Origin of the sequence: Streptomyces sp. MCA2, assembly GCF_023544705.1 — a bacterium.
Classification (GTDB): domain Bacteria; phylum Actinomycetota; class Actinomycetes; order Streptomycetales; family Streptomycetaceae; genus Streptomyces; species Streptomyces decoyicus.
In genome coordinates this window covers 54,919-166,903 of record NZ_JAMJFM010000009.1, presented here as the reverse complement: position 1 = coordinate 166,903, position 111,985 = coordinate 54,919, and the positions used below count along the sequence as shown (strand labels likewise).

At 71.3% G+C, this 111,985-nt stretch carries 112 protein-coding genes (2 of these 112 running past the window's edge); 70 read left to right on the top strand and 42 right to left on the bottom strand.

From position 1 onward, the window contains the following. The 16 genes from M8I34_RS10120 to M8I34_RS10045 form a co-directional block, all read left to right on the top strand. A protein-coding gene (locus M8I34_RS10120; protein WP_250049058.1) for an IucA/IucC family protein crosses the window boundary here: on the top strand, positions 1-1,384 show its 3' portion. 422 nt of this gene lie to the left of the window's left edge; the window shows 1,384 of its 1,806 coding nt (coding positions 423-1,806); its start codon lies off the left edge, out of view; the stop codon is at positions 1,382-1,384. A 5-nt stretch (positions 1,385-1,389) separates the two neighbouring features. Continuing rightward, positions 1,390-2,679 carry an MFS transporter gene (locus tag M8I34_RS10115; protein ID WP_250049134.1) on the top strand — a complete coding sequence of 430 codons (1,290 nt, stop codon included), beginning with the start codon at positions 1,390-1,392 and terminating at the stop codon, positions 2,677-2,679. Next, positions 2,667-4,466, top strand: coding sequence for an IucA/IucC family siderophore biosynthesis protein (locus tag M8I34_RS10110; RefSeq protein ID WP_250049056.1), 1,800 nt, complete (start codon positions 2,667-2,669; stop codon positions 4,464-4,466). Before M8I34_RS10115 ends, M8I34_RS10110 begins: the two co-directional genes overlap by 13 nt. Next, positions 4,463-5,710 carry a type III PLP-dependent enzyme gene (locus M8I34_RS10105; protein WP_250049054.1) on the top strand — a complete coding sequence of 416 codons (1,248 nt, stop codon included), beginning with the start codon at positions 4,463-4,465 and terminating at the stop codon, positions 5,708-5,710. The genes M8I34_RS10110 and M8I34_RS10105 overlap by 4 nt, the downstream gene beginning before the upstream one ends. 1 nt (position 5,711) lies before the next feature. Beyond that, complete coding sequence (locus M8I34_RS10100; RefSeq protein ID WP_250049052.1) at positions 5,712-6,482, top strand: HpcH/HpaI aldolase/citrate lyase family protein; 771 nt, start codon at positions 5,712-5,714, stop codon at positions 6,480-6,482. 87 nt (positions 6,483-6,569) lie between these two features. Then, on the top strand, positions 6,570-7,802 hold the full coding sequence (locus M8I34_RS10095; RefSeq protein WP_250049051.1) for an NAD(P)/FAD-dependent oxidoreductase: 1,233 nt from the start codon (positions 6,570-6,572) through the stop codon (positions 7,800-7,802). A gap of 140 nt (positions 7,803-7,942) precedes the next feature. Continuing rightward, positions 7,943-12,226: a bifunctional nitrate reductase/sulfite reductase flavoprotein subunit alpha gene (locus M8I34_RS10090; RefSeq protein ID WP_250049049.1), complete on the top strand. Its 4,284-nt coding sequence runs from the start codon at positions 7,943-7,945 to the stop codon at positions 12,224-12,226. Between the two features lie 149 nt (positions 12,227-12,375). After that, complete coding sequence (locus M8I34_RS10085; RefSeq protein WP_250049048.1) at positions 12,376-12,570, top strand: hypothetical protein; 195 nt, start codon at positions 12,376-12,378, stop codon at positions 12,568-12,570. 52 nt (positions 12,571-12,622) lie between these two features. Beyond that, a complete protein-coding gene (locus M8I34_RS10080; RefSeq protein ID WP_250049046.1) occupies positions 12,623-13,588 on the top strand; it encodes an LLM class F420-dependent oxidoreductase in 966 nt (321 codons plus the stop codon). 36 nt (positions 13,589-13,624) lie between these two features. Beyond that, entirely contained in the window at positions 13,625-16,033 is a 2,409-nt protein-coding gene (locus M8I34_RS10075) for a phosphoketolase (RefSeq protein ID WP_250049044.1), read from the top strand. Between the two features lie 118 nt (positions 16,034-16,151). Continuing rightward, positions 16,152-16,328 (top strand): hypothetical protein, encoded by a 177-nt coding sequence (locus tag M8I34_RS10070; protein ID WP_250049043.1) that lies wholly within the window; start codon positions 16,152-16,154, stop codon positions 16,326-16,328. Further along, positions 16,325-16,816: a monovalent cation/H+ antiporter complex subunit F gene (locus tag M8I34_RS10065; RefSeq protein ID WP_250049041.1), complete on the top strand. Its 492-nt coding sequence runs from the start codon at positions 16,325-16,327 to the stop codon at positions 16,814-16,816. The genes M8I34_RS10070 and M8I34_RS10065 overlap by 4 nt, the downstream gene beginning before the upstream one ends. Beyond that, positions 16,809-17,078, top strand: coding sequence for a hydrogenase subunit MbhD domain-containing protein (locus M8I34_RS10060; RefSeq protein ID WP_250049039.1), 270 nt, complete (start codon positions 16,809-16,811; stop codon positions 17,076-17,078). Before M8I34_RS10065 ends, M8I34_RS10060 begins: the two co-directional genes overlap by 8 nt. Next, entirely contained in the window at positions 17,075-17,833 is a 759-nt protein-coding gene (locus M8I34_RS10055) for an MnhB domain-containing protein (RefSeq protein ID WP_250049038.1), read from the top strand. Before M8I34_RS10060 ends, M8I34_RS10055 begins: the two co-directional genes overlap by 4 nt. Further along, complete coding sequence (locus M8I34_RS10050) at positions 17,830-18,177, top strand: sodium:proton antiporter (protein WP_250049036.1); 348 nt, start codon at positions 17,830-17,832, stop codon at positions 18,175-18,177. Before M8I34_RS10055 ends, M8I34_RS10050 begins: the two co-directional genes overlap by 4 nt. Next, entirely contained in the window at positions 18,174-20,018 is a 1,845-nt protein-coding gene (locus M8I34_RS10045; protein WP_250049030.1) for a complex I subunit 5 family protein, read from the top strand. The genes M8I34_RS10050 and M8I34_RS10045 overlap by 4 nt, the downstream gene beginning before the upstream one ends. Before the next feature lie 173 nt (positions 20,019-20,191). Here the strand turns inward: M8I34_RS10045 and M8I34_RS10040 are convergent, their stop codons facing one another. Next, the gene (locus M8I34_RS10040; RefSeq protein ID WP_250049028.1) at positions 20,192-20,851 is read right to left on the bottom strand and encodes an endonuclease; all 660 of its coding nucleotides are present in this window, start codon (positions 20,849-20,851) and stop codon (positions 20,192-20,194) included. Positions 20,852-21,114: 263 nt separating this feature from the next. On the opposite strand from M8I34_RS10040, the gene M8I34_RS10035 reads away from it, so the two are divergent. Continuing rightward, positions 21,115-22,200 (top strand): cation diffusion facilitator family transporter, encoded by a 1,086-nt coding sequence (locus M8I34_RS10035; RefSeq protein ID WP_250049026.1) that lies wholly within the window; start codon positions 21,115-21,117, stop codon positions 22,198-22,200. Positions 22,201-22,294: 94 nt separating this feature from the next. Here M8I34_RS10035 and ligD read toward each other — a convergent pair whose 3' ends face one another. After that, on the bottom strand, positions 22,295-23,278 hold the full coding sequence (ligD, locus tag M8I34_RS10030; protein WP_250049024.1) for a non-homologous end-joining DNA ligase: 984 nt from the start codon (positions 23,276-23,278) through the stop codon (positions 22,295-22,297). 875 nt (positions 23,279-24,153) lie between these two features. Here ligD and M8I34_RS10025 point away from each other — a divergent pair. The 5 genes from M8I34_RS10025 (at position 24,154) to M8I34_RS10005 (ending at position 28,370) form a co-directional block, all read left to right on the top strand. Continuing rightward, positions 24,154-24,993 carry a hypothetical protein gene (locus tag M8I34_RS10025; protein ID WP_250049022.1) on the top strand — a complete coding sequence of 280 codons (840 nt, stop codon included), beginning with the start codon at positions 24,154-24,156 and terminating at the stop codon, positions 24,991-24,993. Positions 24,994-25,091: 98 nt separating this feature from the next. Beyond that, positions 25,092-25,493 (top strand): hypothetical protein, encoded by a 402-nt coding sequence (locus tag M8I34_RS10020; protein ID WP_250049020.1) that lies wholly within the window; start codon positions 25,092-25,094, stop codon positions 25,491-25,493. Between the two features lie 26 nt (positions 25,494-25,519). Next, positions 25,520-26,911, top strand: coding sequence for a DUF2252 domain-containing protein (locus tag M8I34_RS10015; protein ID WP_250049019.1), 1,392 nt, complete (start codon positions 25,520-25,522; stop codon positions 26,909-26,911). Positions 26,912-27,058: 147 nt separating this feature from the next. Next, positions 27,059-28,021, top strand: a complete 963-nt coding sequence (locus tag M8I34_RS10010; protein ID WP_250049132.1) for a Ku protein — start codon at positions 27,059-27,061, stop codon at positions 28,019-28,021. A gap of 121 nt (positions 28,022-28,142) precedes the next feature. Then, a complete protein-coding gene (locus tag M8I34_RS10005; RefSeq protein WP_030079717.1) occupies positions 28,143-28,370 on the top strand; it encodes a DUF6458 family protein in 228 nt (75 codons plus the stop codon). 44 nt (positions 28,371-28,414) lie between these two features. Here M8I34_RS10005 and M8I34_RS10000 read toward each other — a convergent pair whose 3' ends face one another. After that, positions 28,415-29,935, bottom strand: a complete 1,521-nt coding sequence (locus M8I34_RS10000; protein WP_250049017.1) for an alpha/beta hydrolase — start codon at positions 29,933-29,935, stop codon at positions 28,415-28,417. Positions 29,936-30,307: 372 nt separating this feature from the next. Between M8I34_RS10000 and M8I34_RS09995 the strand changes: the two genes are divergently transcribed. From M8I34_RS09995 to M8I34_RS09975, 5 genes are all read left to right on the top strand, one after another. Further along, the gene (locus tag M8I34_RS09995) at positions 30,308-31,192 is read left to right on the top strand and encodes a histone protein (RefSeq protein ID WP_250049015.1); all 885 of its coding nucleotides are present in this window, start codon (positions 30,308-30,310) and stop codon (positions 31,190-31,192) included. A gap of 6 nt (positions 31,193-31,198) precedes the next feature. Beyond that, a complete protein-coding gene (locus tag M8I34_RS09990) occupies positions 31,199-32,200 on the top strand; it encodes an SRPBCC family protein (RefSeq protein WP_250049014.1) in 1,002 nt (333 codons plus the stop codon). After that, entirely contained in the window at positions 32,197-33,126 is a 930-nt protein-coding gene (locus M8I34_RS09985) for a Rieske (2Fe-2S) protein (RefSeq protein WP_250049013.1), read from the top strand. Before M8I34_RS09990 ends, M8I34_RS09985 begins: the two co-directional genes overlap by 4 nt. Before the next feature lie 51 nt (positions 33,127-33,177). Then, positions 33,178-34,146: an SDR family oxidoreductase gene (locus M8I34_RS09980; RefSeq protein WP_250049011.1), complete on the top strand. Its 969-nt coding sequence runs from the start codon at positions 33,178-33,180 to the stop codon at positions 34,144-34,146. A 178-nt stretch (positions 34,147-34,324) separates the two neighbouring features. Next, positions 34,325-34,861, top strand: a complete 537-nt coding sequence (locus M8I34_RS09975) for a Dps family protein (protein ID WP_250049130.1) — start codon at positions 34,325-34,327, stop codon at positions 34,859-34,861. A gap of 75 nt (positions 34,862-34,936) precedes the next feature. Here M8I34_RS09975 and M8I34_RS09970 read toward each other — a convergent pair whose 3' ends face one another. The 12 genes from M8I34_RS09970 to M8I34_RS09915 form a co-directional block, all read right to left on the bottom strand. Beyond that, on the bottom strand, positions 34,937-35,110 hold the full coding sequence (locus M8I34_RS09970; RefSeq protein ID WP_078889484.1) for a CsbD family protein: 174 nt from the start codon (positions 35,108-35,110) through the stop codon (positions 34,937-34,939). A gap of 17 nt (positions 35,111-35,127) precedes the next feature. Continuing rightward, positions 35,128-35,535: a gas vesicle protein K gene (locus M8I34_RS09965; RefSeq protein WP_250049010.1), complete on the bottom strand. Its 408-nt coding sequence runs from the start codon at positions 35,533-35,535 to the stop codon at positions 35,128-35,130. After that, on the bottom strand, positions 35,525-35,773 hold the full coding sequence (locus M8I34_RS09960; RefSeq protein WP_030986578.1) for a gas vesicle protein: 249 nt from the start codon (positions 35,771-35,773) through the stop codon (positions 35,525-35,527). The genes M8I34_RS09965 and M8I34_RS09960 overlap by 11 nt, the downstream gene beginning before the upstream one ends. Beyond that, positions 35,770-36,585 (bottom strand): GvpL/GvpF family gas vesicle protein, encoded by an 816-nt coding sequence (locus M8I34_RS09955; RefSeq protein WP_250049008.1) that lies wholly within the window; start codon positions 36,583-36,585, stop codon positions 35,770-35,772. The genes M8I34_RS09960 and M8I34_RS09955 overlap by 4 nt, the downstream gene beginning before the upstream one ends. Then, positions 36,582-37,154, bottom strand: coding sequence for a gas vesicle protein (locus M8I34_RS09950; protein ID WP_374210883.1), 573 nt, complete (start codon positions 37,152-37,154; stop codon positions 36,582-36,584). Before M8I34_RS09950 ends, M8I34_RS09955 begins: the two co-directional genes overlap by 4 nt. An 87-nt stretch (positions 37,155-37,241) precedes the next feature. Then, on the bottom strand, positions 37,242-37,493 hold the full coding sequence (locus M8I34_RS09945) for a gas vesicle protein GvpG (protein WP_250049007.1): 252 nt from the start codon (positions 37,491-37,493) through the stop codon (positions 37,242-37,244). Between the two features lie 11 nt (positions 37,494-37,504). Further along, positions 37,505-38,218: a GvpL/GvpF family gas vesicle protein gene (locus tag M8I34_RS09940; RefSeq protein WP_250049005.1), complete on the bottom strand. Its 714-nt coding sequence runs from the start codon at positions 38,216-38,218 to the stop codon at positions 37,505-37,507. A gap of 3 nt (positions 38,219-38,221) precedes the next feature. Further along, the gene (locus tag M8I34_RS09935) at positions 38,222-38,668 is read right to left on the bottom strand and encodes a gas vesicle structural protein GvpA (protein WP_250049004.1); all 447 of its coding nucleotides are present in this window, start codon (positions 38,666-38,668) and stop codon (positions 38,222-38,224) included. A gap of 86 nt (positions 38,669-38,754) precedes the next feature. After that, positions 38,755-39,177, bottom strand: coding sequence for a gas vesicle protein (locus M8I34_RS09930; RefSeq protein WP_250048998.1), 423 nt, complete (start codon positions 39,175-39,177; stop codon positions 38,755-38,757). Positions 39,178-39,572: 395 nt separating this feature from the next. Further along, complete coding sequence (locus tag M8I34_RS09925; RefSeq protein WP_250048991.1) at positions 39,573-41,210, bottom strand: NAD(P)/FAD-dependent oxidoreductase; 1,638 nt, start codon at positions 41,208-41,210, stop codon at positions 39,573-39,575. Between the two features lie 72 nt (positions 41,211-41,282). Beyond that, the gene (locus M8I34_RS09920) at positions 41,283-41,738 is read right to left on the bottom strand and encodes an SRPBCC family protein (RefSeq protein WP_250048989.1); all 456 of its coding nucleotides are present in this window, start codon (positions 41,736-41,738) and stop codon (positions 41,283-41,285) included. A 297-nt stretch (positions 41,739-42,035) separates the two neighbouring features. Beyond that, a complete protein-coding gene (locus tag M8I34_RS09915) occupies positions 42,036-43,130 on the bottom strand; it encodes a PP2C family protein-serine/threonine phosphatase (protein ID WP_250049126.1) in 1,095 nt (364 codons plus the stop codon). Positions 43,131-43,402: 272 nt separating this feature from the next. On the opposite strand from M8I34_RS09915, the gene M8I34_RS09910 reads away from it, so the two are divergent. Beyond that, positions 43,403-44,920, top strand: a complete 1,518-nt coding sequence (locus tag M8I34_RS09910) for a glutamate synthase subunit beta (RefSeq protein WP_250048988.1) — start codon at positions 43,403-43,405, stop codon at positions 44,918-44,920. 22 nt (positions 44,921-44,942) lie between these two features. Here the strand turns inward: M8I34_RS09910 and M8I34_RS09905 are convergent, their stop codons facing one another. The 4 genes from M8I34_RS09905 to M8I34_RS09890 all read right to left on the bottom strand — a co-directional run bounded on the left by M8I34_RS09905 (position 44,943) and on the right by M8I34_RS09890 (position 48,583). Continuing rightward, positions 44,943-45,650, bottom strand: coding sequence for a hypothetical protein (locus tag M8I34_RS09905; RefSeq protein WP_250048986.1), 708 nt, complete (start codon positions 45,648-45,650; stop codon positions 44,943-44,945). A 58-nt stretch (positions 45,651-45,708) separates the two neighbouring features. Continuing rightward, the gene (locus M8I34_RS09900; RefSeq protein ID WP_250048984.1) at positions 45,709-46,080 is read right to left on the bottom strand and encodes a hypothetical protein; all 372 of its coding nucleotides are present in this window, start codon (positions 46,078-46,080) and stop codon (positions 45,709-45,711) included. A gap of 26 nt (positions 46,081-46,106) precedes the next feature. Continuing rightward, positions 46,107-47,558 carry a zinc ribbon domain-containing protein gene (locus tag M8I34_RS09895; RefSeq protein ID WP_250048982.1) on the bottom strand — a complete coding sequence of 484 codons (1,452 nt, stop codon included), beginning with the start codon at positions 47,556-47,558 and terminating at the stop codon, positions 46,107-46,109. A 287-nt stretch (positions 47,559-47,845) separates the two neighbouring features. Beyond that, on the bottom strand, positions 47,846-48,583 hold the full coding sequence (locus M8I34_RS09890) for a class I SAM-dependent methyltransferase (RefSeq protein ID WP_250048976.1): 738 nt from the start codon (positions 48,581-48,583) through the stop codon (positions 47,846-47,848). A gap of 508 nt (positions 48,584-49,091) precedes the next feature. Between M8I34_RS09890 and M8I34_RS09885 the strand changes: the two genes are divergently transcribed. After that, on the top strand, positions 49,092-50,096 hold the full coding sequence (locus M8I34_RS09885) for a LacI family DNA-binding transcriptional regulator (RefSeq protein ID WP_250048975.1): 1,005 nt from the start codon (positions 49,092-49,094) through the stop codon (positions 50,094-50,096). Positions 50,097-50,109: 13 nt separating this feature from the next. Here M8I34_RS09885 and M8I34_RS09880 read toward each other — a convergent pair whose 3' ends face one another. The 4 genes from M8I34_RS09880 to M8I34_RS09865 are packed head-to-tail and all read right to left on the bottom strand — an operon-like array spanning position 50,110 to position 55,751. After that, positions 50,110-51,570 (bottom strand): hypothetical protein, encoded by a 1,461-nt coding sequence (locus M8I34_RS09880; protein WP_250048973.1) that lies wholly within the window; start codon positions 51,568-51,570, stop codon positions 50,110-50,112. A 10-nt stretch (positions 51,571-51,580) separates the two neighbouring features. Beyond that, complete coding sequence (hypF, locus tag M8I34_RS09875; RefSeq protein WP_250048967.1) at positions 51,581-53,899, bottom strand: carbamoyltransferase HypF; 2,319 nt, start codon at positions 53,897-53,899, stop codon at positions 51,581-51,583. Further along, positions 53,899-54,909, bottom strand: coding sequence for a hydrogenase expression/formation protein HypE (gene hypE, locus M8I34_RS09870; protein ID WP_250048965.1), 1,011 nt, complete (start codon positions 54,907-54,909; stop codon positions 53,899-53,901). The genes hypF and hypE overlap by 1 nt, the downstream gene beginning before the upstream one ends. A gap of 35 nt (positions 54,910-54,944) precedes the next feature. Then, positions 54,945-55,751 (bottom strand): hypothetical protein, encoded by an 807-nt coding sequence (locus M8I34_RS09865; protein WP_244416179.1) that lies wholly within the window; start codon positions 55,749-55,751, stop codon positions 54,945-54,947. Between the two features lie 171 nt (positions 55,752-55,922). Here M8I34_RS09865 and M8I34_RS09860 point away from each other — a divergent pair, with 171 nt between their 5' ends. The 4 genes from M8I34_RS09860 to M8I34_RS09845 all read left to right on the top strand — a co-directional run bounded on the left by M8I34_RS09860 (position 55,923) and on the right by M8I34_RS09845 (position 59,618). Beyond that, entirely contained in the window at positions 55,923-56,507 is a 585-nt protein-coding gene (locus M8I34_RS09860) for an isochorismatase family cysteine hydrolase (protein WP_250048963.1), read from the top strand. Positions 56,508-56,645: 138 nt separating this feature from the next. Next, positions 56,646-57,623 carry an arginase family protein gene (locus M8I34_RS09855; protein WP_250048956.1) on the top strand — a complete coding sequence of 326 codons (978 nt, stop codon included), beginning with the start codon at positions 56,646-56,648 and terminating at the stop codon, positions 57,621-57,623. Positions 57,624-57,636: 13 nt separating this feature from the next. Continuing rightward, positions 57,637-58,215, top strand: coding sequence for a nitroreductase (locus tag M8I34_RS09850; RefSeq protein ID WP_250049125.1), 579 nt, complete (start codon positions 57,637-57,639; stop codon positions 58,213-58,215). A gap of 92 nt (positions 58,216-58,307) precedes the next feature. Then, positions 58,308-59,618, top strand: a complete 1,311-nt coding sequence (locus tag M8I34_RS09845; RefSeq protein WP_250048954.1) for an MFS transporter — start codon at positions 58,308-58,310, stop codon at positions 59,616-59,618. Positions 59,619-59,743: 125 nt separating this feature from the next. Here the strand turns inward: M8I34_RS09845 and M8I34_RS09840 are convergent, their stop codons facing one another. Beyond that, positions 59,744-60,943: an MFS transporter gene (locus tag M8I34_RS09840; RefSeq protein WP_250048952.1), complete on the bottom strand. Its 1,200-nt coding sequence runs from the start codon at positions 60,941-60,943 to the stop codon at positions 59,744-59,746. 62 nt (positions 60,944-61,005) lie between these two features. Beyond that, positions 61,006-61,974 (bottom strand): LacI family DNA-binding transcriptional regulator, encoded by a 969-nt coding sequence (locus M8I34_RS09835; RefSeq protein ID WP_250048950.1) that lies wholly within the window; start codon positions 61,972-61,974, stop codon positions 61,006-61,008. A 194-nt stretch (positions 61,975-62,168) separates the two neighbouring features. On the opposite strand from M8I34_RS09835, the gene M8I34_RS09830 reads away from it, so the two are divergent. From M8I34_RS09830 to M8I34_RS09805, 6 genes are all read left to right on the top strand, one after another. Continuing rightward, a complete protein-coding gene (locus M8I34_RS09830; RefSeq protein ID WP_308372123.1) occupies positions 62,169-62,762 on the top strand; it encodes a TIGR00730 family Rossman fold protein in 594 nt (197 codons plus the stop codon). Then, complete coding sequence (locus M8I34_RS09825) at positions 62,759-63,433, top strand: HAD family phosphatase (protein WP_250048949.1); 675 nt, start codon at positions 62,759-62,761, stop codon at positions 63,431-63,433. Before M8I34_RS09830 ends, M8I34_RS09825 begins: the two co-directional genes overlap by 4 nt. Further along, complete coding sequence (prs, locus tag M8I34_RS09820) at positions 63,430-64,515, top strand: ribose-phosphate diphosphokinase (RefSeq protein WP_250048948.1); 1,086 nt, start codon at positions 63,430-63,432, stop codon at positions 64,513-64,515. The genes M8I34_RS09825 and prs overlap by 4 nt, the downstream gene beginning before the upstream one ends. Continuing rightward, positions 64,499-65,218, top strand: a complete 720-nt coding sequence (locus M8I34_RS09815) for a hypothetical protein (protein ID WP_250048947.1) — start codon at positions 64,499-64,501, stop codon at positions 65,216-65,218. The genes prs and M8I34_RS09815 overlap by 17 nt, the downstream gene beginning before the upstream one ends. 63 nt (positions 65,219-65,281) lie before the next feature. Continuing rightward, positions 65,282-65,818, top strand: a complete 537-nt coding sequence (locus M8I34_RS09810; RefSeq protein WP_250048945.1) for a phosphoribosyltransferase family protein — start codon at positions 65,282-65,284, stop codon at positions 65,816-65,818. A gap of 82 nt (positions 65,819-65,900) precedes the next feature. Beyond that, positions 65,901-67,172 (top strand): adenosylhomocysteinase, encoded by a 1,272-nt coding sequence (locus M8I34_RS09805; RefSeq protein ID WP_250048943.1) that lies wholly within the window; start codon positions 65,901-65,903, stop codon positions 67,170-67,172. A 120-nt stretch (positions 67,173-67,292) separates the two neighbouring features. Here M8I34_RS09805 and M8I34_RS09800 read toward each other — a convergent pair whose 3' ends face one another. Both M8I34_RS09800 and M8I34_RS09795 read right to left on the bottom strand, forming a co-directional pair. Then, positions 67,293-67,448: a hypothetical protein gene (locus M8I34_RS09800; protein ID WP_199812739.1), complete on the bottom strand. Its 156-nt coding sequence runs from the start codon at positions 67,446-67,448 to the stop codon at positions 67,293-67,295. A gap of 116 nt (positions 67,449-67,564) precedes the next feature. Continuing rightward, positions 67,565-68,797 (bottom strand): GDSL-type esterase/lipase family protein, encoded by a 1,233-nt coding sequence (locus M8I34_RS09795; RefSeq protein WP_250048941.1) that lies wholly within the window; start codon positions 68,795-68,797, stop codon positions 67,565-67,567. 149 nt (positions 68,798-68,946) lie between these two features. Between M8I34_RS09795 and M8I34_RS09790 the strand changes: the two genes are divergently transcribed. The 3 genes from M8I34_RS09790 to M8I34_RS09780 all read left to right on the top strand — a co-directional run bounded on the left by M8I34_RS09790 (position 68,947) and on the right by M8I34_RS09780 (position 70,054). Beyond that, entirely contained in the window at positions 68,947-69,198 is a 252-nt protein-coding gene (locus M8I34_RS09790) for a hypothetical protein (protein ID WP_244416167.1), read from the top strand. Beyond that, on the top strand, positions 69,195-69,407 hold the full coding sequence (locus M8I34_RS09785; protein ID WP_244416166.1) for a LexA family transcriptional regulator: 213 nt from the start codon (positions 69,195-69,197) through the stop codon (positions 69,405-69,407). The genes M8I34_RS09790 and M8I34_RS09785 overlap by 4 nt, the downstream gene beginning before the upstream one ends. 203 nt (positions 69,408-69,610) lie before the next feature. After that, positions 69,611-70,054, top strand: a complete 444-nt coding sequence (locus tag M8I34_RS09780; RefSeq protein ID WP_250049121.1) for a GNAT family N-acetyltransferase — start codon at positions 69,611-69,613, stop codon at positions 70,052-70,054. Positions 70,055-70,100: 46 nt separating this feature from the next. On the opposite strand, the gene M8I34_RS41250 is transcribed toward M8I34_RS09780, so the two are convergent. From M8I34_RS41250 to M8I34_RS09765, 4 genes are all read right to left on the bottom strand, one after another. Next, positions 70,101-70,235 (bottom strand): hypothetical protein, encoded by a 135-nt coding sequence (locus M8I34_RS41250; RefSeq protein WP_284050181.1) that lies wholly within the window; start codon positions 70,233-70,235, stop codon positions 70,101-70,103. 103 nt (positions 70,236-70,338) lie between these two features. After that, a complete protein-coding gene (locus M8I34_RS09775; RefSeq protein ID WP_250048940.1) occupies positions 70,339-70,626 on the bottom strand; it encodes a hypothetical protein in 288 nt (95 codons plus the stop codon). A gap of 459 nt (positions 70,627-71,085) precedes the next feature. Further along, the gene (locus M8I34_RS09770) at positions 71,086-72,843 is read right to left on the bottom strand and encodes a hypothetical protein (RefSeq protein WP_250048938.1); all 1,758 of its coding nucleotides are present in this window, start codon (positions 72,841-72,843) and stop codon (positions 71,086-71,088) included. A gap of 377 nt (positions 72,844-73,220) precedes the next feature. Continuing rightward, positions 73,221-73,637, bottom strand: coding sequence for a Fur family transcriptional regulator (locus M8I34_RS09765; protein WP_250048936.1), 417 nt, complete (start codon positions 73,635-73,637; stop codon positions 73,221-73,223). Positions 73,638-73,771: 134 nt separating this feature from the next. Here M8I34_RS09765 and M8I34_RS41870 point away from each other — a divergent pair, with 134 nt between their 5' ends. Together M8I34_RS41870 and katG are read left to right on the top strand one after the other, a co-directional pair. After that, positions 73,772-74,041, top strand: a complete 270-nt coding sequence (locus tag M8I34_RS41870; protein WP_284050180.1) for a hypothetical protein — start codon at positions 73,772-73,774, stop codon at positions 74,039-74,041. Between the two features lie 289 nt (positions 74,042-74,330). Then, positions 74,331-76,559: a catalase/peroxidase HPI gene (katG, locus tag M8I34_RS09750; RefSeq protein ID WP_250048935.1), complete on the top strand. Its 2,229-nt coding sequence runs from the start codon at positions 74,331-74,333 to the stop codon at positions 76,557-76,559. 91 nt (positions 76,560-76,650) lie between these two features. Here the strand turns inward: katG and M8I34_RS09745 are convergent, their stop codons facing one another. Further along, the gene (locus M8I34_RS09745; RefSeq protein WP_250048933.1) at positions 76,651-77,496 is read right to left on the bottom strand and encodes a sugar nucleotide-binding protein; all 846 of its coding nucleotides are present in this window, start codon (positions 77,494-77,496) and stop codon (positions 76,651-76,653) included. Between the two features lie 85 nt (positions 77,497-77,581). Further along, positions 77,582-78,523, bottom strand: a complete 942-nt coding sequence (locus M8I34_RS09740) for an alpha/beta fold hydrolase (protein ID WP_250048932.1) — start codon at positions 78,521-78,523, stop codon at positions 77,582-77,584. A gap of 160 nt (positions 78,524-78,683) precedes the next feature. Here M8I34_RS09740 and M8I34_RS09735 point away from each other — a divergent pair, with 160 nt between their 5' ends. The 15 genes from M8I34_RS09735 to M8I34_RS09665 all read left to right on the top strand — a co-directional run bounded on the left by M8I34_RS09735 (position 78,684) and on the right by M8I34_RS09665 (position 91,956). Next, positions 78,684-79,268: a TetR/AcrR family transcriptional regulator gene (locus M8I34_RS09735; RefSeq protein ID WP_250048930.1), complete on the top strand. Its 585-nt coding sequence runs from the start codon at positions 78,684-78,686 to the stop codon at positions 79,266-79,268. Next, complete coding sequence (locus M8I34_RS09730) at positions 79,268-80,152, top strand: alpha/beta fold hydrolase (RefSeq protein ID WP_250048925.1); 885 nt, start codon at positions 79,268-79,270, stop codon at positions 80,150-80,152. The genes M8I34_RS09735 and M8I34_RS09730 overlap by 1 nt, the downstream gene beginning before the upstream one ends. A gap of 313 nt (positions 80,153-80,465) precedes the next feature. After that, positions 80,466-80,885 carry a hypothetical protein gene (locus M8I34_RS09725; protein ID WP_250048924.1) on the top strand — a complete coding sequence of 140 codons (420 nt, stop codon included), beginning with the start codon at positions 80,466-80,468 and terminating at the stop codon, positions 80,883-80,885. Positions 80,886-81,099: 214 nt separating this feature from the next. Beyond that, a complete protein-coding gene (locus tag M8I34_RS09720; protein WP_250048922.1) occupies positions 81,100-82,272 on the top strand; it encodes an FAD-dependent oxidoreductase in 1,173 nt (390 codons plus the stop codon). A 201-nt stretch (positions 82,273-82,473) separates the two neighbouring features. Continuing rightward, positions 82,474-83,145: a DUF6445 family protein gene (locus M8I34_RS09715; protein ID WP_250048921.1), complete on the top strand. Its 672-nt coding sequence runs from the start codon at positions 82,474-82,476 to the stop codon at positions 83,143-83,145. 109 nt (positions 83,146-83,254) lie between these two features. Next, a complete protein-coding gene (locus M8I34_RS09710; RefSeq protein WP_250048919.1) occupies positions 83,255-83,797 on the top strand; it encodes a DUF1707 domain-containing protein in 543 nt (180 codons plus the stop codon). Between the two features lie 297 nt (positions 83,798-84,094). After that, on the top strand, positions 84,095-84,625 hold the full coding sequence (locus M8I34_RS09705) for a toxin-antitoxin system HicB family antitoxin (RefSeq protein WP_250048917.1): 531 nt from the start codon (positions 84,095-84,097) through the stop codon (positions 84,623-84,625). 115 nt (positions 84,626-84,740) lie between these two features. Then, positions 84,741-85,631 (top strand): DUF4097 family beta strand repeat-containing protein, encoded by an 891-nt coding sequence (locus tag M8I34_RS09700; protein ID WP_250048915.1) that lies wholly within the window; start codon positions 84,741-84,743, stop codon positions 85,629-85,631. 42 nt (positions 85,632-85,673) lie between these two features. After that, positions 85,674-86,678, top strand: a complete 1,005-nt coding sequence (locus tag M8I34_RS09695; protein WP_250048914.1) for an ATP-binding cassette domain-containing protein — start codon at positions 85,674-85,676, stop codon at positions 86,676-86,678. After that, on the top strand, positions 86,678-87,469 hold the full coding sequence (locus M8I34_RS09690) for an ABC transporter permease (protein ID WP_250048912.1): 792 nt from the start codon (positions 86,678-86,680) through the stop codon (positions 87,467-87,469). The genes M8I34_RS09695 and M8I34_RS09690 overlap by 1 nt, the downstream gene beginning before the upstream one ends. Positions 87,470-87,540: 71 nt before the next feature. Then, the gene (locus tag M8I34_RS09685; RefSeq protein WP_250048909.1) at positions 87,541-88,782 is read left to right on the top strand and encodes a cytochrome P450; all 1,242 of its coding nucleotides are present in this window, start codon (positions 87,541-87,543) and stop codon (positions 88,780-88,782) included. A gap of 5 nt (positions 88,783-88,787) precedes the next feature. Beyond that, the gene (locus M8I34_RS09680; RefSeq protein ID WP_250048903.1) at positions 88,788-89,033 is read left to right on the top strand and encodes a ferredoxin; all 246 of its coding nucleotides are present in this window, start codon (positions 88,788-88,790) and stop codon (positions 89,031-89,033) included. Between the two features lie 784 nt (positions 89,034-89,817). Continuing rightward, positions 89,818-90,810: a dihydroxyacetone kinase subunit DhaK gene (dhaK, locus tag M8I34_RS09675; RefSeq protein ID WP_250048902.1), complete on the top strand. Its 993-nt coding sequence runs from the start codon at positions 89,818-89,820 to the stop codon at positions 90,808-90,810. A 112-nt stretch (positions 90,811-90,922) separates the two neighbouring features. Next, the gene (dhaL, locus tag M8I34_RS09670) at positions 90,923-91,519 is read left to right on the top strand and encodes a dihydroxyacetone kinase subunit DhaL (protein ID WP_250049119.1); all 597 of its coding nucleotides are present in this window, start codon (positions 90,923-90,925) and stop codon (positions 91,517-91,519) included. Further along, positions 91,516-91,956 (top strand): PTS-dependent dihydroxyacetone kinase phosphotransferase subunit DhaM, encoded by a 441-nt coding sequence (locus M8I34_RS09665; RefSeq protein WP_244416150.1) that lies wholly within the window; start codon positions 91,516-91,518, stop codon positions 91,954-91,956. Before dhaL ends, M8I34_RS09665 begins: the two co-directional genes overlap by 4 nt. Before the next feature lie 37 nt (positions 91,957-91,993). Here M8I34_RS09665 and M8I34_RS09660 read toward each other — a convergent pair whose 3' ends face one another. After that, positions 91,994-92,812, bottom strand: coding sequence for an SAM-dependent methyltransferase (locus M8I34_RS09660; RefSeq protein WP_250048900.1), 819 nt, complete (start codon positions 92,810-92,812; stop codon positions 91,994-91,996). A 370-nt stretch (positions 92,813-93,182) separates the two neighbouring features. Here M8I34_RS09660 and M8I34_RS09655 point away from each other — a divergent pair, with 370 nt between their 5' ends. Beyond that, positions 93,183-93,827: an RNA polymerase sigma factor gene (locus tag M8I34_RS09655; protein WP_244416148.1), complete on the top strand. Its 645-nt coding sequence runs from the start codon at positions 93,183-93,185 to the stop codon at positions 93,825-93,827. Between the two features lie 2 nt (positions 93,828-93,829). Continuing rightward, positions 93,830-94,582, top strand: a complete 753-nt coding sequence (locus M8I34_RS09650; RefSeq protein ID WP_250048898.1) for a hypothetical protein — start codon at positions 93,830-93,832, stop codon at positions 94,580-94,582. 42 nt (positions 94,583-94,624) lie between these two features. Here M8I34_RS09650 and M8I34_RS09645 read toward each other — a convergent pair whose 3' ends face one another. Beyond that, a complete protein-coding gene (locus tag M8I34_RS09645) occupies positions 94,625-95,059 on the bottom strand; it encodes an STAS domain-containing protein (protein ID WP_250048896.1) in 435 nt (144 codons plus the stop codon). A gap of 307 nt (positions 95,060-95,366) precedes the next feature. On the opposite strand from M8I34_RS09645, the gene M8I34_RS09640 reads away from it, so the two are divergent. The 5 genes from M8I34_RS09640 (at position 95,367) to M8I34_RS09620 (ending at position 100,545) form a co-directional block, all read left to right on the top strand. Beyond that, positions 95,367-96,128 carry a DeoR/GlpR family DNA-binding transcription regulator gene (locus M8I34_RS09640; RefSeq protein WP_250048894.1) on the top strand — a complete coding sequence of 254 codons (762 nt, stop codon included), beginning with the start codon at positions 95,367-95,369 and terminating at the stop codon, positions 96,126-96,128. A 209-nt stretch (positions 96,129-96,337) separates the two neighbouring features. After that, entirely contained in the window at positions 96,338-97,717 is a 1,380-nt protein-coding gene (locus M8I34_RS09635) for a sugar ABC transporter substrate-binding protein (RefSeq protein ID WP_250048892.1), read from the top strand. Beyond that, complete coding sequence (locus tag M8I34_RS09630) at positions 97,698-98,681, top strand: carbohydrate ABC transporter permease (protein ID WP_250048890.1); 984 nt, start codon at positions 97,698-97,700, stop codon at positions 98,679-98,681. The genes M8I34_RS09635 and M8I34_RS09630 overlap by 20 nt, the downstream gene beginning before the upstream one ends. Further along, entirely contained in the window at positions 98,678-99,556 is an 879-nt protein-coding gene (locus M8I34_RS09625; RefSeq protein ID WP_250048888.1) for a carbohydrate ABC transporter permease, read from the top strand. The genes M8I34_RS09630 and M8I34_RS09625 overlap by 4 nt, the downstream gene beginning before the upstream one ends. Further along, entirely contained in the window at positions 99,553-100,545 is a 993-nt protein-coding gene (locus M8I34_RS09620; protein ID WP_250048886.1) for a zinc-dependent alcohol dehydrogenase family protein, read from the top strand. Before M8I34_RS09625 ends, M8I34_RS09620 begins: the two co-directional genes overlap by 4 nt. Positions 100,546-100,615: 70 nt before the next feature. Here M8I34_RS09620 and M8I34_RS09615 read toward each other — a convergent pair whose 3' ends face one another. The 5 genes from M8I34_RS09615 to M8I34_RS09595 all read right to left on the bottom strand — a co-directional run bounded on the left by M8I34_RS09615 (position 100,616) and on the right by M8I34_RS09595 (position 106,317). Then, positions 100,616-101,629, bottom strand: coding sequence for a winged helix-turn-helix domain-containing protein (locus M8I34_RS09615; RefSeq protein ID WP_250048884.1), 1,014 nt, complete (start codon positions 101,627-101,629; stop codon positions 100,616-100,618). A 164-nt stretch (positions 101,630-101,793) separates the two neighbouring features. After that, positions 101,794-102,267, bottom strand: a complete 474-nt coding sequence (locus M8I34_RS09610) for an NUDIX domain-containing protein (RefSeq protein WP_250048882.1) — start codon at positions 102,265-102,267, stop codon at positions 101,794-101,796. 5 nt (positions 102,268-102,272) lie between these two features. Beyond that, positions 102,273-103,820, bottom strand: coding sequence for an ATP-dependent DNA ligase (locus M8I34_RS09605; protein WP_250048879.1), 1,548 nt, complete (start codon positions 103,818-103,820; stop codon positions 102,273-102,275). A 102-nt stretch (positions 103,821-103,922) separates the two neighbouring features. Beyond that, entirely contained in the window at positions 103,923-105,320 is a 1,398-nt protein-coding gene (locus M8I34_RS09600; RefSeq protein WP_250048877.1) for an FAD-binding oxidoreductase, read from the bottom strand. 10 nt (positions 105,321-105,330) lie between these two features. Then, positions 105,331-106,317: an antibiotic biosynthesis monooxygenase gene (locus M8I34_RS09595; RefSeq protein WP_250048875.1), complete on the bottom strand. Its 987-nt coding sequence runs from the start codon at positions 106,315-106,317 to the stop codon at positions 105,331-105,333. Positions 106,318-106,411: 94 nt separating this feature from the next. Here M8I34_RS09595 and M8I34_RS09590 point away from each other — a divergent pair, with 94 nt between their 5' ends. Then, positions 106,412-106,978, top strand: coding sequence for a nucleoside deaminase (locus M8I34_RS09590; RefSeq protein ID WP_250048873.1), 567 nt, complete (start codon positions 106,412-106,414; stop codon positions 106,976-106,978). Between the two features lie 232 nt (positions 106,979-107,210). Here the strand turns inward: M8I34_RS09590 and M8I34_RS09585 are convergent, their stop codons facing one another. Continuing rightward, complete coding sequence (locus M8I34_RS09585; protein ID WP_250048871.1) at positions 107,211-107,978, bottom strand: hypothetical protein; 768 nt, start codon at positions 107,976-107,978, stop codon at positions 107,211-107,213. 689 nt (positions 107,979-108,667) lie between these two features. Here M8I34_RS09585 and M8I34_RS09580 point away from each other — a divergent pair. Both M8I34_RS09580 and M8I34_RS09575 read left to right on the top strand, forming a co-directional pair. Then, positions 108,668-109,396 (top strand): histone deacetylase, encoded by a 729-nt coding sequence (locus M8I34_RS09580; protein ID WP_250048870.1) that lies wholly within the window; start codon positions 108,668-108,670, stop codon positions 109,394-109,396. Between the two features lie 466 nt (positions 109,397-109,862). Further along, positions 109,863-110,441, top strand: a complete 579-nt coding sequence (locus M8I34_RS09575; RefSeq protein WP_250048868.1) for a dihydrofolate reductase family protein — start codon at positions 109,863-109,865, stop codon at positions 110,439-110,441. Positions 110,442-110,553: 112 nt separating this feature from the next. On the opposite strand, the gene M8I34_RS09570 is transcribed toward M8I34_RS09575, so the two are convergent. After that, entirely contained in the window at positions 110,554-111,354 is an 801-nt protein-coding gene (locus tag M8I34_RS09570) for a TIGR01458 family HAD-type hydrolase (protein ID WP_250048866.1), read from the bottom strand. 157 nt (positions 111,355-111,511) lie between these two features. Here M8I34_RS09570 and M8I34_RS09565 point away from each other — a divergent pair, with 157 nt between their 5' ends. Further along, positions 111,512-111,985: the start of a phosphoribosyltransferase gene (locus tag M8I34_RS09565; protein ID WP_250048864.1), read on the top strand. The gene runs 861 nt beyond the window's last position; the window shows 474 of its 1,335 coding nt (coding positions 1-474); the start codon lies at positions 111,512-111,514; the stop codon falls past the right edge of the window.

Sequence of the window (111,985 nt, the reverse complement as noted above, 5' to 3'; positions counted from 1 at the left end):
GGTGGACCGTGCGCTGACGGAGCGTCATGGCGCGTCCGATGCCTGGCGGGGGCTGGACGGCGGCCTGGCGTACGACACCCTCGCCGCGCGCCTCGACCACCCCGTCTACCCGGCCTCGCGGGGCCGCTCCGGCCTGGACGAGACGCAACTGCGCGCCTACGCACCGGAGTTCCGTCCGGACTTCGCGCTGCGCTGGCTGGCCGTACCGCGCTCCGCGATGACCGTCGCGGGCGGCACCGCGGCGCTGCCCGGCTGCTGGCCGACGCCGGCGGAGCTGGATCTGCCGCACCTCGACGACAGCCATCTCGCCCTCCCCGTCCACCCGTTGACGCTCGGCGAGGCCCTGCACGAGGCGCTGCGCGAGACCGGCCTGGAGAACGAGGCGGTGCTGTCCGGGCGCGCGCTGCTCGGCGCGGTGCCGACGCTGTCGATGCGGACCGTGGCGGTGGACGCCGACCCCCGGCTGCATCTGAAGCTGCCGCTGGCCACCGCCACGCTGGGGCTGCGCAACCGGCGCACCATCAAGCCGCGCACCCTCGTCGACGGTGCGGCGGGCCAGCGGCTGCTGGAGCAGGTGATCGCCCGCGAGCCGCGGTTCGCAGAAACGATTCTTCAGGCCGACGAGACGGTGTACGCGCACGCCGGCCACGAACTGCTCGCCGTGCTGTGCCGGCGCTATCCGGCCGGGCTGGAAGGCAGTGCCGTGGTCCCGATGGCCGCGCTGCTGGGCCGGGCGCCGGGCGGGCGGCTGGTGATCGACGAGCTCGCCGACCGTTTCTACGGCGGTGACCCGCTGGCGCTGCTGGACGCCTGCCTGACCCTGCTCTTCGACTGGCAGACCACGCTGTTCGGCTACGGCTTCGGCCTGGAGTCGCATCAGCAGAACATCTCGCTGGTACTGGACCAGGGGGCGCACGGCACCCGGCTGCGGCTGCTGTTCAAGGACAACGACGCGCCGCGCATCAACGCCGTACGGCTGCGGGAGACCCTGGGCGACGACGCCCCGGACCCCGAGGACTTCGCCGATCCGCGGATCTTCGCGGACCACGACCGGCCGGTGCTGGACCTGTTCACCACCATCACCGTCCATCTGTGCGCGGGCTCCTACGCCTTCGGGCTGGCCCGGCACGGGCGGGCGCCGCAGGACCGGCTGCTGGGGCTGGTCCGCGACCGGCTCGCCGAGGCCGTGGAACGGCTGGGCACCGCACCGGGCGAGCCGGGCGCCGCGCTGCGCGCGCACGTCCTGGACGCCCCGCGGCTGCCGGTCAAGGCGATGGTCAGCGCCGGCAGCCTGCTGTCCAAGGAGCGGTCCGGCGCGGCCGACATCAACAAGCACTACACCACCGGCCCCAACTATCTGATGCCGATGGGGACTTCCCGATGAGCCCGATGAAAACCGCCCCCTCCCCACGGGTCGACGCATCCGCCGTCGAGACCAAGGTCCGCCCGGATATCGGCCGCCGCCAGGTGTACGCCGTGGCCGGCTGCTACTTCGTGGCGTCGTTCGCCGCGCTGGGCCTGCCGCCGTACCTCACCGAGATCCTGCCCGAGCTGGGCGACGGCGCCGCCCGCTGGGCCGGTCTGCTCTACATCGTGCCCACCATCTTCGGCGCCATCGGGGCGCCGCTGTGGGGGCGGCTCGCCGACCGGTTCGGCCGCAAACGGCTGCTGCTGCGCGCGCAGTTGGGGCTCGCCGCGGCGTTCCTGCTGGCGGGCTGGGCCGACTCGATCGGCACCTTCGCCACCGCCCTGGTGATCCAGGGCGTGCTGGGCGGCACCTTCGCCGCGTCGAACGGCTATCTGGGGGCGGCGCTGGAGGGCCATGCGCTCTCCCGGGCGCTGACCCTGATGCAGGGCAGTGCCCGCGCGGCGCTGGTGTGCGCGCCGATCGTGGTCGGCTCGCTGACGCCGTGGCTGTCGCCGCACCGCCAGTACGCACTGCTGGCCGTGCTGCCGCTGGCCGCCGCGGCGATGCTGGCGGCGCTCCCGGAGCCCCCGCGGTCCCGGCCCGCACCCCCGCAGGCCACCACCGCGGAGGCCGAGGCGGACGGGACACCGGTGGTCGAGGCCACCGCCGAGCCCTCCGGGCGGGCCCCGGCCGCCTCCCTGCGGGCCCTGTACGCCATCGAGTTCGCGTTCGTCTTCTCCACCGTCATCTCCTTCCCGTACCTGATCGCCCTCATCAAGGAGCGCATACCGGGTACCGGCCCGATGGTGTCCGGGATCCTGTTCGCCCTGCCGCACATGTGCTACCTGATCGCGGCGATCCCGGTGCACTCCCTCTTCCGCGGCCGTCCCCGGCTCGGCATCGCGCTCGGCTTCGGCTGTATCGCGCTCGGCCTGGCCGGGCACGGCTTCGCCGACTCGCTCACCTCGTTCGTCGCGGTGCGCCTGGTGCTCGGCGCCGGCCTCACCCTGGGCCTGGTCTGTATGTCGGTGCTGGCCGCCGACTGCGCCAAGGGCCGTGCCCCCGGCGGGCTGTTCGGCTCGATCGAATTCTTCTCCAAGGCCGGCGCGGTCGCCGCCGGTGTGGCCGCCGCGGCCGGAAACGACTGGTTCGGCCCCACCGCACCCGTCCTGACCGGCACCGCGATAGCGCTGGTCACCGTGCTGGCGACCGCCCTTCCCCGCCTTCCCCGTACTCTCCGCACCCGCAGGAGCCTTCGATGCCCTCGCTGACCAACTCACCCGCCGCCCCGGCCTGCGCCACCCCCGCCGGTCTGCCCACCGCGGACGAGGCCGTGGCGCACACCCTGCTCAACTGCCTGCTGCGGGAGGTGTCGGGGCCCGAGCACCAGACCGCCGTCGACCACGGCCGGCTGCTGCTGCGGCTGCCGCGGCGCGGAGTGCTGCTCCGGGTCGCGCTGCGCCGTACCTCGCTGCTGGGCGCGCACCGGTTCACCGGCCCGGTCTCGGAACAGACCGCCGACGGCTGGGCCGAGGTCGGCTGGCACCGGCTGGCCGAGTACGTGCATGCCGAGCTCTCGCTGCGGACCGGGGTGCGCAACGAGGAGTTCCTCGCGCAGATCGCCTCCAGCCACCAGGCCGTCTCCGCCGCGCTGGCCGCCCGTACGGAGCCGTGCCCGGCCGCCGGGGGGAGCGTCGCCGAGGACCCGCAGTCCGGCGCGGAGGACTGGCAGGCCGCCTACGTCGCCTCCGAGCAGTCGCTGGTCCTCGGCCACCGCTTCCACCCGACCCCCAAGGCACGCACCGGCGACCCCGTCTCCTGGCAGTCGTACGCCCCCGAGACCGGGGCCGTCTTCCCGCTGCTGCTGCTCGCCGTGCGCGAGGAGCTGATCGCCGAGGAGGTGTCCGCCGACGGTGCCACCGGCCCGCTGGACGCGCTGCACACCGACGTCCCGGACGGCTACCGGCTGCTGCCCGTACACCCCTGGCAGTACGAGCTGCTGCGCGACCACGCGGGTCTGCAAGAGGCGCTGGACCGCGACGACATCCGCGTCCTGGGCAGCAGCGACACGCCGTTCGCGGCCACCGCGTCCGTGCGCACGCTCTACGACGGCGAGGCGTTCCTCAAGTTCAGCCTGAACGTCCGGATCACCAACTGCCTCCGCAAGAACGCCAGTTACGAGCTGTCCGGGGCGGTGGCCCTCACCCGGCTGCTGGCACCGGCGCTCACCGATCTCGCCACCCGGTTCCCCGGCGCCGGGGTGCTCCGGGAGCCCGCCTACCGCAGCCTGGCGCTGCCCGGCGCCGACGGCCGCCCGGACACCGAGCTGCTCGAAGGGTTCGGTGTCATCGTCCGCGAGGGCCTGTCCCAGCAGCTGCTGCCGGGCACCACCCCGCTGCTGGCCGGCGCGGTCGCCGACGAGTACCCCACCAGCCCGGCCCATGTCTCCCGCCTCCTGGACGGGGCCGGCCCGCAGGCCGCCCTGGAGTGGTGGGCCGCCTACCTCAATCTGCTGCTGTCGCCGGTGCTCGCCGCCTACTTCGACCACGGCCTGGTGCTGGAGCCGCACCTGCAAAACGTGCTGGTCTGCGTCGACGGCGACGGGATGCCCGCACAGGTCCTCTTCCGCGACCTGGAGGGCACCAAGCTCGTCCCCGAGCACCACACCGAGCTGCTGGCCTCGCTGCCCGAGCAGGTCGCCGGACCGATGACCTACGACGCCCAGCGCGGCTGGGACCGCGTCGTGTACTGCCTGCTGGTCAACCACGTCGCCGAGATGCTCGCCGCACTCGCCGATCTGCACCCGGACACCGAGACGGAGCTGTGGGCGCAGGTGCGGCGCACCCTCCAGACCCACGCGGACCGGTACGGCTGCCCGCCGCGGCTGGCCGCCCTGCTGGCCGGCGTCCCGCTGCCCGCCAAGGCCAACCTGCTCACCCGCTGGGAGCGCAAGGCCGACCGCGAGGCGGGCTATGTCCTGCTGCCCTCGCCGCTGGCCGAGGCCGTTCTGTCGGGCGCCGGGCGCACCGACGACACCACCCCCTGGAGCGCACGATGACCACTCCCGCCCCCGCCCTCACAGCGGACGTCCGCGACCGCGTCCGCTCCCTCTCCCCCGAGGAACTGCCCGCCTACCTCTACGACCTGACGGCGCTGCGCGCGCACCTGGCCGAGGTGCGGGCCGCGCTGCCCGAGCGCGTCGAGTTGTACTACGCGGCCAAGGCCAACCCCGAGCCGGAGATCCTGGAGGCGCTGCGCCCGTACGTGGACGGCTACGAGGTCTCCTCGGGCGGCGAGCTGGCGCATGTCGGCAAGGCCGTGCCGGGCGCGCCGCTCGCCTTCGGCGGACCGGGCAAGACGCCCGCCGAGGTCGCGCAGGCGCTGGAGCTGGGCGTACAACGCTTCCATGTGGAGAGCGTGTACGAGCTCCACATGCTCGCGAGCCTGGCCGCCCGGCTCGCCCCACAACGCCGTATCGCGGTGCTGGCCCGCTTCAACCTGCCGGTCGACGACGGCTCCCTGGACGGCAGTTCGCTCGCCATGGGCGGCCGCCCGACCCCCTTCGGCCTGGACCCCGCGCAGGCCGGCGAGGTCGTCGCCCTGCTCACCGACGGCAGCTACCCACAGCTCGAACTCCGCGGTATCCACGCCCACTTGGCCAGTGGACTGGAGGCACCCGAGCAGCTCGCCGTGTCGGAGGCCATCGTGACGTGGGCCGCCGGGCTGGCCGCGGAGCACCGTATCCCGCTCTCCGAGGTGACCATCGGCGGCGGGATGGCCGTCGACTACGCCGTCCCGGAGCGCCGGTTCGACTGGGCGGCGTACGGTGCGGGCCTGGCCCGGCTCGCCGCCGCCCACCCCGGCTTCACCCTGCGCATCGAGCCGGGGCGTGCGCTCACCGCGTACTGCGGCTGGTACGCCACCGAGGTGCTGGATGTGAAGCACAGCCACGGCGAGGAGTTCGCCGTGGTCCGCGGCGGCACCCACCATCTGCGCACCCCCGCGACCAAGGGCCATGACCAGCCCTGCACGGTGCTGCCGTCCGAGGCGCCCTGGCCGCACCCCTGGCCGCGGTCGGCGGCGCGGGGCGGCCTGGTCACCGTCACCGGGCAGCTGTGCACCCCCAAGGACGTCCTCGCCCGCAACGTCCCGGCACCGGGGCTGCGGGCCGGTGACCGGGTGGTGTTCGGCGTCGCCGGGGCCTACGCCTGGAACATCTCGCACCACGACTTCCTGATGCACCCGCGCCCCGGCTTCCACTTCCTCGGCGCCACGGAGCCCGGCGCGGCGGAGGAGGCCTGAGATGCTGCGCCCCAACGAGGTCCGGCAGAAGCTCGGTGCGGGCAAGGAGGTGTACGGGCTCTTCAGCACGCTTCCCGAGCCCACGATGGTCGAGATGATCGGCTGCGCCGGCTATGACTTCGTCATCCTGGACACCGAGCACACCCTCGTCGACCCGCAGCGGCTGGAGAACCTCATCAGGGCCGCCGAGACGACCGGGCTCACGCCCTTCGTCCGGGTCCCCGAGGCCGACCCCGGTGCCGTGCTGCGCGCCCTGGACGCCGGGGCGATGGGCATCGTCGTCCCGCACGTACGCGGGCGCGCCGACATCGACGCCACGATCCGCGCCGCCCGCTACGCGCCCGAGGGCATGCGCTCCCTCAACGGCGGACGGGGTCCCGGCTTCGGCCGTATCGACCCGGCCGAGTACATCCGCCGGGCCAACGCGGAGATCATGGTCGTGGCGCTCCTGGAGGACGCCGAGGGCGTGGCGGCGATCGACGAGATCCTCGCCCCCGGCGGCGTCGACCTCGTCCTGCCCGGTCCCGGGGACCTCTCCCAGTCCTACGGAGTCCCCTGGCAGGTCCGCCACCCCCGCGTCCAGGAGGCGGTCCGCACCCTGCGCGGCGCCTGCGCCCGCCACTCTGTTCCCTTCTGTGCCATGTCGACCACGCCGGAGCGCCGCGCCGAGTGGCGCGCCGACGGTGTCACGGCCTTCGTCCTGGGCGAGGACCGCGATCTGGCGGCGCGTGCGCTGCGGGCACACCGGGAGCGGACCGCCGGGCGGGAGTGACGGCAACTCCATCGGCGGTACCTGAGCGGGCTCCGGGCGGGTAACTGATGACCGGGTAACCGATCGTCCGAAGGAGCTGAGCGGTACATGGCCCAGAACACGGCATTCATCATCGCGGGAGCGGGGCTGGCCGGCGCGAAGGCCGCGGAGACGCTGCGCGCGGAGGGCTTCGACGGCCCCGTCCTGCTGCTGGGCGAGGAGCGCGAGCGTCCCTACGAGCGGCCGCCGCTGTCCAAGGGCTACCTCCTGGGCACCTCCGAGAAGGAGAAGGTCTACGTCCACCCGCCGCAGTGGTACGCCCAGTACGACGTCGACCTGCGCACGGGCAACGCCGTCACCGCCCTCGACCCGGCCGGCCACGAGGTGACCCTCGCCGACGGCAGCCGGCTGGGCTACGCCAAGCTGCTGCTGGCCACCGGCTCCACACCCCGCCCGCTGCCGGTGCCCGGCGCCGACCTCGACGGGGTCCACACGCTGCGGCGCCTGGCGGACAGCGACCGCCTCAAGGAGGTCTTCCGGACCGCGTCGCGGATCGTGGTGATCGGCGGCGGCTGGATCGGCCTGGAGACCACGGCCGCGGCGCGCGCGGCAGGGGTCGAGGTGACCGTGCTGGAGGCGGCGCCGCTGCCGCTGCTGGGGGTGCTGGGCCGCGAGGCCGCCCAGATCTTCGCCGATCTGCACACCGAGCACGGTGTCGCGCTGCGCTGCGGCACCCAGGTCACGGAGATCACCGGCACGGACGGTGCGGTGGACGGGGTGCGGCTGGCCGACGGCACCCGTATCGCGGCGGACGCCGTCATCGTCGGCGTCGGGATCACCCCCAACAGCGAGCCGGCCGCCGAGGCCGGGCTCAAGGTCGACAACGGTGTCGTCGTCGACGAGCGGCTGTGCTCCTCCCACCCCGACATCTACGCCGCAGGCGATGTCGCCAACGCCTACCACCCCCTCCTGGGCCGGCACCTGCGCGTCGAGCACTGGGCCAACGCCCTCCACCAGCCGCAGACCGCCGCCAAGGCCATGCTGGGCCAGGAGGTCCGCTACGACCGGCTGCCGTACTTCTTCACCGACCAGTACGACCTCGGCATGGAGTACACCGGGTACGTCGGGCCGGAGGGCTATGACCGGGTCGTCTTCCGCGGCGACACCGGCACCCGTGAGTTCATCGCCTTCTGGCTCTCCGGCGGCCGGGTGCTGGCCGGGATGAATGTGAACGTCTGGGACGTCACCGAGCCGATCCGGGCCCTGGTGGCGAGCGGGCGGGCCGTGGACCCCGGGCGGCTCGCCGATCCGGACGTGCCGCTGGCGGATCTGGTCCCCTGAGCGGCGGCCGGGCTGTTCTCACGCGGCGCCGCGGGTGACTGTGTGGGCGCCGTAACGACGGTTGATCTCTTGACGTGACACCTGGTTAACGGGCGATTCCTACCGTGGAGCGGAACATCCGACCACGAAGGGGACCGCCCGTGACCGCACCGGAAACACCGGCAGAGAGCATCACGCAGGTGCGCACGGCGTGCTCGTACTGCGGTGTCGGCTGCGGGATCGTGCTGGATGTCGGTACGGGCCCGGACGAGCGGCGGACGGTGCGCAAGGCGGCCGGCGACAAGGCGCACCCGGCGAACGGCGGACGGCTGTGCACGAAGGGCGCGACCAGCGCCGAGCTGCTCGCCGCGCCGGGGCGGCTGTCGACCGCCCTGGTGCGTGCGGACCGCGGCGACGAGCCGGTGTCCGAGGCGATGGAGACGGCGGTCAAGCGGACCGCCGGGCGGCTGCGCGAGATCGTCGACGAGCACGGTCCGGACGCCCTCGCCCTCTACGTCTCCGGTCAGATGACCCTGGAGGCCCAGTACTTGGCGAACAAGCTCGCCAAGGGTTTTGTGCGCACCCGGCACATCGAGTCCAACTCCCGGCTGTGCATGGCGAGCGCGGGCAGCGGCTACAAGCTGTCGCTGGGCGCGGACGGCCCGCCCGGCTCGTATGAGGACTTCGAGCACGCCGACGTCTTCTTCGTCATCGGCTCGAACATGGCCGACTGCCATCCGATCCTCTTCCTGCGGATGATGGAACGGGTCAAGGCGGGCGCCAAGCTGATCGTGGTCGATCCACGGCGCACCGCCACCGCGGCCAAGGCCGATCTGTTCCTCCAGATCGCGCCGGGTACGGATCTGGCGCTGCTGAACGGCCTGCTGCACCTGCTGGTCGAGAACGGCGCCGTCGACGCGGAGTTCATCGCCGAGCACACCGAGGGCTGGGAGGCGATGCCGGACTTCCTCCGGGACTATCCGCCCGCGACCGTCGCGGAGCTCACCGGGATACCGGAGGAGGGCCTCCGCCGGGCCGCGGAGTGGATAGCGGCCGCGGGCGACTGGATGAGCTGCTGGACCATGGGCCTGAACCAGAGCACCCATGGCACCTGGAACACCAACGCCCTGATCAACCTGCATCTGGCGACCGGTGCGATCTGCCGCCCCGGCAGCGGCCCGTTCTCGCTCACCGGCCAGCCCAACGCGATGGGCGGCCGCGAGATGGGCTACATGGGGCCGGGCCTGCCCGGCCAGCGCTCGACGCTGGTGGACGGGGACCGGGCCTTCGTCGAGGAGCTGTGGGGGCTGGAGGCGGGGGCGCTGCGGGCGGACGGGCCCGGCCAGGGCACCGTCGAGATGTTCCGGCAGATGGCGGACGGCGACATCAAGGCGTGCTGGATCATCTGCACCAACCCCGTCGCCTCGGTCGCCAACCGCCGGACGGTCATCGAGGGGCTGGAGGCGGCCGAGTTCGTCGTCTCGCAGGACGTGTTCGCGGAGACCGAGACCCATGCGTACGCCGATGTGGTGCTGCCGGCCGCCATGTGGGCCGAGGCCGAGGGCGTGATGGTCAACTCGGAGCGCAATCTGACCTTGGTGCGGCAGGCCGCCGATGCCCCGGGCGAGGCCTGGCCGGACTGGCGGATCATCGCCCGGATCGCCTGCGAGATGGGGTACGAGGACGCCTTCGGCTACGAGAGCGCGGAGGAGATATTCGAGGAGATCACACGCGCCTGGAACCCGCAGACCGGCTATGACCTGCGCGGGGTGAGCTATGAGCGGCTGCGGCAGAGCCCCGTGCAGTGGCCCAGCGCGGCCGCCGACGGGCCCGCCCGCAATCCGCTGCGCTACCTCAACGACGGCGTCAGCCAGACCCTGGACGAGCGGCCGGACGGCACCCGCCCCCGGCTGTCCTTCCCCACCGCCAGTGGCCGGGCCGTGTTCTTCGCCCGTCCGCACCTTCCGGCGGCCGAGCTGCCCGACGACGACTTCCCGTACGTCCTCAACACCGGCCGGCTGCCGCACCAGTGGCACACCCTGACCAAGACCGGCAAGGTCGCCAAGCTGAACAAGCTCAACCCCGGCCCCTTCGTGGAGCTCCATCCGCAGGACGCCCGGGCGCTGGGCATCGCGGAGGGCGACACGGTCGAGGTCGCCTCGCGGCGCGGCCGGGCGGTGCTGCCCGCCGTACTGACCGACCGGGTGCGGCCCGGGAACTGCTTCGCGCCGTTCCACTGGAACGACCTGTTCGGCGAGTACCTCAGCGTCAATGCGGTGACCCATGACGCGGTCGATCCGGTCTCCTTCCAGCCCGAGTTCAAGGTGTGTGCGGTCTCGCTGGCCAGGGTCGCGGGCGAGGCGGGAGGCGGGCACGGCGGGGCGGGCTCGGCGCACACGGGCGGCGCGCCCGGGACCGGTGCGAGCCAGGGCTCGGGGGCATTTCCGGGCTCCGGTGCGGGCCAGGACAGCGGTACGGGCCAGGGCTCCGGTGCGGGTGGTGCCGTCGGGGTGCTGGCCGGGATGTTCCAGCTCGCCGATACCGCCCCGCCGGTGCTGGCCGAGCACGAACGCCGCTACCTCGCCGGCTTTCTCGCCGGGCTGGGCTCCGCTCCCACCGCCGGCACGCCCGTACTGCCCGACCGGGCGCCCTTCGGCCCGGAGAGCGCCCTGTGGGTCAACGGCGTACTGGCCGGGATGTTTTCGCGCACCCCGGACCGGCCGGCCGCACCGGACCCGGCGGACGCCCCCGCCGAAGTGTCCGGTGTCACGCCCGCCCGTACGGTCCTCGTGCTGTGGGCCTCACAGACCGGCAACGCGGAGGAGGTCGCCGCCGACACGGCCCGGCGGCTGACGGGCAGCGGGCGGGAAGCGAAGCTGCTGAGCATGGCCGACAGCGCCCCGGCCGCCCTGCCGCCCGGCGCCGATCTGCTCCTGGTCACCAGCACCTTCGGGGACGGCGACGCCCCCGACAACGGGACCGGCTTCTGGGAGACCCTCAGCGCACCGGACTCCCCGCGGCTGGACGGGGTGCGCTACTCCGTCCTCGCGCTGGGCGATTCCTCGTACGACGACTTCTGCGGCCACGGCCGCCGGCTGGACACCCGGCTCGCCGAACTGGGCGCGGTGCGGCTGGTGCCGCGTACGGACTGCGAACCGGACTACGCGCAGCCGGCGGGGAAGTGGCTCGATCAGGTGCTCAGCGCCCTGGAGGCCGACGCGGAGCAGGGCGGCGGGGCCGAGCGCGGCACCACGGGGGAGGCGGGCGCCGCCGCGGCGGGTGCGGCGCCCGCCCCCGAGACGCCGGCCCCCGCCCGCCCCTCCAAGGCCGCACCCGCCGCCGCCCGCCTCGTCGGCAACCGGCTGCTCAGCCGTGCCGGGGCCACCAAGGAGGTGCGGCAGTTCACCTTCGACACCCGGGACGGCAACGGCACACCGCTGGCGTACGAGGCGGGCGACGCACTCGGCGTGCTGCCGCGGAACTGCCCGGATCTGGTCGCGGAGTGGCTGGCCGTCACCGGTCTCGACCCCGCCGCCACCGTCGACCTCACGGGCCTGGGCACGGTGCCGCTGAGCGAGGCCCTGCACCGCCATCTGGACATCGCCAAGATCACCCCCGGCCTCCTCCGGCTCGTGGCGGAACGCACCGGTGACCGGACCCTCAAGAAGCTGCTGCGGCCCGACAACAAGGGCGAGCTGGCCCAGTGGACCTGGAGCCGGCAGGCCGTCGACGTCCTCGCCGAACACCCCGTCCGGGCCGGTGCGGCGGAGTGGGCCGACGTCCTCACCCGCCTCCAGCCCCGGCTCTACTCCATCTCGTCGAGCCCGCTGACCGATCCCGCTCTCGTGCGTCTGACGGTCTCCGTGGTCCGCTACGAGAACCGCCGGGGGCGTCCGCGCAAGGGCGTGGCCTCCACGTTCCTGGCCGATGCGGAATCGAACAGCCCGGTGCCCGTGTTCGTGCAGCGCGCCGCCCATTTCCGTCCGCCGGCCGATCCGGCCACCCCGATGGTGATGGTGGGCCCCGGGACCGGCGTGGCCCCCTTCCTCGGCTTCCTGGAGGAGCGACGGGCCCTCGGCCACCGCGCCCCCAACTGGCTCTTCTTCGGCGAGCAGCGCCGCGCCACGGACTTCTACCACGAGGAGGAACTCGGCCGGCTGTGCGGCGACGGCCTGCTCACCCGGCTGGACACCGCCTTCTCCCGCGATCAGCGCGCCAAGGTCTACGTCCAGGACCGGATGCGCGAACACGGCGCCCAGCTGTGGTCCTGGCTCCAGGACGGCGCCCATTTCTATGTGTGCGGCGAGGCGTCCCGGATGGCCAAGGACGTCGACCGGGCACTGCGGGACATCGCCGTCGCGCACGGCGGTCTGGCGGAGGAGGCGGCCGCCGGCTACGTCAAGCAGCTCGCCGCCGAGAAGCGCTACGTACGTGACGTGTACTGAGGAACCTGCCGACGCGGGGCCCGGTGGGCACGGACGGGCCTGTGCGTTCACGTCATGAACGGAGCGCCTCGTGAACGCGCCCTCAGATTTTTTTCCTGAACGGGCCGACCACGTGCATTGGACGGACGATGGTGAGGAAGGAGAGCCCCATGACCTTGAAAACTGTCCCCACCATGACCACCGAACCGACGCCCAGGGGGCCCGGGGCCGTGCCGAGCGAACCGGAGCACGCGCCGCGTGACCCGGTCCCGGCCGAGCCGGAGCCGGATGAGCCGGGCCCGGATCCCGAGGAGCCCCCGGGTGCGGAGCCGGGCGACCACCCGGCCCCCGAGCCGCCCGACTGAGCCGGAACCGCCCCGGTTGCAGGCCCTGCGCCCCCACAGCAAGGTGGATGGAATGGTGCATGTCGGATACACAATGATGACCGAACAGGCCGGGCCCCGGGCGCTGGTGGAGCATGTGGTGGGCGCCGAGCGGGCCGGCTTCGACTTCTCGGTGACCTCCGACCACTACTTCCCGTGGCTGGCCGCCCAGGGCCACTCCCCGTACGCCTGGAGCGTGCTGGGCGCCGCGGCGCAGGCGACCACCCGCATCCCGCTGATGACGTATGTGACCTGCCCGACGACCCGCTACCACCCCGCCGTCGTCGCCCAGAAGGCCGCGACCATGCAGCTGCTCTCCGGCGGCCGGTTCCGGCTGGGGCTCGGCTCCGGAGAGAACCTCAATGAGCACGTGGTGGGTGCGGGGTGGCCCGCCGCGCCCGTACGGCTGGACCAGCTGGCCGAGGCGATCGAGATCATCCGGGCACTGTTCCGCGGCGGGGAGGTCACCCACCACGGCATCCACTTCGACGTGGTGCACGCCAGACTCTGGGATCTGCCCGAGGTGCCGCCGCCGATCGGGGTGGCCGTCTCGGGTCCCCGGTCCTGCGAGATCGCGGGCCGGCTGGGCGATCTGGTCATCGCCACCGAGCCCAAGGGCGAGCTGCTGACCACCTTCGACCGGCACGGCGGCCAGGACAAACCGCGGATCGGCCAGCTGCCCGTCTGCTACGACCCCGACCGCAAGGCGGCCCTCGCGCGGGCCCACGAGCAGTTCCGCTGGGCGGTCGGCGGCTGGCGGGTCAATGCCGAGCTGCCGGGCCCGGCCGGATTCGACGCGATGACGGAGTTCGTACGTCCCGAGGACGTCGCGGAGGCCTTCCCGTGCGGCGACGACGTCGGCCGCTTCGTCGACGCGGTACGCGCCTATGTGGACGCGGGCTTCACCGAGGTCGCCCTGGTCCAGATCGGCGGCGCGCACCAGGAGCCGTTCCTGGAGTGGGCCGAGGCCGAGCTGCTGCCCGCGCTGCGCACGCTGTGAACGCCCGTTGCACGCCACCGTGACAGGGAGATGAGCATGCAGGATGCGGAAAACCCGGCAGACACGGGAACGAGCGCGGCGGCGCCGGGGCCCCTGGACGCCGCCGAGCTGCACCGTCTCGACGCCCACTGGCGGGCCGCCAACTATCTGGCCGTCGGGCAGATCTATCTGATGGCCAATCCGCTGCTGACGGCGCCGCTGCGCCCCGAGCACATCAAGCCGCGGCTGCTGGGCCACTGGGGCACCTCGCCCGGCCTGAACCTGGTCCACACCCACCTCAACCGCGTCATCAAGGCCCGCGAGCTGGAGGCCCTGTGCGTGTGGGGTCCGGGGCACGGCGGCCCCGCCGTGGTGGCCAACTCCTGGCTGGACGGCACGTACGCGGAGACCTATCCCGATGTCAGCCGGGACGGCGAGGGCATGGCCCGGCTGTTCCGGCAGTTCTCGTTCCCCGGCGGGGTGCCCAGCCATGTCGCGCCGGAGACCCCGGGCTCGATCCATGAGGGCGGCGAGCTGGGCTACTCCCTGACCCATGCCTACGGCGCGGCGTTCGACAACCCGGAGCTGTTCGTCGCCTGTGTGGTCGGCGACGGCGAGGCGGAGACCGGGCCGCTCGCCGCGTCCTGGCACGCCACGAAGTTCCTGGACCCGGTGCACGACGGCGCGGTGCTGCCGCTGCTGCATCTCAACGGCTACAAGATCGCCAACCCGACGGTGCTCGCCCGGATTCCGCAGGACGAGCTGGATGCGCTGCTGCGCGGCTACGGCCATGACCCGATCCATGTCTCCGGCGACGATCCGGCGGCGGTCCATCAGGCGCTGGCCGCCGCCATGGACAGCGCACTGGACCGGATCGCCGCCATCCAGCGCCGGGCCCGCACCGAAGGGGTGACCGAGCGCCCCCGCTGGCCCATGATCGTGCTGCGTACGCCCAAGGGCTGGACCGGTCCGCACGAGGTCGACGGGCAGCCCGTCGAGGGCACCTGGCGCGCCCACCAGGTCCCGCTGCCGGGCGTACGCGAGAACGCCCAGCATCTGCGGCAGCTGGAGGACTGGCTGCGCTCGTACCGGCCCGACGAGCTGTTCGACGACGAGGGCCGGCCGACACCGGAGGTCCTCGCCTGTGTGCCCGAGGGGTCGCGCCGGCTGGGCGCCTCGCCGCACGCCAATGGCGGTCTGCTGCTGCGCGATCTGCCCGTCCCGCCCCTGGAGCGGTACGCGGTGGAGGTGACCAAGCGCGGCAGCGAGCTGCACGAGCCGACCCGGGTGCTGGGCGGGCTGCTGGAGGCGGTCATGGAGGCCACCGCCGAGCGCCGTGACTTCCGTGTCGTGGGCCCCGACGAGACCGCGTCGAACCGCCTGGAGGCGCTCTACGACGCCACCGGCAAGGCCTGGCAGGCCGAAACGCTCGGCACCGACGAGCATCTCGCGCGCGACGGCCGGGTCATGGAGGTGCTCTCCGAGCATCTGTGCCAGGGGTGGCTGGAGGGCTATCTCCTCACCGGCCGGCACGGGCTCTTCTCCAGCTACGAGGCGTTCGCGCACATCGTCGACTCCATGGTCAACCAGCACATCAAATGGCTGCGGACCGCGCGCCGGCTGCCCTGGCGCCGTCCTATCGCCTCACTGAACTACCTGCTCACCTCCCATGTCTGGCGGCAGGACCACAACGGCTTCTCGCACCAGGACCCCGGCTTCGTCGACCACATCCTCAACAAGAGCCCGGAGGTGGTCCGGGTCTATCTGCCGCCGGACGCCAACACCCTGCTCTCGGTCGCCGATCATGCGCTGCGCAGCCGCGACTACGTCAATGTGATCGTGGCCGGCAAACAGCCGGGCTTCGACTGGCTCACCCTCGACGAGGCCCGCACCCACTGCGCGCGCGGCGCCGGCGCCTGGGAGTGGGCGGGCACCGAGGACGGTAGCCGGGAGCCGGATGTCGTACTGGCCTGTGCGGGGGACGTGCCCACGCAGGAGACGCTGGCGGCGGCCGATCTGCTGCGCCGGCATCTGCCGGAGCTGGCGGTGCGGGTGGTCAATGTCGTCGACATGGCCCGGCTGCTGCCGTCGAGCGAGCATCCGCACGGTATGCCGGACCCCGAGTACGACGCGCTGTTCACCCGCGACAAACCGGTCGTCTTCGCCTACCACGGCTATCCGTGGCTGATCCACCGCCTCTGCTACCGCCGCGCCGGCCACGAGAATCTGCACGTCCGCGGCTACAAGGAGGAGGGCACCACCACCACGCCCTTCGACATGGTCGTCCGCAACGATCTGGACCGGTACCGGCTGGTGATGGATGTGATCGACCGGGTCCCGGGCCTCGGGGTGCGCGCCGTCGCGCTGCGGCAGGCGATGGCGGACGTCCGTACCCGCCACCACGCCTGGATCCGGGAGCACGGCACCGACCTGCCGGAGGTCGCCGACTGGACCTGGGCGGGCTGACGGCGCACGGCTGCCCGATGGCCGCCTCCGACGGAGTGACGCGCGGCGCGGTGACCGGGCGGCCGGGCCCCCGCATGTGAGCCTGAGGCCCGGGTACCCGGGCCTCGGAGGTGCGCGGATGGCTCGACGGCTGACGACCGGCGCCGAACTCATCGGATGGTGGGCGGTGTTGACCGGCCTGTGGATCGTACTGATCGGTCCCGTCGACACCCTGGAATGGGTGGTCGGCGCCGGCTGCGCGCTGCTCGCCGCCGCGGCGGCCTGCGGGGCGCGCCGCGCGACGGAGCGCCGGTGAACGGGTGGACCGCGGCGGGCACCGCGCTGCTGCTGGGCGGCGTCGTCCCGGCCGCGTACGGCGCCGCCACCGGCCCGGTCCGGCGGCGGGTGCCCGCCCAGAACCTGGTCACCACGCTGCTCAGCCTCGTCGTCCTGCTGCTGGCTCAGGGCTTCGGCCGCCCGGCGTATGTCGATCCGGCGCTGGTGCTCGCGGTGCTGGGGCCGGCCGGCACGCTGCTGTATGTGCGGCTGCTCGCCGACCGGTTGGCGGACCGTCCGCCGCGGCCGCGCACCCTGCTCACGGTCACGGCGCTCACCTACGTCGCGGTTCCCGCGGTGGTGCTGCCGCTGTGCGTGGCCGCCGGACCCGGCAGAGCGCTGGTGAAACTGCTGGTCATCGGCGTGCTGTTGGTGATGGGGAGCCGGGTGGCCGCCCGCGCGGTGACCGCCGCCGTCAGCACCGGGCACGGCCGGACCGGGCCCGCGGAAGGGATGTCCGATGGCTGACGACCTGCCGCTGCTCGTCGGCCTGGCCCTGGTGGCCGTCGCCGGGACCGCCACCGTCCTGGTGCGCGACCCGGTACGCCAGTCCTTTCTGCTGTCCCTGCTCGGTCTCGCGCTGGCCACCCTCTTCCTGCTGCTCCAGGCCCCCGATGTCGCACTCTCCCAGCTGGCGGTCGGCTCCGCGCTGACCCCGCTGATGGTGCTGCTGTCCGTGCGCAAGGTCCGGCGCAAGGCGCGCAGCGAGCGCCGGGAGGAGCACGAATGAGCATGCGGCTGCGGCTGTGCGTGCTGGCCGCCGGCGGCCTGGGCGTGGCCGTGCTGTTCCTCCTGGCCTGCTTCGATCTGCCCGCGTTCGGCGGCCTGTGGCATCCGTACGGCGACCGGGCCGTCCATGCCGCGCTCGCCCGGCACACCGCCAACACCGTCTCCTCCGTCAACTTCGACCAGCGCGCCTTTGACACCCTCGGCGAGGAGTCCATCCTGTTCGCCTCGGTCGTGGGCACCGTCGCCCTGCTGCGGCAGACCCGCGACGAGGACCGGCTGCCCCCGGAGCCGGTCCGGGTCGCGCCGCCGGTGCGCCGCTATGCCCTGATCGCGCTGCCCGTCACCCTGCTCATCGGCCTGTACGTCATCGCACACGGCCAGCTCAGCCCCGGCGGCGGCTTCCAGGGCGGGGTGGTGGTCGCCACCTCGCTGCATCTGCTCTACATCGCCGTGGACTACCGGGCGCTGGAGCGGATCAGACCGGTCGGCATGTACGAGGTGGCGGACGCCGCGGGCGAGGCCGCCTATCTGCTGGTGGGCGCGGCCGCGCTGCTGACCGGGGCGGCGTTCCTGGCCAACTTCCTTCCCTACGGCACCTTCAACATGCTCTCCTCCGGGGGCACGGTTCCGCTGCTCAACGCCGCCATCGGCGTGGAGGTGGCGTGCGGGGTGGTCGTGCTGCTGGCCCGCTTCCTGGACCAGGCCGTGGAGATCGAGAGCGAAGGCCGGGACGACGAGGCGGAGGCGAGGACATGAGTGTGCTGCCGTATGTGATCGCGGCATGGCTGTTCCTGATCGGCTGTTATGGGCTGGCCACCAGCCGCAACCTCATCCACGCCGTGGGCTGCCTCGCCGTCTGCCAGTCCTCGACGTATGTGCTGCTGCTCGCCATCGGGTACCGGGACGGCGGCACCGCCCCGGTCTTCTCCGACATCGCGCCGGGCTCACGCCCCGTCGTCGATCCCGTCGTGCAGGCCCTGACCCTCACCGACATCGTGATCGGGGCGACCGTCACCGCGCTGCTGCTCTCCCTGGTCATCCAGGTCGCCAAGCGGCACCGGACGGTGGATCCGGACGAACTCTCGGAGCTGCGCGGGTGAGCGTCGCGCAGACCCTGCCGCTGATCGTGGCGACTCCGCTGTCCGGCGCGGCGGTGCTGGTCGGCGCGGGCCGCCGGCTGCCCCGGTACGCGGCGGAGCTGCTGGGGTGCCTCTTCGCCGCGGGCGCCGCGACGCTCGCGCTGGGCGCCTCGGCCGCCACGCCGTCCTCCACCGCGCGGCCCGTGGAGTGGCTGGGCGGGTGGCGGCCGCACGGCGGGGCGAGCGTGGGCATCGTGCTGGTCGGCGGCCGCATCGGCCTCGGCCTGGCCGCGCTGGTCTCGCTGCTGGCACTGGCCGCCCTCGCCTACGCCTGGCGGTACTTCGACGAGCCGCCACGGCGCCATGCGGGCTCCTTCCCCGCCCTGGTGCTGCTCTTCCAGGCGGGCATGTGCGGCTTCTCGCTCACCGGGGACCTCTTCAACGCCTTTGTCTTCTTCGAGCTGATGGGCGTCGTCGCCTACGCACTGACGGGCTACCGCATCGAGGAGGCCCGCGCGGTCCAGGGGGCGCTGGTGTTCGCCCTCGTCAACTCCCTCGGCGCCTACACCACCTTGCTGGGCATCGGGCTGCTCTACGCCCGGACCGGCGAACTCGGCCTCGCCCAGATCGGCAGCGCCCTCGATGCGCGCCCCGGCGGCCCGGACGCGCTGGTGATCGCCTCCTTCGTCCTCGTCGTCACCGGTCTGCTGGTCAAGGCCGCGGCGGTGCCGTTCCACTTCTGGCTCGCCGATGCGCATGCGGTGGCGCCGACGCCGGTGTGCATGCTGCTGTCCGGGGTCATGGTCGAGCTGGGCCTGTACGGCACGGCCCGCGTCTACTGGACGGTCTTCGCGGGCCCCGGCGGCATCCCGGCGCCCGCGGCGCACCGGGCACTGCTGGCCCTGGGCGTGCTGACGGCCGTGCTGGGTGCGGTGATGTGCTGGCAGCAGCGCCATCTCAAGCGGCTGCTGGCCTACTCCACCATCGCGCACACCGGAATGTTCCTGGTGGGCCTCGCGACGCTCACTCCGGAGGGGCTCGGCGGCGTCGCCCTGTACGTGCTGGCGCATGCCGGGGTGAAGGCCGCGCTCTTCGCCTGTGCGGGCATTCTGCTGGACCGGTTCGGCAGCGTCGACGAGCTCCAGCTGCACGGCAAGGGGCGCGAACTCCGTTGGGCGGGCGTGCTGTTCGGCATCGGTGGGCTGGCGCTCGCCGGGCTGCCGCCGTTCGGCACCGCGCTGGGCAAGGCCGTCATCGAAGAGGCGGCGGGCGGCTGGGCGACGGCGCTGTGCGTACTGGTCTCGGCGGCCACCGGGGGCGCGGTGCTGCGGGCCGGGGCGCGGGTGTTCCTGGGACTGGGACCGGTTCCGGAGAGCGCGGCACCGGAGTCCCGCCCGGCCGCCGACCACGACGACGACGCCGAGGAGACGACCGGAAAGGAGGAGGAGCCGGAGACCCGTGGCGGGCGGCTCTCCCGGATCCCGGACAGCATGCTCCTCGTGCCCACGGCGCTGCTCGCCGGGGCGCTGGCGGTGGGGCTGGACCCGGCCCTGCGCACCGGCGTCGGCCGGGCCGCCGACGCCTTCACCGACCACGCCGGATACCTCACGGCCGTCCTGTACGGGCGGGCGGCGGAGCCCGCGCCCACTCCCCCGCCGCACTGGACCGTGGCCGGTGTGCTGTGGGGCCTGCTGGCCACCGCACTGGCCACGGCGTTCGCCCTGCTGGCCGTGCGGCGCCCCGAACGCCGGGAACCGACGCGCTGGGCCGTGCCGCTGCGCCGACTCCACTCCGGTCATGTGGGCGACTATGTCGCCTGGTTCCTGGCGGGCATCACTCTGCTGGCGGCACTGATCGTGTGACGGGTGCGGGCGGCTTCCGTGCCGTCAGTCCCGTCAGTCCCGTCAGTCCCGTCCGTGCTGTCCGTGCCGTCCGTTCCCTCAGTCCCGTCAGCGCCGTCAGCGCCGTCAGCGGCGGCTACCGGTTCACGCGGCGTCGCTGGCCGCGGCCGGTCGGTGGCGCCGCGGGTGCCGGGTCAGGTGCCCGATGCCTCCAGTACGTCGTCGACGACGGAACGGTCCAGCGCCGCGCGCACCAGCCCCGAGGCGAAGGCGGCGGTCTCGTCCTGCTTGACCAGCCGCGCGAGCTTCCCGCTGTCGTCCGGCAGGCCCAGCCGCCCCGCCCCCTGGACGGCCTTGGCATCGAGATACGGGGCGAGTTCGGTCCAGACGCCCTGCACCTCGCGCAGAAAGATGTCGCAGCCCGCGGGCCCCAGGCCCGGCACCTTCCGCAGGGCGCCGCGCAGCGCGGCGGTGTCGCCGCCGGCTTCCTCCCGCATCCGCCGTAGATCGCCGCGGTAGGTGTCCTGCAGCAGGGTGGCCCCGTCACCGAGCTGGGTGGCGGTGCGCTCGTCGTAGCGCCGGTATCCGCCCTCCCCCAGCGCGTCGACCCGTTGCTGCCAGGTCGCCTCCGCCATCCGCCGCGGTGTGCGCAGGCCCGCGTCGAAGAGGGCGCGCGCGGCCGCCACCGCCACGGAGGCGCGGATCCGCGCACTGAGCAGACCGGCCAGCACCAGCACCTGGTACAGCGGCTGCGGCGTGTTCCCCAGCCGGATCCCGCTCTGTGCCGCAAAGGTCTCGCCGTGCCGCTCCAGCAGGGTGCGCGCCACGGCCCGCTGCCCGCCGCGGGGGCTCACGCGGCGCCCCCGCCGAGGCTCATGAGGTCGAGAAGAGAAGTCCTGGCCACGCCCTGCCCTCTGTCGTGTCGTGGGTGATCCGCTTGTCGCGTCGTGGGTAATGCGCTTGTCGCCGCGTGGGTGATCCGCCGTCACACTCCCCGGTGCGCCGGGCGGGAAACCGCCACTGCTCCGTGGGGCCCAATGCCCCCGCACCGGGTGCGCGGCCACGTCCGGGCGACTACGCTCACGTCGCTGTCCGACCGACGACGGGGAGGCGACGCTTGTCCCGGGACGCTGAGGCTGCGCATCACTCCACCGGTCGGCCGGAGCAGGAGGAGGCAAAGGACCAGGAGGACGCGGAAACCGCGGTCACCGTTCTCGTGGCGCTCGGCGCCAACTTGGTGATCGCCGTGGCCAAGCTGCTCGGCGGGCTGTTCGCGGCCTCGCCCGCGCTGCTGTCCGAGGCCGCGCACTCGGTCGCCGACAGCCTCAACGAGATCTTCCTGCTCGCCTCCCTCAAGCGCAGCAAACGCGCGCCCGACAGCAAGCACCCCTTCGGCTACGGAAAAGAGCGGTACTTCTGGTCCCTGCTCGCCGCCGTCGGCATTTTCGTCATGGGCGGCTGTTTCTCCGTCTTCCAGGGCATCGAGGCACTGCGCTCGGGCAGTTCGGAGACCCGTACGGGCTATGTCGCCGGCCTGATCGTGCTGGCCGTCGCGCTGGTCGCCGAGGGCTCCTCACTGGTCCGCGCCCTGCTCCAGATCCGCGGCCAGGCACGGCAGGACGGCCGCGGCATACGGGAGGCGATCCGCGCGGCCGACGACCCGGCGTTGCGGACCGTGCTGGCGGAGGACTCCACCGCCTGTTTCGGTGTGGTGGTCGCCATGGCCGGCATGGGACTTCACATGATCACCGGCCAGGTGCAGTGGGAGGCCTGGGCGTCGATGATCATCGGTGCGCTGCTGGTGTTCGTCGCCTACCAGCTCGCCAAGCAGTCCCGCGGCCAGATCATCGGCGAGGCCGCCGACCCGGCGCTGCGGCAGGCCATCCGGGAGTTCCTGGAGGCCCAGCCGGAGATCGACACGGTGACCACCTTGCTGTCGATGCGGCTGGGGACCCGGTCGACGCTGGTCGCGGCCCGCGTCGATCTCGTCCCCGGGCTGGACAGCGAGGAGGTGGAGGAGGTCCTGGTGCGGCTGAAGAAGACCGTCCGGGAGAAGTGGCCGATCGCCGACCAGCTCTTCCTGGACGTCACAGAAGCCTCACCGAGGGACCGCGCACGGGCCCGGCGGGAGCGTCGGCAGCTCGACAGAGCGGTGAACGGCGAGCCCGAGCAGGACGAGGCGGAGCGGCGGCCGGAGGGCTGAGGCGGAGCAGCGCCCGGAAGGCCGAAAACGCGCAGGCGCCGGACGGCCTTCCGCGAGCCGCCCGGCCGCTCACCACCGGCCCCGTGCACGTACCTCACCCCGTCCCCCGCAGCCCGTCGAGCCGCCTGCGTGCCGGGCCCAGCGAACGCCCGCGGGCCGGCACCCCGGACCACGGCCGCGATCTCGCCTGCGCCAGGACACCCGCGACATCCTTCAACGACCAGGTCTGCGCGGTGATGTGGGGATCGTCGAGCTGCTTCCGGCTGATCGGCACGGCGACCGGGGCACCGGGTTTGGGCCGCAGCGACCAGGGCGCGACCGCCGTCTGCGCATAGGCGTTGCGCTGCACATCGAGGTAGAGCCGGTCGCCGCGCGACTTCTTGCGTACGGCGGTGGTCAGACGGTCCGGGTGACGCTCCGCCAGCACCTGGGCCACCTCCTGGGCGAAGCCCCGTACCGTGTCGAAGTCGCTTCGGCCGTCCAGCGGGACGGTGACGTGCAGCCCCTTCGATCCGGTGGTCATCAGGGTGGCCGGCAGTCCGAGTTCGTCGAGCAGCGCACAGAGCTGCCGGGCGGCCTCCCGTACGGCCTCGAAGTCCGGGCCGGGCGGGTCGAGATCGAACACCAGCCGGTCGGGGTGGTCGGGCCGGTCGGCGCGCGACAGCCAGCGGTGGAAGGTGAGGCAGGCCTGGTCGGCGAGGAAGAGGAGGGTCGCCTTGTCGTCGCAGACGGTATGGGTGACGGTGCCGCCCTCCTTGGTGACCCGCGCCCGCCGGATCCAGTCGGGGTAGTGGTCCGGGGTGTCCTTCTGCATGAACTGGGGCCCGCCCAGCCCCTCCGGAAGCCGTTCCAGCATCAGCGGCCGCCCCCGCAGCTGCGGGACCATCGAGGCGGCAACCCGGCGGTAGTAGTCGATGACATCGGCCTTGGTCAGACCGTCGTCGGGGAACAGCACCTTGTCCGGCCGGTGGATCCGCACCGTGCGACGGCCCGCGCGGACCGTGTCCGAGTCCGTATCCGTGCCCGTCCCCGTGCCGGTGCCGGTGCCGGTGCCGGTGCCGGTCTCTGTGGCGTTCATGCGGGCGGGGTTACCCGCTCCGGGCCGTCGTACGCTCCCGCGTCCGGGTGGCCCTGCGCGCGACGCGCCCGTTCGCCTCCCCTGTCGCCGAGTGGCCGGGGCCGTCGCAGAGTGTGTACGTACGCCGGGAAGGCGGGTCCGTGCGTCTCGCTGCGCAGGGAGCCCGTGCGTCTCACTGCGCAGCGGGCCCGTGCGGCTCACTGCGCGGGGTCGGTGCGTCCGGCTGCGCATGGCCGGCGCAGGATCGGCAAGGAGAGCAGCATGCCCCGCGGAGCGGGCGTCAGGCGCTCGGCCGCCGGGAAGCGACGCGTGAGGAGCAGATGACGGTGCGACAGCCACCAGGACCGCCAGGCCCCACCCATCCGGATCCGGTCCCGCCGACTCCGGGTCCGGGCCCCGGGCCCCCCGGACCCACGCCGGGCCCGGCGCCCGGCCCGGTCCCCGCCCCCGGACCCGACCCCGTGCCCCCGCCGGTACCGGCGCCCGAGCCGGATCCGATCCCGCCGAACCCGGCGCCACCGACGCCCGGACCGCAGCCCGGTCCCGCGCCCGATCCGCTCCCCGCGCCGGGCACCGCAACGGCGGGCCGAACCGTCGCACCATGAAGACTGACCGGCACCGATCCCGCCTCCGAGGTGCCGTATGGGTGCCGTTCGCCCGCCCGGACGGCAGCGTGACGCGACGCGTACGCGGACCGAGATGCTCGACGTCGCCACGGTCGCCACGGAGGAATGTGCGCGCCTGGGCTGCGCAGGCGTGCGGAACGCCCCCGTCCGCCTCGCCGCCCGGCACCCCGCGGACCAGCAAGGGCCTCCCGGCGAGGACCTGACGAGGCGCTACCCGGCATTCCCGTACGGGATCGATAGGCTCGACGGGTGGGGAATTCCGAGGAGCGCGCCGAAGGTGCGGGACCGTTCACCACCCGGCTGACCTGGCGCCTCGAAGCGGGTGAGACCGCCGTCTGGGAGTCACGGGCGGCCCGCAAGCGCGGGACGCTCGCGGTGCGGCCCGCCGGGGCCACCGAGAGCAGCCCGCGGCGCGCCGGCGCCGCGGCACTGACCCGTCTGCGCAGGCTCAACGGCATCGCCGCGGGCTCCTTCACCTTCGGCGGCACGCTGTTCGTCCTCGGTGCGGCGCTGGCCCAGTTCAGCTCGATGAGCGCCACCGGGACCGCCACGATCTACTTCGTCGGCGGCGTGTTCTTCACCCTGGGCGGCTATGCCTCCCTCGTCCAGGCCATCAACGCTCCGCGCCGGGAGAGCGCAGCGGCTTCGCTGACCACGCACCGCTTCCGGTGGTGGAGCTATGAACCGGGCCGGATCGACTGGCTGAGTACCTTCGTGCTGTTCGCGGGCACGCTGGTGTTCGGCATCAACCTGCTGGATTCGTTTCTCCAGAGGCTGACCGTCCAGCAGATGAACCGGCTGGTCTGGGCACCCGACTTGGTCGGCTGTCTGCTGTTCCTGATCTCGGGGCAGCTGGCGGTCGTCGAGGTCTGCCACGGCCGGCTGTGCCTCGAACGGCGCAGTCTCGGGTGGTGGATCGTCGCGCTCAATCAGCTCGGTTCGGTGCTCTTCATGGTGGCCGCGCTGGCCGCCTTCACCCGCCCGGAGACCGGAAGCCTGGTCAGCGTCGGCATCGCCAACTGGGGGACCCTCACCGGAGCGCTCTGCTTTGCGGTGGCCGGGGTGCTCCAGGCCTTCGAACATCCCTGACATGCGGCTGGCCGGTACCTGTGTGAACGTGGAACGAACTGCATGACCACCGGCGGGTCCGGTAAGGACGGCCAGGTTTCTCAAGTGAGGAGTCACCCATGGCCACTCAGAAGCGCGACGTGAGCGGATGGACGGCATTCGCCGCAGTCCTGATGATCTTCGGTGGCGCGATGGCCTTCTTCGAGGGCATCTCCGCCATCGCCAAGGACAACGTCTTCGTCACCACGCAGAACTACGTGTTCTCCTTCAACCTGACGGGATGGGGCTGGATCCATCTCATCCTGGGCATCGTCATCCTCCTCGCCGGTGTCGCACTGCTCTCCACGGGCGCGATGTGGGCACGGGTGATCGGTGTCATCCTGGCGGGCCTGGGGGCGCTGGCGAACTTCCTGTGGATCCCCCACTACCCCTTCTGGGCCATCGTGCTGATCGCCATCGACATCTTCATCATCTGGGCGCTGTGCACGGACAACCACCACCGCACCGCGGCCACCCGGTGAGCTGAAGACCCCCTCCGGCCACGGTCATGACCACCGGACCCACCCCGCAGGAACGCGCGGAAGCAGGCAGGGCACTTCGCTCCGAAGTGCCCCGCACCCGTCATGCGGAGTTCACCCCCGCGGCCGGCCGAACCGACCCGGTGGACATCATCGAACGGCAGTCCGCGCTCCGTGTACCGGAGTTGGTGCCGCTCCGCTACGGACGGATGCTGGAGTCCCCGTTCCGCTTCTACCGCGGTGCCGCCGCCATCATGGCGGCGGACCTGGCCACGACACCGTCCACGGGGCTGCGCACCCAACTGTGCGGGGACGCCCATCTGCTGAACTTCCGGCTGCTGGCCTCCCCCGAGCGCCATCTGATGTTCGACCTCAACGACTTCGACGAGACCTTGCCGGGACCGTGGGAGTGGGACGTCAAACGGCTGGCGGCCAGCTTCGCCATCGCGGGGCGCGGGAACGGTTTCCCCGAGAAGGTCCGGGCCGGCGTCGTCCGGGCCGCCTGTGCGTCCTACCGCGAGGAGATGCGCCGCTACGCGGACATGCGCACCCTGGAGGTCTGGTACGCCCATGCCGATATGGCCGACGTCGAGGCCGAGGAAGCCCATGAGCTGGGCAGCAGGGGCCGTGCGGCACTGGCCCGCACCATCGAGGAAGCCCGTACCCGCGACACCGTGCAGGCGTATCGCAAGCTGACCCGGAGGAGCGGCGGCCGGGTGCGGATCGCCGCCGATCCGCCGTTGATCGTGCCGCTGGACGATCTGCTGCCGGACGTCGAGCGTGACCGGCTGACGGAACAGATCAGCGGACTGGTGCGGAGCTACGGCCGCACCCTGCGTTCGGACCATCGCCGGCTGCTGGAGCAGTACCGGGTCGTCGACATGGCCCGCAAGGTCGTCGGGGTCGGCAGTGTGGGCACCCGCTGCTGGATCGTGCTGCTGCTCGGCAAGGACATGGACGACCCGCTCCTGCTCCAGGCCAAGGAGGCCGATGAGTCCGCACTCGCCCCGTACGCCGGCCCCGGCCCGCACACCCACCAGGGCGAACGCGTGGTGGCCGGCCAGCGGTTGATGCAGGCCGCCGGCGACATCTTCCTCGGCTGGGACCGGGTCACCGGCATCGACGGGCGCCCACGCGACTTCTATGTGCGCCAATTGCGTGACTGGAAGGGCATCATGCCGACGGATGTGATGGTGCCGACGGGCATGCGGCGGTTCGCCGTGCGCTGCGGGGCCACCCTGGCCCGGGCGCACGCCAGGTCCGGCGACCGGATCGCGATCGGCGCCTACCTCGGCAGGAGCACGGTCTTCGACGAGGCGCTGGCGCGGTTCGCGGAGCGCTACGCGGACCAGAACGAGCGCGACCACCAGACGCTCAGGGAGGCGGTCCGGGCGGGCCGGGTGACGGCCGCGGCCTCCTGAGCGGGGTGGGGCCGGGGCATCCGAGCACCGTGCCGCACGGCGGCCGGGGCGCCGCCACCCGAATGGCGCACCCGGAATCGCCCGGGATGTACGGTCCGTCCGCCCCGCCTAGCATGGTGCCGAATGGCTCCGATGAAGGCGGCCCCCATGCGCCCCACGGCGAAGTTCTCCATCAGCTTCGGCCTGGTCACGATCCCGGTCGCCGCGTACAACGCCACGGACAGCTCCACGTCGGTCAGCTTCGTGCGGATCCATACGGCGGACGGCGGGCGGGTCCGCAATCAGCCCGTGTGCTCGCTGGAGGGCGTCGAGATCCCGCCGGACGAGATCGGCCGGGGCTACAAGCCCGACGACGGGGACACCGTCGTACCGCTGAGCGACGACGATCTGGACGCGCTGCCGCTGCCGACCGCGAAGACGCTGACGATCCTGGCCTTCGTCGCCGGCGGGGACATCGACCCGCTACAGATGGGCAAGGGCTACTACCTGGGCATCGACAGCCCCGCCGCGGCCAAGCCCTATGTGCTGCTGCGCGAGGCGATGGAACGGCATCAGCGCGTCGGGCTCGGCAAGATCGCGCTGCACGGGCGGGAGACGCTCGCCATGATCCGCCCGATGGAGGGCGCGCTGGTCATGCAGGTGCTGCTGTGGCCGCACCAGATCCGCCCGATGGACGGGGTGCTGCCCGAGCGGCAGCCGGAGGTCGCCCCCGCCGAGGTGGCGGCCGCCGAGACGCTCATGGATTCCTTCGGCGAGCTGTCGGAAGACGATGTGCACGATCACTACCGTGAGGCGCTCGAGGAGATCGTGGCGGCGAAGCTGGCGCATCGCGAGCCGGAATTCCCGGCCGGTGAGGAGCAGCCGGCCGGCCAGGTGATGGACCTGATGGCGGCCCTTCAGGACAGCGTGCGCGCGGCCAAGAAGTCCCGCGGCGAGGACGAGGGTGCCCCGGACGGTGGCGGGTCCGGCCGCACCACGAAGAAGAGCGCGGCGAAGAAGACCGCCGCCACGAAATCCGCCACCACGAAAACCGCCGCCAAGAAGACTCCTGCCAAGAAGACGGCCGCGGCGAAGAAGACCGCGGGCAGGGGCGGGCGGCGGGCCGGCTGAGCCCTTGCCGGGGCCCCGGCCGGCTGCCGCCCCGCGCCGCGTCCGGACATAAGGCGCCCGCCCCCGGGTACGCGACCCTCCAACGGGCGTTACCGCCCCGAGAGTCAGGGAGGCTGACACGATGGGTATTGGCGGGTGCATCGGTCTACTCGCGGTGGGGGCGATCCTTACCTTCGCCGTCGATTTGCATGTTGCCGGGATCAACGTCGACCTGGTGGGAATCATCATGATGCTCGTCGGCATCATCGGTCTCGCCACCTATGTGAGCATCCTGAAGCGGCGGCGTACCCAGCCACCCTCCCCCGGCGCCCCGGTCGTCGATGTCGAGGACAACCGCTACTACAGGTAGTCGAGGACGTACGAGTCCTTCCTCGGCCCGCGGCGGTCCGGCCGTCAGCCGCAGGAGGTATGAGGCTTGGGCAGGGTGCCGTCCAGCAGGAAGCCGTCGACATGCTGATGTATGCAGGGGTCGCCGGTGGTGTAGGCGGCATGGCCCTCACCGCGGAAGGTCAGCACGACGCTGGAGTTGTCCAGCGCACGGGCCATATTGAAGGCGCCCTCGTAGGGGGTCGCCGGGTCGTTGGTGGTCGCGACGAGCAGAAGGGGCGGCGCGTCGGGCGCCGCGACCTCACGGGAGGAGTCGTCGCCCGCAACGGGCCAGTCGTGACAGTCCAGCAGGGTCGGGGCGATGTCCGGGCCGAAGAGCGGGGAAGCCTGCGTGAGTTCGCGCTCCGCCCGGGGGAAATCGTCTTCGCCATAGCGTTCCGAGGTGTCCCGGCAGGAGATCGCCCGGAGGGCCAGCTGATCCTGCGGCGGTAGCTCGTCCCGGCCGACCGGCCTCGCCGGGACGCCGCCGACGCGAGCGGCGCTGCTGCCACCCGCGTCGCTCAGGCGCAGGATCCCGGAGCCGTCGCCGCGCCGCAGCTGCTCCAGGGCCGTACGCAGCGTCGGCCAGACGCTCCTGCTGTACAGGGCCTCCCGCAACGCGTACACATAGGTGGTCTCGTCCACCGTCTCCCCGTTCACCTTCATCGGACGGTCGCTCAACTCCTGGTACCAGCGACGCAGTTGCTCCTCCGCCTTGGTCGTGTCGGTGCCCAGCGGGCAGCCCGCGACACGGACACAGCCGGCCGAGAATTCGTCCAGCGCCCGCTGGAAGCCCCGGGCCTGGGACAGCGCGGTCTGCCAGGCGTTCTTGGTCGGGTCCTCGACGCTGTCCAGGACCATCCGGCCGACCTTGTGGGGGAACTCATGGGCGTAGACGGCGCCGAGCTTGGTGCCGTACGAGAACCCCAGATAGTTGAGCTTGTCGTCGCGGACCGCGGCGCGCAGGACGTCCATGTCCCGGGCGACATCGGGGGTCCCGACCCACTTCAGCAGCCCACCGGAGTAGCGTCCGCAGGCCTCGTTGATGCGCTTCTCCTTCGCGGCGAGACTGTCGGCGCCGTTGCCGGGCGGCGGGGCGAGCCTGCTGCCGCAGGAGACCGGTTCGGTGTGGCCGGTGCCGCGCGGATCGAAGCTGACGATGTCGTAGCGCTGCCCCAGCCGCGCGAAGGCGCTCCCGCTGTCGATCAGGTAGTTGACGCCGGAAGCACCCGGTCCGCCGGGGTTGAGCACCAGCGAGCCGAGCCGTTTGCCGGGACCGGTCGCCTTCAGCCGGATCAGCTGGACCTGCATCGTGCTGCGTCCGGGGTCGCCGTAGTCCCGCGGCACCTCCAGCCGCGCGCACTCCAGCCGTTTCCGGAAGCCGGCCGGCTGCCCGGCGCCTCCGCTCTGCGCGCCGTTCTGAAGGTCCTCACCGCAGGGTTCCCAGGCCAGCGTCTGCTGCTGGAAGGACGTCAGATCGGGGTCATCGACCGCCGCCGCGCCCGGAGTTCCGGCGAACGTGCCGAGCAGCGCCACCACAGCCACCACGGCCGCGGGCGCCCTGTGCCGGCGAACACACCGCGCTCCCCCTACTCCCACACGAGACGGTGCACGGCGTGTTCCCGGCATGTTTCGAGCCTAGGGCCGTTGCACGGCTCCCGCACACCTGCCGCGGCCGCTACCGCTGCCGGTCCCGGATGGCGTCACCGCCTGTTTCCGTTCGGGACGCGCCCCGTGTCACCCCGTCACGCAACAGGACCGACCGCTTCCACAGGGTGACCGTACGGGGCGCTTCGTCCCGCTCAAGATGCGCGGGTCGAGACACCGCCCACTCTGGAGATAGGGCACAACTGCGCCGCCGGATGGCGGCCCCTGCACAGACGCCGATCGGCTGCATGTCCGGGAAAAGGTGACGCACCCATGAATGACGCAAACAAGGTCCTGCTGGCCGCCGCCCTTGCCGGCGGCTATGTGCTGGGCCGTACGAAGAAGGGCCGATTCGCGCTCACCGTGGCGTCGTATATCGCCGGGCGTCAATTCGGACTTGAACCGCGCCAGCTCGTGGCCCAGGGGGTGCGCAAGCTCAGCGAGATCCCCCAGGTCGCGGAGCTGGGTGAACAGCTGCGCGGGGAAGTGATGGACGCCGGCCGGAAGGCCGTGACGACGGCCGCCAACCGCCGTCTGACGACGCTCGCCGACACCCTCCACGACCGGTCCCTCAAGCTCGACGGCATCGGGCTCGACGAGGAGGAAGAGGAGGAAGAAGAACCCGAGGAGGAGGAAGAGGGCGAGTACGCGTACGACGAGGACGAGGAGCCGGAAGAAGAAGAGGAAGAGGAGGAAGAAGGGCCCGAAGACGAGTACGAGGACGAGTACGACGAAGAGGAGGAGCCTGAGGAGGAGGAAGAGGAAGAGGAAGAAGAGCCGGTGGAGAAGCCCGCGAAGTCCGCCGGGAAGAAGGCCACCGGGAAGAAGGCCGCTGCGGGACGGGCGGCCGCGAAGAAGACAGCACCCGCGAAGAAGACCGCCGCCAAGAAGACCGCGGCGAAGAAGACGGCGGCGACGAAGACCGCCAAGGAAGCCCCGGCCACAAAGGCGGCCGGAAAGGCCGCTGCCAAGAAGGCGGCCCCGGCCAAGAAGAGCGCGGCAAAGAAGACCGCCGCGAAGAAGACCGCGGCCAAGAAGACGGCCGGAAAGGCCGCCAAGAAGGCTCCTGCGAAGAAGACCGCTTCAGGCAAGAAGGCAGCCCCCGCTGCGAAGAAGAGCGCCAAGAAGACATCATCGCGCACCGAGCGCCGGAGGTAACCGGTCATGGCCAAGACGGGACAGGACACAGCGGACTCGGGACTCGATCGACTGCGTGGCGAGCTCGGGGACTATGCGACGAAGTGGGTCGGGAACCTGGCCGAACGGGCCGGGGACAAACTCATGGATGTGACCGGCCAGCTCACCGATGTCGCCGAGAACGGCGGATCGCTGTCCAAGATCGCGGGAAATCTCCTCGGTGGCGACTCCCCCGTCAAGGCCGCCGTCAAGGGGACGGCGGAGAACGTCAAGGACAGCGTGGTGGGGAAGGCCAAGGAATTCTTCGGCGGCGGCAAGAAGCGCAAATCGGGGGACAAGAAGGTCACCAACATCATCGAGGTCCTCGACATCGGAGTGCCCCTGCGCACCGCCTACGACCACTGGACGCAGTACGAGAAGTTCAGCAGCTTCACCAAAGGCGTACGCAGTGTGTCGATGCAGGATGAGATTTCCAGTGACTGGAAGGCCAAGGTCGGTCCGTCCACCAGGGGATGGAAAGCGACCGTCCAGGAGCAGGTGCCGGACGAACGCATCATCTGGACGTCCGAAGGTGCCAAGGGATCGACCCGCGGTGCCGTCAGTTTCCATGAACTGGCGCCGAATCTGACCCGCATCGTGCTGGTCGTCGAGTACTACGCCTCGGGATTCTTCGAGAAGACCGGAAATGTCTGGCGGGTCCAGGGACGCCGACTGCGCCTGGACTTCAAGCACTTCCAGCGCTACGTCACCCTCACCGGCGAAGAGCCCGAGGGCTGGCGCGGTGAGATCCGCGACGGCGAGGTCGTACGGACCCACGAAGAAGCCATCGAGGAGGAAGAGGCCGAACAGGACGAAGAGGCCGAGGACTACGACGGCGAGGAAGACGAGGAGTACGACGAGGACGAGGCAGGCGCCGAGGCCAAGGAGGGCGAGGAAGAAGAAGACTGGGACGAGGACGAGGAAGACGAGGGCGGCGAAGAGGGCGACGAGGACGAGGAGGAAGAAGAAGAAGAGGAGGAAGAGGAATGAGTGAGGCGGAATGCGCGGGGCTCGCCCCGGGCAGCGGCATCGCGCAAGGGGCCTTCGCCCGTGCCGAGGAAGCCCTGTTGTCGTCCCTCGACGCGCTGGGCCGTCTGGAGAAGCTGGATGCGCTGATCGGCCCGGTGCAGCGGGTGGTGCGCGGGCTTCCCCTGGGGCGCTTCCGCGATGTGCTGCACGGCCTGCCGATCGGCCATCCGCTGCACCCGGCCCTGGTGCAGGTGCCGATGGGTGCCTGGCTGTCCGCCGCGGTGCTCGACGTCGTCCCCGGGACCCGGCGCGGCGCCCGCCTCCTGGTGGGGGTGGGCGTCCTCACGGCCGTACCGGCGGCGCTGGCGGGCTGGGTGGACTGGGCCGAGCAGCACGACGACCAGATGCGTACCGGCCTGGTGCACGCGGTGTCGATCGCCGTGGCCGTCGGGCTGTACGCGCGGTCCTGGGTGCATCGTGGCCGCGGCCGTACGGCGCGCGGCAAGATGCTCGGGTTCGCGGGGCTGTGCGCGGCCGGCACCGGGGCCATGCTCGGCGGGCACCTCGCCTACCGGCAGGCGGCCGGCGCCAACAAGTCGGAGCCGGTGCCCCATCTGCTGGACGAGGGCTGGCATCCCGTGGGCAGGGTCGAGGACTTCCCGGTCGGCGAGGCGGTGCGCCGGGAGCTGGGCGAGGTCCCGTTGCTGGTGGTCCGGCAGGCGGGCGGGTCCGTCCAGGTCCTCGCCGGGCGGTGCAGCCATCTGTCGGGGCCCCTGACGGAGGGCACGATCGCCGACGGCTGTGTGGAGTGCCCCTGGCACGGCAGTGTCTTCCGGCTGTCGGACGGCGCGAACGTCCGTGGCCCGGCCACCGCTCCCCAGCCGTCCTTCCAGGTGCGGGTGGATGGTGCGGGCAGCGTCGAGGTACGGCTGCCCGGCGCCGGCTGAGCCCCTCGCGGTCGCTCGGCGGCCGACCGGCGCCCAAGCGAAGGGATCGTCATGCGTGTGCTTCCGGCCGCTCCCTCGATCGAAGGGCTCACCGCTGTCGTCACCGGCGGCTCGCGGGGACTCGGGCTGCTGCTGGCCCGTGAACTGCTGCGGCACGGCTGTGATGTCGTTCTGCTGGCCCGGGACGACGCCGAGCTGGCCAGGGCCGTCGGCAGGCTGGCCCAGTGGCGCGGCGGCACGGTGCGCGGTGTGGTGTGCGATGTGCGGGACAGGGCCGCGGTGCAGGACCGTCTCGCGGAGATCGCCAGGGACCGTGACGGGCTGGACATCGTCATCGCCAACGCCGGCATCATCCAGGTCGGCCCGGCGGACGCCCTCGGCCCAGACGGCTTCCAGGAGGCGATGGACTCCGTCTTCAACGGAGCCCTGAACACCGCGCTCGCCGCGCTCCCCCACCTCCGGCGCAGCCCGGCCGGCGGCAGGCTGGTGCTCATCGGGTCCGTCGGGGGACTGCTCGCGGTGCCGCATCTGCTGCCGTACTCCTGCGCCAAGTCGGCGGTGGCCGCGCTGGCCGAGGGGCTGCGCGCGGAGGAGGGCCCGCACGGCGTCAGCGTGACCGCCGTCCACCCCGGCCTGATGCGCACCGGGTCACATCTGCATGCCCTCTTCGGCGGGGACCGGCGCCGGGAGTACGCATGGTTCTCGGCGCTGGCCGGGGCGCCGGTGCTGTCGATGAGCGCCGAGCGGGCGGCGGACCGTATCGTCTCCGCACTCCAACGGCGGCGTCCGCGCATCGTGCTGACGCCGGCGGCGAGGCTCGGCGCCAGGGCGCACGGGCTGGCGCCGGTGACCACCACCCGGCTGGTGTCGGCGTTCGCGCGGGTGCTGCCCCGCGACGGCGCCCGCGGAACCGTCGACGGCTCGACGGTCGAGGCCGCGGAGCAGCCCCCGGCCCGGCGGCTGCGGCGGGTGCTCGGCGTCCTCAACGAACGGGCGGCCGACCGCTTCAACCAGCGCTGAGGGCCTCCCTCACCCTTCGGAAAGCCGGCCTGCGGGGCGGACGAAAATCCACGGGTGGGTGCGTGTTTCCGGGGCAAGTTGCCGGGCACGCGGCTTTTCACCACAGGAAGAGCTGACAGTGGTGAAAGGAGATTTCATCGTGGCCGCGAGCAATTCCCCCCAGTACACCGTGCCCGGCATGACCGAGGCCGAAGGAGGAAAGGTCATCGAATCTCTGCGGCTGCGGCTGCATGCGCTCAATGATCTGGCCCTCACCCTCAAACATGTGCACTGGAACGTCGTGGGGCCGCACTTCATCGCCGTCCACGAAATGCTCGACCCGCAGGTCGAGGCCGTCCGCTCCATGGTCGACGCCACCGCGGAACGCATCGCGACGCTCGGCGGCTCCCCGACGGGCACGCCGGGCGCCCTGGCCGCCGAGCGGACCTGGGAGGACTACTCCGTCGGACGGGCGCAGGCGATCGAGCACCTGGGTGCGCTGGACGTCGTCTACTCGGGGATCATCGAGGACCATCGAGCGGCGGTGGCCGCCACCGAGGGAACCGATCCGGTGACCCAGGACCTGCTGATCGAGCATCTGCGGTCGCTGGAACTGTTCCAGTGGTTCGTCCGGGCGCATCTGGAGAGCGCCGGAGGCAAGCTCAGCACCGGCTCCGCCGACGGGGAGTCCGCGGCCGGCCGCGCCGCCGTCGACCAGGCGCGCCGGCAGCCCTGAGCCGCACCGGAGCGCACCGCGCCCCAAGGACCCGGCCCCGCCGGCGCACCTTGTGCGTCGGCGGGGCCGCGCCGGTCAGTGCCGGAAGGTGTCCTTGCCCTTTTCCACCGCCTGCCGCATTTTGCCCAGGGCCTGTTCCGCTTTTCCTCTCCGTTGCAGGCCTTTGTTGCCGAGGGCCCTCCCCGTCGTTTCCTTGGCCTTTCCCTCGACGATATGGCCGATGTTCCTGGTCTTCTTCCCGATGCTCATATCGTGCTCCTTCGGGGTCATTCCGCGGGTGGCAGCAGCGTCCCGAGCGGACCGAGATCCAAATTCAGGTCCTGCATCGAAAGGTCGTATTGAGCGCAGAGTTCGACCATGCGGTCGTGGAGAATCATCAGCGTCGCTCCGAGGCGCTCCTCCTGTTCCTCGGTGAGGTCTCCGGCGTCGACCCGTTGCAGCGCCTGGCGTTCCATCAGCTGGCGCAGCAGCTCGACGAGGGTGAGGACGAGTTTGATCAGGTCCCGCTCCACCGTGTCGGGATCGGTGCTGACCCGGTGCGCCGCAGGACGCGGCTCCGCACCGGCCGGGTACGGGACGTCCTGCGGTGCCGCGGGCAGCAGACGGAAGGCGCGGGCGGCCGCGTCGGCGACATCGTCGAAGCGGTTGCCGGGCCGCGGCTCGTCAGCGGTCATCGTCGTCCCGGCCCAGGGGTGCGGTGGCGTGCCACGGGGAGGGGTTCTTTTCGCTGATGGAGACGATCAGCGCACGCAGGGAGATGCGTACCAGGTCGATGTCGGCGATGGAGAGCACCACATCACCGGTGAGGACCACGCCACCGCTGAGCAACCGGTCCAGCAGATCGATCAGCGCGATCTGCCGGTCCGGCAGGGGCTCGTCCGCCCGTGCCGGCTGCCCGCTCGCCGGCCTCACGGGGCGGCTCGCTTCAGCGGTTCGGCTTCGGGGGGCGTGGCGAAGGAGTACGGGGCCCAGGGCCCGGTGACCTCGACGCGTACCCCGGGCAGCGCTTCGGCGGTCCGCAGCACCTCGGCGCGGAAGCTCTCGCCGTACTCCAGCGGCACGAGATAGGCGTCGTTGATGACGTTCTCGCCCGGCCCGCGGGCGAGTTCGCCCTGCTGCACGCGGTGCTGGACCCGGTCGACCGCATAGCTGCGGGCCGCGGTCTCGACGCGCTGGGCGACCTGTTCGGCTTCCCGGTAGGCGTCGTCACGGGCGTGCCGCTGCGCTTTGCGGTGGCTGAGGTAGGCCCGGCCGGGGCTGAGGTCCGCGTCGGCGGGTGGCTCGGCCGGTCTGTCGGTGGCCGCGGGCGCCTCGACATAGATCTTGACGCCCCACTCCGTGTGGGCGGCCAGGTCGGACAGCCGCTCGGCGAAGGCCTCTTGACGGGCATCGAGCATCTGCCGCACCCGTTCGTCGTCGAGATACACCGTCGCCAGTCGGAGCGGCAGGACGGTGGTACGGGCGGCCAGCGCCTCGATCACCCGGTGGTGGGCACGGGCCACCGACTCCAGCCAGTCCAGGTCTTCCAGGTGCGCGCGCAGGGCGTTCTCTTCGAAGTCCCGCTCGGGCACCGGGCTCACGGCGACCACCACCTCGCCGCGGTGTCCCGCGCGCACCAGATGCACCGGCCCGTCCGCGACTCCCGGCAGACCGGACAGCGCCTCCTCCAGGGAGCCCTCGGCGTCCTGCGCGACGGCATAGGCGTAGGTGATGGCCTCGGTCATGATTCGTCCCGTCGCTTCCTACGGGGGCCGGGCTCGGCTCGTTTGGTGCGCGACGTACGTGCGGGGCGTGAGGCGCGTGAGGTGCGTGAGGGGCGGCGGGTCGCGGCGGGACGGGCTTCCTCCTCCTCTTCCGCCTCCTCGTCCGCTTCCTCATACCCGTCCTCGTCCTCCTCGTCCGCCTCCTCGTCCGCCTCCTCGGCCTCCTCCTCGTCCTCGGCCGACGGCAGCTCCTCGCCCTCGCGCAGCGCCTCGATCTCGGCGCGCAGCCGCTTGTTCTCCTCGCGGAGCGAGCGGGACCCCTCGGAAGCGCGGGAGGAGAGCGAAGGATCGTGCTCCCACCAGTCGATGCCCATCTCCTTCGCCTTGTCGACCGAGGCGATCAGCAGGCGCAGCTTGATGGTGAGCAGTTCGATGTCCAGCAGGTTGATCTGGATGTCGCCCGCGATGACGATGCCCTTGTCCAGGACCCGTTCCAGGATGTCGGCGAGGTTGGCCGAGGAGCCCTGGCCGCTGTACGGGCCGGACCGGGACGGGTAGTCGCCCATCCTCCTGGCGACGGGTTCGTTCACGGCCTCCGCACCTCCCTTCCCTGGTATCCGGGCAGGGCGGCGCCGGGAGCGCGTGACCGCGCCCCGCCGCCGCGCCGGCCCCCGCGGTCAGGTGTCGGTGCCCTGCGCATGGGCCCTGATCTCGTCCAGCCGGTCCAGCAGTGCGTCCTCGCGCCGGTCGAACGTCTCCTCATCGATGTCGCCCGCCAGCAGCGCCCGTTCCAGCTCGGCGAGTTCCCGCTCGATGGGTTCGGGGTCGTAGTACTCGTTCTCCGCGGCCTCCAGGGTGCGCTCCATGACCCAGGCCACGCCGCGCACGGGTGCCAGCGGAAGGGTGGCAAGTTGGCTCAACAGACCCATGGGAGGCCTCCCTAGACGAAGCTGTAAGCGGGCAGTGGCCCGAGCAGCCGGAGGTCGAAGTCCTCCCCCAGCTCCTTGGCGAGATCCTGTTCCGCGGCGAGGAAGCTCTTCTCGGTGTCCCGCTCCACGAGGAAGGACACGCTCAGGAAGTCGTTCCCGGTCGCCTGCGACCCGCTCTCCTCCCGCGCGAACCCGCGCAGTGCGTCGAGGACCACGGAGGCGAGCTGTTGCTGCCGTGCCTCCACTTCCTGGGCGACCAGTTCACCGAGGGCCATCGGCAGATCCGGACTGCCGGTGCCGCTTTTGATCTGGTCGTTGAGCGAGCGGGCCTCGTCCGACTCCTGAAGGATCTGCCGCAGCATCGCATCCTCGTCCTGCGCCGCCTTCAGGTGGTACTCGGCGCAGCCCTCCAGCGCCTCCAGCCGCTCGGTGAATTCCTCCGCACGCTCCTTCAACACGGCGCGTACGGCCTCGTCGTCGGTGGTCGTGAAGCCGAACTGGAGGGGCAGGACCGTGCCGTCGGCCATCAGCCGTTCCTGGACGGCCTGGTGGGCGGCGAGGTCCCGGCGTTTGGGACGCAGTTCCTCGGGAGCGTCGCTGACGACGGCGGAGAGCTCCTTGCTCTGTACCGTGCGCAGGGTGGACGGGGGTTTCCCCACACCGTCCAGGCCCTCCAGGCCTTGCGGATGGGTGGTCGCGACAATGGAGTAGACGTAGACGGACATCGCTCATTCCTTTCGGCGCCGGGCCGGCCGGCGAGCCGGCCGCTCGCGCCGCTCGGCGGGCTCCTTGTGCCTCTCTTCGTTCTCCTCGCCGCCGCCCTTGAGGGCGTCGGTCACCGCTTCCGCGGCCCCGGACAGGGCGCCTTTTGCCTTGCCGTGCGAGCCGCCTTCGGTGACCTCGCCGACGATGTCGGTCAGCTGGGAGGGCGCCTTGCGTCCCTCTTCCAGGTCGAGGCGGTTACAAGCCTCGGCGAAGCGCAGGTAGGTGTCGACGCTCGCCACGACGATGCGGGCATCGATCTTGAGGATTTCGATACCCACCAGCGACACACGCACGAATACGTCGATGACCAGACCGCGGTCCAGAATCAGATCGAGGATGTCGTAGAGATTTCCGGAGCCCCCACCGCCGCCGGTGGCAACGGCTCCTCCGCTTTGCGGCACCACAGTCACGGTGCCTCCCTTCACCGGCCCACCCGGGCTGTGCGGGGTGGCCGTGTCGTTCGCCTGGCGAACGGTCCGCCGTGCAACCCGAGTCTTCAGCGCCGGTCGATCTGGCCTCGGGTGTAGCGGCGGGTGCGCTCGTACGCCACCAGTTCGCCCTCCTTGTCCAGCACCACGCGGTAGGTCGCCATGACGCTGGTGGTCCCGGGGACCCGTTCCAGCTCCAGGACTTCGACATCCGCCTGCCAGCCGTTCTCCGTCGGCTGTACCGAGGAGACGGAGTCGGGGGCCCGGCCCAACAGCTCCTTGAGCTGCTCGGCCGCGTACCGCATCGCACGCGGGGCCGAAACGCGGCGGGCCGCGCGCTCCGTTTCGCTTTCGCTCTCGCGGCTGCCGGCCCGAACGCTGCTGGTCTTCTTGGCGGTCTTCTTGGCGGTCTTCTTGGCGGTCTTCTTGGCGGTCTTCTTACTGGACGGACGCCGGACTTCGCCGGTCTCGTCCTCTTCGTCTGCGGCCATGTTCTCTCTCCGGAATCGGAGGCGACATGCTGCCCGCGCCACTTCAAAGAGGCGCCACTACATGATATACGGCCTGAGCTGAGCGCATCTTGAGCCGTTCAGGCCTGGTCACAGCCGCACCGGCGGCCCGGCAACGAGTGCCGCGGCCCGGTCGGCGGCGTACCGTCGGGACTGTCGCGGGAGGGACGGCACGCCAGAGACGGCGCGCCTTGCTTTCGTACGGCTTTCGCCGTCGCTTTCCGTCACCTGCCGTCGACCCGCGGTGAGGGACATGGCGGCCTGGAGCCGGATCTGTTCACCTCAGCACAGGACGAGTTGACGAAGAGAGCGACCCCGCGACACGAAGCGCGGCACGCCCGCACCCGGCCCGCTCACCACGCCCGCACCGGGCCCCCTCACCACGCCCGTTCCGCCGGATCCCGCACCTGCGCTTCACGGCGTCCCAGCACCCGCTGCGCCCGGCTCAGGGCACCGCTGGGCGAGCGGGCGCGCAGTGCCGCGCGGGCCGCGTTGGCGCCGGGGGCGCCGTGCACGCCGCCGCCCGGGTGCGCCCCGGCCGAGGCCAGATAGAGGCCCGTGACCGGGGTTTCCGGGCGACCGAGGCCGGGCAGCGGACGGAACACCAACTCCTGGTGGAGGGCGGCCGTACCGCCGTTGACGGCGCCGCCGCGCAGATTGGCGTCCGTCGCCTCCAGCGTGGGCGGGGCGAGGATCCGGCGCGCCCTGATCCGGGAGCGGAAGCCCGGGGCGAAGCGCTCGACCTGCGCCTCCAGCCGGTCGGCCATCATTTCCTGCTCCCCCTGGTTCCAGGACCCGGTGAGGCCGTCCGCCCCCGCATCCCCCCGGATCCGGTGGGGTACGTGGGTGTAGGCCCAGGCCGACTCGGTGCCGGCCGGGGAGCGGGTGGCGTCCGCGGTGGTCATCTGGCCGAACAGGGCGAAGGGCCGGTCGGGCACCCGGCCGGTGGCGATCTGGGCGGCGAAGCGGGTGAGTTCGTCCCTGCCGTCGGCCAGATGCACGGTGCCCGCGGTGGCCGCGTCCCCAGCGGTCCACGGCACCGGGCCGCCGAGCGCCCAGTCCACCTTGAAGGTCGCGAAGTCCCATTGGAAGCGCCGCAGGTCGGCCAGGACACGGCCGGGCAGGTGCCGGGCGTCGACCAGCCGGCCGTACAGGGCAGGCACGGACACATCCGCCAGCACGGCGCGGCGGGCCGGTACGACCTCGCCGATCGCGGTGCGCACCGCCACCGCGCGCCCGGAGCGTACGACGATCTCGTCGACCCGCTCCCCGCAGCGCAGCACACCGCCGCGACGCTGAAGACGCCGCACCAGGGCCGCGGTGAGCGTCTGGGCGCCGCCGACCGGTACGGGAAAGCCGTAGGTCTGGCCGAGCATCGACATCAGCCAGCCGAAGCCGCCGCTGCCCGCCGCCTCGGGGACGAGGTCGGCATGCAGGGCGTTGCCCGCCAGCAGCAGCCGGCCCGCCTCGCCGCTGAACTCCTCATCGCCCAGGCGCCGTACGGGCAGCAGCAGCATGCGCGCCAGCCGCAGCCCGCCGGCGCCGCGTACCCGCGCGGCGAGCCGGGCCGTGGCACGCAGCGGCGGGAAGGGGGTGAACAGGGCGTCGAGGAGGTCGCCGCCGACCCGGTCCCAGAGGGCGCACAGCCGCTGCCATGCCGCGCCGTCGCCGGTACCGAAGGCCTCCAGTCCGGCCGCCGTCCCGGCGACGCCGCGCTCCAGCAGCGCACAGCGGCCGTCCGTCAGCGGATGCGCCAGCACCCGTGGCGCATGGCTCCAGACGAGGCCGTGTTCGTGCAGGGCGAGGGCCGCGAGAACCGGGGAGGCGGCGGCCAGCGGATAGAAGGAGCTGCACAGGTCATTGACGTAGTCGGGGTGTACCCCGCGGTCGCTGCGCACCGCGCCGCCCGGCTCGTCCTGTTCCTCCAGCACCTCCACCGTCCACCCGGCGTCGGCCAGCAGGTTCGCCGCGACAAGTCCGTTGGGTCCGGCACCGATCACCACCGCGTCCGGCATCGCTGCCTCCTGTTCACCCTGCCGCCCGTGCACCCGGCCGTGGCGTCGGCGGGCCTCCGGGCGGGGCGGCGGTCAGGCGCCCGTACGCACGCCGCGCGGGACCTCCTCGGCCACGTCGGCCAGCCTGCTCAGCATGCTGCGATGGCGCAGTTGCAGCAGGACGTCCAGGCCCGCGTTGTGCAGTCGCCCGCCCGGGCCCCGCAGCGGGTGTTCATCGACGATGACCAGGGAATCCTGGCCCCAGCGCCGCACCTCGATGGCGACCCGGGCGGTGCCCAGCCGGCCGCTGTCCACCTCGAGTTCGAGTTCCTGTGGCGGGTCGCTGCGGCGTACGACGGTGTGGCCGCAGAGTTCCCAGGGCCCCATCCGCACGGTGTACTCGATCATGGAGCCGACCTCCGGCCAGTTGCCGGCCACGGGCCGCGAGTCGGCGGTGCCGACCACCCAGTCCTGGTACCGGGAACCGTCGGCGAGTACCGTCCACAGCTCCTCGGGAGACCGCTCGATCAGCTGGTGCCGTACCGCCACCCGCCTCCACCGCCTCACCGCGCGTCGGTCGTGGGCTTCCCCACCAGCGTAGAGCGCGCCCCTGGGCTCGGCCTCCCGAGGCGGCGCGGGGGCGGCGACACTCCGCCGGGTGCCGGGGTGCGTGTTCCTTCCGTCTGGCCGCCGCATCGCTCCGCGCCGCCTCCGTCCGGCACGGAGGCCAACTCCCCTCCCACTGAGCCCGGTTGCCCGTTCCGGGTGCGTGGCATGGCCGCCGCACACCGTGGCTGAGGCACGTCATGGCCGGTGATCGTCATGGCCGGCGCCCACCTCCGGGCGCTACCCGTCCCGGGGCAGCGAGCGCGAAGGCGGGCGACGCCGGGTGACGGCCAGGATGGCCATGTCGTCCCGGTAGTCGTCCCCGGTCCAGCGGCCGACGTCCTTGGTCAGGGCCTCCAGCAGGGCATCCGGTTCGGTGAACCGTCTGCCCATGCGGCGGGAGGAAGCGGGATCGTAGAAGGTCCCCTGAGCGTCTCTGGCCTCGGTGACCCCGTCGGTGACCAGCAGAAGCGAGGCGCCCGGTGGCAAGCGCACCACATCGACGGGCGCGGAGCCGGCCGGGGAGAGGTCCCCCAGTCCCATGCCGAGGGGCAGCTGCGGGAGGGTCGGGTCGAGCCGTACGAGCTTCCCGCCGTGGACCAGGTAGGGCGGCGGATGCCCCCGGTTGACCAGACTCAGGGTCCCGCCGTCGGCGGAGACCTCAGCCAGCACGGCGGTGGTGAAGCCCTCGGTGGAGGTCACCGGGCCGCTCCGGGCCGCCTCCCTGGCCAGCGCCTCGTCCAGCCGCTGGACCAGGGTGGCCAGTGTGGGGGCGTACTCGGCCTCCTGGCGGAAGGCACCGATCGCGACCGACACGGCGGCGACGGCCCCCATGCCCTTGCCCCGCACATCCCCGATGATCATTCGCACCCCGAACGGGGTCTCCTGCACCGCATACAGATCCCCGCCGATCCGCGCCTCGGCCTGCGCCGCGATGTACCCGGCGGCCACCGCCAGCGGCCCGACCTCCCGCGGTGGGTCCGGGAGCACCGCCCGCTGGACCGCCTCCGCGATGTTCCTGGCGAGCGCCAGGTCACGCCCTTGCCGGACCAGGAGCCGGTTGACCGCGAGCGCCAGCACGCCGATCAGGCCGACCACGGCCAGGTCGACATACAGCGGCGTCGGCGGACGTCCACGCTCGAGATCCAGCGCCACGGACACCACGCAGGTGACACACACGACGATGAGCGCGGAGCGGAAGGAGAGCATGGCGCCGGCCACCAACGGTGCGGCTGCCAGCAGCGGAAGTCCCATGTACGGCTGGGGCGCGAAGAGATTCAGCAGGACACCGGCCAGCAGGGCCAGCGCCGCGAGCACCCACGACACCCTCGCCAGCCTGGGCCGCAAGATCTTCACCGTGCCTCTCCTGCTGCCGGGCCGCCCTCGCGACGCGGAAGGGAACGGAGTCACCGCATGGTGGGCCTCACCCTCCCCGCGGGCACGTCCCACTGGATTCACATATACGCCCTGTGGGCCGGATCCGCCCACCGCTCCACCGGCACCACAGCCCCCACCGTGAGTCCGCCGGCCGATGAAAGCCGCACCGAGCAGGCGTAGGCTGACCAGGACCGCCGTAGTGCGCCGCGAGTGAGCGATGGAGGCGGCGTATGACCGATCCTCACGGCTTTCTCAAGTTCCCCCGCCGGCCGGTCCCGGCCCGCCCTGTCGAGGAACGGCTGAACGACTGGCACGAGGTCTACGAGGGGCAGACGCTGCTGCCGCTGGTGTCCGAGCAGGCCGACCGCTGTATGGACTGCGGCATACCGTTCTGCCACAACGGCTGTCCGCTGGGGAACCTCATTCCCGAGTGGAACGCCTACGCGGCACGGGGCGACTGGCGGGCCGCGGCCGAGCGGCTGCACGCGACGAACAACTTCCCCGAGTTCACCGGGCAGCTCTGCCCGGCACCGTGCGAGGCCGCCTGTGTGCTGGCCCTCAACGCCGATCCGGTGACGATCAAGAACGTCGAGCAGGCCATCGCCGACCAGATCTGGGAGCGCGGGTATGCGTCACCGCACCCGCCGCAGCGGCTCAGCGGGAAGACCGTCGCCGTCATCGGCTCGGGGCCCGCGGGGCTGGCGGCGGCGCAACAGCTCACCCGTACCGGCCACACCGTCGCCGTCTACGAACGCGCCGACCGCATCGGCGGGCTGCTGCGCTACGGCATCCCCGCGTTCAAGATGGACAAACGGCGTCTGGACCGCCGCATCGAGCAGATGCGGGCGGAGGGCACCAAGTTCCGCACGGGCGTGGACGTCGGCGGTGATCTCGACGCAGCCGAGCTCAGAAGGCGTTACGACGCGATGGTCATCGCCGTCGGTGCCACCGAGCAGCGGGAGCTTTCGGTCCCCGGCCGCGAACTGCACGGCATCCATCAGGCCATGGACTACCTGCCCCTCGCCAACCGGGTCGTGGAGGGCGACTACGCCGCGCCCGCCGTCACCGCCGAGGGCAAGCACGTGGTGATCGTCGGTGGCGGTGACACCGGCTCGGACTGCCTGGGCACCGCCCTGCGCCAGGGCGCGGCCTCCGTGGTGCAGCTGGACATCAACCCGGAGCCGGGCGACGACCGGCAGGACGCCGAGCCCTGGCCCGTCTATCCGAAGGTCTACCGGATCTCCCATGCCCATGAAGAGGCCCGGGGCCGGGAGGGCACGGATCCGAGGCTCTTCTCCTCCGCCACCCTCCACTTCGAAGGGAGCGCGGCCGGCCAGGTGCGCGCGCTGTGTCTGACGGAGGTGGAGCCCACGGCCAGGAGGCCACGGCCGGACACCGAGCGGGTGATCCCGGCGGAGCTGGTTCTGCTCGCTCTCGGCTTCTCCGGTCCCGAACGGGGCACCGGTCTGATGCAGCAGCTCGGGCTCACGCTGGACGAGCGGGGGAACTTCGCCCGGGACGCCGGCTTCGCGGCCGTGACGGTGGCGCCGGCCGAGCGGGGCAGGCAGGCACTGCGCACCTGGCAGGACGGAGTCTTCGTCACGGGCGACGCGGGGCGCGGCCAGTCCCTCGTGGTGTGGGCCATCGCGGAGGGACGGGCCACCGCGGCGGCCACGGACCGCTATCTGACCGGTTCCACCGCGCTGCCCGCCCCGATCGGTCCCCGGGACCGGCCCCTGGTGGCATGAGGCGCAGGGGCGGCCCGCGGAGTCACCGCTCGGAGATGTCGGCGCTGACGATCTCGCCGCCGGACACCGTGTAGGTCCCCTGGTACAGCTTCACCGATCCGTCGCTCTGCGTCGCGTGGACGACGGCGCTGACCTGCCCGGCGCTGTCGGCGTTCACCGCGCTCAGTTCGATGCTCGCCGTCGTGTCGTAGCCCGCCACCCACGCCGAGTAGGACTTGCCGCCGATGTTCCTGCCGCCGAGGTCCCAAGCCGCGCTGAAATCCCGGTTGTTGATGTCCCGGTAGAACTCCCCGACGATCGCGCTCGCGTCGTCGGGAGACGGCGAGGGGTCCGACGTCTCGGGGGAGAGATCGTCGGTCGGCGGCACGGACCCGATATCGGTCGGTGGCGCCGTGGCGACGTCGGTGGGCGGCCCGGAAGCCAGGTCCCAGCTCGGCGTCGGGGTGGTCGACGGGTCGCCGCCGACCGCCTCGTACGACGGCTCGGAGGACCCGGAGGACGAGGCGAGGGCATAGGCCGTCACCCCGCCACCGGCGAGCAGCGCCGCCATCACCCACAGCAGCCACTGCGGGAGGATGGTGGACCCCACGCGGACGTAGCCGTACCCGGTGGCCCCGTGGGGCTGACCGGTGCCCTCGGGCACGCCGCGCTGTCGCGGCATTCCGCAGCCCGTACAGGAGACCGCGGCGGAATCCTCGAAGCGCGCGCCACAGTGAATACAGACCGGCATGGTCATCTCCCCCCGCCATCCCTTATGTCTCTCGCACCCGGCCTTCTCCTCGGCCCGGTTACAGCCCCCGGACGGCCTCTTCGATCGCCACCGCCAGGGAGGCCAGCGCGGTGAATCCCGGCACGGCGCCCACCAGCGCCCTGGCGAACAGCTTGAGCTTGCCCTTGCGCGGTGTCTCCGAGGCGAGCTCCTCGCGGGCGTCCTCCGCGGCCTCGATCAGGTCGGCGCGCTCGGGGTGCCCGGACCGGCCGAGCTCGTCGATCAGCCGGGAGAGCAGCTCGCCGATCTCCTGGGGCGATTGCTGCCGGCCGCCGTCGGACTGGGTCAGCCCGCTGTCCCTGACCTCGGCCTGCGCGTTCCTCCCGCTGGCGACGGCGTTGCCGACGACGTTCGAACCGCCGGTCGCGGTGATTCCGTTGTTCCTCTGCATTCCGGTTCCTCATCCCTTCTCGGTTATCAGTCCGTGTTCAGCAGCGGGATCTTGTTGAGCACTCTCATCGAGATCCGGGACCTCTCGCCGGAGGCGACCGAGCTGGAATCCACCCTGGCCCCGTGGGCCGCGATGATGCCGTTGTTGATGATCGTCTCCTGACGCTGGACCAGATCGCCCACGTCGATGTCACGTGCCTGGGCGAACTCGACGAGCGCGTCCAGGACCCGCTTTTCGACGGTCTTCAGGACCATGCCGCTGTCGGCCTTCTGGAAATAGCGGTGGTGCTTCTTGTCCGCCGCCTGCCGGCGCACGCTCTGCCGCGCCCCGTAGTCGAACCTGCGCAGCCTGGTGATCAACTTGTCCTGACGGCGCACCCGCCAGGTCATCCCGTAGTCGGGGGCAAAGCCCGCGATCGCGCGCACGGGCGAGGCCACCAGCACGAAGACGGTGCTGATCAGCGTCTGCGAGAACAGCGTGACGAGCTCGCGCAGAGGCGGGCGGGGCATGAGGGTGTCGATGACCCGGTAGCGGTCGAGCAGGGGGAACAGCACCGTCGGGACGGCTTCCACGAAGAGGTTGGATTCCGAACGGATGAAGCGCAGGAAGAGCGAGGTGACCAACTCTCCGCCCCAGCCCGTGGAGTGGACGGCCAGATAGGGGCGGGCGCCCTCCTCCGGCGTCCGTTTCAGCGCATCCATCTGTGCGAAGGGAATCCGGGCGACGGGCCGGCCGAGCGGGTCCGGCAGGAAGCGGGTGTCCTCCAGGAGGCCCGAGCCGTCGACGAAGAGCCGCTCCTCGATCTCCAGACAGGGCAGCACCAGGGTGCCGACCCGCTCGGCAATGTGGGTGTAGAGGTCCGTCACGTCGAAGTCCTGCGGCGTGACCCCCGGACTGCTCGATGTCGTCACATCGAAGGTCAGAGACCATGAGTCGAGTGCGGACCCGTACCCGATGAACGGCGAATAGCCGCTGTAGGCGGTGACGTTGCCGTCGGCGTATGCGCCGATCTGGCGCAGGCGCGCCGCGACATCCGCATTGAGCGGCAGCGGCGCGGCCGCGGGGTCGAACCGGTCCGGACGGAGGCTTTGCAGATGACGGCCGTACTTGGTCGAGAGCTCGAAGGAGAACACGGTCACCCAGGAGAGGAACAGCACCAGCAGGGTGATCCCGGGGTGGCCGACCCAGAAGGCGAAGACGAACGCCAGCAGGAAGAGGACGGTGAGCACCAGATCCCGGCTGTGGCGGCGGGCGTTGGCCAGGTAGGCGTGCCGGAGCACCACGGGGACGTCGCACGCCGGGGCCGCCGCCACACCCAAGTGGGGCTGGGCGGCCACCTGTTTGATGAGCGACCTGGCGTATTCGCGATCCAGGTAGGCGGCCGCGCAGAGGTACCTGGTCAGGTCCCGGCCCTCACCCCAACGCGGCACAGCGGTGCGGCGATCGGCGGCACTTACGGTGACGGGCGCCGTGGACACGGTCGGCGCAGACGGCGAGTGGCCGAGCGGCTCGGCCCACGTCGCAGTCGGCTCGGCGTCCGCCACGGCCACACCGCAATTGCCGCAGAACGCGGCCCCCGAAACTGTGCCGCAGCCGCATCCTGGGCACGCAGTCGAATGCGTCATCGCTCCCCCGCGCATGAGACGACCTCACGTCCACCAAGTGCACCACGGGGGGATCTGAGAAAACGTCAGAGTCGCTCTTCGAAGCGGTACCGTTACCGTTCGATACGAACAGACGCGCGACCCGGCGGGCCCGGTCCGGGTCAGGGGGACGTTCGGCGCAGGACCAGGCTGACGAAGCCCCAGGTGTCCCGGTAGACGCGGAGCCATTCGGAGCGGCGCGTGGCAGCCGTCCCGAGCACCTGCGCGCTGTCCGGGTGGGCGGGGTGGTCCAGGGCCCAGGCGGCCAGCGAACCCCAGCAGGACCACTCGTAGGCGTCCAGCTCACCGCGGGAGCTGACATGGCCGTGCACGGGGGTCCACCCGTCGGCGGCGACGCGGTCCAGCGTGGTCGCCAGGTCCGTGAACTCCCCGAGCATCTCGACGGCTTCCGGTGCGGGCTCGCGCTCCCAGAAGCCGTCACCGATCAGTACGTGTCCGCCGGGGGCCAGGTGCTTGCGTGCCGCTGCCAGGGTGGGCAGCAGGCCGCCGAAGGCGTGCGCGGCGCCGACGCTGAGCACCAGGTCGAACGGGTGCGGGGAGGTGAATTCTTCGGCTTCTCGCTGGTGGAGTACGAGGCGCTCCTGGACGCCGAGGCGGACCGCGGCCTGCCGGGCCTGCGCCAGATCGCCCTCGGAGATGTCGACGCCCTCGGCCTCCAGCCGCGGGTGCATGGCCAGGGCGCGCAGCAGCCATTCCCCGCCCCCGCACCCCAGGTCGAGCACCCGCTCGGTGCCACGCGGAAGGCAGCGTTCCAGCAGTTGGCGCACGGAGTCGTCGTCGAGCGGGGACTTTATCGGGTGCTCGGCATGGGCCAGCGCGGAGATCTGTTCACGATTCACCGGCGCAGCATGGCAGCGCCGGATGCCGCCCGCACCTGGATTTCCCTCGGCCCGATGACGGCCTTACACCGCATCTGCCAGGGCATCGGTGCGGAGTACCCGCAGATGCAGCTGCGCGCCCTTCACGGCCACGACTTCGCGAGTTTCGGCGAAGTACCACCGCAGAGGATGGAAGACTGTCGGCGGGCCGAATCCCCCGCCGCGCGCCACAACACCCGGGCCCGAACTCGGCGGCATGCAAGGAGTGTCGGGCTTCCACCCTTGAGTCCGGCTTCCTCGGTTTGGATGCGCCATACACCATGATGGCAACCCTCACGACGGATTCCGCGGACTCGGCCATCCGGCCCGTTCCACCGATGGGTATCAGCTTTCTTTTGCCCCTCAAAGGTTGTAGAACGGGATGGAACTGCTGCCCCATCTCCGCGTGACAACTGCATGCGGCATTCTCGTCGATTGTGCGATAGAAATAAGCGAAGAGCTCCACACCGTCTCAACAGAAGATTCCTGAATGTCCGATACCGAACCTTTCCGTGCCGTAACCGCGACGGATGTCGCCCGCGTTGCCGGGGTCTCGCAGTCGACGGTTTCCCTGGTACTGAACGGAAAAGGCCGCGGTCGTATCAGCGACAAGACGGTGCGACGCGTTACCGAGACCGCGCAGCGGATGGGCTATCGCATCAATCAGTCGGCCCGCCATCTCCGGCTGGGAACCAGTGGCACGGTCCTGCTGGCCGTCCCCACTCTCACCAACAACGCCTTCGCCGCGGTCCATGCGGGTGCGGCCCGCCGAGGGGCCGAACACGGCCTCGGCCTCGTGGTCTTCCCGCTCAGCGCCGAGGACGGCACCAGCCCTTTCTCCGCGCCGCAGCAGGCACTCGACGGCGTCATCGCGTGCTCCATGCCCGCGAAGACGGTCGCCGACGTGAGCGCGGGAGTGCCCCTGGTCGTGCTCGACGACGCGCCGGCGCCGGGCATCCCGGCGGTGACGATGAACGTCAGCGGGGGCATGGCCCTGGCCCTGAACCGGCTGCTCGCCCTGGGGCACCGGCGCATCGCGCATGTCCGGGCCGACCGGCCCGCATGGACCTTCGAGCAGCGGGCGCAGGCTTTCGACCTGGGCGTGCACACCCGGCCCGACGTCATTGCGCAGCGGATCCCCTGCCCCTTCGCCCCGTCCATGGTCAAGGAACGCATGATGCCGGTGCTGTCCGCACCGGACCGGCCCACCGCCGTCGTCTGCGATGACGACAACATGGCGACCGGCGTCTACTCGGCGGCGATGAGCCTCGGGCTGACCATCGGCACGGATCTGTCCGTGATCGGCTTCAACGATGCCCCCACCGCCTCCCAGGTCACCCCCGGGCTGACCAGTGTCCGCCTTCCGCTGGAGGATCTGGGCGACCAGGGGATGCGGATGCTGGTCGGGCTGCGTGGCGGGGTGACGGCGGATCCCGAGCCCTTGCCGGTCGCCCTCGTCGAGCGGGGCTCCATCGGCCCGGCACCGCAGGCGTGAGGCAGCCGCCGGCTCACACCCAGTCGTGGACGAACGTCGCGGCCTCGTCGAATCCGATCCGCTCCGTGAGCTGTTGCTCCTTGGGGATGTAGGAGTTCGAGAACAGGTCGTAGACGCCGCTGGACCCGACGGAGAGGACGTCCTTGAACGGGGTGCGGAGCACGCTGTTCACATAGGTCTCGTCCACCCCGCCCTTGCTCATGACGTCGGCAGCGTAGAGCGTCGTCAGCGTCTCCCCTGCCCTTTCGAAGAACACCGGGGTGCCCGCGATCATGCCGGTGACGTCGACCTCCTCGATGAGCCGGGCCTCCCGCGCCGGTCCGTGACGGTCCAGCAGCGCCTGCCACCCGTTCTTCAACTGTGTGGTGTAGACGAGGGATCCGGGGCCGACCAGGGGCTTGATGCCCGCGAACAGCAGCAGGGTCATGTACAGCGCCACCGAGGGCACGAGGTCCTCACGGTGCAGCGCCTCGCGCAGGGCCTCCCGCTCCAGGGGAACCCGCAGGTGGGCGAAACGCGGGTCGGCCGGTACCAGCTCGCCATCTTGCACGTACAGCCGCAGGAGCCCCGGCCGGCCGGGGTGCCGCATCCAGAAGAAATGCGTTCCCTTTCCGGCGGCCTCGTCCCAGGCGACCACGACCCCGCGAAAGGTGTCGAGAACCCGTTGCCGCGGTACGGGGTCGAGCAGCGCCTCGGAAAGGTAGCTCTCCTCCGCCAGCAACTCGATCAGGCTTTCCCTGGCCACGTCCTCGGCACCGGCGTAGAGCAAATCCGGGAGACGGGGGCGCAGTTCTTCCGAGAAGAGCCGCGGCCAGGTCCCGTGCACCACGGTCGCCAGCTGATCACGGTGTCCCGGACTTGCGGAATGATCAAGTCCGTTGAGGAGATGCTGGTACTCCTCCAGGAAATCCTGGTCGGCGGGCGCGAAACCGGACCAGCGCTTGAGCGAGTGAAGCCGCTCTACGAAGTCAAAGGCCCGCGGCCGGAGATAGTACATGACGTCCCGGTGTTCTTTCGCCGAGAAGTAGGGGATGTCCACACCCCGGAAACGGAACCCATTTCTCATGTAGTGGTTGCTGGGGTTGACGTTGCTGCACGACAACGTGACGATCGGCGCCGCCGGCCCGTCGGACAGCAGCCGGCCCGCGTTCGCAATGATGTTGGTGCCCAGGAGCAGCGGATGATTGAGCACTTGGTGGTGGTCGACGATGTTCACCGCCCGGATGTCACGGGCCGTGACGGCATCCGCGGGGCCGCCCGGCCCGAACGCCCGGCGCAGTACCCGCCGTACGCACTTCGCGATCAGTTCCTGGCGCTCCGCGTGCTCGGGAGCGACGCCGGAGGTGGGGCTCAGCGCCTTCGCGTACTCCCCCAGGGGCCGGTCGTCCTCGAAGTACGGAGCCATGTCGGGCACATACGTCCGGAGTTGTCCGACGACGGCGTCCACCGCTTGCCGCACCCGTTGTTCGTCCATTGCCGCCTCGTCAGTTCGTTGCGTCCGTCGCGACCGCCCGTGCCGCCGCCACCATTGCCTGCCCCACGGACACGCCGCCGTCGTTGGGGGGTATCCGCCGGTGGGTGTGTACCCGAAGTCCCGCCGCGGTCAGTTCCTGTTCCGCCCGTATCAGCAGGTGCTGGTTGAGGAACACCCCACCGCTCAGGACGACATCGGGCAGCCCGTGGGTGCGCGACAGCCGCAGACAGACCTCGACCACCGCGTGCACCACACTCTCGTGGAACGCGCGGCTCAGTGCGGCCGTGCTGTGACGTCCGTCCGTCAGGCCGGCGAGCAGGGCTTCCAGCCAGGGCCCGTGATCGACGACCAGGCACCCGTCCTCGTCGTCCAGCCGCAGCGGCCACGGCGTCGCCGGCGTGTGGTCCCACGCGATGAGCTGCTCCAGTTCGATGGCGGCCTGCCCTTCGTAGCCGACCTCCTCGCACACGCCCAGAAGCGCGGAGTATGCGTCGAAGAGACGGCCCATACTGGAGGTCAGCGGGGCGTGGAGCCCACGTTCGGTCATCTTCATCAGCACCTCGACCTCGAACGGGTCCCGGTTTCGCAGCAGACCGAGCGGGAGGGATGCCGCGTCCTGGCCGAAGTACTGGGTGAGCAGCGCGATCGCCACGCGGGCCGGTTCGCGTACGGCCTTGTCCCCGCCGGGCAGCCGGAAGCGCGCGAGGTGTCCGGCCCGCTCGAAGCCGCGGTAGTCGCCGACGAGGAACTCGCCGCCCCAGATGGTGCCGTCGGTGCCGTAGCCGGTGCCGTCGAAGATCACGCCGATGACCGGGCGGTCCAGGCCGTTGTCGGCCATGCAGGACGCCATGTGCGCGTGATGGTGCTGTACGGCCACCGGCTCCATGTCCGCGCAGGAGCGGGCGTAGCGGGTGCTGTGGAAGTCCGGGTGCAGATCGTGCGCGACGTAGCGGGGGGTCACGTCGAAGACCTGGCGCAAGTGGCCGATGGTGTCCGCGAAGAACCGCTGGTTGCCCGGCGACTTGAGGTCTCCGATGTGCTGCCCGACATAGAGCGAGGTGCCGGAGCCGAGGCACACGGTGTTCTTCAGTTCGGCCCCGAGGGCGAGGACCGGAGGCACCTCGAAGGGCGCCGGCAAGGGATCGGGGACAAATCCGCGTGCCCGGCGCAGGAGGACCTCGGCCGGCCCGTCCGCGCGGTGCACGACGCGGGCGATGGAGTCGTCCACCCGGGTATGGATCGTGCGGTCGTGCACGAGGAAGGCGTCCGCCAGGCCCGGGAGAGTGGCGAGCGCCTCCTCCTCCGTACGGGCCATGGGCTCGTCCGGGGCGTTGCCGCTGGTGGCGATGAGGACGCCGGAGCTGTCCGCCAGCAGGAGGTGCTGCAAGGGGGTGGTCGGCAGCATGAATCCCAACGTAGGGGATCCGGGGGCCACATCCGGTGAGAGTCCGCTGTTCCGGCGGGCCCGGAGCAGGACGATGGGCCGCGCCGGGGACTCCAGCAGCCGGGTCTCCGCGGCGTCGAGGTGGGCGTAGCGCGCGACCGTCGCGGTGTCGGCGGCCAGCAGTGCCAGGGGCTTGGCGCTGCGCTCCTTGCGGGAGCGCAGCGCGGTCACCGCCGAGGGCAGGTACGGGTCGGCCATGAGCTGGTAGCCGCCCAGTGCCTTGACGGCCAGGATGTGTCCGTCGCGCAGCATCCCGGACGCGGTCCGGACCGGGTCCCCGTCGCCGATCTCCGTGCCGTCCGCCGCCAGCAGCCGCACCCGGGGGCCACAGGACCAGCAGGCGTTGGGCTGGGCGTGGAAGCGCCGGTCGGCGGCGGAGTCGTACTCCTTCTGGCACTCCGGGCACATCACGAATGCGGCCATGGTCGTCAGCGGCCGGTCGTAGGGAAGTCCTTTGATGATGCTGTAACGCGGCCCGCAGTTGGTGCAGTTGATCAGGGGGTAGCGGTACCGGCGGTCCGCGGGGTCCATCAGCTCGGTGACACAGTCCGCGCAGACGAGGCTGTCGGGGGTGACGAGCCCGCCCGACCCGCCGTCGGGGCGGCTCTGCCGGATGGCGAAGGCGGAGTTCCACTCGCGCAGTGGCTCCTCGGCGAGTACCTCACAGGTGTCGATACGCGCGAGGCCCGGCAGTTGCGCGTACAGGTCGGCTCCGAAGGCGTCCGCCGCGGTGCGTGGCCCTTCGACGCAGATGGTGACGCCGCGCATGTCGTTGAGGACCCAGCCGCCCAGCAGGTGCCGGGTGGCCAGGCGGTAGACGAAGGGGCGGAAGCCCACCCCCTGGACGAAACCGGTGACCCGCAGGGTACGGCGCACCGCCGCCATCAGCACAGCCTCGGCAGCTGGGCACCGTAGAGCAGGTCCACGGTCTTCTCACGGCCGTCCGGACCGGTCATCCGGACGGTTCCCGGGGTTCCGTCGACCACGCTGCCGACGACGGCCGCCCGCGCACACTCCTCATGGGCGTGCAGGGCCTTGAGCGCGGCCTCGGTGTGCTCCGGGGAGACGACGAGGCAGAGGTTTCCCTCGTTGGCGAGGTACATGACGTCGACGCCCAGCATGTCGGCGGCCATGGCGGTCTCCGGCCTGACGGGCAGGTCGGGCTGGGAGAGCAGCACGGCCGCCGAGGAAGCCTGGGCGAACTCGTTGACGACCGTGCCCAGGCCCCCTCGGGTCACGTCGCGGATGCACCGCACCCCCTCGCCGCAGGCATCGAGGACATCGGCGATCACATGGTTGAGCACCGCGCAGTCGCTGCGCACCCGATGCTCGAAGCCGAGGCCCTCCCGCTGGGAGAGGAGATGGATGCTGTGGTCGCCCAGGTAGCCGGTGACGATGACCTGGTCCCCGGTGCGCAGCGACTTGCTGGACAGGTGCAGGGGGCGTTCGAGCACCCCCACACCCGTGGTGTTGAGGAAGATGCCGTCCGCCTCCCCACGCCGTACGACCTTGGTGTCGCCGGCGACGATCTGCACCCCCGCCGCCACCGCGGTGTCCCGTACGGAGTGCAGGATCCGCCGGAAGTCGGCCAGCGCGAAGCCCTCTTCGAGGACGACCGCGAGCGTGAGGTAGAGCGGACGGGAGCCGCTGACGGCCAGGTCGTTGACCGTGCCGGCGACGGCTATCTTCCCGATGTCGCCACCGTCGAAGAACAGTGGCTCCACCACGAAGGAGTCGGTCGTGACGGCGATCCGCCTGCCGGGGAGCTCCAGCAGGGCACTGTCCTCCATTTCGCCGATGTAGGTGTCGCCAAGAATCGAGGCGATGGTGCCGGCGATGAGCTCCTGGCTCATCCCTCCACCGGCTCCATGGTCCAGGACCACGGTCTTCGTCACGCGCCGGCCTCCTGTGTGCGGTTGCGGTCGTCGGATCAGGCGGCGGAGAGGACGGAGTGTCCCAGCGACTTCTGGAGGAGCGCGTCCCACCACACCCGCATGATGCGGATGGCCTCCAGGGCGCCCTTGCGGACCTCGTCCATGTCGATCGGCTCGCCGTCGCCGTCCGCGGCGTCCGGACCGAGGTCCACGAACGCGGCGAGGCCGTCCTTGTGCCCCTGCTCCACGCCGTCCTCCAGGTGGATGTCGTGGAAGCGCTTGATCAGGCTGCCCTCGTAGGTGAACCCGCGACGGTCGCAGATCTCCTTGCAGATCTCGAAGAGGACCTCGTGCTCGAAGATCGCCGCGGTCTCGGTCGCGTAGAGGGAGCCCAGGGCGCGCGAGGGGTCGGGGGCGCACAGCGCGTCGACTTCCGCCAGGAACCGCGTCGTCGGGGGGAACTCCACCCGCTTGTCCATGTCGGTACCCGCCTCCAGCATGCCCTTCTTGTACATCGGGGCGTGGCCGTCCTCCTCGTCCACGTTGCGCTGAAGTTCCACCGAGACCCCGGTGTCGGCCAGCTTCTTGGTGCAGTCCACGGCCTTCTGGAGCAGGACCTTGTTGGCGAAGGAGAACTGGTAATGCTCCATCACCAGCCACTCCAGCGATTCCGTCTCGGCTTGTGAGAGTGCCTTGAACAGCTGGTCCTTCACCGCGTTGGTGAAGGCGTCGTTCTCGGCGTCGATCTGCACGGACAGGCGCTCGGCCATGGCAAGCCTCTTCTCTCTGATGATGGTGAAGGGGACGTGCTGCGCAGCGGCACCCGGGGTGTCCCGGTGCCTGCTGTGTCGCAGGTTAGTCATACGCATGACTGAAGAACAAGAGGAAGCCATGGCTTCAACTCTGCTTGTGAGCTTCATGTTTGACGACGGGAAAGAGTCAATCTGTTGCGAACAGGTCATTCGTATGACTACGCTCGCCGTCGTTTGGCCGACTCCACCCGGAACCCCCACTCCCGAAGCCAGGGAAGTCACATGCCTCGATACGCAATCCTCACCAACGACCTCCAGCGTGACCTGGTCGACAAGAACGAGCAGCGCAAGGCGAACGTGCAGGAGATGACCCCCGCGTTCCAGGAGTTCCTGGCCCGGATGCGGGAGCTCCAGGTCCCGGTGATCCATCTGCAACTGGTCTACGACGAGGACGACAAGAAGATCGAGTACCACGACGGGCGCATCCCCGTGCTGCGCGGCACCCGCGGGGCCGAACTGCTCCCGGAGTTCGTGGAACCCGTCGACATCGTCATGGAGAAGAAGAAGGACAGCGGCTTCTTCGAGACGGACCTGCACGACTACCTGCAAAAGAACGACATCGACACCGTGATCATCACGGGGATGCAGGCGCAGGTCTGCATCCAGACGACGGCGGCGGACGCGCACTTCCGCGGCTACAACGTGGTCGTGCCCTCCGACGGGGTCGTCTCCACCCGCGAGGAGGACCGCACACGGGCCCTGGAATGGCTGGCGTCCTACTGCGCCGTGGTGGCACCGATGGCCGAGGTGGCCCGGCGCATCGGCGGCAAGGAGGACTTCGACTTCTCCGTTGCGGCGCTTCCCTAGGACCTGTCGGACCGCTCGGACGGCCGGGTACGCACATCCACCGCACACCGCGGGAGCACACCCGGCCCGTCGCCGGCACCGTGATCGTGCCCGGCTCCTGTCGAAGGCTCCCGCGCGCAACCCTTGAGGAGGCGTCCCATGGACGTGGCAGTGACAGCGGGGGCCCACGCCTGGAACGGGCTCGCGCTGCCCCCTGACGCACAGCAGGAACCCGATCTCCTCGTCATCGGGGTGCCTTTCGAGGGGGGCGCGGGCGGTGCGGGCGGCGCCTCGCTCGGACCCGCCAGGGTGCGGGAGCTCACCCCCCGCCTCAAGACGACCGACCGTCATGGCCGCGACGCCTCGGCGGTGCGGCTGCGGGACCTCGGCGACATCCCGACCTGGCGGTTCGACCTCCCCCGGTCGATCGCGCACCTCGCCGAGGTCTACCAGAAGGTCTTCCGTGAGGTCACGGTGCCCGTCCTGACCTACGGCGGGGACCACTCGGTCACCTATCCCATCGTGGCCGCGGCGGGCACCGGCCGGCGCCTCGGCCTCGTGTGGTTCGACGCGCACCCGGACGTGCTCGACGGCTACCAGGGGTCCGGGATCTCCCACGGCTCGCCGCTGCGCCGCATCATCGAGGACGGCGCGGTCGCCCCGGAGAACGTGCTGCTGGTCGGCACCCGTGCCTATGACGCGGGCGAGACCGCCTTCATCGAGAAGCACGGCATCCGTGAGGTCCGGGCCGCGCACTTCGCGGACGATCCCCGGGCGGCCCGGGAGAACTACCGGCGACATCTGGCCGACATCAGCGAGCGGGTCAGCCATTTCTACGTCACGCTCGACATCGATGTGCTCGACGCCTCGTGCGTACCCGGCACCGGCACGCCGGTCGCCGGCGGGATCGGCACCGGTGAGCTGCTCGGCCTCATCGAAGACCTGCCCGAACCCGTACTGGCCTACGACATCGTGGAGTTCGCCCCGGCCCACGACGTCGGCGGGATGACCGGGCATGCGGTCATGGCCCTCACCACCGCGTACCTCGCCCGCATCGCGGCCCGGACCCACGGACCGGGCGCACCGCCATCCCCCGGACACCCCGTGGCGAACCCGCCCCGACTCCCCGAGGAGTGACGCCGTGGACGTCATGACAGCCATCCTGACGCGGCGCAGCAGCCATCTGCTCAGCGCCCCGGCCCCCACCGACGCGGAGTTCACCTATCTGCTGGGAGGCGCGGCCACCGCCCCCGACCACGGCTCGCTCCGGCCGTGGCGGTGGGTCCTGTTGCACGGCGACGGCCGCGAGGCACTCGGCGACTGCCTGGCCGCCGAGGCACCGCCGGGGCAGCAGGAGCGGGCCAGACGGAAGATGCTGCGCTCTCCGCTCAAGGCGGTGCTGATCTTCGTGCCGCGGCTGGACCACCGCGTCCAGGAATGGGAGCAACTGGCGGGCACCAGCTCGATGGTGTACGCGATGATGATGCTGCTGCACGCCCGTGGCTACGGCAGTATCTGGCGGACCGGAGCGCTGTGCCGTAGCGAAGGCGTCCGTGAGCTCCTGGAGCTGTCGCCCGCCGAACGGGTGCTGGGCTCCCTGGACATCGGCACGCCCGACGAGCACGCGCGGCTCCTGCGGCGGCCCCGCGAGGACGTGGCGGCCAAGGTCTCGGCCTTCCCCGGCGCGGCCGCCACGGCCGCGAAGGCGGGCGACGTCGCCGGTCCCTGACCGCGTGGGCCGAGCGGGCGCCCGGTCGGCGAGGACCGCCCGAAGACTCGACCCAGCCGGTCCTGACCGGATGAGAAAGGCAGAGCGCACCAGTGGAACCGAGTGACGAGTTGACGCCGCCGCACGAACGGCAGCATCCGCCCGGGCAGGGCCCGGCCGCCTGGGCCCGGCGCGCGGCACGCAGCGTTCCTCCGGGGCGGGCGGCCCGCACCTTCCTGCTGGTCGCCTTCGTCGACGCCGCGGGCCGTGGCATCTTCCTCGCGGGCTCCGCGCTCTTCTACACCCAGGTCATCGGGCTCACCAACGCACAGGTCGGACTGGGGCTGTCGATCGCCGGCCTGGTGGGACTGGTGTGCGCCATTCCCATCGGCTGGCTCGCGGATCGGTTCGGTGACGGGCCCGTCCTGGTGGCGCTGCAACTGTGGCGGGCCGCGGCGTTCCTGGTCTATCCCCTGGTCGACGACTTCGCTCTGTTCCTTGTGGTGGCCTGTCTGGTGGGCGCGGTGGAGTGGGCCGCGATGCCCATCATCCAGTCGGTCGCGGGAGCCACCAGCGAGGAGGGCTCCATGGTGGAGGCCATGGCCGTGGTCGCGGTGGCCCGCAACTCCGCGTACGCGCTCTCGGCCTTGGCCGCCACCGCCGTGATCACCTGGGCGTCCCCTCGCGCCTATGTCGTCTTCGTGCTGTTCAACGCGCTGGGATTCTTCGTCTCGGGGATGCTGCTGCTGAGACTGCGGCTGCCGCGCCGGGCGGTGGACCACGGCTCGAAGGAGCCGGCGGGGTCGAAGCTGCTGCCCTTCAGGGACGTGCGGTTCCTGCTGCTGTCCGTCACGAACGGGATCCTGTACGCCCATATGCCGATCCTGTCCGTGGCCTTCCCGCTGTGGGTCGTCACCCGTACCGATGCGCCGCGCGCCCTCGTCGGTGTGGCGCTGACCATCAACACCGTGATGGCCGTGATGTTGCAGATCCGGCTCAGCAAGGGCGGGGACGACCTCGGGCACGCGGGCCGCAAGCAGCGGCTCGCCGGACTGGCGCTGGCCGCGTTCTGCGTGCTCGTCGCGTTCACCCGGTCCGTGGACGGACTGACGGCCACGGTCCTGTTGTTGCTCGCCGCGGTCGCGCTGACACTGGGCGAGCTGTGGCAGTCGGCGGGCGGCTGGGGGATCTCCTACGGGCTCGCCCCCGAGGCCCAGCGCACCTACTACCTGAGCGTCTACCAACTCGGGGCCACCGGGTGCACGGTTGTGGGGCCTGCGGTACTGGTGATGGCCGTCGTGGACGTGGGCCCGGCCGGCTGGGCGGGGCTGGCGGCCTTGCTCGCGCTCACCGGCCTGGTGACCCCCGCGCTCACCCGGCCGCCGCGCCACAAGGCAGCGGTCGCCCCGGCTCCGGCCGACTGATCCGCTGCCGGGCTCCCGTAGCCGGACCTGCGGGAGCGGGCCGTAACACCGTCATGAAGCGGCGGCCGTCCCACCGTCATGGAACGGCCGTACCACCGCCATGGAGCGGCCGTGCACCGTCACCGTCATGAAGCGGGGGTGTGCACCTGCTCGTCGGCTCGTCGCACCGTCCTCTTCCGGTCCCGCCCGCGGGCGGTGAGGTCGGCCCCGACGACGAGGAGGGTGGCGGCCACGGCGAGCACGGCACCGACCAGGTTGGGCGAGGCGTAGCCGAAGCCGGCGCCGATGGCGGCGCCGCCGAGCCAGGCGGCGAGTGCATTGCCGACATTGAGCGCGGCGACATTCGCGGCCGAGGCGAGAGTGCGCGCCTCGGAAGCCACCTGCATGATGCGGTGCTGCAACGTGGGAATCGCGGCGGTCCCGCACAATCCCAGCAGCGTCAGGGTGATCACAGCAGGTGTCCGGAAATGGATGCTGTAGGCGAAGACCGCGAGCAGCACGGCCAACACCATGAGCGTGCCGTGCAGCGTCGCGACCGGGAATTTACCGGCAAGGTGTCCGCCCAGAAGATTTCCGACGGACATCCCGATGCCATAGAGCATGAGAATCACAGTGACGGCACTCGGCGCAAAACCGCTCACCTTGACAAGCATCGGCTCGATGTAGGTGAAGGAGGCGAAAATCGCTGCGGAAACCAGCATGGTGACGGCGAGAGTGATCCACACCTGTTTCCGGCGGAAAGCGCCCAATTCCGCGCGGAGACCACCGCCCGAGGGGCGCGGTTGCGCGGGCAGCAGCACAAGAATGCTGAGGAGTCCGACGAAACCGATCAGTGCCACGCTCAGAAAAGTGGTCCGCCAGCCAAAATGCTGGCCGATAAGCGTTCCCAGCGGTACCCCGAGAATCGTCGAGACGGTCATGCCGCTGAAAATCAGGGAGATGGCGCTCGCCCGCCGGGCCGGGGCGACGAGGTCCGCGGCGGTGACAGCCGCGACGCCGAAGAACGCCCCGTGGGCGAGTGAGACCAGCACGCGGGCGGACATCAGCAAGCCGTACCCGGGGGCGACGCCCGCGAGGAGGTTGCCCACGACGAAGACGGCCATGAGGAGCACGAGGACGGCCCGGCGGGGGAAACGGGTGGTCAAGGCGGCCAGCGGCAGCGCACCGGCCACCACGCCGAGGGCGTAGCCGGAGACCAGATAGCCGGCCACGGGCACGGAGACGGACAGGTCGGCCGCCACATCCGAGAGCAAGCCCATGATCACGAACTCGGTCGTGCCGACCGCGAAGGCGCTGATGGCCAGGGCGAGGATTGCCAGGGGCATAAAAGAAGAAACTCCTTCGGCGGGGAGGTGCTGCGTACGTGTCAGGGGCGTCGGCGAGCCCTTCAGCACCGCGGTGGCCCCACGGAGGCCCGCTCGACGAACTCGACCGGCATGACCGTCTTGGCCGTCACGGTGTCGTTGCGCAGGAACTGCTCCATGCCCAGGCGCCCCAGCTCATGGGCGGGCAGGCGCACCGTCGTCAGCGCGGGCACCATCAAGGAGGCGAGGGGCAGGTCGTCGAATCCGATGACGGACAGATCGCCGGGGATGGACAGCCCGAGGCCGTGCGCGGCGGAGTAGGCACAGGCGGCCAGATTGTCGTCGTCGCAGATGACCGCCGTCACCGAGCTGTCGTCGCGGAGCCTGGCCAGTATGAGTTCCCGCGCCCGCGCACCGTCGAAGGGAACGGCCAGGCTCCGCCCCCGCACCCGGCGGTGCGCCCCGAGCCGGCGGCCGAAAGCCTCGGTGCGCTGCGCGAACGTCCAGGCGTCACGCTCCGCGCGGACATGCAGGATGTCCCGGTGCCCCAGCCGGACGAGGTGGTCCACGGCGGAGCGCATCCCGGCGCCGACGTCCATGGTGACCGAACAGATGCCGGCGTCCGGGTCGCTGTCGAGGGCGACCATGGCGACGCCGTCCCGCAGCACGTCGATGCTCCCGGCGGATACGGCACAGGCGAGAACGCCGTCGATGGCTTGCCGGGGGGAGGGGAACGGCCCCTTCCCGTCCTCGCCCTGGAGGGGGTAGACGATCACCCCGATCCCGTGGTCGGCACCGACGCGGGCCGCTCCGCTGTGCACATCGGCGAAATGGGGGTTCGTCAGGGACGGCACGACCAGCATCACCGTGCCGGTCCGGCCTAATCGCAGATTGCGCGCCGAAAGATTGAGCCGATAACCCAAATCGTCCGCCGCATCCAGGACCTTCTTCGCCATTTTGGCCGAGATGCGGCCACGCCACTTTCCCGCCATCACCAACGAGACGGTGGTCTGCGAGACGCCAAGCGTCCGCGCCAGGTCCTTGCTTGTCATTTGATGCGCGTTAACCGGTGCGTTCCCTGCCCTGTGGAGTCCTTCAGACAACGGTCCCTCAACTCTTTTGCGAACTGCGGACGTTCAGCTTCCGTTAGATCTTGCGCCGGACATCATACGTATGATCTGGTAGCGCACATCATACGTATGATCCGGTTGCTCAACCAGAGATAACAGTCAGCGACATTCGGCGCATGGAGATCTCAATGGAATCGTCCGTCACCGTGTATTGCGGAGCCTCACTCGGCGAGCACCCCGCCTACGCCGACGCAGCACGTCAATTAGGTCAGGCCTTGGCCCGGTCCGGAATGAACTTGGTCTACGGCGGGGCCTCCACCGGCCTGATGGGGTGCGTGGCGGACGCGGCACTCCTCGGCGGCAGCCGCGTGACCGGAGTGATCCCGCAGAGCCTCGTCCGGTACGAGGTCGCGCACACCGCCCTCACCGACCTGCGCGTCGTCCAGACCATGCATGAACGCAAGGCGCTGATGGCCGAGTTGGGAGACGCCTTCGTCGCGATGCCGGGCGGCTTCGGCACCGCGGAGGAACTGTTCGAGGTCCTGACATGGGCCCAGCTCGGACTGCACTCCAAGCCGTGCGCCCTACTGAACACCAACGGCTACTACACCCCGCTCCTGAGGTTCCTGGAGCACGCCGCCGACGAAGGCTTCGTGCACCGGCGCTACCTCGGCAACGTGATCGTCGAAGACGATCCGCACGTCCTCCTCTCCCGGCTCGCGAGCCACCGGGCGCTGCCGCACCTGTTCGAAGAGGTGGCGGAGGCATGACCACGGCACCCCGCCCGGCCGCCACGGGCGCCCGTTCCGGGCCCTCCGGCGCCGCGCCCCCCGCCCCGGCACTCGCCGTGTTCGACCTCGACGGCACCTTGCTTCCGGAGACGACCTCGTGCCGGGAGATCGCCCGGGTGGTCGGCAGGCACACGGACATACACGACCTGGAAGCGGCGTACGGCCGGGGCGAGATCGACAGCCGCGCCTTCGCGGTCAGCGCCCTGCGGTGCTGGAGCGCAGGCGGCGAGGCCGTCTACCGCCAGGCGTTCGACGCCGCACGCTTCCTCCACGGCATCCAGGACTGCCTGACGTGGCTGCGCACGCACGGGACGACCACCGTCCTGGTCACGATGTCGCACAGGGAGTTCGCCGAGTGTCTCGACGGCTTCGACCACATCTTCGCGTCCGACTACCCCGACGACATCCTCAACCCCGAGGACAAGCCGCTGATCGTCGAGAAACTGCGGACCGACCTGGGCATCACGGCCGACGACGTCATCGCCTTCGGTGATTCGACATCCGACCTGCCGCTCTTCCGCACCCTCCGGCGCACGGTCGCCGTCAATGCCTCCCCCGCCCTCACCGCGCTGGCCGCGCACCACTACCAGGGCGACGATCTGCGCGGGGCGCTGCGCCTGGTCTGCCCTGACGCGGAGTTCACCTCATGAGCGCGCACCACCCGCCCGCCCAGGCCGTGCCCTCCTCCACCACGGCCGCCTCGCCCGCTCCCGGTGCCGGCACCGTCACCGCCGTCTGCCGGTCCTTCGCCGAGGACTTCCCCGGCGGGCTCGGCGCCCTCCACGAGGCCCTGAGCCGACGGGGCCTGACCACCGGGACACACGGACGGGTCGACGGGCGGTTCCCCGACGGTGAGCTGTGTGTGGACCTGCCCGGGGACCCCACCGGGGCGCACGTGATCATCCATCAGTCCCTGACCGGACCCGCCGAGCAGGTCGACCAGTCGGCGATGGCACTGCTGGCCGTGGCCCGTGCCTACCGGGAGCACGGGGCCCGGAGGGTGACCGCCGTCGTCCCGCACCTCGCCTATGCGCGCCACGACCGGCACGTACCCGGCGAACGCCGCCCGATCATGGCCGGCTTGCTGGCACAGCTCGCGGCGACGGCCGGTATCGACCAGCTCATCACCCTGGCCTCGGGCGCCCAGGACCGTCTCGGACGGCTCGGCGAGCCGATGGGCCTGGTGCAACTCCCCCCGGATGAGGCGCTGATGTCCCTGGTGCACCCCTGGGTCGTGCCCGGCCGTACGGTGCTCGTGGCCCCTGATGCGGGGGCCGCCGACCAGGTACGCCGGCTCGGTGACCGGCTACGGCTACCGGTGATCACCGCCACGAAACGCCGCACCGGTCCGGACTCCGTCACCGCGACCCTCACCTCGTCCGCACCCGGCCCCGCCGACCGCGCCATCATCGTGGACGACCTGATCACCAGTGCGGGAACGATGCTGGCGGTGGCCCGGCTGGCACGGACGGAGTTCGACGGGTGCCAGGTGCTCTGCGCGGTGACCCATCTGCGCCCCACCCCCACCGGCGAACAGCGGCTGGCCGCTGCCCTGCGGGACGGAACGCTGCACCGCGTGCTCACCACCGACGCGGCGGGCCACCGCCCCCGTATCCCCGGTGTCGACATCACCGCCGTCCTCCCGCTGATCGCCGACGCCGTCGCCGAACAAGTCCTCCCTGCCCACTCCCCCTTAGCGGAAAGGCCCACCGCACATGCAGGCTCCCACTGAGCTGCTCGATACCGTTCCCCCGAACACGCTGAGCCCGGCCTTATCCATGTCCGTGGTCTGCCTCGACCAGACCCGGCTCGGTGAACACGTCGCACAGTTGCGGACGTTGGGGATCAGCCGGCTGCACGTCGACCTCATCGACCCGGCCTTCGCCCGGAACGTCGGACTGCCGCTGGAGACCATCAGCGACCTGGCGGCCACCTGCGGCCTGCCGATCGATGTCCACGCCATGCTGGCACGCCCCGGTGACCTGCTGGAGCAGGCCGCGGCACGCGGGGCGGCCACCATCTGCGTCCACCAGCGCACCGTCACCCCCCAGGTCCTGGCCTGCTTGCGGCGCATCGCCGCCGGGCCCGCCGAGGTGGGCCTGGTCATCGACCCCGGCGAGGGACTGGACCGTGCGCTGATCGAGCAGCTGGCCCCCGCCCAGCTGACGGTGATGAGCGTCGAACCGGGCGGTGTGGGGCGGCCGTTCCGTGACGAGGCCCTGCTCGCCCTCGCCGAGGCCGCTGAGCTGCGCGCCCGCGGAATCGTCCAGCGGGTCGAAGCCGACGGGGCGGTCGGACCGGACACCGTCGCACGGCTGGTGTCCGCCGGGGCCGGCCAACTCGTCCTGGGCAGCACGGTCTTCCCGCGACGCGGCCCGGACGGCAACCGTCTGGACGAACTGGCCCTGGCGCTCACCGCCCTCTCGCCCGCCTGACCTCGGGCACCCCCTCATACCCGACCGGTCGTCCCCGACCGACAAGATCAAGGACCGTTGCTCATGACGCTCACACACACCATCACCATCGGCGATGTCCGCCGCGAGCTGCCGATCGTACGGGTGGCGGACGATGCCCGGATCGCCTTCCTCAAGCTGTACGGCGACGTGGAACTCACCGTCGCCTGCGCACGCGCACTGGCCGAGCGGATGCCGGCGGACGTCGATGTCATCGTGGGCCCCGAGACCGGGGGCATCCTGCTCGCCCACGAACTCGCCGAGCACTCCGGGCGTCCCTACGTGATCGCCCGCAAGAAGCTGCGCCCCAACATGGTCAAGCCGCTCCGCGTCCCGGTGCAGAGCATCGGAACCCCGGGACAGCAGGAACTCTTCCTCGGTGAGGACGACGCGGCGCTCGTCGAGGGCCGCCGGGTCGCCGTCGTCGACGAGGTCATCAGCAGCGGCGGCACCCTCAAGGCGCTCCATGAACTCGTCGCCGCGGCCGGCGGCACGGTGCACCAGGTGCTGACCGTGGCCACCGAAGGGGAGCGCAGGCCGGACGTCGAGTCGCTGCTGCATCTGCCCGTCTACACGGACTAGGGCCGCCCCGCTCGCTGCCGGTACGCCTCCCCCTCCCCCGGGTCCTCACCCGTACCCCCTACGAACACCTAGGAGTTGCACGATGACGCCCACCCTCCATGCAAGCGAGGTCGCTGACATCGGCCTCGCCGGCCATGGCGAAGGACTGTGCGACTGGTCGGCCCAATCGATGCCCATCCTGGCGCGGATACGCGAGCGTTACGCCGTCGAGAAGCCCTTCCAGGGCAAGCGCATCGCCATCGCCGTGCACATCACCACCGAGACCGCCAACCTCGCTCTGACCCTCCGGGCCGGCGGCGCCGAGGTCTTCCTGTGCGCCTCCAACGTACGGACGACGAACGACGCGGTAGCCGCCTACGCAGCCCAGCAGGGCGTGTACGTCTACGGAATCCAGGGCGAGGACCGCGAGACCTACTCCACGCACTGCCACCATGTCCTGGACGCCCGCCCGCACCTGGTCATCGACGACGGCGCGGATCTGACCGGTCTGCTGCACGGCGCGCGCAGCGAAGCCGCGTCCGACGTCATCGCGGGTCTGGAGGAGACCACGGCCGGCATCCAGCGCATTCGCAGCCTTGAGGCCGACGGGCTGTTGCGGTACCCCGTCGTCGCGGTCAACGAGGCGCGCACCAAGCATCTGTTCGACAACCGCTACGGCACCGGACAGAGCACCATGGACGCCATTCTGCGGCTGACGAACACCTTGGTCGCCGGCTCACGGGTGGTGGTGGCCGGTTACGGGATGTGCGGAAAGGGCGTCGCGGCACGGGCCCGCGGTATGGGAGCCGATGTCCTGGTGACCGAGGTGGACCATGTCCGGGCCCTGGAGGCCGTCATGGACGGGTACCGGGTCATGGAGATGGACCGTGCCGCGGAACTGGGCGACATCTTCATCACGGTCACCAGCAACAAGAACGTCCTCGGTGCGGAGCACTTCGCCCGCATGCCGGACGGCGCCCTCGTGTGCAACTCCGGCCACTTCGACGTGGAGATCGATGTGCCGGCACTGCGCGCCGCGGCGCTCAAGCACTCCCAGCCCCGTCCCGGCATCGACCAGTACACGCTCGCCGACGGCCGGCGGATCAACCTGCTTGCCGCCGGGGAGGTGGTGAATCTCGCCGCGGCCGAGGGCAACCCGGCGACGTTGATGGACATGTCCTTCACCAACCAGGTGCTGGGCTGCGAGTACCTCCTCAAGAACGCCGCGGACCTGGACCGCCGCGTCCACACGCTGCCCGCGGACATCGACGACCAGGTGGCACACCTGAAACTCCAGACGCTGGGCATCGGCATCGACACCCTGAGCGAAGAGCAGATCGCGTATCTGCGCTCCTGGGATCAGGGCAGCGCCTGAGGGGTGCTCCCTACGACACGGGCCGCGGCGGCGGCAGCATCAGCGGGGCGCGGCAGTCGGCTGGTCGGCTGCCGCGACCGGGCAGCGGGATCGGCTGGTCGGCTGCCGCTGCGGCCCAGGTCAGCCTTCGTCGTCCTCCGCCCGGCGCTCGCCCTCCGCCTGGGACGGCTGGGTGCGGACCGTCGCGGGGTGTCGCTGCTCGGCCGGGTCCCTGTCCTCCTCCAGCCTCTCGCCCTCGGCCTGCGACGGAGTCGGGTACTCGTCGTTCTGCCTCATGACCGCCTCCGCAGTCGGTACAAGTGCATACAAACCGAGCCTAACGCCCAGGCCGTTCGACGGCCTGGGCTGTGAGGACGGCTCCGGAGCGGCTGACTGCGGCCCGACCCGGCGTGTCAGGCACGCTCGGCGGTGAACGGGCCGCCGGAGCCGAAGGCCAGGGCGGCGAAGCGTTCGCCGATGCGTCGGTGTGTGGCGGCGTCCGGGTGGAGCTGGTCGGGCAGCGGCAGTTCGGCGAAGTCCGCCTCGCCGTAGAGGTCGCGGCCGTCGAGGTAGTGCAGGTTCGGGTCGTCGGCTGCCCGCTGCTTCACGAGGCGGGCCAGTTCCTCCCGGATGACGGTGAGGGTCAGCTTCCCGCCGGCCCGTTCCGCGGGATCGCCCGCGGCCCGGAACTGGAGCTTTCCCGCGCTGAGGTTGCTGAAGTCCGGGGCGCTGGGGCCGGGGGTGTCCTCGTGGATCGGGCACAGGAGGGGTGAGACGACCAGGAGCGGAGTGCCGGGGTGTCCCTCACGGATGGTGTCGAGGAAGCCGTGCACCGCGGGGCCGAACGCGCGCAGGCGCATCAGGTCGGCGTTGACGAGGTTGATGCCGATCTTGACGCTGATCAGGTCCGCGGGGGTGTCGCGCAGGGCTCGGGCGGTGAACGGGTCGAGCAGGGCACTGCCGCTCAGCCCCAGGTTGGTCAGTTCCACGCCGCCCAGGGAGGCGGCCAGCGCGGGCCAAGTGGTGCTGGGGCTCGCGGCGTCGGAGCCGTGACTGATCGAACTGCCGTGGTGCAGCCACCTCTTGTGGCCCGCATCGGGCAGGAGCTCGACGGGGGCGTCGGTGCGCAGGGCGACGAGCTGGGTGATCTCATTGTGCGGCAGCCAGATCTCGACGTCCTTGACGCGGTCCGGGAGCCCGGTGAACCGCAGGGTGCCGACCGGGCCGGGCCGGGTTTCCGCGGATCCGGTGGTCAGGTCCACCATCAGGACGTTCCCGCCGGGCACGCCGGCCTGCCCCGCCGGCCGGCCGTCGACGAACAGGTCGTACAGGCCATCGGGGCGGGGCGGGGCGCCCTGGTACACGTTCTTGGTGCGGAGTGCGTCCAGCTCGATGGCGGTGGCCCGCGTGCGGAACACCAGCCGTACGCCGGAGGCCTGGGCCTCCGCCATCGCCAGCAGCCCGTCGGCGCACTGGGCACGGGCCCGGGCGGGCAGCCGGTGCGGCAGCACCCCGTGTTCGGTGTGCTCCAGATCCAGGGCGCCGCGCAGGAGGCCGGCGGTGAGGGGCGTGGTGATCCAGTCCGCCACCGGGGCCGCCGAGGCCGTCGTGGGGTCACCGGGGGCGTCGTCGGGCCAGTCATTCATGGTGGCATTCTGCGGGCCGGATGCATGGCCTGCCCAATGATTTTCCACCCCCGTTCACCTGCGCACCGTCGGCACCCCCGGCGGCGCGGGGGCGAGGTTCACCCTTCCGTGTGCTGCGCCCTAATTCGAACATGTGATGCAATCTGGGAGTGACGCCATACGCCTTCCCCGACGACCTCCTGCGGGCCCAGCGCGACTGGTACACCGCGTACCGGCAGCTCGCCCAGGAGGAGAACCCTTCCCAGACCACGGTCCTGCGCCGCACGCTTCAGCGGCTCTCCGTACGGATCGCCACACACCCGTACTGGGCGACCATCCCCGGCCGGGCCCCGGCTGCCCGGATGGCGCTCAAGCAGCAGACCTGGGAGCCGGAGCAAGCCCCTGAAGAGGCCCGCCGGTGACCGCCTACGTGACCGACACCCAGGAGCGGATCGCGCGGGTGCTGCGCGAGCTGACCGACGGCGCCGGGTATCCGCCGTCGATACGGGAGATCGCCGTCGCGGTCGGACTGTCCGGCTCGACGGTCGCCTACCACCTACGAGCTCTGGAGCGCCACGGGATCGTCAGCCACACCCCGCACCGCAGCCGCTCGTACCAGATACGGCGATAGACGAGACGGGGCCGCGGCCCGCCTGTCTCGCGGCCATGGCCCCGCGCCCGTACCGCACCCAGCGCCCCCGGCGGATACGGCCACCAGGACCGATACGCAGCGGCAGGCATAATCCAGCCGTGGATGCGAAGACGAAGGCGGACGGGATACGGGCGGGCCAAGTGGTGCCCGGCTTCACGTCGGACCGGCCCGTGGAATGGTCCATGCGCCCCGCGGAGCCGGCAGACGTCGAGGCGATTGCGGAGCTGCGGGCCATGGTGATGCGCCCGGACCTGGAGCGGTTGGGCCGGTTCGACGAGCATCGGGTCCGGCAGCGGCTGCGGGACTCCTTCTCCGCGCGGCACACCTCGGTCATCTTGGCCGGTGGCACCTTCGCGGGCTGCGTCACCGTGCGGCCGGCCGAGGACGGGCAGTGGCTGGAGCATTTCTATCTCGCCCCACGTGTCCAGGGCCGGGGGCTCGGTTCGGCCGTCCTGCGCACGCTGCTGGACCGGACCGATGCCGACGGCCTGCCCGTCCGCCTGAACGTCCTCCAGGGCAGCGCCGCCCGGCAGCTGTACGAGCGCCACGGGTTCACCGTGGAGGTTCAGGACCCGATCGACATCTACATGGTGCGGCTGCCGGGCGCGGGCGCCCTCGGAGCGTGAAGAGGGCGACGGACGTTCCTGGGGTGCGTTTAAGGCCGTGCAGGCCTCACTGGGTGAGGAGGGTGATCGTTCCGGTGCCGCCCGCTCGTTGGTTCGCGGCCTCGGCCTCTTGGTAGGTGACGTAGTGACGAATGGTGCCGTCGGGCAGGGTCAACTGGTAGCCGACGATGGTCTGAGGCACTCCCCCGGCGCAATTGCATGGCATGGCTGTGGTCCCTTCGCGTGTTGGTTCTGCGGTGCCCCGGGAGGCCCCGTTCAACGGACAGGCAGGAAGGCGCTGGTGGTCAGTCCAGCCACCGTGAGGCGACTCCCGCCAGGTAGGAGAGCGTCAGAGCGGTCGCAGGCACCTGGAACCACGGAGAGCCTCCCCAACAGGAGGCGTACACGGCTGTGGGCATGGCGACCCAGATGCTCGCGCACCATCCGCAGCTGACCAGATATGCGGCTCGGGAGTCGTCACCGAAGTGAGCGCCGATCCATGATCGGAACCCCGCCGCCAGCGTGTCCTTGGTGAGGAAACGGGTGACGCGGCAGGTGACTCCGAGGGCAAGAAGGAACGCGGCAAGGCTCATGGAAAACCATCCACTCTCCGACGGGGTTCAAGGGTTCAATACGGGGTGGCGCGGGCTCGGCGGGCACCCGGATGATCCGGGATACGTCCCACCGGCCACCTGACGGCTCCGCGCGGGCCCTTGGGGCTGCGAAAGCCGCTCTGCTGTCCCGGGGCCGACTGGCGGAGGGACTCATCGGCCCCGGGCCTCACCCATGAGCCGTCCACGCACCGGCAGCCGGGGGGGCCACCCTCGGTCTCCGTCCTGCCGACGGCGTGGAGCCGGATGGCCCATGGGTAAGTTCGAGGAGGCTGTCCCCCGTCCGTCCACGACGGGGGACAGCCCTTGGGACAGCCCTTGAGAGGCAGGCCGCTTACCGGATGGCCCTCAGGTCAGGGGCTGCACTGCGTGGACCTGACCCGTGCGCGCGTACCGCAGGGCCGCCCGTCACGCTGCCCCGGCCGATCGGGCGCCGACCGGTCACACCGGCGGGAAGCAGGGCGCCAGGGTGCCGGTCGCCTGGATCGTGGCGCCGCCGACGGTGGCGACCGCCGTGTAGCTGCTGGCGCTGATCTGGAGCAGGGACAGGCCGGCGTTGAGGGTGGCGACTCCACTGGCGTTGGTCACCGCCGTGCCCACCGGCAGGCCCGAGACGAAGAAGGTGACCGTGACTCCCGCTTGCGCCGGCGTGAGGGTGGCCTTCAACGTCGCCGTGAACAGACTCGGCACCGGGAAGGGCAGGTTGATCCGCCAGCAGGCGGGCGACGCCTGCAACGTGGGGCCCGTCTGCCCGCTCACCGTGATGATGACGGGGGCCGAGACGACGCCCTTGCACGCACACGCAGTACCGGCCGGCGCGGTGACCGTGGCGGTCACCGTGGCGGTCCCAGCCGTGTTGAACGTCAGCGAACCGATGGCGATACCGGCCGCGTTGGTGGTGACCGTCACGGGGGCCGCACCACCGGTGAAGGTGACCGCAGCACCCGACACCGGCAGGCCGTTGCAGGTCACCACGGCGGACACGGACGTCGGCTGACCGACGACCACCGGCCCCACCACCGGCTGGACCACCACCAGGCAGGACGTCTGCGCACCCACGGTGATGGTGAGGGGCGGGGAGACGACACCGGTGCACTCGCACTCGGCGCCGGCCGGCGCGGTGACCGTGGCGGTCACCGTGGCGTTCCCAGCCGTGTTGAAGGTCAGCGAACCGGTCGCGATACCGACCACGTTGGTGGTGACCGTCACCGGAACCGCACCACCGGTGAAGGTGACCGCAGCACCCGACACCGGCAGGCCGTTGCAGGTCACCACGGCGGACACGGACGTCGGCTGACCGACGACCACCGGCCCCACCACCGGCTGGATCGCCACCAGACACGACGTCTCCGCACCCACGGTGATGGTGACGGGCAGGGAGACGACACCGGTGCACTCGCACTCGGCGCCGGCCGGCGCGGTGACCGTGGCGGTCACCGTGGCGGTCCCAGCCGTGTTGAACGTCAGCGAACCGATGGCGATACCGGCCGCGTTGGTGGTGACGGTGACGGGAGCCGCACCTCCGTTGAAGGTGACCGAGGCACCCGCGACCGGCAGGCCGTTGCAGGTCACCACGGCGGACACGGACGTCGGCTGACCGACGACCACCGGCCCCACCACCGGCTGGACCACCACCGAGCAGGTGAGCACGGGCGGCACGATGACGGTGATGGGTGCCAGCGTGCAGGCGGGGCAGGACCCCGCGGCCGCAGTGAAGCTGACGCCCACGGTCTGGCCTGCTGTCAGTGCCACGCCCAGGCTGGTCGGCACCACCACGCCGTTGATCACGGTCGCGGTGACCGTGACCCCGCCGGGAAGGGTGTAGGTCAGTGTGCCGTTGATGGACAGGAGGCCACCGCTACAGGTGATGAGGGTGGCGGCGGTCGTGAGCCCCCCGAGCGGGGTGATCAGCGTCGTGGTCAGCGTTCCGGCCGGCGCCGGGGTGACCGTCACCGTGCCGTTCTCCGCGCCCACGACGGCGCTCATGGCATCGAGGTACACCACGGAAACCGTCTGGGCTCCGGACCCGACGGCCGTGAACGTGGCCGGCCCGGCCACACCGGCGACCACGGGCAACGTCTGTGCGGGCGCGCCGTCATAGGTGAAGACGGCTTGCGTGGCCGTACCGGGAGCGCCGGTGACGCTGACGATGAACGGCTGGCACGCCGCGACCGTGGTGGGAACGATGATTACTGCCATGGAGAAGCCCCTTTGAGGAAAATCGGGAAGGGGGCTGCCACAGCGGCCGCACATACGGCGCAGCTCGCGAATCCTCCTGCCAGGGTGCCCATGAAGCGCAACAACGATCCGTCAGAAGACCGCTGCTCGACTCCCCGACAGAGGATGGGCACCCCACAATCGGTACGACTATTAGAGCCACGGCGGTGGCTCCGGGCCATACCCGTTTCCCGGATTCCCCCGTACGGCAGAGCGCGCGTTGTCAGGCCGCATGAACTCCCGTGCGGGTCGCTGGCGTTGTGCCGACGTTCACCCCGGCGCGCACGACCGTCGGCCGCCTGACCGCCCTTCCCCATGGCAACCGCGCACAGCAGAGCTACCCGGCCGCGCGGGCCGGTTCAGGTGCGGGCACAGTCGGGGCACCGGCCCCGGTAGGTCATCTCCACCTCGGAGACGGTGAAGCCGAACCGCTCGGAGGCGGGCAGATCGGCCAGTGGGTCGCCGCCGGGGTGGACGTCGCGCACCGTGCCGCAGTCGGAGCAGACCAGGTGCTGGTGAGGGCGGTGGGCGTTCGGGTCGTAGCGCTTGGCGCGGCCGTCGGTGGCCACCTCGCTCACCTCGCCGAGCGAGACGAGTTCGCCGAGGGTGTTGTAGACGGTCGCGCGCGAGATCTCCGGCAGCCGGGCGGTGGCGCGCGCGAGCACCTCGTCCGCGGTGAGGTGGACGTGCTCGCCGTCGAGTACCTCGGCGACCACCCGGCGCTGGGCGGTCATCCGCCAGCCACGTCGGCGCAGCCGGTCCCGCAGATCGCTCATGCCCACCAGCCTCACTGTGCATCGTCCGACAGATGAATCCGTACGGATCTGGTTGGTGTATTGACTTGGATTTAGTCCATCGTAGGATCGGTTCCGGCGACAGCCAAGGGACAGGACAACAGCAGGGAAAACCCGTGACCGTACAGGAGACGGGTCCGCTCACCACCGCATCCGGTGCCCTGGTCGCGGACCACCAGACCGGCGAGCAGGCGGGCGTCAGCAGCCCGGCGCCGGTCCAGGACAAGGTCCTGCCGGCGCAGCCTGCCCACCTCACCCGTGAGCGCATCGGCCCCGAGCGCGACGCCGGCACCCGGGCGGATACCGCCCCGACGCCAAGAGATCGCCTCCGGGACGCGCGATCGGGCAGGCCGTATTTCCCTTCGAACCATGTAATCCGCGCATGAGGTCCTCCGCTCGCGCACCGCGGCGCGATGTCTCCCGCATCGGACCGGTCCGCAGTCCGGCCCGGTCCGGCAGACGCGCCCGCGACGACCACCACCCCTCTGTGCCGGTCGTGCGGTGTCGTCGCTGACGTCGACTGCGCGGTCGGCGAGGCGCCTTTCCCCGACCCTGTCCGACACCCACGGCTTCTCGATCCACGAGGCCGGGGTCTTCCACTGGGGCCTGTGCCCCGACTGTTCCACCGGCCGCAATTTTTGAGCACCGAGTTCCGCACAGTTCGGAAGGATTGCCATGACTGACAACCACGACGCAATCGTCACAGACCCCAAGCCCGAGGAGGCGGGGGGCTGCCCGGTCGCGCACGGTCGCGCCCTCCACCCGACCCAGGGGGGCGGCAACCGTCAGTGGTGGCCGCAACGGCTCAATGTGAAGATCCTCGCCAAGAACCCCACCGTGGCGAATCCGTTGGGCGAGCAGTTCGACTACGCCGAGGCGTTCAAGAGCCTTGACCTCCCGGCAGTGAAACGGGACATCGCCGAGGTGCTGACGACCTCGCAGGACTGGTGGCCGGCCGACTTCGGTCACTACGGCCCGTTCATGATCCGGATGGCGTGGCACAGCGCGGGCACGTACCGCATCAGCGACGGCCGCGGCGGCGCCGGTGCGGGCCAGCAGCGCTTCGCTCCGCTGAACAGCTGGCCGGACAACGCGAACCTCGACAAGGCCCGCCGTCTGCTGTGGCCGGTCAAGAAGAAGTACGGCCAGAGCCTTTCCTGGGCGGACCTGCTGGTCCTGACGGGCAACGTCGCTCTGGAATCCATGGGCTTCGAGACCTTCGGTTTCGCCGGTGGCCGCGAGGACGTCTGGGAGCCGGAGGAGGACGTCTACTGGGGCCCCGAGACCACCTGGCTCGACGACCGGCGCTACACCGGCGACCGGGAGCTGGAGAACCCCCTCGGCGCGGTCCAGATGGGCCTGATCTACGTCAATCCGGAGGGCCCGAACGGCACCCCGGACCCCATCGCCGCGGCCCGCGACATCCGTGAGACGTTCCGCCGCATGGCGATGAACGACGAGGAGACCGTCGCCCTGATCGCCGGCGGCCACACCTTCGGCAAGACCCACGGCGCGGGCCCCGCCGACCACGTCGGCCCCGACCCGGAGGCCGCCACGTTCGAGGAGCAGGGCCTCGGCTGGAAGAGCACCTACGGCACCGGCAAGGGCGCCGACGCCATCACCTCCGGCCTGGAGGTGACCTGGACCACCACACCCACCCAGTGGAGCAACGGCTTCTTCGACAACCTCTTCGGCTACGAGTGGGAACTCACCGAGAGCCCGGCCGGCGCCCACCAGTGGAAGCCGAAGGACGGCGCGGGCGAGGGCACGGTGCCGCACGCCCATGACTCCTCGAAGAAGATCGCCCCGTCGATGCTCACCACCGACCTGGCGCTGCGCTTCGACCCGGTCTACGAGCCGATCTCCCGCCGCTTCCACGAGAACCCGCAGGAGTTCGCGGACGCCTTCGCCCGCGCCTGGTACAAGCTGACCCACCGCGACATGGGTCCGAAGTCGCTGTACCTGGGCGCGGAGGTCCCGGAGGAGACCCTGCTGTGGCAGGACCCGCTGCCCGAGGCCGAGGGCGAGAGCATCGACGCCTCCGACATCGCGGCGCTGAAGGCCAAGCTGCTCGGCTCCGGCCTGACCGTGTCCCAGCTCGTCAGCACCGCATGGGCGTCGGCCTCGACCTTCCGTGGCAGCGACAAGCGCGGCGGTGCCAACGGTGCCCGTATCCGCCTCGAACCGCAGCGCGGCTGGGAGGCCAACGACCCCGACCAGCTGGCCCGCGTGCTGCGCTCGCTGGAGGGTGTGCGGGAGGAGTTCCACGCCGCCTCCGGTGCCAAGAAGGTCTCCCTGGCCGATCTCATCGTCCTCGGCGGTGTGGCAGCCGTGGAGAAAGCGGCCAAGGACGCGGGCGTCGAGGTCCAGGTGCCCTTCACCCCGGGGCGGGTCGACGCGGCCGAGGAGCACACCGACGCCGAGTCCTTCGAGGCGCTGGAGCCGGCCTCGGACGGATTCCGTAACTACCTCGGCAAGGGCAACCGCCTGCCGGCCGAGTACCTGCTGCTCGACCGGGCGAACCTGCTCACCCTGAGCGCCCCCGAGACGACGGCCCTGGTCGGCGGCCTGCGGGTGCTGGGCGCCAACCACCAGCAGTCGTCGCTCGGCGTCTTCACCGCCACCCCCGGGACCCTGACCAACGACTTCTTCGTCAACCTGCTCGACCTGGGCACGACGTGGAAGGCGACCTCCGAGGACGCCCACACCTTCGAGGGTCAGGACGCCGCCACGGGCGAGGTCAAGTGGACCGGCACCCGTGCCGACCTCGTCTTCGGCTCGAACTCCGAGCTGCGCGCGGTCGCGGAGGTCTACGCGAGCGATGACGCGAAGGAGAAGTTCGTGCACGACTTCGTCGCGGCATGGCACAAGGTGATGAACCTGGACCGGTTCGACCTCGTCTGATCATGACGTCCAGGCCGGCCCGTACCGGCCGGCCTGGACGTTCTCACCTCGAAGGGCCGGTGGCGCGCTGTCGCGGCACCGGCCCTTCGAGCTACCGGGCTCGTTTTTCGCCCTGCGCCGCGCGGAGGAACTCCCGGGCTCCGCGCAGCCGTGTGCGGACATGCCCCTGTGTGACGCCGCTGTCGAGGCGGACGTCGAGAGCCCCGGGCAGGAGGGAGTCGGCTCGGCGCCCGGCCGGCAGCCGGGTGGCGTCGAGTCCGTCGCGCCGGGCGATGAGAACGCCGAGTGCGTGACGGCTGAGGGCGTCCGCTCCGGCGAGGTGGAACATCCCGGCCCGGCCGGACACCGCGAGCTCCCGCAGCGCGGAGGCCAGATCTTCGACATGCACCGGACAGCGGATGTCGTCGGTGAACAGGACGCCGTCGTGCGGGTCGGCAGCCAGGGCGTGGACCATGCGCTCGTGCACGGATCCGCCGTGCCCGATGATCAACGAGGTGCGGGCGACCGCGGCGGTCGGCGCAAGGAGCCGCACAGCGGTCTCGGCGGTGGCCTTTGCCGCGCCATACGGGGTGACCGGGTCGGGCAGGCACGTCTCGTCGTAGTGCACCCGGGAGCCGGAGAACACCGCGTCGCTGGAGACGTGGACCAGGCGGCAACCGCGTTGCGCCGCGGCCATCGCCACGCGGATCGAGCCGTCGGCGGTGACCGCCCAGTCGCTCCCTCCGCTCGTGGCGTTGATGACGGCACCGGGGGCGACGGCGGCCAGCACCTCGTCGACGTGCCCCGGGGCGCGAAGGTCGAGCCGGTGCCACGAGGCTCCGGGAAGGCGGCCGGGCCGGGAACAGTACGTCGCGGCCGTCTCCCAGCCCGCGGCCGTCGCCTGGCGCACGAGTTCCGTCCCCAGGAACCCGCTGCCGCCGATGATCAGGACCCTCATGCCGCCCTACGGTAGGACAGCCCCGCTCCAACGGTCACCGGTTGCCCCGGCTTCCGCACCGCGAGGTCCGGCTCGCCGACCGGGCTCAGGGCAGGAGGAAGTCCCGTACGAGGCGGCCGACTTCCTCCGGTGCCTGGAGGTGCAGCATGTGCCCGGCCTCCCGCACCCGGGCGATGCGCAGACCCGGCGGACCGTCTTCCCGTAGCGCTTCGAGCCCGTTCCGCACTCCGGCCACCAGTGCCTCGTTCAGCTCCCGGAAGGGCGCGGGCAGCCGGTCCAGCAGCGGTGCCCGCGCACCCTGCACGAGGAGCGTGGGACAGGCCGCCTCGCGCACGGCGGTGAAGGTGTCCCAGCCCTCCAGCGGCTCCATCAGCGCCGCTTGTGCCGATGCGGCGGGCTTGCGCCGGTAGCGGCCGTCCTCCAGTGGCTGGAGGGAACGCCGGGCGCCGGCTTCCTCCAGCGCTATGTCCAAGCCGTAGACGGCAGCGGCCTGACGGGCCCGCTCGACGGCGAGTTCGGCCTGTCCGGCATCGAGGACGTCCGGCGCGAGGGCCGCCGAGTGTGCCGCGAGCTGCTGGGCGCGCCGCTCCGCGACGGCCTCGGCGTCCAGGCCCGGGTACAGCTCCGGCCGGCCGCCGCCGAGGCCGTCGAGATCGACCACACCGGGGCAGTCGGGACGCCGTTGGCCGTGGCACAGCGCGATCATGCCGCCCAGGGAGTGGCCGATCACGCGGGGGTTCTCCAGCGCGAGCGCCTCGGTGACCGCGTCCAGGTCGGCGAGATGGGCGGCCCAGCCGTAGTCCTCGTCGGCCGGGGGGTCGGACCGGCCGTGGCCGCGCAGGTCATACGAGACCAGCCGCATACCGGTCAGATGCGGCCGCAGGCGCTCCCAGTCGAGCAGGGTGCGGTTCGCGCCGTGACAGAGCACGACGTCCGGGCCGTCACCACCGTGGTCCGCCACGGCGAGATCCCCGGCCGGCCCGGAAACGCGGAGGTGCGGTGCGTGGAGGTGCGGTGCGTGGGACACAGGATCTCCTCTTCTCGGCAGGTGCCGGCCACGCGCGACCGGCAATTTCCCCGTAGCCCCTGCGCGCCTCATGCCGGGCCGGGAAGCTTCCTAACTATGCTAGCTTAATTCCTAGAGGTCCTAGGTTACGAGCCTGGGATGACGTGTACGGAGGTGCCAGATGGTGCGCGCGGGCCTTACTGCGGCCAAAGTGACGGAGGCGGCCGCGGAGTTGGCGGACGAGGCCGGGCCCGACGGGCTCACGGTGTCCGCCCTGGCGAGGCGCTTGGGCGTCAGGGACGCGAGCCTCTACTCGCATGTGAAGAACCTGCGGGACCTGCGCGTACGCATCGCCCTGCTGGCTTCCGTCGAGATGACCGACCGCATCGGCTCCGCCGTGGCGGGGCGGGCGGGCAAGGACGCGCTCATCGCCTTCGCCGACGCCTACCGGCAGTACGCGCTGGACCACCCCGGCCGCTACGCGGTGAGCCAGATGGGGTTCTCCCCCGAGGAGGTCGCCGACTCCGCGGGACTCCGCCGCAGCGTCGAGCTGACCTACGGCATGCTGCGCGCCTACGGCCTCACCGAGCCGGACCTCACCGACGCGGCACGGATGCTGCGCAGCACCTTTCACGGCTATATCCACCTGGAACTCAGCGGCGGCTTCGGACACCCCCGAGACGTGCAGGAGTCCTGGACGCGCTCGCTCGAAGCGCTCCACGTCCTCCTGGAGAACTGGCCCGCCCGACCCGATCGGAGCAAGTGATGCCCCCACCCACGACCGGCACCCTCACGGTCCCCGGAGCCACCCTGCGCTACGAGAAGCGCGGCAGCGGCCCCGTACTGCTGCTGATACCGGGCGGCGCCGCCGACGCCGGTGTGTACGAGGGCATGGCGCCGGACCTGGCCTTGCGGTACACCGTGGTGTCCTACGATCCGCGCGGACTCTCCCGCAGCCCCCTCGAAGAACCGCTGTCCGACCAGCGGGTGGAGGTGTGGAGCGACGACGCCCACCGGCTGCTCTCCGCGCTGGCGCCGGACGGGGAGGCCTGCGTCCTGGGCAGCAGCTCGGGCGCCGTCGTCGCCCTCGACCTGCTGGCCCGGCATCCCGGGCAACTGCGCCGGGTGGTCGCGCACGAGCCGCCGCTGGTGGAGCTCCTGGACGATCCCGCCCCGCACCGTGCGCTCTTCGCCGAGGTACGCGAGACGTTCCGTCTGCACGGCGCGGGCCCCGCAATGGCCCGGTTCAGTGAGGGCCTCGGCGGCCGGCCCGCGGAGCCGGCGACGGAACTGCCGCCCGGAATCCAGGAGATGGCGGCCCGCATGCACGCCAACCTCCCGGTCTTCCTGGAGCACATACTGTGCCCGTTCACCGCGACCACGCCGGACGTCCCGGCGCTGCGCGCCGCCGCCCACAAACTGGTCCTCGCGGTGGGACGCGATTCCCGTACCCAGGAACCGCTGTACGGACCGGCCACCCAGCTGGCGGCACTACTGGGCCGGCCGGCCGTCGAATTCCCCGGCGGCCACGTCGGATGCACCGAATATCCCCGGGAGTTCGCCGCACAGCTGCTGAGGGTGCTCGACCAGGACCGGGAACTTTCGTCCGGGTCGTCGAGTGAACCGGAGGACGATGCCCACGCGGTGTAACCCGGCCGGGCAGCGGGGGCGGCGCCGTCGTGACACCTTCGGGTCCCGCTCACTCTCCGTACGCCGCCCGCGCCCGGGCGTGGCTTCCTGGCGCGAACGTCCTTCCGCACCGAGTGCGACCATGGGAGGAAAGGCCTTTACTCACGGGTTCTGCGGGGCGTGCCGAGTCGTCAAGGGTGTTCCGGGTCGTCAAGGTGTTCCGGGCCGTCAAGGGCGGTCACGGGTGGTCCGGTCGACGCCCCGGGGCGGTTGACCCGTCGCTTGGCATACGTGCCGGTGGAGGCTGACGCACGGGCGACCGACGGAGGTGGCCATGGCGGACGAGGCACTCGCCCGAAAGCTCATCGGTCGCTACCTGGAGGAGCGCCGGGACGAGGCCGTGTCGCGGCTCGGCGCCCCCGAGGCGAAGGGTTCGGCCGAGCGGGCATGGGAGAAGTGGTGGTCGACCGGGGAACTCGACCGCGAAACCGCTGCACGGGTACTGCTGTGGGCGACCGATCGGGCCCGACAGGCCTCCAGGGCCCGCCACGACGTCACCTACCGGCTCATCCGGGCTCAGTTCGAGCGTCACGCACTGGTTCAGTGGCTGGCCGAGCACGGCGGCGACCCCGCACCGCCCGCTTCACGGCCGGGACATGTGGCCGGGCCCTCACCGGCGCCCCCTCCGCTCCGTGAACGGAGGAACCCGCTCCGGCTATCGAGGTGTTCCTCCCCGCCCCCTACCGTCCGCTAGCACGGCGGGCACATCGCCACACGGCAGGTCAGGTCCAGGTCCGGCGCCCCTGCCGCAGGGCTGGTCGCCGGGCAACTACGCGCCGGAGACCGCCCGTTCGGCGGTGCCGCCGGAAAAGTGCGGCATTGCCGCCCGATTCCTCCAACACCGGGGCGACCGGGTACATCATTGACCGGGACGCCCAAGGGGACCTGACAGAAGAGCGGAGTGGCACGTGACACGGATACTGGTCATCGGCGGCGGGATCGCCGGTGCGGCGACCGCGCTGGCCCTGCACAAGGCAGGATTCGACGTCGCCGTGCACGAGGCGCATCCCGACACAGCCGGGGACATCGGGGCGTTCCTGACCTTGGCGAGCAACGGAATGCGCGCGCTGGCGCAGCTCGACGCCTCGGACGCGGTCACCGCGCTCGGTTTTCCGCTGCGCTCGATGCGTGTGCTCGACGACCAGGGCAGCGAGGTGGCCCATGTGCCCTTGGGTGAGGCCGATGACGCGCTCCTGCGGTACCGGTGCCTGCGCCGTGGCGAGTTGAGCGCTGCCTTGCAGGCCGAGGTCGTCCGCCGGGGAATCGGGCTGTCGCACGGGGCGCGACTGGTGTCCGTGGAGAACGGTGCGGACGAGGTGACCGCGCGCTTTGCCGACGGCAGTGTCGCAACCGGTGATCTGCTCATCGGCGCAGACGGCCTGAACTCGATCATCCGGCGATCGATCGCCCCCGGCGCAGAGCCCGTCTACGCAGGTCAGAGCGTCTTCTACGGCTACACGCGCAGCGCCCCGGCGGCGGAGGGGACGGGGCACATCACCATGGTGCGGGGCAGCACCGCCGCCTTCGGCTGTGCGGTCTCGCCGGACGGGGAGGCGTACTGGTTCGCCCGCGTCGCCGGTCAAGCCGTCCCCGCCGAGGAACTCGCCCACCCCGTGCCCTCCCGTTGGCGGGAGCAGCTCGTCGAGTTGCTGCGCCACGACCCCACCCCCGCCGCGGGCATCGTCGCGGCCTCCACCGACGGCATCATGGCCACCAACGCCACCGAGATCCCGCTCGGAACCCCCTGGCGCTCCGGGCGCACGCTGATCGTCGGTGACGCCGCGCACGCGGCTTCACCGGCGACGGGGCAAGGGGCCTCGATGGCCTTGGAGGACGCCGTCATCCTCGCCAAGTCCCTGCGGGACACGCCCGATGCGGACAGCGCCCTCTCCCTCTACGAGGCGTGCCGCCGCCCACGCGTGGAGCACAACATCACCGCCAGCGGAGAGATCTCCCGCGGCACCCGCACCCCGCCGCGCACCGGCCGGGCACCGTCCCCTCAGCGTCCCGGCGACGACGCCCTGGCCCGCCAACTGGACTGGGACGTCGATATGAACGCCGTCCCCGGCAACGCGGGCTGAGCGGCCCTCTGGGGGCAAGGCGCGCAACCCTCTTCATCGCGCCGGGTCCGGACACTTCGCCGGGCAGCCAGGCAGTGGAAGGTCTTCAGGTCCGTCACACCACCGCTGCGCGAAGGGTCAACCACGGGATGAGGAACCCTTGACTGAAGGTTGACCGCTTGGGTGGCGAGCCCTTGGCGGGTGGCGAACTACGTTCCCTGCATGCCTCTACGAACCCCGGCCCTGCCCGTGCTGCCGTACCGCAAACCGACCCGCGGCCGGGACTACTGGGTGCTGGACGACGTGCTGCCGGACCCGGACGTCGTACGGGAGCGCTGTCTGGCCAGGAGCGACTGGACCGAGGGCTACCCCCACAAGCCCGAGAGCTGGCCGGGCCTGCGCACCATGCCTGCGCTCGAACCCGGCGAACTGGCCCCTGTCGAGAAGCTGGTGAGAAGGGCGACCGGCGCCCCGAAGATCTGGGCCGAACACCCCGCGGCCGGCGGCACCTTCCACCACAACTGCGTCCAGATCGTCGGCGAGGGCGAGTGTGAGCCCCGCCCGCACACCGATTCCCGGAACCTCTGCCGGTACGCGGCGGTGCTCTACCTCAACCCGTTAGTTCCCAAGGACTGCGGAACCAGCTTCTACCGGCAGAGCCTGCCGGGCGGCACCCTCGGCGGCAACCAGGTGGCCCCTCCGCACAACAACCTGATCGACGCCCTCGGCACCCGCTTCGTCACGCCGGACTCCTTCATCGAGGACGTCCGCATCCCGCACCGCGCCAACCGCCTGCTGCTCTACTCCGCCAACCTGATCCACACGGCGACCCGTTACTGGGGCACCACCCTGCTGGAGAAGCGGATGACGGCGGTCTTCTTCTGGATGGCCTGACGCCCGTCCCGACGCTCCACAGCCGACGAGTGCTCGGCAGCCATCAAATCCGCTGCCCGCCACGGACGTTGGCGTGTTCGCTTCGTCGGTACGGCAGTAGAGTGACAAGGTGACCGCTCTGCCGGAAGACCAGCCGCCAGTGATCAGCGAAGACGACCGTGACACGGCCGTGCAGCGCCTACAGCAGGCGTACACCGAAGGGCACCTCTCGCACGAGGACTTGGACGAACGCCTCCATCGAGTGCTCACCGCCAAGTCGCACAGCGAGCTCGTGTCGGCTCTGGCCTCGCTCCCGGAGGAGAAAGCGAGCACCACGTCCACCATCGCCGCCGCCGGCGGACGGATCAAGCGGCGCGGCGCATGGCGGGTACCTCGGACCCTCAAGGTTGCGTCCGCATTCGGAAGCGTGCACCTGGACCTGTCCCGGGCGGTCATCGAGCATCCGGTTGTCGACATCAAGTTGCAACTCGGCAGCGGCAGGGCAAAGATCACGGTTCCTCGCGACGCGATCGTCGACCTCGACGCTCTGCACACCGGGTGGAAGGACACGCTCTACAAGCCCCAGCGGCGCTCCGGCCCCGGCGGGCCGAGGATCCTGATCTCCGGATCCATGGGGTTCGGACGGTTGAAGATCCGCCACGCTCGGCGTTGAGGTTCCCTCCGGCACCAGGACCACCTGTCCGGCATTTCTTCCTGCCCGCTCGACTGCTGGTGCTGTGACCCGCACGGGTCCACGGGAGGGAGTCCAGGCCGCGGCTCGGTGACGCCAGACCCGTCATATGCGGTGGCGCCACCATGGCGTCACCGCGGCGCCATCACCAGCCACCTGACTGCCAGCACGGTGCCACGACACGCCAATTCCTAGAGGAAACCCCAGGCCAGCGCCCCGTGCGCCAAAAAGGAGCCACTTTGGCTCGCCATGGCACCACTCATGTGCCATGATGGCGTCATGGACCTCACGCCCTACGTCGACAACCTCCGGCAAGAACTCGCCGTGGCCGCGGACGCCGGCGGCGACGACGCCCGCGCCCTCGCGGAGCGGCTCACCGCCCCCCTGGAATCCGCCACCCGCCTCACCCTCCTCAACGCACTGTCCGCCGCCATGGGCGAGGTCACCCGGGAGCTGGCACCCGGCTCGGTCGACGTACGACTGCGCGGACTCGACCCCGAGTTCGTGGTGACGCCGCCGCCCGCATCCGAGCCGTTCCCGGACACACAGGAGCCGGTCGCGGCCCCTGCCGCGCCCACGCCGCCACCGCCGCCCGCGGACGCCGACGACGGCACCATGGCGCGGATCAACTTCCGCCTCCCCGCCCACCTCAAGGCCCGCGCCGAGAGCGCCGCGGCAGCGGAGGGCCTGTCGGTCAACGCCTGGCTGGTGCGGGCCGTGTCCACCGCCCTCGACGGCGGGCGGCACGCAAGCCCGCCGGGCCGCGGCAAGGACTCGGGCGGCCGGGGCTTCACCGGCTGGGTCCGCTAGGGCCACCGGCCCACCCCACCCCACTTTCACCGGCGGATCGCCGATCCCGCCGACGTCCCGCATCACCCGCCTCACCAGCGGGATCAACCACCCAAGCCAAGAGGACGGAACAACCATGCCTACTTTCGAGACCCCGGAACCGATCGTCGCCACCCTCGAATTGGAAGCCGGCACCGCCCGCATCTCCGCCGGCAAGCGCACCGACACAGTCGTCGAGGTGCTGCCGCGCAACGGCTCCGACGACAACGACGTACGCGCCGTACAGCAGACCCAGGTCAGCTGCTCGGGCGGCCGCCTCACGGTCAGGACACCCAAGAAGCGGTCCCTGTGGGGCAAGCCGGGCGCCATCGAGGTGAGCATCGAACTGCCCGCCGGATCCGAGGTCCAGGGCAGCACGGGGATGGGCAGCTTCCACTGCGAAGGCCGCCTCGGGAAAGTCACGCTCACGACCGGGCTCGGCGACCTCCGGGTCGACGAGGTGGCGGGCGCCCACCTCAAGACCGGCACCGGCGACATCCGCCTGGCCCGCTCGACCGGTGACACCGAAGTCGTCGGCTCGGGCCGGGTCGAGGTCGGCACGGTCGACGGCACGGCGACCGTGAAGAACAGCAACGGCGCGACCGAGATCGGCGAGGTCACCGGCGGCCTCAAGACCAACGCGGCCAACGGCGACATCTCCATCGGCATCGCGCACGGCAGCGTCGACGCCAAGTCCGCCAACGGCCGGATCGAGATCGGCGTCGCCCACGCCGGGGTCGACGCCGCCTCCTCCGCCGGCGGCATCCGCGTCGGCGACGTCAGCCGCGGCCGTATCGACCTGCGCACCTCCGTCGGCGACCTCGAAGTGGGCATCCACGAGGGCACCGCCGCCTGGCTCGACCTGGACCCCAAGTTCGGCACGGTACGCAACTCGCTCGGCTCCGCCGCCGGGCCCCAGGAATCCGACGAGACCGTCGAGGTGCACGCGCGGACCGCGACCGGCGACATCATCATCCGCCGCGCCTGACCCGGCCCGCCACCAACTCTCCACCCGCGAAAGGAAAGCGGCATGACTGTCACCCAGACATCCGCGCCGACCGCCGCGAACGCATCGGCATCGGCCATCACCGCCACCGGACTGCGCAAGTCCTACGGCGACAAGCTCGTGCTCGACGGCATCGACCTGAACATCGCCGAAGGCACCGTCTTCGCCCTGCTCGGGCCGAACGGCGCCGGCAAGACCACCACGGTGGAGATCCTTTCCACGCTCATCGGCGCCGACGCGGGCGAGGCCTGGGTCGCGGGCCGCCATCTGACCCGGGACGCCGACGCGGTGCGCTCCGCGATCGGCGTCACCGGTCAGTTCTCGGCCGTCGACAATCTGCTGACCGCCGAGGAGAACCTGCTCCTCATGGCGGATCTGCACCATCTCGACCGCCGCGAGGGCAGGCGGCGGGCCAAGGAGCTGCTGCGCCGCTTCGACCTGTCCGAGGTGGCGGGCAAGACCGCCGTCACCTTCTCCGGCGGTATGCGGCGCAAGCTGGACCTGGCGATGACCCTGGTCGGCGATCCGCGGATCATCTTCCTCGACGAGCCCACCACGGGACTGGACCCGCGCAGCCGGCGGACCATGTGGGAGATCATCCGGGACCTGGTCGCCGACGACGGTGTGACCATCTTCCTGACCACCCAGTACCTCGACGAGGCCGACCAACTCGCCGACCGCATCGCCGTGTTGGACCACGGCAGGCTGATCGCCGAGGGCACCGCCGACGAGCTGAAGCAGCGCATCCCCGGCGGCCACATCCGGGTGCGGTTCGCCGACGCCCAGGGTCTGGACGCCGCCGCGGGGATCTTCGGGAACGCCACCCGCGACGAGGACGCCCTCACCTTGCAGATCCCCGGCGACGGCTCCCTCCCCAGCCTGCGGGCCGTCCTCGACACCCTGGAGTCCACCGCCGTCCGGGCCGAGTCGCTCACCGTGCACACCCCCGACCTCGACGACGTCTTCCTGACCCTCACCGGTCAGCCCCGCCCCGCCGACACCGTCGCACCGACCGAGGAGAACGCCTGATGGCCACCCTGTCCTACGCCGCCAGAGACTCCAGGACGATGCTGCGGCGCAACCTCAAGAAGGCCCTGCGCTACCCGTCCCTGACGGTCACCGTCGTCGCGATGCCCGTGGTGATGCTGCTGCTGTTCAACTACGTGTTCGGCAGCGCCCTGGGCACCGGCATCAGCGGCCTGCCCACCGGCAGCGGCGAGTACATCGACTACCTGGCGCCCGGCATCATCCTGATGGCCGCCACCTCCGGCGCCCTGACCGCCGCGATCAGCGTGTGCGCCGACAAGACCGAGGGCATCGTCAACCGCTTCCGTACGATGCCGATCTCCCGGGCCTCGTTCCTGACCGGCCATGTCGTGGGCACCGTGATCCAGACGATGCTCAGCATCACGCTCGTCATCGGCATCGCCCTCCTGATGGGCTTCCGGCCCACCGCCACGCCCGTCGAGTGGATCGCCGCCATCGGCCTGCTCGCCCTGCTCACGCTCGCGCTCACCTGGCTCTCCGCGGGCATCGGCCTGGTCGCCAAGAACGTGGAGACCGCCAGCAACATCCCGATGCCGATGACGCTCCTGCCGTTCGTCGGCAGCGCCATCGTGCCGACCGAGTCCATGCCCACCGGCCTGCGCTGGTTCGCCGAGTACCAGCCCTTCACCCCGATCATCGAGACCCTGCGCGGTCTGTGGCTCGGCACCGAGATCGGCTCCAGCGCGGACATCGCCCTCGCCTGGTGCGTGGCACTCGCCCTGGTCGGTTACGTGTGGGCGCGCCGCACCTTCAAGGCCGGCGCCCAGCGGTAACCGCCGCTCTTCTCACGCCACTTCACCGGTGTGCACCAGCCACACCTCACCCACGACCGCAGGAGGACTCCATGTCGTACGACCCGACGGCCGCCGGCACCACCACCGGCGACACCACCGTCGATGAGCCGGCCACCCTGCCCACCGACCGGCGCACCGGCTGTCCCTTCGACCCGCCCGCCGCACTCACCGCCCTGAGCGACAAACCGCTGCGCCGCATGCGCTACGCCGACGGACACCTGGGCCGGCTGGTCACCGGACACGCCGCCGCCCGCGCGATCCTGGCCGACCCGCGCTTCAGCTCACGCTACGAACTCCTGCATCTGCCGGAGCCGATAGCGGGTGTGTCGGGGGAGATGCCACCGGCACCGGTCGGCGACATCATCGGCCTCGACGCCCCCGAGCACACCCGCTACCGGCGCCTGCTCACCGGTAAGTTCACCGTCCGCCGTATGCGTCAACTGACCGAACGCGTCGAGCAGTTCACCACCGAGTGCCTGGACGCCATGGAGCAGGCCGGGCCCACGGCCGACTTAGTGGCGGCGTTTGCGCAGCCCGTGCCCGCGCTCATGATCTGCGAGCTGCTCGGCGTGCCCTACGCCGACCGGGAACGCTTCCAGAGTCAGGTGGCGACCCTCTTCGACCAGACGGCGGACGCGGAGGCGAAGGGTGAGGCCTATACGGCGCTGTTCCAGTTCCTGGGCGCACTCGCCCTCGCCAAGCGCGCCGAGCCCACCGACGACCTGCTCAGCGATCTGACCACCTCCGACCTCACCGATGAGGAGCTGGCCGGAATCGGCGGGCTGCTGCTCGCCGCCGGGCTCGACACCACCGCGAACATGCTCGGCCTCGGCACCTTCGCCCTGCTCAGCAATCCCGACCAGCTGGACGCCCTGCGCGCCGACCCGGACCTCGCCGGGCAGACCGTGGAGGAACTGCTGCGCTACCTCAGCGTGGCCGACCCGCTGCTGCGCTCGGCGCTCGAGGACGTCGAGGTGGAGGGGCGGCTCATCAGGGCGGGCGAGACGGTGACCGTTTCCGTGCAGGCCGCCAACCGAGACCCGCACAGGTTCCCCGGCCCCGACCGGCTCGACATCCACCGCAAGGCCACCGGGCACCTGGCCTTCGGCCACGGCGCCCATCAGTGCCTGGGCCAGCAGCTCGCCCGCGTCGAGATGACCGTCGCGTTCCCGGCGCTCTTCGCCCGCTTCCCCACCCTGCGCCTCGCCGTGCCGCCACAGGAGGTGGAGCTCCGCGACCGCTCCAACATCTACGGCGTGGTCAGCCTGCCCGTCACCTGGGACAAGGAGTAGCCCCCATGAACGGCCCCATGGACAACCCCGAGGAAGCGCTGCGTCTCAGCGTCGACCGTGACCGCTGCGTCGGCGCCGGAATGTGCGCCCTGACGGCCCCCGAGGTCTTCGACCAGGACGACGAAGAAGGCCTGGTGGTGCTCCGCCACCCCGCGCCGGCCCCTGAGCACCGGGCCGCCGCCCGGATGGCCGTCGGCCTCTGCCCCGCCGGAGCCCTCGCCCTCAACTCCCCGGACTCCACGGACGCGTAGTGACCGTGGCACTCCCGGACCGAGAACCCCGCACCGCGCACCGGTGGGGGGCTCTCGCGTGTGCGGACTCACCTCCACGGCCTTCGTGTTGATCCTCCCGGGCATGGACGAACGCCGGCTCGCGGACGCCGCCCCGTTCTCCTCGCTCGCCGACGAGCCCCCGAAGGCAGCTCCGTCGTCGTCCTCCTCGCCATGGCTCGCCCTGCGCGGCTCCGCCACACCCCGCCTCAGCCCGCGAACCGCTCCGCCGCAGCATCACCCGCTACGGGCTCGGCGGCTCGCACCCACCGACGACGGCGCAGCGCGATACCGGCGCGGGCAGGACGATGGTCCACCGAGGGGTTTTACCGGACACCGGATGAGGGAAGCAGCGAAGGCACGTCAGGGTGGTCCGCGAGCAGCCGGGCCAGTGGACCTTGCGCTACGGAGCGGAGTGGCCACGGAGCATCAGGTGCACATCCAGGGGGCACGGCCGTCGGCACGGTCCGCCCGTCGAGAATCCGAGGAGAACACCACACGGAGCAAGGCAACGACAGTGCGTAACGATGCCGTCGGTGCGCTCGCGGTCCGATACTGGAACCACCGGGTCCCGGCACGTCCGAGGCGCCATCGAACGCACCTGACAATCCATCAGCAAAGTCGGCACGAGGTCAGCATCAGCCCCGCCGGCCCCCGACCGTCAGAGACCACCAGAGACCGCCAAGATCAAAAACGGGCCACACCCACTCCGAACTGGGAATACACAGGCCGGAGGCCCGGCTGCCGAGCTCCCCAGGAGGTACCCATGAAGATGCTGATCAACGTCGCCGAGAGCGTGGTCACCGATGCGCTGCGCGGGATGGCCGCGGCGCACCCCGAATTGGTGGTGGATGCCGAGAACCGGGTGATCGTGCGACGGGATGCGCCGGTGGAGGGGAAGGTGGCGCTGCTGTCCGGGGGCGGCAGCGGGCACGAGCCGCTGCACGGGGGCTTCGTCGGGCCCGGGATGCTGGATGCCGCATGTCCGGGCGAGGTCTTCACCTCGCCGGTGCCCGATCAGATGGTGCGTGCCGCCGCGGCCGTCGACAGTGGCCACGGCGTGTTGTTCCTCGTGAAGAACTACACGGGGGACGTGCTCAACTTCCAGATGGCGGCGGAGCTGGCGGAGGACGAAGGCGTGCAGGTGGCCAGCGTGCTCGTCAATGACGATGTCGCGGTGACCGACTCGACGTTCACGGCGGGGCGGCGCGGCACCGGGGCCACGCTCTTCGTGGAGAAGATCGCCGGTGCCGCGGCTGAGGAGGGCATGCCGCTGGAGCGGGTGGAGGCGCTGGCCCGGCAGGTCGTGGAGTCGTCGCGCAGCTTCGGTGTGGCGCTGAGTGCCTGTACGACCCCGGCAAAGGGCAGCCCGACGTTCGATCTCCCGGCCGGGGAGCTGGAGTTGGGGGTCGGGATTCACGGCGAGCCGGGGCGGGAGCGTCGCGCGATGATGACCTCGCGCGAGATCGCGGACTTCACGGTGAACGCGATCCTGGAGGACCTGGATCCGAGGCTGCCGGTACTGGTGCTGGTCAACGGCATGGGCGCGACCCCGCTGCTGGAGCTGTACGGATTCAACGCGGAGGTCCGCCGGGTGCTCGACGAGCGGGGCGTGGCGGTGGCCCGCACGCTCGTCGGGAACTATGTGACGTCGCTGGACATGGCGGGCTGCTCGGTGACGCTGTGCCAGGTCGACGGGGAGCTGCTGCGACTGTGGGACGCGCCGGTGGAGACAGCCGGCCTCCGCTGGGGGCGGTGACAACAGCTTCCGTATCCCTGGCCGGACCCGTAGCGGCTCCCCGTAGCCGCACCCGTCCCGCTTTCCTGCTCAGTGCCCGAACAACCAAGGAGAGTATGCCGTGTCCGAAACGGTGCTGGATGCCACGTTCTTCGTACGCTGGATGACGGCGGCCGCCGCCGTCATCGACCGGGAGGCCGACCGGCTCACCGAGCTGGACTCGCCCATCGGTGACGCCGACCACGGAAGGAACATGCAGCGCGGCTTCACGGCCGTGGTCAAGATGGTGGAGGCCGAGCCGCCCGCCACGCCCGGTGCGGTGCTGACCGCCGCCGGACGGCAGTTGATCTCCAGTGTGGGCGGGGCGTCCGGACCGCTGTACGGGACGATGCTGCGGCGCGCCGGCAAGGCGCTGGGCGAGGCGCCGCAGGTGTCGGCGCAGGAGCTGCGGTCGGGGCTGGCTGCCGGGGTGGACGCGGTGGGACAGCTCGGCGGCTCGGCGCCGGGTGACAAGACGATGCTCGATGCGCTGGTGCCGGGGGTCGAGGCGCTGGCGACCTCCTTCGACGCGGCGGCCGAGGCGGCCGAGCAGGGCGCGGTGGCGACCGTACCGATGCAGGCCAGGAAGGGCCGGGCGAGTTATCTCGGGGAGCGCAGCATCGGGCATCAGGACCCGGGGGCGACCTCGTCGGCGCTGCTGTTCGCGGCGCTCGCGGAGGTGGCGAAGTGAGCGCGCGGACGACGGACGGTGCGGCCGGCGGCGAGGGTGCGCCGGTCGGAGTGGTGCTGGTGTCGCACAGCGGGCCGGTCGCGGAATCCGTGGCGGCGCTGGCGATCGGGCTGGCTGGAAGCGGCGACACGGTGCCGGTGGCGGCCGCGGGCGGTACGCCGGACGGCGGACTGGGGACGAGTGCGGAGCTGATCACCAAGGCGGCACGGACGGTGGACCGTGGGGCGGGCGTGGCGGTCCTGGTCGACCTGGGCAGCGCCGTACTGACCGTCAAGGCCCTGATCGCCGAGGGCGATGAACTCCCCGAGGGCGCACGGCTGGTGGACGCCCCCTTCCTGGAGGGCGCGGTGGCCGCTGTGGTCACCGCGGCGACCGGGGCGGACCTGGACGCGGTCGCGGCGGCGGCCGGGGAGGCGCACGGCTACCGCAAGGAGTGAGGGACGGCGTGCGCGAGGCCGCCGGCTCCCGCCCCGCTCAGGGCTTGCGGGCGACGCCCGCGTAGCAGGCGGCCTCCGCGTCGGTGACATGGGTGGCGTCCTCGGGACGGTCGGGGCGCCACTGGTGGGAGAGGGTGACGCCCGGCTCCAGCAGCTCCCAGCCGTCGAAGAAGCGCAGGAATTCGGGGTGCGAGCGGAACTGGAGCCGGGTGCCCGCGTCGCCGTAGATCTTGATGATCTTGTTCATCGCCTCGGGGCTGAAATCCGGTGTCGCATGGCTCATCGCGAGGGTGCTGCCGCTGGGGAGCGCGGCCTTGAGGGTCTCGACGATGGTGTGGGCGCGGTCCTGGCCGTCGTCGGGGACGAAGTGCATCAGCGCGTTCAGGCTGAGCGCGACCGGGCGGTTCAGGTCGAGGGTGTCGAGGAGCTGGGGTGCCTTGAGGATGCCGGCCGGATCGGTGACATCGGCCTGGACGTAGGCGGTGCGTCCCTCGGGGGTGCTGAGCAGGAGGGCCGCGGCGTGCGCGAGGACGATCGGGTCGTTGTCGGTGTAGACGACCCGGGCGTCGCCGGCGATGCCCTGGGCGATGTCGTGGAGGTTGGGCGGGGTGGGGATGCCCGTGCCGATGTCGAGGAACTGCCGCATGCCGGACGCGGCGAGGACGCGGGTGGCGCGGTGCATGAACTCGCGGTTGATGCGGGCGGCGACCAGCGCGGCGGGGAAGGCGCCCAGCACGGCTCCGGCGGCCATCCGGTCGGCCAGGAAGTTGGTCTTGCCGCCCAGGAAGTAGTCGTAGATACGGGACGAGTGGGCCCGGTCCAGCTGGAGGTCCACCACGGACTCGTGCTCGCTCATCGTCTGCTGCCTCCCCAGTACGGCGCTCCGCCCCGGCGTGCGGTGCCGGCCCCTCACGAGCCGCGCACTCCAGGAGGCGCGTCAACCGCCGCCGTGCGCCCGGCTGTTGGAGCCCTGCCCCGTTCACCCCGGATCATGCCGGAGCACGCCGGGCGGGGTTCCTGACGGTCGGGCCTGCCGCGGCTAGGGGCGGTCACATGCCACCGTCACGCGTAGTCATATGAATACGCAGCGGCAGATTTTTGCCCTCCCGATGCCACAAACGGGCTCACTTTCCGGTTCATTGGAGGGTGAGGGCAAAGCGTCCTCCCGCTGCCATCGGCGCTTCGGCGCCCGGCTCGGTGCACGGCAAACGGAACGAGGGCGGCTCGTGAGCGCAGACCGGGACCGATTGCTACCGGCGTGCGCCCCCGCGCATGTCCGTACCACGGAGTTAGCGCCACTCCCCCGCAGTTCGCTCCCGGTCGTCGCGCCCGCACCGCTCGACCGCCAGCTGTCGATCACCTTCGAGGCGTTCCTGGCGACGCATGCACGGAAGTGGCTGACGTACGCCTATCTGCACACCGGCAGCGAGAGCGCGGCCCGTGAGGTGACCCGGACGGCATACGAACAGCTCGGCCGGCTGTGGCCGCATGCGCTGCGGCAGGCGTCGGTGGAGGCGTACGCCTGGTCGGTCCTCAAGGAACGCGTGGTGGAGTGGCTGTACGACCACCAGCAGCCCACCGCGCTCACCGAGACCGCCGCCTTCGCCGTGGTCACCCATGCTCTGCTGCGCGAGTGCCAGCAGCAGTTCGCCATGCTGGAGAGCCAGCTGGGGCTGTATGCGGCGATCGCCCGGCTGCCCGAGCGGCAGTGCGACGTGATCGTGCTGCGGCATGTCATCGGGTACAGCGACGCGCAGATCGGCTCGTTGCTCGGCGTCGACGAAGTCACCGTCCGCTCCTATGCGAGCCGCGGCAAGCGCAAGCTCGCCGCGGCGCTCGGTATCGATCAGGGAAATCACAGGGGGAACTGACCATGTCGCACATCTGCCCCGCGGGCCGCCGGGAGACCGTCGAGACACTGCTCAGCGCCGCCGCGACGGTGTCCGGTATCGACGATCTGGCCGGCTTCCGCGACCTCGACGACGCGGGGGTGCTCGGCCCTCTCGGCGCCGCCGTCCGGGCCGGGGCAGCGGCGGCGGACGGTCCGCCGACGGCACCGCGGGCGGACCGCCCCGGCCATGGCGCGCCCACCACCTACCCCAGCGCCCGCGACGAGGCCACCCACGAGCTCCAGCTGGCCTGTGCGCTGGTCGTCAACGCGGCGGCGGCCGCGGCGAGCCTGGAGCGGCTGGTCGACGACCATCACATCGACCCCGAGGGCGCGCTGGTCTTCGCCTGTCTGCTGCACATCACCGGACGCGACGACGCGGCGCACTTCTGGTGGCACTTCGGCGCCGGCGCCGGCAGCCGGACCGCCGCCTACTGCCTGTACCTCTCCCACCGCCGCAACGGCGAGTACCGTGACGCCGCCTACTGGCGGGAGCAGGCCGCGCATGCCCCCGACGAGGAGCGCCGGTCCACGGCCGCGTTCGACGAGAAGCAGCTGCTGCCGGACGCCGCCCGCCACAACCTTCTCGTCCAGTGGCACAGCGGGCTCGCCCCGACCCTGCCGAGCACGCTGGAGAACGTGATCAACCGGCTCGTCGTGGACAGCGACGACGAGGATTTCGGCGAGATCCCGCGTCCCTCGCCCACGCTCGTACGGGACCTCGGCCGGGCGGAGTGACGACGGGGGCCGGCACCTCGCACGGTCGCCCGTCTGCGGGCCTCAGGAGTCGTCCCAGGAGTCGTCCGTTCCCCTGGACGGGTCCTCCGCCACCGGCGGCCACTCCGGGCGGGTGGCGTCGGGAACCGTGGCCAGCGCATGGCCGACGGTGGGGTAGCACGAGAAGACGTTGAGGGACTGCGTGCCGACCAGCAGCCGCAGCATCCGTACGCCGAGCGAGGCCAGCATCAGCCTGCCCTCCAGGCGCCGGCACAGCCATTCCAGGGCGAGCAGGCAGCTCAGCCCCCGCGAGTCGCAGAAGCGCAGCGCGGTCAGATCGAGCACCAGGAAGCGGTGGCCGGCCGACACCACCGACCGTGCCTCGGCGAGAAATGCCTGCTCCGTACGGAGGTCCAGGTCTCCGCTGACGCGCAGCACCGCGCACTCCTCCGCCTCCACGATCGCAGTGACCGCCAACGACCGCATCTCCGAGCTCATGCCGTCCAGACTAAGCGCCGCCGTTCGCCACACCACCGCTGCGGCCCGCCGGCGCACAACGGGCCGCCCCGGAAGCCCCGCCCCGTCACCCCCGTACGGGCCCGCCGCCAGGGCGATACGGGCACCCGTTCGTGCATGTGGCCAAGGTGACAGGGCTCCGGAGCGGGCAAAAACGGTCAGGTTTTCCTCCGTCGCGGGCAGCCTTCCGCGCCGCCACGCTTGCTATAAACCTGATGCGGGCGGAAACGGGCAGTCCCGTGACCGAACGGAAACCGGAATCAGCCAGAATTCGAGCAGGAGTGATCCCATGAGGGCCGAGGAACGCCAGCACCGCATCCTCGCGCTCGCCCGGCAGTCCGGCCGGGTCGAGGTCGCCGATGCCGCGGCGGAGTTCGGGGTCGCCCGTGAAACCGTACGGCGCGATCTGAGCGAGCTGGAGCGCCGGGGGCTGATCCGGCGCACCCACGGCGCGGCGTATCCGGTCGAGAGCGCCGGGTTCGAGACCACGCTGGCCCGGCGGGAGACCCAGCAGGTGGACGAGAAGCGCCGGATCGCGGCGGCCGCCGCGACGCTGGTCGGCGAGGCCGAGACGGTGTTCGTCGACGAGGGCTACACCCCTGAGCTGGTCGCCACGCTGCTGCCGGCCGGCCGCCCGCTGACCGTGATCACCGCATCGCTGCGGACCGCCTCGCTGGTCGCGGCCTGCGAGTCGACCACGGTGCTGCTGGCCGGCGGGCGGGTCCGCTCCGGGACCCAGGCGACGGTGGGGTCCTGGGCCCGGGACATGCTCGCCCGGTTCGTGATCGACCTGGCGTTCCTGGGGGCGAACGGCATCTCCCGGGAGCACGGTCTGACCACCCCGGACCCGGCGGTCGCCGAGGTGAAGGAGCAGGCCGTGCGCTCCTCGCGGCGGCGAGTGCTGGTCGGGGTGCACAGCAAGTTCGGCGCCAGCAGCTTCTGCCGGTTCGCCGAGGTGAGTGACTTCGACACGATCGTCACCGACGCGGGGCTGTCCGCGCCGGAGGCACATCGCTATTCGCTCCTGGGGCCGCAGGTGCTCAGGGTCTGACCGGGACGGGGCCGCCCGGACGACCGGCCCGCACCGTGGCACCACATCCCCCACAGCACACCGCCGAAGACCGTACCGCCGGCCGTCGGACGGCTCCCCGGCGTACCCGCAGGACGGCGTCGTACACCCCGGAACCGCCCCTTGTGCGGCATTTCGCCCGACATCCCACATGCCCCTCCCCATCCCCCGTCCCCCGAAAGGTACGAGCCGTGAGAGCACGATCCCCCGGACCAGGCCGCGGCGGCCGCCCCATAGGGCTGACCGCCCTCGCCGTGGCCCTGGCACTGTCCACCGCAGGCTGCTACCGCGGGGCCGGCGACGCGGGCAACGACAGCCGTCACACCATCAATGTCCTGATGGTCAACAATCCGCAGATGGTGGATCTGCAACGGCTCACCGCCGAGCACTTCACCAAGGAGACCGGCATCAAGGTCAACTTCACCGTGCTGCCGGAGGACGATCTGCGCGACAAGATGAGCCAGGACTTCTCCAGCCAGGCCGGGCAGTACGACGTGGCCAGCGTCAGCAACTACGAGACGCCCATCTACGCCCGCAACGGCTGGCTCTCCCCGCTCGGTGAACGGGCCGCCAAGGACGCCGCGTTCGACCAGGACGACATCCTGAAGCCGGTCCGCTCCTCCCTCACCGCTGCCGACGGCAAGGTCTACGCGGAGCCCTTCTACGGCGAATCGTCCTTCCTGATGTACCGCAAGGACCTCCTCAAGGCCGCCGGGCTGACCATGCCCGCACGGCCCACCTGGCACCAGGTCGCCGCCCTCGCCGCCAAGCTGGACGGCTCCCGCAAGGGCCAAAAGGGCATCTGTCTGCGCGGCCAGCCCGGCTGGGGCCAGCTGGCGGCCCCGCTGACCACCGTCGTCAACACCTTCGGCGGCACCTGGTTCGCCAAGGACTGGCAGCAGAAGGTCGACAGCCCCGAATTCACCAAGGCCACCCGGTTCTACGTCGATCTGGTGCGGGCGCACGGCCAGGCGGGCGCCCCGCAGGCCGGCTACACCGAGTGCCTCAACGACATGCAGCAGGGCAAGGTCGCCATGTGGTACGACGCGACGGCCGGCGCCGGTTCGCTGGAGAGCGGCGAATCCAAGGTCGCGGGCAAGGTCGGCTATGCGCCGGCGCCGGTGGAGCGGACCCGTGACGCGGGCTGGCTGTTCACCTGGGCCTGGGGCGTGCAGAAGGCCAGTACGCACCAGGACGCGGCCTGGCGGTTCGTCCGCTGGGCCTCGGGCAAGGGCTACGAGCGGCTGGTGGGCCGCGAACTGGGCTGGTCGAGGGTGCCCGGCGGCAAGCGAGCCTCCCTCTACCGCGACCCTGACTACGTCAAGGAGGCCGGGGCGTTCGCCGGCCCGACCGAGCGGGCGATCCGCTCCGCCCGGCCCGGCGACCCCGGCGTACAGCAACGACCGGCCCCCGGCATCCAGTTCGTCGGCATCCCGGAGTTCGCCGACCTGGGCACCAAGGTCTCGAACGAGATCAGCGCGGCCATCGCCGGCAAACAGAGCGTGCCCGAGGCCCTCAAGAAGAGCCGGCGACTGGCACAGGAGGTGTCCGATGCCTACACGGACCACTGAACCGGCCCCCGGCGCCACCACGGCCGCCGTGCACCCCACCGGCGGCCCGGCCGCCCGCGCCCGCCGCACCGGGCGGGCGAAGGACTGGGCCCGCCGCGCACCGCTGCTCCCCGCGCTGGTCTTCCTCATCGTCGTCACCCAACTCCCGTTCCTGGCCACCGTGGTGATCTCCTTCACCCGCTGGAACGCGCTGGCCCCCGACAACCGCGGCTTCGCCGCCCTCGACAACTACCGCGCCGTGTTCACCGACCCGGCGATGCGTGCCTCGGTGGGCACGACGGTGCTGCTGACCGTGACCGTGGTCCTGGTCAGCCTGCTGCTCGGGCTCGGTCTGGCACTGCTGCTCGACCGCGGCTTCCGCGGACGCGGCATCGTCCGCACCTTGCTCATCACGCCGTTTCTGATCGTGCCGGTCGCCTCCGCGCTGCTGTGGAAGCACGCGCTGTACAACGCCTCGTACGGGCTGATCAACGGCTCGCTGACCTGGATATGGCGGCTGTTCGGCAGCGACAGCCCGCCGCAGCCGGACTGGATGACCGACTCGCCGCTGGCCGCGGTGGAGATGTCGCTGATCTGGCAGTGGACGCCGTTCATGATGCTGATCCTGCTGGCCGGGCTCCAGAGCCGGGCCTCGGACGCCGTCGAGGCGGCCCGGATGGACGGCGCCTCCGCCTTCGACATCTTCCGCTATCTCACCCTGCCGCACCTGCGCCGCTACCTCGAACTGGCCGCACTGCTGGGCACGGTGTACGTCGTGCAGAACTTCGACGCGGTGTTCACCATCACGTCCGGCGGTCTCGGCACGGCCAACCTTCCGTACACGATCTACCAGACCGTCTACCAGTCCCATGACTACGGACGGGCATCCGCGCAGGGCGTGGTCGTGGTGCTGTGCTCGCTGCTGGTGGCGACCTTTGCGCTGCGCACCGTCTCGTCCCTGCTGCGCGAGGAGATAACGGCATGACCACTACGTCCTTGCTCCCGCGCCGCGCCGGGGCCCCCGCCACCGGTCGCCGGCGGCGCACCGGCAGCCTGCTGGGCCTGGTGGCCTGGCTGTGCGGCATCGCCTTCTTCCTGCCCGTCGCCTGGATGGTGCTGACGTCCTTCCACAGCGAGACGGACGCGGCGACCAACCCGCCGAGCGTCGGTGCCGGGATCAGCCTGCACGGCTACCGCGAGTTCTTCGGGGCGGCGGGCGGCGGTGTCAGCCCCTGGCCCCCGCTGATCAACTCGCTGACCGCCTCCGTCGTCTCCACCCTGCTGGTGCTGCTGCTGGCGGTGCCCGCCGCCTACGCCCTGTCCATCAAGCCGGTACGCAAATGGAGCGACGTCCTCTTCTTCTTCCTCTCCACGAAGATGCTGCCGCTGGTGGCCGGGCTGCTGCCGGTCTATCTCGTCGCGCAGAACACCGGGATGCTCGACAGCATCTGGCTGCTGGTCATCCTCTACACCTCGATGAACCTGCCGATCGCGGTGTGGATGATGCGCTCGTTCCTCGCCGAGGTCCCCGTCGAGATGCTGGAGGCCGCCTCGATCGACGGCGCGGGGCTGGCCACCACCCTGACCCGGATCGTCGCCCCGGTCGCGATGCCGGGGATCGCGGCAACGGCCCTGATCTCCTTCATCTTCAGCTGGAACGAGCTGTTGTTCGCCCGGGTCCTGACCGGTGTCGTGGCTGGTACCTCGCCGGTGTTCCTGACCGGACTCGTGACCAGCCAGGGCCTGTTCCTGGCCAAGGTGTGCGCCGCCGCCACCGTCATCTCCCTCCCGGTGCTCATCGCCGGGTTCGCCGCCCAGGACAAACTGGTCCAGGGCCTGTCGCTTGGAGCCGTGAAATGAAAGCCGCAGTGATCAGCGCGCCCGGCAAGGTCGAGGTCGCCACCGTCGCGGACCCGACGCCCGGTCCCCGTGAGGTCGTGGTCTCCGTCGCCGCCTGCGGGCTGTGCGGTACCGATCTGCACATCCTCCAGGGCGAGTTCGCGCCCACGCTGCCCGTCGTGCCGGGCCATGAGTTCGCCGGTACGGTCGTGGCGACCGGCAGCGCGGTCACCGAACTCGCCGAGGGCGACCGGGTGGCCGTCGACCCGTCCCTCTACTGCCACGAGTGCCACTACTGCCGCATCGGACGCAACAACCTCTGTGAGCGGTGGGCCGCCATCGGGGTGACCACGGCGGGCGGCGCCGCGGAGTTCGCCGTCGCCCCGGTCGCGAACTGCGTCAAGCTGCCCGATCACGTCCGTACCGAGGACGCGGCCCTCATCGAGCCGCTCTCCTGCGCCGTACGCGGCTACGACATCCTGCGCTCGGCGCAGCTGGGCACCAGCGTCCTCATCTACGGCTCGGGCACGATGGGCCTGATGATGCTCGAACTCGCCAAGCGCACCGGCGCGGCCGGGGTCGATGTCGTCGACATCAACCCCGCGCGGCTGGCCACCGCCCGCACGCTGGGATGCAGCAACGCGGCCGGTTCCGCCGACGAGCTGGACCGCCCGCGCGGCTGGGACGTGGTCATCGACGCCACCGGCAACGAACACGCCATCCAGGACGCCCTGGGGCGGGTCGGCAAGGGCGGCACCTTCCTCCAGTTCGGCGTCGCCGACTACGCCGCCCGCGCCGTCATCGAGCCCTACCGCATCTACAACCAGGAGATCACCATCACCGGCTCGATGGCCGTGCTGCACAGCTACGAACGCGCCGCGGAGCTCTTCGCGGCCGGTGTCCTGGACCCGGAGGTCTTCATCAGCGACCGGCTCCCGCTGGACCAGTACGCCGAGGCGCTGTCCCGCTTCCAGGCGGGTGAAGGGCGGAAGATCCAGGTGCGGCCGTGACGGCCGGGCGGCCCGGGGCGGTCCGCCGCCGGGCCGCCGCCCGGTCGCTGCCGGGCCGCCGCCGCACCGCTCACTGCGGCTGGCGTACGGGGGCGAGTTCGCCGTGCAGCAGCGCCGTGCCGAGCGGAGTGAGGGCGTGGATGACCGAACCGCCGTCGCGCCGGCTGCGGGCCAGGTTGGCCTCCCGCAGTGCGCTCACATGCTCGCTGGCCGAGGGCGCGGAGACCCGTAAGCGGCGGGCCAGTTCACCGGTGGTGGCCGGGGCGTCGAGCGCGGCGAGGATACGGGCTCTGGTGCGGCCGAGCAGGGCGGACAGCGCCTGCGGGTGGCAGCTGCGGGTGGTGGCCGGCACCCAGTCCGTGGCGTGTTCGACGGGATAGACCAGGACCGGCGGCAGGCCGGGGTCGGCGAGGGCGATGGGTCTGCGCCAGCAGAAGTGGGAGGGGATCAGGCGCAGCCCGCGTCCGCCCAGGCGCAGATCGCGGTCCCGTGGGTAGTCGACGTGCAGGACCGGCGGCTCCCAACGGAGTGCGGGGCGGAAGGTGTTGAGCATGCCGTCGACGCCGGCGCGGCAGAGCATGCGGGTACGGCCGCCCCGGTCGCAGTCGACCGTGGCGGCCGCGCCCGTCCATTCGGGGGCTATCACCGCGCGGTGCACCTCCTGGATCGCGGCGGCCAGCTCGTCGAGCGGCTGCCGGCTTCCCGTGGCCAGCGCGCCGGTCCAGCGCGGGAGCCGGGCCGCCAGCCCTGCCCGGGCGGATTCCGCGGTCAGCCGCACCCGGGGGGTGTCCCGCAGCGCCTCCAGCCCGGCGGCCAGCCCGTCGCGGGCCGCATCGGGGGTGAGGAAGTCCGGGAAGTAGCGGGCGTCTGCCGGTGCCAGCGTCCCGATCAGCCCCGCTGCGCGGTTCAGTCCCCGCTCGCCCAGTTCGCGGCGCGCCCGCGCGCGCCAGGCGCCGTACACCGGCACGCCGCGCCCCGGCGGCACCACATGGTGCATGGCCAGCACCGTTTCCCAGAGGGGATCGGGCTCGGCGGCGATCTGTACGCGCGCGAGATCCCGGTCATCGAAGTGAATACGCAACATGCGGCCCCCGCGGCATGCTCATGACCCTGTCGCCAGGGCCCCCCGTTCGAGGCTGTTGTCCGGCCCCGCCGCAAGACTGCCCGCCCTCAACGGGGGTGTCCAGGGCGGCTTGTGGCCTTTGGTGTGTGCGGGTGGTGAAGGCGGGGAGTGCGGGGCGTCCGTGTTCAGGCCCCGCTCGCGAGCCGGTCCGCCAGCCGCTCCAGGAACACCCGCTGGCCCACCACCAGCCGCTGGTGCGCCTCGTGCGGGGGGAACCAGGCCACCCGGTCGATCTCGGGGAAGGTGCCGGTCACCCCGGATCCGCGCGGCCATTCCATCTCGAAGGTGCCGGGCACGATCCGCTCCGGATCGAGATCGCTCTCGACCGCCCACACCGTCACCACCTTGCCGCTCGCCTGGCGTGCCTCCCCCAGGGGCACACAGGGCCCGTCGGGAGGCGGGATCCCCAGCTCCTCCTCGAACTCCCGCCGGGCCGCGTCCCACGCTTCCTCCGGCGGTACGTACTCGCCCTTGGGCACGGACCATCCGCCCGCGTCCCGCCGCTCCCACAACGGCCCGCCCATGTGCCCCAGCAGCACCTCGATGCCGGCCGCCGCACCCCGGTACAGCAGCAGCCCGGCACTGCGCTTTCCCGCCATGGCCGCTACCCTTCCCCGCCGTCGTGCGCGCCGAGCACCGTCTCCACGGTGTCCGCCTCGGCGGCCGTCTTGTCCTCCCGGTAGCGCACCACCCGCGCGAAGCGCAGGGTGACACCCGCCGGGTAGCGCGAGGACGTCTGGAGCCCGTCGTAGGCGATCTCGACGACGAGTTCCGGACGCACCGTCACGACATGGCCGTTGTCCGCCACCGCGAGTTCCCGCAGCCGTTCGGTCTGCCAGCCGAGGGTGGCGTCGGTGAGGCCCTTGAACGTCTTGCCCAGCATGACGAATCCGCCGTCCGCGCCGCGCGCCCCGAGGTGGAGGTTGGACAGCTTTCCGGTGCGTCGGCCGTGGCCCCACTCCGCCGCGAGCACCACCAGGTCCAGGGTGTGCACGGGCTTCACCTTCAGCCAGGCGGCGCCCCGGCGGCCCGCGCTGTAGGGGGCGTCCAACGCCTTGACCACGACGCCCTCATGGCCCCGGCGCAGGGTCGCGGACCAGAAGTCCTCGGCGGCCGCGCGGGCCGCGGCGTCGGACGGGTCCCCGACCACCTGGCGGCGCACCCGCAGACGCTCGGGGACCAGCCGCGCCAGCTCCGTATGCCGCTGCTCGCCCGGCAGTTCCAGCAGATCACGGCCGTCGACCGACAGGAGGTCGAAGAAGACCGGGGACAACGGCAGCGCGGCCTGCGCCGCGGAGACGTCCACCCGCGAGCCGAAGCGTCCCGCGACCCGCTGGAAGGGCACCGGCCGGCCCTCGCCGTCCAGGGCGATCACCTCGCCGTCCAGGATGAAGCGGGCGGCCGGCAGCTCCCGGGCGACGGCGGCCACCTCGGGGAGCCGGTCGGTGACCTCGTCCAGGGTGCGGGTGTGGATCCGTACGTCCGGCCCGTCCCGGTGGACCTGTACGCGGATGCCGTCGAGCTTCTCCTCCACCGCGCAGGCACCGAGCTTGTCGACCGCCTCGGCCACCGATTTGGCGCTGTGCGCCAGCATCGGCCCGACCGGGCGGCCGACGGTGAGCCGGAACGCCGCGAGCGCCGACGGCCCCTCGGCGAGCAGCGCCCGTGCGACCTCCTGGAGTCCGCCCGCCAGCATCACGGCCCGGCGTACGTCGGCCGCGGGCACCTCGGTCGCGGCGGCGAGCCCTTCGACCGCGATGGCGTCCAGGGCGCCCTGCCGCACCTCGCCGGTGAGCAGGCCGGTCAGGAAGCGCTGTTCCTCCCGCGTCGCCGCGGCCAGCAGTTCCCTGACCCGCCGGCGCCGCTCCCCCTGCGCCCCGGCCCCTGCGACCTGCGCCAGGCCGGTCAGCGCCGTATCCACGTCACGCACGGTCAGTGCGGCGCGGTCCGCCGCCGCCACCGGCTCGCGCAGCACGCTCCAGCCCACCCCGATCCGCCCCTGGGGCAGCCGGCCGGCCAGATACGGGATGACGACCGGGACGTCCTCCGGCGCGGCGGCGCGGAACAGCCCGGCCAGCAGCGCGATCTTCCGCGAGCGCGCCGACGTCGCGGCGACCTCCCCCGACACCCGTGCGAGATCCGCCAGCAGCATAGGGCCATGGTGCCCCCGCGGCGCCGTCCCCGCTCCCCGGCCGCGAAATGGGCGGGCCGGTGCGGCACCGCGGCCTTCCGCAGGCGGACCGCCGGGCCCGCGTCAGGGCGCGAGATACGAGTGGAAGACGTTCTCCGGGTCCCACTGCGCCTTGATTTCCTGGAGACGGTCCCAGGCGGCGGGGGTGTACGAGCGCCGGGCCCGTGCGGCGTCGGCTTCCAGATCCGTTTCGGCGATGAAGTGGAAACCGTCGCCCTGCGGATCCGCGGCCGCCATGACCTCGCGCAGCCAGCGCGCATGCGTCTCGTCGTCGGCCGGGTCGTCCCAGACCGCGTAGCAGACGAAGTAGGACTCGCCGAGCGGGGAGAAGGCCATGTTCCGCAGCAGGGCCGGGTGCCCGGAGACCGGCTGCACGGGCGCGAGCACCAGGGACTTCCCGGAGGGGGCGCGGGCCAGCAGGTCGGCGATACGGGTCAGCTGGGTGGCATAGCTCTCCTGGGACCACAGGGTGTCCGCCGCATACCGGTGCGCCGGTGGCCAGGCCGCCGCCGCGCCCTCGTGCAGAGCGACGAAGGACTGCGGCGCGGGCGGATGCCGGGCGACGGCGAGTTCACCGAAGGGGCAGTCGGCGAACGGTTCCAGCGCTCGCAGGGCTTCGCTCCGTGTCGCGGCGAACGCGGTGGCGGAGACCGTGATCCGGGGCCCGGCCGGAGCGCTGTCCGCCGGCGGACCGGAGGGCACGAGGACGAACGCGGTTTCGACGTACGGCGGGAGCCCGCGTGCGACCCGCTCGGCCCACTCCGCCACCCGGGCGACCTCGGCCAGCGGGAAGGTGAGGGAGGTCGCCATGATCGCTGCGGGGTGGGGGTGCAGGGCGAGGCGGAAGCGGGTGACGACGGCGCAGAATCCCGGCCCGGCGCCCCGCACGGCCCAGAAGAGGTCGGGGTTCCGGGTTTCGCTACAGACGACCGTGCGCCCGTCGGCGGTGACGGCCCGGATCTCCTCGACGGACGCGCAGGACGCCCCCCATGCGCGGGAGTTCCAGCCGAGACCGCCGCCGAGCAGAAATCCGCCGACCGCCACGGTGGGGCAGTGACCGACGGGAAAGGCCAGATCCTGCGGGGTGAGGACCGCGACCAGCTCCTGACCGGTGGCGGCGGGCTCCACCATGGCCGTCGCCGGCGCGGTGCCGGTGGCGGGCGTGACGCGGCACTCCCGGAGCGCGGAGAGATCGAGCAGCAGGCCCCGGTCGCGGAGTGACGAGCCGGACCAGTTGTGCCCGCCGGAACACATCGAGACCTGGAGTCCCCTGGCGCGGGCATAGGTGACGGCCTGTGCCACCTCCGCTTCCGAGGCGGCGCGCACGATGGCCTCGGGGAAGCGCCCGGGCCGCCGCTCGTTCCACACCGCGGCGGAGCGGGCCTTCTCGTAGCCGGGGTCGCCCCGCCGGATCAGCCTGTCCTCGATATCTGCCGCCGGTGTCGGTCCCGGTGGGCGCATCGTGGCCTCCTCACCAGATCTGGTGGGTGATCAGGCCGAAGACGGCGATGGCCACCAGGTAGCAGAGCACCACCAGAGCGAGGCCCAGCACCTGCGCCCGGCGGTTTCCGGCAACCCGGGAGGGGACCAGCCAGAAGGCGAACACCTTGTTCACGATCGGCATCAGCAGCCAGGTCAGCGCGCTGACGCTCAGTACGTTGGAGAGGAACAGTCCGATGTACTCACGGATGGTGAGTTTCTCCAGCCCGACTCCGACGGTGAGGTTGAGCACCATCACCGTCGGATAGAGCGCCAGGACGACGGACATCGCCTGCTTCCAGTTGGGCGGGGCGTTGCCCCGCTTGTCGTGGTCGAACTGGAACCAGCCGCTGAACGCCGAACCGACCTTGCGCACGTCGTACGAGGTGAAGTACTTGCTTCCCTCGTTCAGCAGTTTGGCGCGCACATCGGAGTCGAGCCAGTCGTCGAGGTGCTCGCGGGAGTCGAACCGGAAGACGACCACCCAGTGCTCCTGGACGCCCTCCACCGGCTTGAACATTTCGGACCCCATGAAACCCGGCGCCTTCTCCTGCGCCTTGAGCGTCTTTTCCTGCCAGGCGAGAAACTGCTGCTCGGATCCCGGCTTGACCTCGTGGGAGATGACCGCCGTCACCACATCGGGTGCCGGCTGTGCCGGGCTGCCGCCATGGAGCACTTCCTGCGTCGGAAGGCCCTCGAAGAGTTCGCGTGCTTCATCGAGCAATGCCTGCCGCCGGTTCGAATCCAGCCAGACGGTCAGCTGCTCCATACCGGAAAACCGGAATACGGCCACCCATTCGTTTTCCTCGCCGGCGCCGGGGTACACCTCGGCGCCCACGAAACCCTCGAATTCACGGGCAGCCTGATTCGTCTTGTCCTGCCAGCGCTGATACTCGTCGGTCCGGCCTTCACGCACCTTCTGCGAGGTCACAACGGTGGCGTTGTCTGCCGCGGAACCACGGCTTGCACGGGCACTCACCTTGAGTAGCCTAGTACATAGGAGATTTACGCGGCAAATGGGGCATTTGCCTAACCGTTCCGCAGAGGAATCGATGCCGATCGGAGACTCGGTAATGGACCAGAAAGAACTTCTCGCAGAGGCTGTACGGCTGGCCACGGAATCCGTGGAGAACGGCTGGGGCGGCCCGTTCGGTGCGGTACTCGCACGCGACGGGAACATCCTCGCCCGCGGGCAGAACCGTGTACTGCTGACCGGCGACCCCACCGCGCACGCCGAGATCGAGACGATCCGGAAAGCCGTGCAGGTCCTCAACCCCGAGGCTCCGAGCATCGCCGTGGAGCGTCAGAACGAGAGCACGCTGGAGTATGTCCCGCGGCCCCCCGGGTCACCGGACCCGGTCCCGGAGCGGGCCCGTATGCTCCAGGGCACTTCGATCTACATCAGCGGCGCGCCCTGCCCCATGTGCATGAGCGCCATCTACTGGTCCCGGATCGACGCCGTCTACTACAGCTGCGACCTCGACGACACCGCGAAGATCGGCTTCGACGACACGTTCCAGTACGAGGACTTCAAGCGGCCGCTCGACGAGCGACGGATCAAGATCGAACAGATCTACCCCGAGATGGGCGCCCAGTCGTACGCGGCCTGGGCGAACCGGCCGGACAAGCACCCGTACTGACGAAGGGTCACCGGCCGACACCGCGGAGACGGAACAACGGCACGGCCCTTGACGGCCGCTCGGCGCCCGGCGCGCCGAGCGGTCGCCCTTGCGGCAGGGGACGGACCCAGGCGCGCGTAGCAGGTGTGCGCGCGGGTCGGGTCCGTCTCTCGTGCACGGCGCCGTCTCTCGTGCACGGCGCCGACCTGTCGTGCGCGGCCTCGCCGTCAGGGCGCGCAGCGGCCCGGCCGGCTCACTCGTACATCACATACTCCGGCTGCGGCCGCAGGGCCAGCACTTCCTTCGGCGTCATCAGGCGGCTGCCCTCGGCGTCCTCCTCGTAGAAGAGCTTGAAGCCGGTGTGGACGCCGTCGGGCAGATCGCTGACCAGCCGTCGCCAGGTCCCGCGCTTCAGGCCCGGTGAGCCGATGCCGTCGGCGCTCTTGATCAGCGCCACACCGGGCTGCGGCCGCAGGGCGGACTCGTCGCCCACGACGGACGGCGCCACCTGGTGGAAGACCAGCGGCTTCTGCGGCAGATCGTGCTCCTCCACCAGCCCGGACAGATAGCGGGCCACCTTCGTCAGTTCACGGCCGTCGGTGTGCCCATAGGTGTCGCCCGGCACCTGGCCGGAACTCATCTCCCACTCCGGGTCGAGCGCGATCCCCACGTCGGGGTGGACGAGCCACTCGCGCAGCGCCTTCACCTCGTCGAGCACCGAGGCGCGGCCCGGCTGGATGTTGAGCAGCAGCAGCCCCCGCTGGGTGCGCGCCAGATGGTGGAAGCGGCGGATGGTGGCCGAGGGTGTCCGTGAACGGTACGCACCGTCCGGGCCGGCCGTGGCGTTGGCGACCGCCGCCAGGAGTTCGAGCACGGGCAGCGGCTCGCGCCCCGCGGCGTACGAATGCGCCACCTTCTCCGCCTCGGCGGCCCGCTTTGTGGGGTCGCCGGTCCCGAGCCGGCCGAGCGCCGCCGCCCCGGGCAGACCGCAGAACCCCACCAGCCGGTACCGGGGGAACAACTCCCGCCCGCCACGCGGTAGTTCGGGTCGCCGTCGCTTCGTCGGGCGGGTCGAGGGGGGTGCTGCCGTGGAGCCGGACGGGCCCGGAGTGCCGGACCCGCCGGAGGGGGAGGACGACGAGCCGCCGGGCGGTGGCGCCTTGGGTGCGGAGTCCGCACGGGAGGGTGTCCCGCCGCACGCGGTGAGCAGTCCGAGCCCCGCCGCTGCCGTGGCCGCGAGCAGATGACGCCGGCTCGCACTCGGCGATGGAGAGGGCACAACGGGGCGGCGGCCGGCCGCCTCCGCCCTGCGTATCCCGGCCTCGTTTCGCCCTGACACCTCGTCCGCCACACTGCCTCCGTCCCCCGGCGTCCGGTCGATGACCGGGTGCCGGCTGTTCTTCGGACCGGTCCTGTCCGTGCAGTGCGCATCTCCAGACCACTCGCGGCAAAACCCACGACAGAAACGATCAAGCCACGAGAGAGCCGCCCCGCCCGCCCCCTCGGGCCGCCCTTCGCCTGCCTTTCGCCTGCCTTTCGGCTGCCCTTCGGCTGCCTTTCGCCGGCCTTTCGCCGGCCCGTCGTTTGCCCTCCACCGCGCCGCCGCCCGACGTCATGGCCGCCCGGCCCGAGCGCCGCGGGACCCGCCGGGAAGCCCCGCAGGACCGGCCGAACAGCGCCGTGGCGGGCCCTTCCGCGTAGCGTGAGGACGTGACCAGGCCCCCACGCCTCGAAGCCCTCGACGGCTCCCCCGAAGCCGCCCGCCGCCTCACCCCCGTCGACCGCCTCTGGTACGCCGCGTACGGCTCCAACATGCATCTCGACCGGCTGACCTGCTATCTGACCGGCGGCCGCCCGCACGGCGGGCTGCGCACCTACCCCGGCTGCCGGGACCCCCGCCGCCCCGTGCGGACGACACCGGTCATGCTGCCCGGTCTGCTGTACTTCGCCACCGAATCGCAGGTGTGGACCGGCGGCAGAGCCTTCTACGACCCCGGCCTCGCACCGGCCGACGACCGGCCCGGCCGACCGGGCGCGTACGAACTGCCCGCTCGCGCCTACCTTCTGACGCTCTCCCAGTTCTCCGACATCGCCGCTCAGGAGATGTACCGGGAGCCCGGCGGGGATCTCGATCTGACGGAGGCCCTCACCCACGGCAGGGCCCGGATCGGCCCCGGCCGCTACGAAACCCTGGTGTGTGCCGGGCTGCTGGACGGTTACCCGGTCCTGACCTTCACGGCCCCGTGGAGCAGCCAGGTCATCACCGTGAACCCGCCCTCCGCCGCCTATCTGCGGCACATCGCGGCCGGCATCGTCGCCTCCCACGGATGGAGCGCGCTCCGGGCCGCCACCTATCTCGCCGGCTGCCCGGGGGCCGAGGGGCACTGGACGGCGGCGGAGATCGCGGCGCTGCTCACCGACCCGCCCGACCCGCCGTGACCGGCGCGCTCCCGGATCGCGGCACCCGGCGCGCACCGGCCCGGCCCGTTCCGGCCCCCGACGGGCCCCGACGGACCCTGCACGAGTGGCGGCGTGCGTTCATCGGTCTACCTCCATGTGACGTCGGGACCGCCGAGTCGCCGACCGGAGAGGGTGGTTTGATCAGGGCCACTGAAGACGCCTGGAAGTGGCCACACATCGGACGCACGGTCACTCTCGACGGGCCCGCCCCACGGCACGGCAGACAGACGCGAATCGATGGGCTCGGCCTCGCGCCCCGATCCCCCATGTCACCCGTCAGGGCGATCTCGGTCGAACTCGACTCCTGTCAAAAGAAAGGCAGTTCGACGTCAAGGTCGCTTCATCGCGCCGCTTGGCGTCGTCCTGTTCCGAATGCCCGGTTACGGCAGGGGCTTTTGTCAGGATGTCACGCGAAACCGCGTACGCCGAGGCAAGGGGTCCCGGAATGAGAAATATCGTCTTGTCCATGTCGGTGTCCCTTGACGGCTTCATCGAGGGACCGGACCGCCAGATCGACTGGCACCTGGTCGACGACGAGCTGCACCGCTACGTCAACGAGCAGCTCAGGACGATGGGCGCCTTCATGAGCGGCCGGGTCACCCATGAACTCATGGCGGAGTTCTGGCCGACCGCCGAAGCCGACCCGTCATGTACCGGTCCGATGGCCGAGTTTGCCGGGATCTGGCGGGACAAGCCCAAGATCGTGTTCTCCCGGACCCTGGAGCGGGCCGACTGGAACACCCTCATCATGCGGGACGTCGTTCCCGAGGAGATCCGGGCGCTCAAGGCGCAGCCGGGCGGCGACCTCGCACTCGGTGGCGCCGATCTCGCCGCGGCCTTCAGGCGGCACGACCTGGTCGACGAGTACCGCATCTACGTCCACCCGGTCCTCATCGGCCGGGGCAAGCCCCTCTTCGGGCCCTCGGACACCAAGACGGATCTCCGGCTCGCCGGAACCCGGACCTTCGGCAACGGCGTCGTGCTCCTCCACTACCGGCGCGCCGGGGACTCCGCCACGGGGTGATCTGCGCGTAGGGGGCCGCACCCATGTCGCCGAAAGGGGTGCGGCCCCGCCGGGCCCGGAAGGCATCTACGCGGTCCCGGTGCCGTATCGGGCTTCCGCTCCCCCGCACCCGTCACGGCAGATCGAGCAGGCCGGGCAGACCGGCGAAGGAATCGAGCACCTGGTCCGGTGTGCCCTCGGCCGCCCGCTCTGTCTCCGGCAGATATTTGCCGGTCCTGACGAGCACACCGGTGATCCCGACGCGCTGGGCCGCGAGGACGTCGGACTCGATGTCGTCGCCCACCATCAGTGCTTCCGTGGCCGGGACGCCGAGGTGCGCCAGGGCGGTGGCGAAGAACGCCGGTGCCGGTTTGCCGGTGACCGTCGCCTCGACACCGGCGGCCCGCTCCAGCCCCGGCAGAAAGGCGCCGGTGTCCAGATCGAGCCCGTCCGCCGTACGCCAGTACAGATTGCGGTGCATGGCGACCAGCCGGGCACCGCGCTGGAGACACCGGAAGGCGGCATTGAGCGCCGGATAGCTGAAGGCTTCGCCCGCACCACCGAAAACGATCACGTCCGGCGCGCCCCCGCCCTCGTCGTCCGCCCCCTCCCCCACGATCTCCACCCCCGCCAGATCCTCCCGGACATCACCGGTGTTGATCAGTCGGCAACGTGCGTTCGGATGGTGTTCGCGCAGGTAGGCGGCGGTGACGGCGGGCGCGGTCAGAATGTCGTCGACACCGACGGGAAACCCCTCCGCGGCCAGCCGCTCGGCGACCGCGGCGCGGGTCCGCGACGTGGTGTTGGTGACCAGCACCAGCGGGATTCCCGCGGCGCGCAGCCGCTCCATGGCCTCCACCGCGCCCGGCAGCGCCTTCCAGGACACGGTGAGCACGCCGTCGATATCGATCAGGACCGCTCCGATTCCCTTCATACGCCGACGGTAACGACGGTCGGCCGGGGACGGGCCGAGGGCCGGGCGGACAGCCGGGCCGCCCCGGAGCCCGAGTTGCGAAGCGTCCCCGGATGGGGTTACTTCGAAGTGAGGTGTGGACGCAGCTCCCGTCTCCCCTGGCTAGGGGGTGCACACTGTGCTGTTCACTGACCGCGCGGACGCGGGGCACCGCCTCGCCGAGGCGCTACAGCACCTGCGGGGAGAAGAGCCGATCGTGCTGGGACTGCCTCGTGGCGGGGTCCCGGTGGCCTTTCATGTGGCCCGGGCGCTCCATGCACCGCTCGATGTGATCGTGGTCCGCAAGCTGGGCGTTCCCTATCAGCGCGAACTCGGATTCGGCGCCATCGGCGAAGGCGGCGTACGGGTGATCAGCGACGACATCGTCCGGCGCGGCCGGCTCGAACAGGCGGACCTGGCATCGGTGGAGCACGCCGAGGCGGCGGAACTCGCACGGCAGGCGGAGCGCTTCCGCGCCGGGCGCCCACGGCTCGACCTGGCCGGACGGACGGCGATCGTCGTGGACGACGGGATCGCCACCGGCGCCACCGCGGCGGCCGCCTGCGAGGTGGTACGCGCCCACGGCGCTGCCCGTGTGGTGCTCGCCGTACCC

Excerpts from the sequence above, each read along its gene's own strand:
- M8I34_RS09830 (WP_308372123.1), top strand. The coding sequence starts at position 62,169 with ATGGAGATCTCAATGGAATCGTCCGTCACCGTGTATTGCGGAGCCTCA.
- M8I34_RS10105 (WP_250049054.1), top strand. The coding sequence starts at position 4,463 with ATGACCACTCCCGCCCCCGCCCTCACAGCGGACGTCCGCGACCGCGTC.
- M8I34_RS10095 (WP_250049051.1), top strand. The coding sequence starts at position 6,570 with ATGGCCCAGAACACGGCATTCATCATCGCGGGAGCGGGGCTGGCCGGC.
- M8I34_RS09880 (WP_250048973.1), bottom strand. The coding sequence starts at position 51,570 with ATGGACGAACAACGGGTGCGGCAAGCGGTGGACGCCGTCGTCGGACAA.
- M8I34_RS09765 (WP_250048936.1), bottom strand. The coding sequence starts at position 73,637 with ATGAGCGATCTGCGGGACCGGCTGCGCCGACGTGGCTGGCGGATGACC.
- dhaK (WP_250048902.1), top strand. The coding sequence starts at position 89,818 with ATGAAGATGCTGATCAACGTCGCCGAGAGCGTGGTCACCGATGCGCTG.
- M8I34_RS09910 (WP_250048988.1), top strand. The coding sequence starts at position 43,403 with ATGACCGATCCTCACGGCTTTCTCAAGTTCCCCCGCCGGCCGGTCCCG.
- M8I34_RS10010 (WP_250049132.1), top strand. The coding sequence starts at position 27,059 with ATGCGCCCCACGGCGAAGTTCTCCATCAGCTTCGGCCTGGTCACGATC.
- hypF (WP_250048967.1), bottom strand. The coding sequence starts at position 53,899 with ATGGCGGCGGTGCGCCGTACCCTGCGGGTCACCGGTTTCGTCCAGGGG.
- M8I34_RS09815 (WP_250048947.1), top strand. The coding sequence starts at position 64,499 with ATGCAGGCTCCCACTGAGCTGCTCGATACCGTTCCCCCGAACACGCTG.
- M8I34_RS09805 (WP_250048943.1), top strand. The coding sequence starts at position 65,901 with ATGACGCCCACCCTCCATGCAAGCGAGGTCGCTGACATCGGCCTCGCC.
- M8I34_RS09600 (WP_250048877.1), bottom strand. The coding sequence starts at position 105,320 with ATGCGCCCACCGGGACCGACACCGGCGGCAGATATCGAGGACAGGCTG.
- M8I34_RS10015 (WP_250049019.1), top strand. The coding sequence starts at position 25,520 with ATGACCACCGGACCCACCCCGCAGGAACGCGCGGAAGCAGGCAGGGCA.
- M8I34_RS09965 (WP_250049010.1), bottom strand. The coding sequence starts at position 35,535 with ATGACCGCTGACGAGCCGCGGCCCGGCAACCGCTTCGACGATGTCGCC.
- M8I34_RS09945 (WP_250049007.1), bottom strand. The coding sequence starts at position 37,493 with ATGGGTCTGTTGAGCCAACTTGCCACCCTTCCGCTGGCACCCGTGCGC.
- M8I34_RS10085 (WP_250049048.1), top strand. The coding sequence starts at position 12,376 with ATGACCTTGAAAACTGTCCCCACCATGACCACCGAACCGACGCCCAGG.
- katG (WP_250048935.1), top strand. The coding sequence starts at position 74,331 with ATGACTGACAACCACGACGCAATCGTCACAGACCCCAAGCCCGAGGAG.
- M8I34_RS09650 (WP_250048898.1), top strand. The coding sequence starts at position 93,830 with ATGTCGCACATCTGCCCCGCGGGCCGCCGGGAGACCGTCGAGACACTG.
- M8I34_RS09850 (WP_250049125.1), top strand. The coding sequence starts at position 57,637 with ATGACAGCCATCCTGACGCGGCGCAGCAGCCATCTGCTCAGCGCCCCG.
- M8I34_RS09860 (WP_250048963.1), top strand. The coding sequence starts at position 55,923 with ATGCCTCGATACGCAATCCTCACCAACGACCTCCAGCGTGACCTGGTC.
- M8I34_RS10050 (WP_250049036.1), top strand. The coding sequence starts at position 17,830 with ATGAGTGTGCTGCCGTATGTGATCGCGGCATGGCTGTTCCTGATCGGC.
- M8I34_RS09985 (WP_250049013.1), top strand. The coding sequence starts at position 32,197 with ATGAGTGAGGCGGAATGCGCGGGGCTCGCCCCGGGCAGCGGCATCGCG.
- M8I34_RS09905 (WP_250048986.1), bottom strand. The coding sequence starts at position 45,650 with ATGCCGGTCTGTATTCACTGTGGCGCGCGCTTCGAGGATTCCGCCGCG.
- M8I34_RS09955 (WP_250049008.1), bottom strand. The coding sequence starts at position 36,585 with ATGACCGAGGCCATCACCTACGCCTATGCCGTCGCGCAGGACGCCGAG.
- M8I34_RS09625 (WP_250048888.1), top strand. The coding sequence starts at position 98,678 with ATGACCACTACGTCCTTGCTCCCGCGCCGCGCCGGGGCCCCCGCCACC.
- M8I34_RS09695 (WP_250048914.1), top strand. The coding sequence starts at position 85,674 with ATGACTGTCACCCAGACATCCGCGCCGACCGCCGCGAACGCATCGGCA.
- ligD (WP_250049024.1), bottom strand. The coding sequence starts at position 23,278 with ATGAACGCCACAGAGACCGGCACCGGCACCGGCACCGGCACCGGCACG.
- M8I34_RS10080 (WP_250049046.1), top strand. The coding sequence starts at position 12,623 with ATGGTGCATGTCGGATACACAATGATGACCGAACAGGCCGGGCCCCGG.
- M8I34_RS09900 (WP_250048984.1), bottom strand. The coding sequence starts at position 46,080 with ATGCAGAGGAACAACGGAATCACCGCGACCGGCGGTTCGAACGTCGTC.
- M8I34_RS10020 (WP_250049020.1), top strand. The coding sequence starts at position 25,092 with ATGGCCACTCAGAAGCGCGACGTGAGCGGATGGACGGCATTCGCCGCA.
- M8I34_RS09795 (WP_250048941.1), bottom strand. The coding sequence starts at position 68,797 with ATGAATGACTGGCCCGACGACGCCCCCGGTGACCCCACGACGGCCTCG.
- M8I34_RS09690 (WP_250048912.1), top strand. The coding sequence starts at position 86,678 with ATGGCCACCCTGTCCTACGCCGCCAGAGACTCCAGGACGATGCTGCGG.
- M8I34_RS09645 (WP_250048896.1), bottom strand. The coding sequence starts at position 95,059 with ATGAGCTCGGAGATGCGGTCGTTGGCGGTCACTGCGATCGTGGAGGCG.
- M8I34_RS09615 (WP_250048884.1), bottom strand. The coding sequence starts at position 101,629 with ATGTTGCGTATTCACTTCGATGACCGGGATCTCGCGCGCGTACAGATC.
- M8I34_RS09855 (WP_250048956.1), top strand. The coding sequence starts at position 56,646 with ATGGACGTGGCAGTGACAGCGGGGGCCCACGCCTGGAACGGGCTCGCG.
- M8I34_RS09980 (WP_250049011.1), top strand. The coding sequence starts at position 33,178 with ATGCGTGTGCTTCCGGCCGCTCCCTCGATCGAAGGGCTCACCGCTGTC.
- M8I34_RS10115 (WP_250049134.1), top strand. The coding sequence starts at position 1,390 with ATGAAAACCGCCCCCTCCCCACGGGTCGACGCATCCGCCGTCGAGACC.
- M8I34_RS10100 (WP_250049052.1), top strand. The coding sequence starts at position 5,712 with ATGCTGCGCCCCAACGAGGTCCGGCAGAAGCTCGGTGCGGGCAAGGAG.
- M8I34_RS09610 (WP_250048882.1), bottom strand. The coding sequence starts at position 102,267 with ATGGCGGGAAAGCGCAGTGCCGGGCTGCTGCTGTACCGGGGTGCGGCG.
- M8I34_RS09725 (WP_250048924.1), top strand. The coding sequence starts at position 80,466 with ATGGCGGACGAGGCACTCGCCCGAAAGCTCATCGGTCGCTACCTGGAG.
- M8I34_RS09705 (WP_250048917.1), top strand. The coding sequence starts at position 84,095 with ATGGACCTCACGCCCTACGTCGACAACCTCCGGCAAGAACTCGCCGTG.
- M8I34_RS09810 (WP_250048945.1), top strand. The coding sequence starts at position 65,282 with ATGACGCTCACACACACCATCACCATCGGCGATGTCCGCCGCGAGCTG.
- M8I34_RS09970 (WP_078889484.1), bottom strand. The coding sequence starts at position 35,110 with ATGAGCATCGGGAAGAAGACCAGGAACATCGGCCATATCGTCGAGGGA.
- M8I34_RS09730 (WP_250048925.1), top strand. The coding sequence starts at position 79,268 with ATGCCCCCACCCACGACCGGCACCCTCACGGTCCCCGGAGCCACCCTG.
- M8I34_RS09930 (WP_250048998.1), bottom strand. The coding sequence starts at position 39,177 with ATGGCCGCAGACGAAGAGGACGAGACCGGCGAAGTCCGGCGTCCGTCC.
- M8I34_RS09700 (WP_250048915.1), top strand. The coding sequence starts at position 84,741 with ATGCCTACTTTCGAGACCCCGGAACCGATCGTCGCCACCCTCGAATTG.
- M8I34_RS09735 (WP_250048930.1), top strand. The coding sequence starts at position 78,684 with ATGGTGCGCGCGGGCCTTACTGCGGCCAAAGTGACGGAGGCGGCCGCG.
- M8I34_RS09995 (WP_250049015.1), top strand. The coding sequence starts at position 30,308 with ATGAATGACGCAAACAAGGTCCTGCTGGCCGCCGCCCTTGCCGGCGGC.
- M8I34_RS09660 (WP_250048900.1), bottom strand. The coding sequence starts at position 92,812 with ATGAGCGAGCACGAGTCCGTGGTGGACCTCCAGCTGGACCGGGCCCAC.
- M8I34_RS09575 (WP_250048868.1), top strand. The coding sequence starts at position 109,863 with ATGAGAAATATCGTCTTGTCCATGTCGGTGTCCCTTGACGGCTTCATC.
- M8I34_RS09745 (WP_250048933.1), bottom strand. The coding sequence starts at position 77,496 with ATGAGGGTCCTGATCATCGGCGGCAGCGGGTTCCTGGGGACGGAACTC.
- M8I34_RS10070 (WP_250049043.1), top strand. The coding sequence starts at position 16,152 with ATGGCTCGACGGCTGACGACCGGCGCCGAACTCATCGGATGGTGGGCG.
- M8I34_RS09685 (WP_250048909.1), top strand. The coding sequence starts at position 87,541 with ATGTCGTACGACCCGACGGCCGCCGGCACCACCACCGGCGACACCACC.
- M8I34_RS09975 (WP_250049130.1), top strand. The coding sequence starts at position 34,325 with ATGACCGAGGCCGAAGGAGGAAAGGTCATCGAATCTCTGCGGCTGCGG.
- M8I34_RS09570 (WP_250048866.1), bottom strand. The coding sequence starts at position 111,354 with ATGAAGGGAATCGGAGCGGTCCTGATCGATATCGACGGCGTGCTCACC.
- M8I34_RS10060 (WP_250049039.1), top strand. The coding sequence starts at position 16,809 with ATGGCTGACGACCTGCCGCTGCTCGTCGGCCTGGCCCTGGTGGCCGTC.
- M8I34_RS09640 (WP_250048894.1), top strand. The coding sequence starts at position 95,367 with ATGAGGGCCGAGGAACGCCAGCACCGCATCCTCGCGCTCGCCCGGCAG.
- M8I34_RS09680 (WP_250048903.1), top strand. The coding sequence starts at position 88,788 with ATGAACGGCCCCATGGACAACCCCGAGGAAGCGCTGCGTCTCAGCGTC.
- M8I34_RS10110 (WP_250049056.1), top strand. The coding sequence starts at position 2,667 with ATGCCCTCGCTGACCAACTCACCCGCCGCCCCGGCCTGCGCCACCCCC.
- M8I34_RS09775 (WP_250048940.1), bottom strand. The coding sequence starts at position 70,626 with ATGAGCCTTGCCGCGTTCCTTCTTGCCCTCGGAGTCACCTGCCGCGTC.
- M8I34_RS09630 (WP_250048890.1), top strand. The coding sequence starts at position 97,698 with ATGCCTACACGGACCACTGAACCGGCCCCCGGCGCCACCACGGCCGCC.
- M8I34_RS09605 (WP_250048879.1), bottom strand. The coding sequence starts at position 103,820 with ATGCTGCTGGCGGATCTCGCACGGGTGTCGGGGGAGGTCGCCGCGACG.
- M8I34_RS10005 (WP_030079717.1), top strand. The coding sequence starts at position 28,143 with ATGGGTATTGGCGGGTGCATCGGTCTACTCGCGGTGGGGGCGATCCTT.
- M8I34_RS09825 (WP_250048949.1), top strand. The coding sequence starts at position 62,759 with ATGACCACGGCACCCCGCCCGGCCGCCACGGGCGCCCGTTCCGGGCCC.
- M8I34_RS09780 (WP_250049121.1), top strand. The coding sequence starts at position 69,611 with ATGCGCCCCGCGGAGCCGGCAGACGTCGAGGCGATTGCGGAGCTGCGG.
- M8I34_RS09770 (WP_250048938.1), bottom strand. The coding sequence starts at position 72,843 with ATGGCAGTAATCATCGTTCCCACCACGGTCGCGGCGTGCCAGCCGTTC.
- M8I34_RS09865 (WP_244416179.1), bottom strand. The coding sequence starts at position 55,751 with ATGACTAACCTGCGACACAGCAGGCACCGGGACACCCCGGGTGCCGCT.
- M8I34_RS09590 (WP_250048873.1), top strand. The coding sequence starts at position 106,412 with ATGGACCAGAAAGAACTTCTCGCAGAGGCTGTACGGCTGGCCACGGAA.
- M8I34_RS09925 (WP_250048991.1), bottom strand. The coding sequence starts at position 41,210 with ATGCCGGACGCGGTGGTGATCGGTGCCGGACCCAACGGACTTGTCGCG.
- M8I34_RS09835 (WP_250048950.1), bottom strand. The coding sequence starts at position 61,974 with ATGACAAGCAAGGACCTGGCGCGGACGCTTGGCGTCTCGCAGACCACC.
- M8I34_RS09840 (WP_250048952.1), bottom strand. The coding sequence starts at position 60,943 with ATGCCCCTGGCAATCCTCGCCCTGGCCATCAGCGCCTTCGCGGTCGGC.
- M8I34_RS09800 (WP_199812739.1), bottom strand. The coding sequence starts at position 67,448 with ATGAGGCAGAACGACGAGTACCCGACTCCGTCGCAGGCCGAGGGCGAG.
- M8I34_RS09990 (WP_250049014.1), top strand. The coding sequence starts at position 31,199 with ATGGCCAAGACGGGACAGGACACAGCGGACTCGGGACTCGATCGACTG.
- M8I34_RS10055 (WP_250049038.1), top strand. The coding sequence starts at position 17,075 with ATGAGCATGCGGCTGCGGCTGTGCGTGCTGGCCGCCGGCGGCCTGGGC.
- M8I34_RS09620 (WP_250048886.1), top strand. The coding sequence starts at position 99,553 with ATGAAAGCCGCAGTGATCAGCGCGCCCGGCAAGGTCGAGGTCGCCACC.
- prs (WP_250048948.1), top strand. The coding sequence starts at position 63,430 with ATGAGCGCGCACCACCCGCCCGCCCAGGCCGTGCCCTCCTCCACCACG.
- M8I34_RS09715 (WP_250048921.1), top strand. The coding sequence starts at position 82,474 with ATGCCTCTACGAACCCCGGCCCTGCCCGTGCTGCCGTACCGCAAACCG.
- M8I34_RS09940 (WP_250049005.1), bottom strand. The coding sequence starts at position 38,218 with ATGTCCGTCTACGTCTACTCCATTGTCGCGACCACCCATCCGCAAGGC.
- M8I34_RS10075 (WP_250049044.1), top strand. The coding sequence starts at position 13,625 with ATGCAGGATGCGGAAAACCCGGCAGACACGGGAACGAGCGCGGCGGCG.
- M8I34_RS09885 (WP_250048975.1), top strand. The coding sequence starts at position 49,092 with ATGTCCGATACCGAACCTTTCCGTGCCGTAACCGCGACGGATGTCGCC.